At 65.3% G+C, this 108,741-nt stretch carries 113 protein-coding genes, 1 other RNA gene and 1 riboswitch (2 of these 115 only partly in view); of the genes, 55 read left to right on the plus strand and 59 right to left on the minus strand.

The features are described from left to right. Positions 1 to 912, minus strand: the 5' portion of a protein-coding gene (locus tag BMX99_RS08490) for an NAD(P)/FAD-dependent oxidoreductase (protein ID WP_093450067.1). Its footprint begins 225 nt before the window's first position; the window shows 912 of its 1,137 coding nt (coding positions 1-912); it begins with the start codon at positions 910 to 912; its stop codon lies beyond the left edge, outside the window. 190 nt (positions 913 to 1,102) lie between these two features. After that, the gene (locus tag BMX99_RS08495; protein ID WP_093450070.1) at positions 1,103 to 1,855 is read right to left on the minus strand and encodes a DUF1013 domain-containing protein; all 753 of its coding nucleotides are present in this window, start codon (positions 1,853 to 1,855) and stop codon (positions 1,103 to 1,105) included. Between the two features lie 145 nt (positions 1,856 to 2,000). Here BMX99_RS08495 and BMX99_RS08500 point away from each other — a divergent pair, with 145 nt between their 5' ends. Further along, entirely contained in the window at positions 2,001 to 2,654 is a 654-nt protein-coding gene (locus BMX99_RS08500) for a ribonuclease T2 family protein (protein ID WP_093450073.1), read from the plus strand. Positions 2,655 to 2,807: 153 nt separating this feature from the next. Here the strand turns inward: BMX99_RS08500 and BMX99_RS08505 are convergent, their stop codons facing one another. Together BMX99_RS08505 and BMX99_RS08510 are read right to left on the minus strand one after the other, a co-directional pair. Further along, complete coding sequence (locus BMX99_RS08505) at positions 2,808 to 3,788, minus strand: NAD(P)H-quinone oxidoreductase (protein WP_170848684.1); 981 nt, start codon at positions 3,786 to 3,788, stop codon at positions 2,808 to 2,810. Positions 3,789 to 3,906: 118 nt separating this feature from the next. Beyond that, positions 3,907 to 4,575 (minus strand): COQ9 family protein, encoded by a 669-nt coding sequence (locus BMX99_RS08510; protein ID WP_315855952.1) that lies wholly within the window; start codon positions 4,573 to 4,575, stop codon positions 3,907 to 3,909. A 104-nt stretch (positions 4,576 to 4,679) separates the two neighbouring features. Here BMX99_RS08510 and rpsU point away from each other — a divergent pair, with 104 nt between their 5' ends. After that, entirely contained in the window at positions 4,680 to 4,886 is a 207-nt protein-coding gene (rpsU, locus tag BMX99_RS08515; RefSeq protein WP_009806335.1) for a 30S ribosomal protein S21, read from the plus strand. An 83-nt stretch (positions 4,887 to 4,969) separates the two neighbouring features. Continuing rightward, positions 4,970 to 5,452, plus strand: coding sequence for a GNAT family N-acetyltransferase (locus BMX99_RS08520; RefSeq protein WP_093450079.1), 483 nt, complete (start codon positions 4,970 to 4,972; stop codon positions 5,450 to 5,452). Between the two features lie 34 nt (positions 5,453 to 5,486). On the opposite strand, the gene BMX99_RS08525 is transcribed toward BMX99_RS08520, so the two are convergent. From BMX99_RS08525 to mscL, 4 genes are all read right to left on the minus strand, one after another. Beyond that, entirely contained in the window at positions 5,487 to 6,056 is a 570-nt protein-coding gene (locus BMX99_RS08525; protein WP_244525504.1) for a flavodoxin family protein, read from the minus strand. After that, positions 6,053 to 7,642, minus strand: a complete 1,590-nt coding sequence (locus BMX99_RS08530; protein WP_093450082.1) for a GMC family oxidoreductase — start codon at positions 7,640 to 7,642, stop codon at positions 6,053 to 6,055. The genes BMX99_RS08525 and BMX99_RS08530 overlap by 4 nt, the downstream gene beginning before the upstream one ends. Positions 7,643 to 7,715: 73 nt before the next feature. Continuing rightward, positions 7,716 to 8,174, minus strand: a complete 459-nt coding sequence (locus tag BMX99_RS08535; protein WP_093450084.1) for an Lrp/AsnC family transcriptional regulator — start codon at positions 8,172 to 8,174, stop codon at positions 7,716 to 7,718. A gap of 81 nt (positions 8,175 to 8,255) precedes the next feature. Beyond that, entirely contained in the window at positions 8,256 to 8,690 is a 435-nt protein-coding gene (gene mscL / locus BMX99_RS08540) for a large conductance mechanosensitive channel protein MscL (protein WP_093450087.1), read from the minus strand. A 146-nt stretch (positions 8,691 to 8,836) separates the two neighbouring features. On the opposite strand from mscL, the gene BMX99_RS08545 reads away from it, so the two are divergent. Beyond that, a complete protein-coding gene (locus BMX99_RS08545) occupies positions 8,837 to 9,532 on the plus strand; it encodes a glutathione binding-like protein (protein WP_093450090.1) in 696 nt (231 codons plus the stop codon). Between the two features lie 69 nt (positions 9,533 to 9,601). On the opposite strand, the gene BMX99_RS08550 is transcribed toward BMX99_RS08545, so the two are convergent. Both BMX99_RS08550 and BMX99_RS08555 read right to left on the minus strand, forming a co-directional pair. Then, a complete protein-coding gene (locus BMX99_RS08550) occupies positions 9,602 to 10,045 on the minus strand; it encodes a YtoQ family protein (RefSeq protein WP_093450093.1) in 444 nt (147 codons plus the stop codon). A gap of 150 nt (positions 10,046 to 10,195) precedes the next feature. Then, a complete protein-coding gene (locus BMX99_RS08555) occupies positions 10,196 to 12,181 on the minus strand; it encodes a bifunctional 2',3'-cyclic-nucleotide 2'-phosphodiesterase/3'-nucleotidase (protein ID WP_093450096.1) in 1,986 nt (661 codons plus the stop codon). A 316-nt stretch (positions 12,182 to 12,497) separates the two neighbouring features. Here BMX99_RS08555 and nudC point away from each other — a divergent pair, with 316 nt between their 5' ends. Then, positions 12,498 to 13,463, plus strand: a complete 966-nt coding sequence (gene nudC, locus BMX99_RS08560; RefSeq protein WP_093450098.1) for an NAD(+) diphosphatase — start codon at positions 12,498 to 12,500, stop codon at positions 13,461 to 13,463. Positions 13,464 to 13,567: 104 nt separating this feature from the next. Beyond that, positions 13,568 to 14,035, plus strand: coding sequence for an SRPBCC family protein (locus BMX99_RS08565; RefSeq protein WP_093450101.1), 468 nt, complete (start codon positions 13,568 to 13,570; stop codon positions 14,033 to 14,035). Between the two features lie 110 nt (positions 14,036 to 14,145). Here BMX99_RS08565 and BMX99_RS08570 read toward each other — a convergent pair whose 3' ends face one another. Next, the gene (locus tag BMX99_RS08570) at positions 14,146 to 15,024 is read right to left on the minus strand and encodes a prephenate dehydratase (protein ID WP_093450104.1); all 879 of its coding nucleotides are present in this window, start codon (positions 15,022 to 15,024) and stop codon (positions 14,146 to 14,148) included. Between the two features lie 137 nt (positions 15,025 to 15,161). Here BMX99_RS08570 and BMX99_RS08575 point away from each other — a divergent pair, with 137 nt between their 5' ends. From BMX99_RS08575 to BMX99_RS08595, 5 genes are all read left to right on the plus strand, one after another. Next, positions 15,162 to 15,683, plus strand: coding sequence for a c-type cytochrome (locus tag BMX99_RS08575; RefSeq protein ID WP_093450106.1), 522 nt, complete (start codon positions 15,162 to 15,164; stop codon positions 15,681 to 15,683). A gap of 233 nt (positions 15,684 to 15,916) precedes the next feature. Then, positions 15,917 to 17,863, plus strand: coding sequence for an extracellular solute-binding protein (locus tag BMX99_RS08580; protein ID WP_093450109.1), 1,947 nt, complete (start codon positions 15,917 to 15,919; stop codon positions 17,861 to 17,863). A gap of 9 nt (positions 17,864 to 17,872) precedes the next feature. Next, positions 17,873 to 18,967 carry a microcin C ABC transporter permease YejB gene (locus BMX99_RS08585; RefSeq protein WP_093450112.1) on the plus strand — a complete coding sequence of 365 codons (1,095 nt, stop codon included), beginning with the start codon at positions 17,873 to 17,875 and terminating at the stop codon, positions 18,965 to 18,967. Between the two features lie 31 nt (positions 18,968 to 18,998). Continuing rightward, positions 18,999 to 20,225: an ABC transporter permease gene (locus BMX99_RS08590; RefSeq protein ID WP_093450115.1), complete on the plus strand. Its 1,227-nt coding sequence runs from the start codon at positions 18,999 to 19,001 to the stop codon at positions 20,223 to 20,225. Then, complete coding sequence (locus BMX99_RS08595; protein WP_244525505.1) at positions 20,222 to 21,817, plus strand: ABC transporter ATP-binding protein; 1,596 nt, start codon at positions 20,222 to 20,224, stop codon at positions 21,815 to 21,817. The genes BMX99_RS08590 and BMX99_RS08595 overlap by 4 nt, the downstream gene beginning before the upstream one ends. Before the next feature lie 114 nt (positions 21,818 to 21,931). On the opposite strand, the gene BMX99_RS08600 is transcribed toward BMX99_RS08595, so the two are convergent. Beyond that, a complete protein-coding gene (locus BMX99_RS08600; protein WP_093451253.1) occupies positions 21,932 to 23,158 on the minus strand; it encodes an acyl-CoA dehydrogenase in 1,227 nt (408 codons plus the stop codon). Positions 23,159 to 23,265: 107 nt separating this feature from the next. Here BMX99_RS08600 and BMX99_RS08605 point away from each other — a divergent pair, with 107 nt between their 5' ends. The 3 genes from BMX99_RS08605 to BMX99_RS08615 all read left to right on the plus strand — a co-directional run bounded on the left by BMX99_RS08605 (position 23,266) and on the right by BMX99_RS08615 (position 25,227). Beyond that, complete coding sequence (locus tag BMX99_RS08605; protein ID WP_093450121.1) at positions 23,266 to 24,159, plus strand: LysR substrate-binding domain-containing protein; 894 nt, start codon at positions 23,266 to 23,268, stop codon at positions 24,157 to 24,159. Between the two features lie 109 nt (positions 24,160 to 24,268). Then, positions 24,269 to 24,751, plus strand: a complete 483-nt coding sequence (locus tag BMX99_RS08610; protein WP_093450124.1) for an RNA pyrophosphohydrolase — start codon at positions 24,269 to 24,271, stop codon at positions 24,749 to 24,751. Next, positions 24,751 to 25,227 (plus strand): hypothetical protein, encoded by a 477-nt coding sequence (locus BMX99_RS08615; protein WP_093450127.1) that lies wholly within the window; start codon positions 24,751 to 24,753, stop codon positions 25,225 to 25,227. The genes BMX99_RS08610 and BMX99_RS08615 overlap by 1 nt, the downstream gene beginning before the upstream one ends. 56 nt (positions 25,228 to 25,283) lie before the next feature. Here the strand turns inward: BMX99_RS08615 and hemC are convergent, their stop codons facing one another. After that, positions 25,284 to 26,231 carry a hydroxymethylbilane synthase gene (gene hemC, locus BMX99_RS08620; RefSeq protein WP_093450130.1) on the minus strand — a complete coding sequence of 316 codons (948 nt, stop codon included), beginning with the start codon at positions 26,229 to 26,231 and terminating at the stop codon, positions 25,284 to 25,286. A 95-nt stretch (positions 26,232 to 26,326) separates the two neighbouring features. Between hemC and hemE the strand changes: the two genes are divergently transcribed. Continuing rightward, positions 26,327 to 27,367, plus strand: a complete 1,041-nt coding sequence (gene hemE / locus BMX99_RS08625) for a uroporphyrinogen decarboxylase (RefSeq protein WP_093450134.1) — start codon at positions 26,327 to 26,329, stop codon at positions 27,365 to 27,367. Positions 27,368 to 27,394: 27 nt separating this feature from the next. On the opposite strand, the gene BMX99_RS08630 is transcribed toward hemE, so the two are convergent. Both BMX99_RS08630 and BMX99_RS08635 read right to left on the minus strand, forming a co-directional pair. Further along, positions 27,395 to 28,243: a YihY/virulence factor BrkB family protein gene (locus BMX99_RS08630; RefSeq protein WP_093451255.1), complete on the minus strand. Its 849-nt coding sequence runs from the start codon at positions 28,241 to 28,243 to the stop codon at positions 27,395 to 27,397. 186 nt (positions 28,244 to 28,429) lie between these two features. Beyond that, positions 28,430 to 28,621 (minus strand): PLDc N-terminal domain-containing protein, encoded by a 192-nt coding sequence (locus tag BMX99_RS08635; protein ID WP_170848686.1) that lies wholly within the window; start codon positions 28,619 to 28,621, stop codon positions 28,430 to 28,432. 480 nt (positions 28,622 to 29,101) lie between these two features. On the opposite strand from BMX99_RS08635, the gene BMX99_RS08640 reads away from it, so the two are divergent. After that, the gene (locus BMX99_RS08640) at positions 29,102 to 29,272 is read left to right on the plus strand and encodes a DUF1328 domain-containing protein (protein WP_093450137.1); all 171 of its coding nucleotides are present in this window, start codon (positions 29,102 to 29,104) and stop codon (positions 29,270 to 29,272) included. A gap of 83 nt (positions 29,273 to 29,355) precedes the next feature. Here BMX99_RS08640 and BMX99_RS08645 read toward each other — a convergent pair whose 3' ends face one another. Further along, entirely contained in the window at positions 29,356 to 30,168 is an 813-nt protein-coding gene (locus tag BMX99_RS08645; RefSeq protein ID WP_093450140.1) for a response regulator, read from the minus strand. Positions 30,169 to 30,269: 101 nt separating this feature from the next. On the opposite strand from BMX99_RS08645, the gene BMX99_RS08650 reads away from it, so the two are divergent. The 3 genes from BMX99_RS08650 to BMX99_RS08660 are packed head-to-tail and all read left to right on the plus strand — an operon-like array spanning position 30,270 to position 32,698. Beyond that, positions 30,270 to 30,422 (plus strand): NepR family anti-sigma factor, encoded by a 153-nt coding sequence (locus BMX99_RS08650; RefSeq protein ID WP_093450144.1) that lies wholly within the window; start codon positions 30,270 to 30,272, stop codon positions 30,420 to 30,422. Between the two features lie 2 nt (positions 30,423 to 30,424). Next, positions 30,425 to 30,979, plus strand: coding sequence for an RNA polymerase sigma factor (locus tag BMX99_RS08655; protein WP_093450147.1), 555 nt, complete (start codon positions 30,425 to 30,427; stop codon positions 30,977 to 30,979). 54 nt (positions 30,980 to 31,033) lie between these two features. Further along, positions 31,034 to 32,698 carry a sensor histidine kinase gene (locus BMX99_RS08660; RefSeq protein WP_170848687.1) on the plus strand — a complete coding sequence of 555 codons (1,665 nt, stop codon included), beginning with the start codon at positions 31,034 to 31,036 and terminating at the stop codon, positions 32,696 to 32,698. 131 nt (positions 32,699 to 32,829) lie between these two features. Here BMX99_RS08660 and hemF read toward each other — a convergent pair whose 3' ends face one another. The 4 genes from hemF to clpS form a co-directional block, all read right to left on the minus strand. After that, entirely contained in the window at positions 32,830 to 33,711 is an 882-nt protein-coding gene (gene hemF, locus BMX99_RS08665; RefSeq protein ID WP_409371771.1) for an oxygen-dependent coproporphyrinogen oxidase, read from the minus strand. Between the two features lie 113 nt (positions 33,712 to 33,824). Then, positions 33,825 to 34,631 (minus strand): SDR family NAD(P)-dependent oxidoreductase, encoded by an 807-nt coding sequence (locus BMX99_RS08670; protein ID WP_093450156.1) that lies wholly within the window; start codon positions 34,629 to 34,631, stop codon positions 33,825 to 33,827. Between the two features lie 27 nt (positions 34,632 to 34,658). Further along, the gene (locus tag BMX99_RS08675; protein ID WP_093450159.1) at positions 34,659 to 35,672 is read right to left on the minus strand and encodes a class I SAM-dependent methyltransferase; all 1,014 of its coding nucleotides are present in this window, start codon (positions 35,670 to 35,672) and stop codon (positions 34,659 to 34,661) included. A gap of 7 nt (positions 35,673 to 35,679) precedes the next feature. Next, positions 35,680 to 36,009 (minus strand): ATP-dependent Clp protease adapter ClpS, encoded by a 330-nt coding sequence (gene clpS / locus BMX99_RS08680; protein ID WP_093451261.1) that lies wholly within the window; start codon positions 36,007 to 36,009, stop codon positions 35,680 to 35,682. Positions 36,010 to 36,172: 163 nt separating this feature from the next. On the opposite strand from clpS, the gene BMX99_RS08685 reads away from it, so the two are divergent. Further along, on the plus strand, positions 36,173 to 36,874 hold the full coding sequence (locus BMX99_RS08685; RefSeq protein ID WP_093450162.1) for an HAD family hydrolase: 702 nt from the start codon (positions 36,173 to 36,175) through the stop codon (positions 36,872 to 36,874). 218 nt (positions 36,875 to 37,092) lie between these two features. After that, a complete protein-coding gene (locus tag BMX99_RS08690) occupies positions 37,093 to 38,619 on the plus strand; it encodes a D-alanyl-D-alanine carboxypeptidase family protein (protein ID WP_093450165.1) in 1,527 nt (508 codons plus the stop codon). A 106-nt stretch (positions 38,620 to 38,725) separates the two neighbouring features. Here BMX99_RS08690 and ccoS read toward each other — a convergent pair whose 3' ends face one another. The 5 genes from ccoS to BMX99_RS08715 form a co-directional block, all read right to left on the minus strand. Continuing rightward, the gene (ccoS, locus tag BMX99_RS08695; RefSeq protein WP_093450167.1) at positions 38,726 to 38,884 is read right to left on the minus strand and encodes a cbb3-type cytochrome oxidase assembly protein CcoS; all 159 of its coding nucleotides are present in this window, start codon (positions 38,882 to 38,884) and stop codon (positions 38,726 to 38,728) included. Positions 38,885 to 38,887: 3 nt separating this feature from the next. Next, positions 38,888 to 41,062, minus strand: a complete 2,175-nt coding sequence (locus BMX99_RS08700; RefSeq protein ID WP_093450169.1) for a heavy metal translocating P-type ATPase — start codon at positions 41,060 to 41,062, stop codon at positions 38,888 to 38,890. 1 nt (position 41,063) lies between these two features. Continuing rightward, positions 41,064 to 41,534: a FixH family protein gene (locus BMX99_RS08705; RefSeq protein WP_093450172.1), complete on the minus strand. Its 471-nt coding sequence runs from the start codon at positions 41,532 to 41,534 to the stop codon at positions 41,064 to 41,066. After that, positions 41,534 to 42,997, minus strand: coding sequence for an RdxA/RdxB/FixG family protein (locus tag BMX99_RS08710; protein WP_409371772.1), 1,464 nt, complete (start codon positions 42,995 to 42,997; stop codon positions 41,534 to 41,536). Before BMX99_RS08710 ends, BMX99_RS08705 begins: the two co-directional genes overlap by 1 nt. A 224-nt stretch (positions 42,998 to 43,221) precedes the next feature. Next, positions 43,222 to 44,097 (minus strand): LysR family transcriptional regulator, encoded by an 876-nt coding sequence (locus BMX99_RS08715; RefSeq protein WP_093450176.1) that lies wholly within the window; start codon positions 44,095 to 44,097, stop codon positions 43,222 to 43,224. A 99-nt stretch (positions 44,098 to 44,196) separates the two neighbouring features. On the opposite strand from BMX99_RS08715, the gene BMX99_RS19990 reads away from it, so the two are divergent. Beyond that, a complete protein-coding gene (locus BMX99_RS19990) occupies positions 44,197 to 44,331 on the plus strand; it encodes a hypothetical protein (RefSeq protein ID WP_261315547.1) in 135 nt (44 codons plus the stop codon). A 94-nt stretch (positions 44,332 to 44,425) separates the two neighbouring features. Then, a complete protein-coding gene (locus BMX99_RS19995; RefSeq protein WP_261315548.1) occupies positions 44,426 to 44,560 on the plus strand; it encodes a hypothetical protein in 135 nt (44 codons plus the stop codon). A 27-nt stretch (positions 44,561 to 44,587) separates the two neighbouring features. Here BMX99_RS19995 and BMX99_RS08720 read toward each other — a convergent pair whose 3' ends face one another. Then, complete coding sequence (locus tag BMX99_RS08720; RefSeq protein WP_093451264.1) at positions 44,588 to 45,853, minus strand: DNA polymerase IV; 1,266 nt, start codon at positions 45,851 to 45,853, stop codon at positions 44,588 to 44,590. A gap of 166 nt (positions 45,854 to 46,019) precedes the next feature. Here BMX99_RS08720 and BMX99_RS08725 point away from each other — a divergent pair, with 166 nt between their 5' ends. Both BMX99_RS08725 and BMX99_RS08730 read left to right on the plus strand, forming a co-directional pair. Beyond that, positions 46,020 to 46,988 (plus strand): LysR family transcriptional regulator, encoded by a 969-nt coding sequence (locus BMX99_RS08725; RefSeq protein ID WP_093450179.1) that lies wholly within the window; start codon positions 46,020 to 46,022, stop codon positions 46,986 to 46,988. Further along, complete coding sequence (locus BMX99_RS08730) at positions 46,985 to 47,860, plus strand: DMT family transporter (protein ID WP_093450182.1); 876 nt, start codon at positions 46,985 to 46,987, stop codon at positions 47,858 to 47,860. Before BMX99_RS08725 ends, BMX99_RS08730 begins: the two co-directional genes overlap by 4 nt. 1 nt (position 47,861) lies before the next feature. Here BMX99_RS08730 and BMX99_RS08735 read toward each other — a convergent pair whose 3' ends face one another. Next, entirely contained in the window at positions 47,862 to 48,221 is a 360-nt protein-coding gene (locus tag BMX99_RS08735) for an ArsR/SmtB family transcription factor (protein ID WP_093450185.1), read from the minus strand. Between the two features lie 87 nt (positions 48,222 to 48,308). Further along, complete coding sequence (locus BMX99_RS20000) at positions 48,309 to 48,440, minus strand: hypothetical protein (protein ID WP_280140391.1); 132 nt, start codon at positions 48,438 to 48,440, stop codon at positions 48,309 to 48,311. 65 nt (positions 48,441 to 48,505) lie between these two features. Between BMX99_RS20000 and BMX99_RS08740 the strand changes: the two genes are divergently transcribed. The 5 genes from BMX99_RS08740 (at position 48,506) to BMX99_RS08760 (ending at position 51,171) form a co-directional block, all read left to right on the plus strand. Further along, positions 48,506 to 48,853: an AtpZ/AtpI family protein gene (locus BMX99_RS08740; RefSeq protein ID WP_093450188.1), complete on the plus strand. Its 348-nt coding sequence runs from the start codon at positions 48,506 to 48,508 to the stop codon at positions 48,851 to 48,853. Beyond that, a complete protein-coding gene (locus BMX99_RS08745; RefSeq protein WP_093450191.1) occupies positions 48,843 to 49,607 on the plus strand; it encodes a F0F1 ATP synthase subunit A in 765 nt (254 codons plus the stop codon). The genes BMX99_RS08740 and BMX99_RS08745 overlap by 11 nt, the downstream gene beginning before the upstream one ends. Positions 49,608 to 49,683: 76 nt before the next feature. Beyond that, positions 49,684 to 49,908 (plus strand): F0F1 ATP synthase subunit C, encoded by a 225-nt coding sequence (locus tag BMX99_RS08750; RefSeq protein WP_058245700.1) that lies wholly within the window; start codon positions 49,684 to 49,686, stop codon positions 49,906 to 49,908. 143 nt (positions 49,909 to 50,051) lie between these two features. Continuing rightward, positions 50,052 to 50,609 (plus strand): F0F1 ATP synthase subunit B', encoded by a 558-nt coding sequence (locus tag BMX99_RS08755; protein WP_093450193.1) that lies wholly within the window; start codon positions 50,052 to 50,054, stop codon positions 50,607 to 50,609. 4 nt (positions 50,610 to 50,613) lie between these two features. Then, positions 50,614 to 51,171, plus strand: a complete 558-nt coding sequence (locus BMX99_RS08760) for a F0F1 ATP synthase subunit B (protein ID WP_093450196.1) — start codon at positions 50,614 to 50,616, stop codon at positions 51,169 to 51,171. Between the two features lie 253 nt (positions 51,172 to 51,424). Here the strand turns inward: BMX99_RS08760 and cobO are convergent, their stop codons facing one another. Then, positions 51,425 to 52,033 carry a cob(I)yrinic acid a,c-diamide adenosyltransferase gene (cobO, locus tag BMX99_RS08765; protein WP_093450199.1) on the minus strand — a complete coding sequence of 203 codons (609 nt, stop codon included), beginning with the start codon at positions 52,031 to 52,033 and terminating at the stop codon, positions 51,425 to 51,427. A gap of 110 nt (positions 52,034 to 52,143) precedes the next feature. Continuing rightward, on the minus strand, positions 52,144 to 53,355 hold the full coding sequence (locus tag BMX99_RS08770; protein WP_093450202.1) for a TsoY family (seleno)protein: 1,212 nt from the start codon (positions 53,353 to 53,355) through the stop codon (positions 52,144 to 52,146). A 123-nt stretch (positions 53,356 to 53,478) separates the two neighbouring features. Here BMX99_RS08770 and BMX99_RS08775 point away from each other — a divergent pair, with 123 nt between their 5' ends. Then, positions 53,479 to 53,859, plus strand: a complete 381-nt coding sequence (locus BMX99_RS08775) for a hypothetical protein (protein ID WP_139199470.1) — start codon at positions 53,479 to 53,481, stop codon at positions 53,857 to 53,859. Here the strand turns inward: BMX99_RS08775 and BMX99_RS08780 are convergent. From BMX99_RS08780 to cobW, 4 genes are all read right to left on the minus strand, one after another. Then, a complete protein-coding gene (locus tag BMX99_RS08780; protein WP_244525506.1) occupies positions 53,828 to 54,556 on the minus strand; it encodes a GNAT family N-acetyltransferase in 729 nt (242 codons plus the stop codon). The two genes, BMX99_RS08775 and BMX99_RS08780, sit on opposite strands and share 32 nt — an antisense overlap. A gap of 3 nt (positions 54,557 to 54,559) precedes the next feature. After that, complete coding sequence (cobN, locus tag BMX99_RS08785; protein WP_093450207.1) at positions 54,560 to 58,327, minus strand: cobaltochelatase subunit CobN; 3,768 nt, start codon at positions 58,325 to 58,327, stop codon at positions 54,560 to 54,562. A gap of 119 nt (positions 58,328 to 58,446) precedes the next feature. Then, positions 58,447 to 58,905 carry a GNAT family N-acetyltransferase gene (locus BMX99_RS08790; protein WP_093450209.1) on the minus strand — a complete coding sequence of 153 codons (459 nt, stop codon included), beginning with the start codon at positions 58,903 to 58,905 and terminating at the stop codon, positions 58,447 to 58,449. Further along, positions 58,902 to 59,996, minus strand: coding sequence for a cobalamin biosynthesis protein CobW (gene cobW / locus BMX99_RS08795; RefSeq protein ID WP_093450212.1), 1,095 nt, complete (start codon positions 59,994 to 59,996; stop codon positions 58,902 to 58,904). Before cobW ends, BMX99_RS08790 begins: the two co-directional genes overlap by 4 nt. A gap of 76 nt (positions 59,997 to 60,072) precedes the next feature. Between cobW and BMX99_RS08800 the strand changes: the two genes are divergently transcribed. Beyond that, on the plus strand, positions 60,073 to 60,369 hold the full coding sequence (locus BMX99_RS08800; protein ID WP_170848688.1) for a DUF1636 family protein: 297 nt from the start codon (positions 60,073 to 60,075) through the stop codon (positions 60,367 to 60,369). Between the two features lie 82 nt (positions 60,370 to 60,451). On the opposite strand, the gene BMX99_RS08805 is transcribed toward BMX99_RS08800, so the two are convergent. Genes BMX99_RS08805 through BMX99_RS08815 form a run of 3 tightly spaced genes read right to left on the minus strand, consistent with a single transcriptional unit; the run spans position 60,452 to position 61,808 of the window. Next, a complete protein-coding gene (locus BMX99_RS08805) occupies positions 60,452 to 60,934 on the minus strand; it encodes a hypothetical protein (RefSeq protein ID WP_093450216.1) in 483 nt (160 codons plus the stop codon). Then, the gene (locus BMX99_RS08810; protein ID WP_093450218.1) at positions 60,931 to 61,608 is read right to left on the minus strand and encodes a CbtA family protein; all 678 of its coding nucleotides are present in this window, start codon (positions 61,606 to 61,608) and stop codon (positions 60,931 to 60,933) included. The genes BMX99_RS08805 and BMX99_RS08810 overlap by 4 nt, the downstream gene beginning before the upstream one ends. A gap of 17 nt (positions 61,609 to 61,625) precedes the next feature. Then, entirely contained in the window at positions 61,626 to 61,808 is a 183-nt protein-coding gene (locus BMX99_RS08815) for a CbtB domain-containing protein (protein WP_093450221.1), read from the minus strand. A gap of 37 nt (positions 61,809 to 61,845) precedes the next feature. Then, positions 61,846 to 62,067, minus strand: a riboswitch (cobalamin riboswitch). Between the two features lie 201 nt (positions 62,068 to 62,268). On the opposite strand from BMX99_RS08815, the gene smc reads away from it, so the two are divergent. Continuing rightward, complete coding sequence (gene smc / locus BMX99_RS08820) at positions 62,269 to 65,724, plus strand: chromosome segregation protein SMC (protein ID WP_093450223.1); 3,456 nt, start codon at positions 62,269 to 62,271, stop codon at positions 65,722 to 65,724. 314 nt (positions 65,725 to 66,038) lie between these two features. On the opposite strand, the gene BMX99_RS08825 is transcribed toward smc, so the two are convergent. From BMX99_RS08825 to BMX99_RS08840, 4 genes are all read right to left on the minus strand, one after another. Then, positions 66,039 to 67,208: a lytic murein transglycosylase gene (locus BMX99_RS08825; RefSeq protein ID WP_093450227.1), complete on the minus strand. Its 1,170-nt coding sequence runs from the start codon at positions 67,206 to 67,208 to the stop codon at positions 66,039 to 66,041. Between the two features lie 120 nt (positions 67,209 to 67,328). Continuing rightward, a complete protein-coding gene (gene cbiB, locus BMX99_RS08830) occupies positions 67,329 to 68,243 on the minus strand; it encodes an adenosylcobinamide-phosphate synthase CbiB (RefSeq protein WP_244525507.1) in 915 nt (304 codons plus the stop codon). Beyond that, positions 68,240 to 69,199, minus strand: a complete 960-nt coding sequence (locus BMX99_RS08835) for a threonine-phosphate decarboxylase (protein ID WP_093450230.1) — start codon at positions 69,197 to 69,199, stop codon at positions 68,240 to 68,242. Before BMX99_RS08835 ends, cbiB begins: the two co-directional genes overlap by 4 nt. Positions 69,200 to 69,323: 124 nt before the next feature. Then, the gene (locus BMX99_RS08840; protein WP_093450233.1) at positions 69,324 to 70,298 is read right to left on the minus strand and encodes a glutathione S-transferase family protein; all 975 of its coding nucleotides are present in this window, start codon (positions 70,296 to 70,298) and stop codon (positions 69,324 to 69,326) included. A gap of 372 nt (positions 70,299 to 70,670) precedes the next feature. Between BMX99_RS08840 and BMX99_RS08845 the strand changes: the two genes are divergently transcribed. The 11 genes from BMX99_RS08845 (at position 70,671) to BMX99_RS08895 (ending at position 82,287) form a co-directional block, all read left to right on the plus strand. After that, positions 70,671 to 70,919: a DUF6732 family protein gene (locus BMX99_RS08845; RefSeq protein WP_170848689.1), complete on the plus strand. Its 249-nt coding sequence runs from the start codon at positions 70,671 to 70,673 to the stop codon at positions 70,917 to 70,919. Between the two features lie 4 nt (positions 70,920 to 70,923). Then, positions 70,924 to 72,165 (plus strand): sirohydrochlorin chelatase, encoded by a 1,242-nt coding sequence (locus BMX99_RS08850; RefSeq protein ID WP_093450236.1) that lies wholly within the window; start codon positions 70,924 to 70,926, stop codon positions 72,163 to 72,165. 938 nt (positions 72,166 to 73,103) lie between these two features. Further along, entirely contained in the window at positions 73,104 to 73,742 is a 639-nt protein-coding gene (locus tag BMX99_RS08855; protein ID WP_093451273.1) for a precorrin-8X methylmutase, read from the plus strand. Between the two features lie 115 nt (positions 73,743 to 73,857). Beyond that, positions 73,858 to 75,060, plus strand: coding sequence for a precorrin-6y C5,15-methyltransferase (decarboxylating) subunit CbiE (gene cbiE / locus BMX99_RS08860; RefSeq protein WP_093450239.1), 1,203 nt, complete (start codon positions 73,858 to 73,860; stop codon positions 75,058 to 75,060). A 41-nt stretch (positions 75,061 to 75,101) separates the two neighbouring features. Further along, positions 75,102 to 75,803 (plus strand): precorrin-2 C(20)-methyltransferase, encoded by a 702-nt coding sequence (cobI, locus tag BMX99_RS08865; RefSeq protein WP_093450242.1) that lies wholly within the window; start codon positions 75,102 to 75,104, stop codon positions 75,801 to 75,803. Beyond that, entirely contained in the window at positions 75,794 to 77,695 is a 1,902-nt protein-coding gene (cobJ, locus tag BMX99_RS08870) for a precorrin-3B C(17)-methyltransferase (RefSeq protein WP_093450245.1), read from the plus strand. The genes cobI and cobJ overlap by 10 nt, the downstream gene beginning before the upstream one ends. Before the next feature lie 9 nt (positions 77,696 to 77,704). After that, complete coding sequence (gene cobM / locus BMX99_RS08875) at positions 77,705 to 78,481, plus strand: precorrin-4 C(11)-methyltransferase (protein WP_093450248.1); 777 nt, start codon at positions 77,705 to 77,707, stop codon at positions 78,479 to 78,481. A 97-nt stretch (positions 78,482 to 78,578) separates the two neighbouring features. Next, positions 78,579 to 78,938: a hypothetical protein gene (locus BMX99_RS08880; protein ID WP_093450251.1), complete on the plus strand. Its 360-nt coding sequence runs from the start codon at positions 78,579 to 78,581 to the stop codon at positions 78,936 to 78,938. 312 nt (positions 78,939 to 79,250) lie between these two features. Next, positions 79,251 to 80,285 carry a TRAP transporter substrate-binding protein gene (locus tag BMX99_RS08885; protein ID WP_093450254.1) on the plus strand — a complete coding sequence of 345 codons (1,035 nt, stop codon included), beginning with the start codon at positions 79,251 to 79,253 and terminating at the stop codon, positions 80,283 to 80,285. A gap of 98 nt (positions 80,286 to 80,383) precedes the next feature. Further along, positions 80,384 to 80,965, plus strand: coding sequence for a TRAP transporter small permease (locus BMX99_RS08890; protein ID WP_093450257.1), 582 nt, complete (start codon positions 80,384 to 80,386; stop codon positions 80,963 to 80,965). Continuing rightward, entirely contained in the window at positions 80,965 to 82,287 is a 1,323-nt protein-coding gene (locus BMX99_RS08895; protein ID WP_093450259.1) for a TRAP transporter large permease, read from the plus strand. The genes BMX99_RS08890 and BMX99_RS08895 overlap by 1 nt, the downstream gene beginning before the upstream one ends. A 120-nt stretch (positions 82,288 to 82,407) precedes the next feature. Here the strand turns inward: BMX99_RS08895 and ald are convergent, their stop codons facing one another. The 4 genes from ald to BMX99_RS08915 form a co-directional block, all read right to left on the minus strand. Next, positions 82,408 to 83,526, minus strand: a complete 1,119-nt coding sequence (gene ald / locus BMX99_RS08900; RefSeq protein ID WP_093450262.1) for an alanine dehydrogenase — start codon at positions 83,524 to 83,526, stop codon at positions 82,408 to 82,410. Between the two features lie 192 nt (positions 83,527 to 83,718). After that, positions 83,719 to 84,555: a beta-keto acid cleavage family enzyme gene (locus tag BMX99_RS08905; protein ID WP_093450265.1), complete on the minus strand. Its 837-nt coding sequence runs from the start codon at positions 84,553 to 84,555 to the stop codon at positions 83,719 to 83,721. A 203-nt stretch (positions 84,556 to 84,758) separates the two neighbouring features. After that, complete coding sequence (locus BMX99_RS08910) at positions 84,759 to 85,316, minus strand: fasciclin domain-containing protein (RefSeq protein ID WP_093450267.1); 558 nt, start codon at positions 85,314 to 85,316, stop codon at positions 84,759 to 84,761. Between the two features lie 146 nt (positions 85,317 to 85,462). Next, on the minus strand, positions 85,463 to 86,467 hold the full coding sequence (locus BMX99_RS08915) for a Hint domain-containing protein (RefSeq protein WP_093450270.1): 1,005 nt from the start codon (positions 86,465 to 86,467) through the stop codon (positions 85,463 to 85,465). An 89-nt stretch (positions 86,468 to 86,556) separates the two neighbouring features. Between BMX99_RS08915 and BMX99_RS19645 the strand changes: the two genes are divergently transcribed. Beyond that, entirely contained in the window at positions 86,557 to 86,706 is a 150-nt protein-coding gene (locus tag BMX99_RS19645) for a hypothetical protein (RefSeq protein ID WP_170848690.1), read from the plus strand. Between the two features lie 310 nt (positions 86,707 to 87,016). On the opposite strand, the gene BMX99_RS08920 is transcribed toward BMX99_RS19645, so the two are convergent. Further along, complete coding sequence (locus tag BMX99_RS08920; protein ID WP_093450272.1) at positions 87,017 to 88,708, minus strand: acyl-CoA dehydrogenase family protein; 1,692 nt, start codon at positions 88,706 to 88,708, stop codon at positions 87,017 to 87,019. Positions 88,709 to 88,855: 147 nt separating this feature from the next. On the opposite strand from BMX99_RS08920, the gene BMX99_RS08925 reads away from it, so the two are divergent. After that, complete coding sequence (locus BMX99_RS08925; RefSeq protein WP_093450275.1) at positions 88,856 to 89,626, plus strand: sulfite exporter TauE/SafE family protein; 771 nt, start codon at positions 88,856 to 88,858, stop codon at positions 89,624 to 89,626. Here the strand turns inward: BMX99_RS08925 and BMX99_RS08930 are convergent. Both BMX99_RS08930 and BMX99_RS08935 read right to left on the minus strand, forming a co-directional pair. After that, positions 89,623 to 90,093 (minus strand): DUF3859 domain-containing protein, encoded by a 471-nt coding sequence (locus BMX99_RS08930; RefSeq protein WP_175480269.1) that lies wholly within the window; start codon positions 90,091 to 90,093, stop codon positions 89,623 to 89,625. The two genes, BMX99_RS08925 and BMX99_RS08930, sit on opposite strands and share 4 nt — an antisense overlap. An 89-nt stretch (positions 90,094 to 90,182) precedes the next feature. Beyond that, positions 90,183 to 91,781 (minus strand): phosphoenolpyruvate carboxykinase, encoded by a 1,599-nt coding sequence (locus BMX99_RS08935; RefSeq protein ID WP_093450281.1) that lies wholly within the window; start codon positions 91,779 to 91,781, stop codon positions 90,183 to 90,185. Between the two features lie 350 nt (positions 91,782 to 92,131). Between BMX99_RS08935 and BMX99_RS08940 the strand changes: the two genes are divergently transcribed. The 7 genes from BMX99_RS08940 (at position 92,132) to BMX99_RS08970 (ending at position 97,614) form a co-directional block, all read left to right on the plus strand. Then, positions 92,132 to 92,833 carry a response regulator transcription factor gene (locus BMX99_RS08940; RefSeq protein ID WP_093450283.1) on the plus strand — a complete coding sequence of 234 codons (702 nt, stop codon included), beginning with the start codon at positions 92,132 to 92,134 and terminating at the stop codon, positions 92,831 to 92,833. Then, on the plus strand, positions 92,833 to 94,551 hold the full coding sequence (locus BMX99_RS08945) for a sensor histidine kinase (RefSeq protein WP_093450285.1): 1,719 nt from the start codon (positions 92,833 to 92,835) through the stop codon (positions 94,549 to 94,551). Before BMX99_RS08940 ends, BMX99_RS08945 begins: the two co-directional genes overlap by 1 nt. Before the next feature lie 14 nt (positions 94,552 to 94,565). After that, positions 94,566 to 94,997, plus strand: coding sequence for an HPr kinase/phosphorylase (locus BMX99_RS08950; protein WP_093450287.1), 432 nt, complete (start codon positions 94,566 to 94,568; stop codon positions 94,995 to 94,997). Between the two features lie 12 nt (positions 94,998 to 95,009). Continuing rightward, positions 95,010 to 95,912 carry an RNase adapter RapZ gene (rapZ, locus tag BMX99_RS08955; RefSeq protein WP_093450289.1) on the plus strand — a complete coding sequence of 301 codons (903 nt, stop codon included), beginning with the start codon at positions 95,010 to 95,012 and terminating at the stop codon, positions 95,910 to 95,912. A gap of 10 nt (positions 95,913 to 95,922) precedes the next feature. After that, entirely contained in the window at positions 95,923 to 96,372 is a 450-nt protein-coding gene (locus BMX99_RS08960) for a PTS sugar transporter subunit IIA (RefSeq protein ID WP_093450291.1), read from the plus strand. A 5-nt stretch (positions 96,373 to 96,377) separates the two neighbouring features. Further along, the gene (locus BMX99_RS08965) at positions 96,378 to 96,656 is read left to right on the plus strand and encodes an HPr family phosphocarrier protein (protein ID WP_093450293.1); all 279 of its coding nucleotides are present in this window, start codon (positions 96,378 to 96,380) and stop codon (positions 96,654 to 96,656) included. A 115-nt stretch (positions 96,657 to 96,771) separates the two neighbouring features. Then, positions 96,772 to 97,614, plus strand: coding sequence for a lysophospholipid acyltransferase family protein (locus tag BMX99_RS08970; protein ID WP_170848818.1), 843 nt, complete (start codon positions 96,772 to 96,774; stop codon positions 97,612 to 97,614). Positions 97,615 to 97,656: 42 nt separating this feature from the next. On the opposite strand, the gene BMX99_RS08975 is transcribed toward BMX99_RS08970, so the two are convergent. The 11 genes from BMX99_RS08975 to BMX99_RS09025 all read right to left on the minus strand — a co-directional run bounded on the left by BMX99_RS08975 (position 97,657) and on the right by BMX99_RS09025 (position 107,264). Continuing rightward, positions 97,657 to 98,433: a TIGR02186 family protein gene (locus BMX99_RS08975; RefSeq protein ID WP_093450295.1), complete on the minus strand. Its 777-nt coding sequence runs from the start codon at positions 98,431 to 98,433 to the stop codon at positions 97,657 to 97,659. Next, complete coding sequence (locus BMX99_RS08980; RefSeq protein WP_093450297.1) at positions 98,430 to 99,356, minus strand: sulfite exporter TauE/SafE family protein; 927 nt, start codon at positions 99,354 to 99,356, stop codon at positions 98,430 to 98,432. Before BMX99_RS08980 ends, BMX99_RS08975 begins: the two co-directional genes overlap by 4 nt. Before the next feature lie 55 nt (positions 99,357 to 99,411). After that, positions 99,412 to 100,380 carry an ABC transporter permease gene (locus BMX99_RS08985; protein ID WP_093450299.1) on the minus strand — a complete coding sequence of 323 codons (969 nt, stop codon included), beginning with the start codon at positions 100,378 to 100,380 and terminating at the stop codon, positions 99,412 to 99,414. A 3-nt stretch (positions 100,381 to 100,383) separates the two neighbouring features. Beyond that, complete coding sequence (locus tag BMX99_RS08990) at positions 100,384 to 101,010, minus strand: LysE family translocator (protein ID WP_093450301.1); 627 nt, start codon at positions 101,008 to 101,010, stop codon at positions 100,384 to 100,386. 4 nt (positions 101,011 to 101,014) lie between these two features. Then, on the minus strand, positions 101,015 to 102,109 hold the full coding sequence (locus tag BMX99_RS08995; RefSeq protein ID WP_093450303.1) for an ABC transporter permease: 1,095 nt from the start codon (positions 102,107 to 102,109) through the stop codon (positions 101,015 to 101,017). Then, positions 102,102 to 103,700, minus strand: coding sequence for an ABC transporter ATP-binding protein (locus BMX99_RS09000; RefSeq protein ID WP_093450305.1), 1,599 nt, complete (start codon positions 103,698 to 103,700; stop codon positions 102,102 to 102,104). Before BMX99_RS09000 ends, BMX99_RS08995 begins: the two co-directional genes overlap by 8 nt. A 164-nt stretch (positions 103,701 to 103,864) precedes the next feature. Further along, positions 103,865 to 104,869: a BMP family lipoprotein gene (locus BMX99_RS09005; RefSeq protein ID WP_093450307.1), complete on the minus strand. Its 1,005-nt coding sequence runs from the start codon at positions 104,867 to 104,869 to the stop codon at positions 103,865 to 103,867. A gap of 145 nt (positions 104,870 to 105,014) precedes the next feature. Next, a complete protein-coding gene (locus tag BMX99_RS09010; RefSeq protein WP_093450309.1) occupies positions 105,015 to 105,476 on the minus strand; it encodes a GNAT family N-acetyltransferase in 462 nt (153 codons plus the stop codon). Next, the gene (gene tsaB / locus BMX99_RS09015) at positions 105,473 to 106,129 is read right to left on the minus strand and encodes a tRNA (adenosine(37)-N6)-threonylcarbamoyltransferase complex dimerization subunit type 1 TsaB (protein ID WP_093450311.1); all 657 of its coding nucleotides are present in this window, start codon (positions 106,127 to 106,129) and stop codon (positions 105,473 to 105,475) included. Before tsaB ends, BMX99_RS09010 begins: the two co-directional genes overlap by 4 nt. Next, entirely contained in the window at positions 106,119 to 106,682 is a 564-nt protein-coding gene (locus BMX99_RS09020) for a NifU family protein (protein WP_093450313.1), read from the minus strand. The genes tsaB and BMX99_RS09020 overlap by 11 nt, the downstream gene beginning before the upstream one ends. Before the next feature lie 126 nt (positions 106,683 to 106,808). Further along, positions 106,809 to 107,264: a universal stress protein gene (locus BMX99_RS09025; RefSeq protein ID WP_093450315.1), complete on the minus strand. Its 456-nt coding sequence runs from the start codon at positions 107,262 to 107,264 to the stop codon at positions 106,809 to 106,811. Between the two features lie 143 nt (positions 107,265 to 107,407). Between BMX99_RS09025 and rnpB the strand changes: the two genes are divergently transcribed. Further along, positions 107,408 to 107,791: RNase P RNA component class A (gene rnpB / locus BMX99_RS09030), an RNA gene on the plus strand. Between the two features lie 163 nt (positions 107,792 to 107,954). Then, positions 107,955 to 108,741, plus strand: partial view of an LLM class flavin-dependent oxidoreductase gene (locus BMX99_RS09035; protein WP_093450317.1) — the 5' portion only. The gene runs 239 nt beyond the window's last position; 787 of the gene's 1,026 nt are visible here — the first part of the coding sequence; its start codon is at positions 107,955 to 107,957; its stop codon lies off the right edge, out of view.

A 108,741-nucleotide genomic window follows, 5' to 3' on the forward strand; every position in this document is an offset into this window, starting at 1 on the left:
CAGCATCGCCTCGATCCGGGTGCCGGCGGCGGCATCGCCGGAAGAGCGGAACCAGTCGGTGATCTGGGCCTCGGTCTCCAGCACGGGGTCGTCACTCGGGCCGCCCATCTTGAGGTAATATTTCCCGTCGGGATAGCGGATCGCGGGCAGCAGGTAAGGGTGGTTTTCGGGCGGGTCGAGGTAGATCAAAGCGGGCATGCCGGTGAGGCGCGCGGCCTCGGCTTCTGAGACCTCGAAGAGGGTGACGGTGCGGCCATAGACGGTGAGCGGCAGGGCGTTGCCTGTGAGATCGCGGGAGAAGCCGCCGGTGGCCAGGAGCACGCGGTCGAAGTCGAGCTTGCCGGCGGTGGTGGTCAGCGTGACGCCCGAGGCATGGTCCTTCAGGTCGGTGACCTGGACGGGCAGGTGGCGCGCGCCCAGGGCCAGGGCATAGGCGATCTGGGCGCGGGTCAGGGCGCGCGGTGAGATATGGCCGGCATCGGTATCCTCGTAGAGGCCGAGCATGTCATCGGGGAAGGCGAAATAGGGGAACCTGTTGTGCAGGGCGTCGCCCGTCAGGGCCTGGCAGGGGATGCCGTCGCGGGCGGCGATCGCCTGCATTTCGGCGGCCTGGGCGCTGTCCGATGGCCCGGCCATCATGCAGCCGACAGGGCTGTAGAAGCGGATGCCGGTGGCGTCCTCGATCCCGCGGTAGCGTGCGATCGAGGCGCGGGAGGCGCGCGACCAGAAGGGCGAGGGATCGAGGCCTCGGGTGATGCGGCCTTCGTCGTAGTGCGAGGCAAAGGGGCCGTCATGGGTGGCGCGGTCGACGGGTTCGCCGGGGCCGATCAGCGTGGTGTCATGGCCCATCAGGGCCAGGTGGCGGGCGGCGGCCGAGCCGATGAGACCGGCGCCGATCACGGCGTATTTCATGGTTAGGCTCCGTTGCGCTGGCTGGCTGGCGTTGGTCAGGTGGCTGTCTGGTTGTCGGGGCAAGATGCCGGGCGGCGGGGCAAAAGAAAAGGCGCGGGAGGATGTCCCGCGCCTTTGCGATTTTCCCGGGGGGTGCGATCCTTGGGCCGGGCGCGCGGTGCGTGCCGACAGGGGCCGGGATCGCGCCCGATCAGGGCTGTTCGTCTTCGTCGTCGCTGTCGCCGGGCAGGTTGAAGAAGCTGTCGGCATCGACCAGCGTGTCGGTCTTGTCGTCATCGCTGTCGTCGTCATCCGAGAGCGAGAAGGTCTCCAGACCCTCGATGGCGGTCGGGATGCGCGGCTCGGTCTCCATTTCCAGCGACTGCTCGGTCGAGAGCAGCTTGCGGCGGTCGTCGTCCGACATCGCCTCGCCCTCGGCGGCCTTCTTGGCGGCGGCCTTCTGCACGGCGGCGTCCAGTTCGGACTGTTTGCACAGGCCCAGGGCGACCGGGTCGATCGGCTGCATGTTGGCGATGTTCCAGTGGGTCCGTTCGCGGATCGACTGAATCGTCGGCTTGGTGGTGCCGACCAGTTTCGAGATCTGGCCGTCCGACAGTTCGGGGTGGAATTTCACCAGCCAGAGGATCGAGTTCGGGCGGTCCTGACGCTTGGACAGCGGGGTGTAGCGCGGGCCACGGCGCTTTTCCTCGCCGACGGCGGCGGGGTTGAATTTCAGCTTCAGCTTGCGCAGGGGATCGGCCTCGGCCTTGTCGATCTCGTCCTGGGTCAACTGGTTGTTGGCGACGGGGTCGAAGCCCTTCACGCCGGCGGCGACATCGCCATCGGCAATGCCCTGGACTTCCAGTTCATGCATCTCGGTGAAATCGGCGATCTGCTTGAAGGTCAGGGTCGTGTTGTCCACCAGCCAGACGGCGGTGGCCTTGGCCATGATCGGTTTGCCCATCTTGAAACTCCTTACTTCGTGTCGGGCCCGGATACAGAAAGTCCGTCGCCTGCCGGGACAGGCGGCACCTTGCGGTGCGGGTTTCCGTTGTAGGGGAACTTGGGGGCGATATAGTCGATGCGGGACCGTTTTGAAAGAGAGAATGATGCGACGCCTTTTGGGGATGCTTTTTGCCGCCTGTTTCGCCTGCGCCCTGGGGGTGGCTCCGGTGGCCGCGGATGGAGAGCGGCCGGGGGATTTTGATTATTTCGTGATGTCGCTGAGCTGGTCGCCCAGCTGGTGCGCGCTGGAAGGCGATGCGCGGAAGTCGCCTCAATGCGATGCGGGCACCGGGTTCGGCTGGGTGATGCACGGGCTTTGGCCGCAGTATGAACGCGGCTGGCCGGCTTATTGTCCGACGGCGGTGCGCGCGCCGAGCCGGGGCATGACCGCAGAGATGGCGGATATCATGGGCACGCCGGGCGCGGCCTGGCATCAGTGGAAGAAACACGGCACCTGCGTGGGCGTCGAGGCGGCGCAATACTACGGTCTGATGCGGCTGGCCTATGAGCGGATCGAAAGGCCAGAGGTGCTGCGCGGGCTGGGGCGGGACGTGACGTTGCCGGCCAGGGTTGTGGAGCAGGCCTTCCTGGAGGTCAACCCGGGGCTGGAGGCGGATCAGATCACCATCACCTGCCGCGATGGCCGCATCCAGGAGGCACGGATCTGCCTTGATATGCAGCTGAAGCCACGCCGCTGCGGCGCGGATGTGATCCGCGACTGCCGGGCGCAGGATGCGCTGTTGGAAAAGCTGCGCTGAGGGTTTGGTGAGGGGGCTGTGGCGGGCGCTGCGGCTCGGGCCCTGAAGGGCCCGAGTGAGGGCGCTGCCCTCTGCGGCATTCGGGGAATGCCGCATTCACCCGGGATATTTGGGAAAACCAAAGAGGGGGGCGGTTTTCCCGGGGGATGAGGGTCAGGAGACCTTGAGGACGATCTTGCCGATATGTTCGGAGGTTTCCATCCGGGCGTGGGCCTTGCTGGCCTGATCCAGGGGGAATTCGCTGTCCATCACCGGGGCGATGCGGCCGGCGTCGAGCAGGGGCCAGACGTGGTCGCGCAACTGGGCTGCGATCTCGGCCTTGGCGGCATCGGACTGCGGGCGCAGGGTCGATCCGGTGATCGTCAGACGGCGCACCATGACCTGGGCGAAGTTCAGCTCCGCCTTGGGGCCGCCAAGGAAGGCGATGAAGACCAGCCGTCCGTCATCGGCCAGGGCCGAGACGTCGCGCGGGATATAGCTGCCGCCCACCATGTCGAGGATCAGGTCCGCGCCGCCTTCGGCTTTCAGCACCTCGACGAAATCCTCTTCGCGGTAGTTGATGGCGCGTTCGGCCCCGAGTTCGAGGCAGGTGGCGCATTTCGCGTCATTGCCGGCGGTGGCGAAGACGCGGGCCCCCATGGCGCGGGCCAGCTGAATCGCCGTCGTGCCGATGCCCGAGGATCCGCCGTGCACGAGGAACTTCTCTCCGGCCTTGAGGCCGCCGCGCATGAAGACGTTGGTCCAGACGGTGTAATAGGTTTCCGGCAGGCAGGCGGCCTGTTTCAGCGACAGGCCCGCGGGGACGGGCAGGCAATGCGCGGCCGGGGTCGCGACGTATTCCGCATAGCCGCCGCCGGGCAGCAGGGCGCAGACCTGGTCGCCCACCCTGGGCCAGGCGACGCCTTCGCCCACGGCCACGACCTCGCCCGAGGCTTCGAGGCCGGGCAGATCCGAGGCATCCTTTGGCGGGTTGTAGTTGCCCGCACGCTGCAGCGCATCGGGGCGGTTCACGCCGGCATAGGCGACCTTCAGCACCACCTGTCCGGCGCGCGGCTCGGGCCGGGGGCGAGTGGTCGGCTGCAGGACGTCGGGCCCGCCGGGTTGGGTGATTTCAATGGCGCGCATGTCGGGCATGATGTCTCCTCCGGTTCTTTGGGGCGACTATTTCTGGCACGGCAGGGAATGTCCATCCGGCGGCAGGGCGCCGGAGGGCAAAGGCGGGTTCGTGTGGGTGGCCCGAAGGCGCGCACGATCAGTGCGACCGGCCCGGCAGGTCGTCGCGGGGGCGGGGCGGGCGGATCATCGACAGAAGCGAGCCGGGGGCGTTCAGGGCCCGGCCGAGCGGGCCGGTGGTGACGCGGGATTTCAGTTTCTCGAACTGCATCACGTTCTCGATTCGCCGGTCCAGGAAATCGCGCGTCGCGCTGGCGTCCGGCGTGTCATCGCCCAGCCAGAACAGCAGGGTGGATCCGATCACGCCCGACAGGGTCATGCGCTTGGTGTACCAGTTGTAATCGTCCGAGCTGTCGCCGAGCAGGGTCCAGATCCGGTCGGCCGTCTGCCACAACATCCGGGCCCCGTCGGGCGCGTTCAGCGGCAGCACGTTCTGCACCATGGCGCGGCGCAGCGCCTCTTTGTCGTCGATGGCTTCGATCCGCAGCCAGACCGCCTGCGCGACCTTCTCGCTATAGCGCAGATCGCTCAGGTCGGCGGCCTCCATCGCCGCCACCATGCGGTCATCGCCCCGGTCGTGCCAGGCGCGGGCCAGGTCGCGTGCGCCGCGGGGAAACAGCCCCCGGGCCACCACCGGATCGACGCCGGTCTCTGCCACGGCCGCGTCAAAAGAGGTGTCGGACCAGCCGTCAAAGACGACGTGGCCCAGGATGGCGTCGATCAGTCTGTCTTCGGTTTCGGTCATCATGGCCTCGCTTGCGGTTGCATACTGGACAGATAGGGCAAAAGGGACTATACGGCCACCTCCTGCAACTTATGCAAACTTTAACTTAGGAAGGTGGTGACAACCACATGCAGGTTAGTGTTCGCGACAACAATGTCGATCAGGCGCTCCGTGCCCTGAAGAAAAAGCTGCAGCGCGAAGGCGTTTTCCGCGAAATGAAGCTCAAGCAACATTTCGAGAAGCCGTCTGTCAAGAAAGCGCGCGAGAAAGCCGAAGCGATCCGCCGTGCCCGCAAGCTGGCACGCAAAAAAGCGCAACGCGAAGGTCTTCTGTAAGCCTTTTCGACGAACGAAAGTTCTAAACCCCCGTGGCCCGGCCCCGGGGGTTTGTTTTTTTATTTAAGGTTTTAGGGGGGGCGATGGATCAGGCAGGAGTGAGTTTCGGGCGGTTAAGCGATGTTCCGAAGGACCAGATCATCGCCCATATGTCCGATCCGGTGACGGTGGCGCATATGCCGCTGGCCGGTATGGTCTGGACCGATGAGGTCTGCGCCGCATTCGTCGCCACGAAAGTGGCCTGCTGGGACCGCGACGGCCTGGGCCATTGGGCGATCTTCGAGGATGGGCGCTATATCGGCTGGGGCGGGTTCCAGAAGGAAGGCGAGGATTGGGATTTCGGGCTGGTTCTGCGGCCCGATGCCTTCGGGCGCGGCATGGCGGTGACCGCCAAGGCGCTGGATTTTGCCCGGGCGGATCCGCGTATTCCGTCGGTCACGTTCCTTTTGCCGCCGTCACGGATGCGGCTGGCGGCGCTGCGCCGGATCGGGGCGGTCGAAGAGGGCGAGAGCGTGATCGAGGGCACGCGCTTCCGGCGGTTCCGGTTGATGACGCCCTCGGGGTGAGGGGCGCGATCAAAGGGGGGCGGATGAAAGCGCCCTAGACCTGCCAGCGCAGGGCGGCGCGGGCGATGCGTTGACCGAAGATCCGGGCCGAGGCCTCGCACCCTTCGGTCAGACCGGAGGTATTGGCGTTGACCGCAAGGCCCAGAAAGGTGCCCGACAGGTTCAGCCCTTCGTTTTCGCGGAAGACCGGCGCGCCGATGACCTCTTGCCCGATCCAGACCATGCCGTGCTGCATGGCAAAGACCGACAGCGCCTGCAGCGTCGACAGCTTGTCGCCCCCGGTGTTCACCCCGGCGGTGAACCCCGCCGCAAGCTTGTCGGCCCACATCCGATCCAGCCAGATGGTGTCGCCGGTGTCGTCCATGAAGGCTTTGAACCCTGCCGCCGGTCCGCCCATGTAGGTGGGCGTGCCAAAGGCGATGGCGTCGGCGGCGTGAATGATGTCCCAGGTTTCGGGGGTCATTTGGGTGACGTCGACCAGGTCCGCGGCCGCGCCTTCGCCCCTGGCGGCCTCGGCGATCAGGCGGGCGGTGCGGGTGATGGCCCCGGAGCCCGAGAAATAGGCGATTGCCACTTTGGGGCCGGTCATGGGGGCGACGGTCATGAGCGGGCGTCCTTCAGGATCATGGCGGCGGCCTTTTCGGCGATCATGATGGTGGGGGCATTGGTGTTGCCGCTGGTGATGCGCGGCATGACCGAGGCATCGACCACCCGCAGCCCGCCGATCCCGCGCATCTTCAGCGTGTGATCCAGCGGCGCATCGGGGTCCGCGCCCATGGCGACGGTGCCGGCGGGATGGAAGATCGTCGTGCCGACCTCACCAGCCGCGCGGGCTAGGTCTTCGTCGCTTTGGGCGGCAGCCCCCGGCTTGACCTCTTCGGGGCGGTATTTCGCCAGAGGGTCCTGTTCCATGATGCGGCGGGTCACACGGATTGCGTCGATGGCGACACGGCGGTCGCCCTCGGTCGAGAGGTAATTGGGCGCGATCTTCGGCGCGGCCTCGGGGTCGGCAGATGTGATGTCGATCCGGCCCCGGCTTTCGGGGCGCAGGTTGCAGACGCTCGCGGTGATCGCGGGGTAGGGGTGCAGGGGCTGGCCGAAGGCCTCAAGCGACAGGGGCTGGACGTGGTATTCCAGATCGGGCGTCGCCAGGTCGGGACGCGACCGGGTAAAGGCCCCCAGCTGCGACGGGGCCATGGTCATCGGCCCGCGCCGCCGCAGGGCGTAATCCGCCCCGATCGCCAGCTTGCCCAGCAGGGAATTCGCCATGGTGTTCAGGGTCTTCGCGCCGTCCAGCCGCCAGGAGCAGCGCAGCTGCAGGTGATCCTGAAGGTTGCCGCCTATGGCGGGCATGTCCTGCAGAACCTCGATCCCGTGGGACTTCAGAAGGGCGGCGGGGCCGATCCCGGACAATTGCAGGATCTTGGGGGAATTCACCGCCCCGGCGGACAGGATGACTTCGCGCCCGGCGCGGACCTGGTGCAGCTGGTCGTTGCGGCGGTATTCGACGCCGACGACCTTGCGGCCTTCGGTCAGCAGGCGGGTGGTCAGGGCGTGGGTCTCGACCCGCAGATTGGGGCCCGAGGTGGTGCGCAAGAAGGCCTTGGCGGTGTTCATCCGCCAGCCGCCGCGCTGGTTCACCCGGAAATATCCCACGCCTTCGTTGTCGCCGGTGTTGAAATCCGTGCTTTCCGGGATGCCGGCGGCGACGGCGGCCTTGATCCAGTCGTCCAGCAGATCCCAGTGCAGGCGCTGGTTCTCGACCCGCCATTCGCCGCCCGCGCCGTGCATCTCGCTTGGGCCGTCGACGTAATCCTCGGACTTCTTGAAGAAGGGCAGCACATCGTCCCAGCCCCAGTCCTTCAGCCCCATCTGTCGCCAGCCGTCGTAATCCGCCGCCTGCCCGCGCAGGTACAGCATCCCGTTGATCGAGGAACATCCCCCCAGAACCTTCCCGCGCGGATACAGGATGGACCGTCCGTTCAGCCCCGGTTCCGGCGCGGTCTTGTACATCCAGTCGGTGCGCGGATTGCCGATGCAATACAGATACCCCATGGGGATATGGACCCAGTGGTAATTGTCGCGCCCCCCGGCTTCCAGGATCAGGGTCCTGTGCCCGGCCTCGGCCAGACGTTTGGCCATGACGGATCCGGCGCTGCCGGCCCCGACGATGATGTAATCCCAGTCCATGTCGTCCCCTCCCGTTCGGGCCCGTTCCGCCGGGGTCTCCTCCGACCCGGGTCAGCCCCCTGACTTTGCGCGATTAAACAGGCAAGGCGGTGGTCTTGAAAACCGTCCTCAGGGCAAAGCTGGTCTGCATCTGCTGCACGCCGGGCAGGCGCGACAGGTGCTGGCGGTGGATGCGGGCGAAATCCTCGGTGCTGTCGACGACCACCTTCAGCAGGTAATCCGCCGTGCCGGTCATCAGGTGGCATTCCAGCACCTCGGGCACGCGCTTCACCTCGGCCTCGAAACTGTCCAGGATGTCGTCGGCCTGACCCTGCAGGCGGATTTCCACGAAAACGGTGGTGGGCAGGCCGATCTTGCGCGCATCCAGAAGCGCCACGTAATCGCGCAGGATGCCCTCGTCTTCCAGCCGCTGCACCCGCCGGTGACAGGCCGAGGGCGAGAGCCCCACCTTGTCCGACAGATCCGCGTTCGAGATCCGGCCCTGTTTCTGCAGCACCCGCAGGATGCGGCGGTCGATGTCATCCAGTGTCATTCATCTCTTCCGGCCCGTTTCAGGCCGGAAGATATTCGCATGTCCCGCCCTTTGGCGAGAGGATCGTGCAAGATTTCCGGCTTACGCGGGCTTTTTCAGCGAATCGCGGATTTCCAGAAGCACGTCCAGCTCGGTCGGGCCGGCGGGCGCTTCCTCGGCCGGTTGTTCTGCGGGCTTCTCCATCTGGGATTTGATCTTGTTGACGTAGCGCACCAGCATGAAGACGACGAAGGCGATGATCAGGAAGTTGAAGACCGCCATGATGAAGGACCCATAGGCAAAGACCGCGGCTCCCGCCTCTCGTGCGGCTTCGAGGCTGTCATAGGGGCCACCGCCCGAGAGGACGACGAAATTGTTGGTGAAATCGATGCCGCCGGTGAACAGCCCGATGATCGGGTTCAGCAGGTCATCGACCATGGATTTCACGATCGCGGTAAAGGCCGCGCCGACGATGATACCAACGGCCATGTCCATGACATTGCCCTTGGCGATGAAGGCTTTGAATTCGTTAAGCATCACTGTCTCCTGTATCGCTTATTCAAGACACCGACGTTGCTGTCTGTGTGTTCGCGCAGGGTTACCTAAACAGAAACGCAGAGTTTCCGATATTATAATTAACCTTTTGGCTCCCTAAATTGGGTCCAGACAGCAAGGAGAGACCGATGTTCCCCGATGATTTCCCGATCGCGACCCGCTGGCCTGCCAAGAACCCGGGCGTGATCCAGCTTTATTCCTATCCGACGCCGAACGGGGTGAAGGCCTCGATCATGCTGGAAGAAACCGGGCTGGAGTATGAGCCGCACCTGGTCACCCTGGCCGATGCGGACGTCAAAAGCCCCGAATTCCTGTCGCTGAACCCCAACAACAAGATCCCCGCGATCATCGACCCCAATGGCCCCGACGGCGCGCCCCTGGGCCTGTTCGAAAGCGGCGCGATCCTGATCTACCTGGCCGACAAGTCCGGCAAGTTCATCGGTCAAAGCGCCTCGGACCGGGCGAAGGTGATCCAGTGGCTGATGTTCCAGATGGGCGGGGTCGGCCCGATGCTGGGGCAGCTGGGCTTCTTCTACAAATTCGCGGGCTCCGAGATCGAAGACCCCCGCCCGCGTGACCGCTATATCAACGAAGCCAAGCGCCTGCTGGCCGTTCTGGAAGGCGCAATGGCAGGGCAGGACTGGATCGCGGGCGACTATTCCATCGCCGACATCGCGCTGGTGCCCTGGCTCAAGGCGCTTGATTTCTACGGTGCCAAAGAGGTGCTGGGCTGGGACGACCACAAGAACCTGGTTGCCTGGGTAGATCGCTTCAACGCCCGCCCCGCGGTTGAACGTGGATCAAAAATCCCCGCCACCTCGTAATGGCGGTTCCCGGGGGCGCGTGTCGCCCCCGGAATTGGCCTCAATTCGGACCCCAGAATTGCCAGCAGCTCAGCCCGGCAGCGTGCCGGTCAGCACATAGCGCAGGATGTCGGCCACCTGCTGCGGCGTCTCGGTGACGGCCAGGGCGGCGGCGTCGACCTCTTTCAGCGCGTGCTGGTGGTCGGCCCCATGCATGACGATCAGGCTTTTGCCCAGGGCTGCGGCATAGCCCGCGTCAAAGGCCGCGTTCCACTGTTTGTACTTCTCGCCAAAGCGCACGACGACCACGTCCGCCGCCTCGATCGCGTTGCGGGTGCGGATCGCGTTGACCTTGGCCCCCTTGTGATCGTGCCAGAACTTCGAAGTCTCCGCGCCCAGGATGGCAACGCCGCAATCGTCGCTTGCCGCGTGGTCGGTGACGGGGGCGGAAAAGGTGACATCAAGCCCGGCACAGGCGGCCTCGATCTCGTCTCGCCAGCTGGTGTGAATTTCGCCTGACAGGTAGACCTGCATCGCTGCTCTCCTTTTTTGCGTGTCCGCGCTTCATGCGCAGAAAAAGGGGGCACAATGCGCGCGCGCCCCCCAAAATCCTGAAAATCATCTTGCCAAAAATACTCCCGCCGGAGGCGAAGGCAACCGCCCCCGCGCCCCGGCCGGGACGGATCACAACGTGATGCGGTACAGCGCGAAACCGCCTTCGCCCTCGCCCGCGGGTTCGATGGTGACGCCGGGGACGTCGCTGGCATAGGCGGTGCCTGCGGGTCCGGTCTCGAACAGGACGGTGGTGCCCTCCATCGGTGCAAAGGTCCAGTTGCCGTCGGCCTTGGGGCTGATCGTGCCCTTCTCGACGATGTAGCGCACGATGATGTCGCGGTTGGTGTCCGGCCCTTCGAAGATCACCGTATCGCCTTTGGCCCCGGGGAAATTGCCGCCGCCCGAGGCGCGGTAGTTGTTGGTGGCCACGACGAATTCCATGTCGTCGGTCACCGGCGCGCCGTCGAACATCAGCTCGGTGATGCGGCTTTCGCTGCCGGTCTGAGTGCCGTCGCGGTCGAACATCGCCGGTTTCGACAGGTCGATGCGATAGGTGACCCCGTCCATGACATCGAAGTTGTAGCTTGGGAACTCGGGGTTCAGCAGGGGCGCGTCCGTCGTACCCGGCGCAACCTGGTTGAACATCCCGGCCGAGCGGTCCAGCCAGCCCCGCAGCTGCGCGCCGGTGATCTTCACCGCCCGGATCGTGTTGGGATACAGGTAAAGGTCCGCCACGTGCTTGATGGCCACGTCGCCCACGGGCACGTCGGTGTAATAGTCGGGCCCGCCGCGGCCACCGGCCTTGAAGGGGGCACCGGCCGAGAGGATCGGCAGGGCTTCCCATTCGGTGCCCTTCATCATCTCTTCGATGTACCACTTCTGGGCATTGGTCACGACCTGGACCGACGGGTCGTCGGCCACCAGTGCAAAGTAGGAATGCAGCGGCGTGTCGGTCTTGCCGACGGCACGACGGACGTAATCCAGGGTCTGCTCGTGTTCGGCCTGGGCGGCGGCCAGCACGGTGCCGACGCTTTCGACCAGCGGGGTGATCGACCGATCCTCGTTCCGTTTCGAAATCGGCCGGGTAGTGACCTCGGACATCAGCACGCGCCATTCGCTGCCATCGCGTTCCAGCATCAGGTCGATCACACCCAGGTGCGAGCCCCAGAACCCGCCCATGACGGCGGGCTTGCCATGAATCGTGCCCTTTTCGGCGTCGACGGCGGCAAAGCCAGCATATTTCGGCGAGGGGAAGACCAGGTGGGAATGGCCGGTCATCAGCGCGTCGATGCCGTCGACTTCGGCCAGGGGGACGCTGGCGTTCTCCATCCCGTCCTCATGCTGGGCGCTGCCGATGCCGGAATGGCTGAGCGCGATGATGATGTCGGCCCCCTGCTCTTTCATCTGGGGGACATAGGCGCGGGCGGTCTCGACGATGTCGCGCGTCTGAACGTTGCCTTCCAGGTGCTTGCGGTCCCAGTTCATGACCTGCGGCGGCACGAAACCGATCAGCCCGACCTTGATCTGGTGATCGACCCCCGCGCCATCGGTGACGGTGCGGTCAAGGATGACATAGGGTGGGATCAGCGTTTCGTCCCGGGTGGGGTCCGACCCGAGGGTCTTGGCTATATTCGCCGTCACAACGGGGAAATTCGCGCCGGCCAGCGCCTTCATCAGGAACTCGATCCCGTAGTTGAATTCGTGGTTGCCCAGGGTCGAGGCATCGAAACCCAGGGTGTTCATGGCCTGGATCACCGGGTGGGTGTCGCCCTCTTTCATGCCGCGCTCATAGGCGATGTAATCGCCCATGGGATTGCCCTGCAGGAAGTCTCCGTTATCGATCAGCAGCGAATTGGTCGCTTCGGTCCGGATGTCGGCAATATGCGCGGCGGTGCGGGCTAGGCCCACGGTGTCGTCGGGACGGTCGGCGTAGTAGTTGTAGGGGAAGACATGCACGTGCAGGTCGGTCGTTTCCATGATCCGCAGGTGGGCCTGGGTGCCGGCGGCGCGGGCCGAATAGGGGTGCAGCGCGATCAGCGACGCGCCGGCTGTGCCTGCCAGGAAATGGCGACGGGTCAGGCCATTGGAGGATGAGGCGGTGGTGCGATTGGTCATGGAAGGCTCCTGAGTATTGGCCCGGGGTGTGTCCGGAACCGGGGGCTGAGCTTGGCGCGGCGGGCACCCGGCGCGCAGGCCCAAATCCGGTGATCATGTCCCGGTGATTCTGGGCGCGAACATGGTCAGGATACGTGACAATGGCGCGACAGCACGCATGGGAAATTCGTGTCAGGTCAAAGGCGCGGCGGATTGCCGGGAGTTTGGGCGCGGTAGGGGCAGGGCGGGGGCGGGGTTGTTCCCCGCGGGGATTGCGCTGCCGGCGCAACCGGGGCAGGGTCGCGCCAATCGGAAAAACGGGCGGGGGAAGACCGGAATGCGTCATGCGGAAGAGGTCACATTCGGGACATCGGGGCTGGATCGCGCGGCCGAGCTGCGGGGGCAGGACGACCTTCTGGCGGCCGAGCGTCGGTCGCCCTCAAGCTGCTGCATCCTGCTGTGGCGGGGGTTCCCGCTGACCACGCCCGACGGCGCGCTGGCCCGTCTGCCGATGGATGCGCCGGTGCTTCAGGGCCGCGAAAAACAGCCGATCCTGCTGGGCCGGGAAGAGCAGGGGCTGGTCTTTGCGCAGGACATCTCGGAATGGTCGCCGCCCGATGCGCCTGCCGATCTGGGACCGGGCCGGGCGCAGCAGGCCCCGCTGCCCAGCCACCCCGAGATCGATGGCGACATGGCCTTTGCCGATCTGCGCGGCATGCTGTCCCGGATCGGTCGCCGCGACGGCGAGCTGGTGGCCACGGCCCGGGCGCTGTTCAGCTGGCATTCGACGCATCAGTTCTGTTCCCGCTGCGGCCGCCCCAGCCATGTGACCATGGCCGGATGGCAGCGCAGCTGCGACAGCTGCGGCGGCCAGCATTTCCCGCGCACCGATCCGGTGGTGATCATGCTGATCACCCATGGCAACGATCTTCTGATGGGGCGGTCGCCGGGCTGGCCCGATGGCATGTGGTCCCTTCTGGCCGGGTTTGTCGAACCGGGCGAGACCCTGGAATCCGCCGTCCGCCGCGAGGTGATGGAGGAATCCGGTGTGCCCGTCGGTGCGGTGCGGTATCTGTCGAGCCAGCCCTGGGCCTTCCCCAATTCGCTGATGTTCGGCTGCATCGGCGAGGCGCAGGGCAAGGAGATCACGCTGGACCCGAAAGAGCTGGAGGATGCCCGCTGGTTCAGCCGCGAAGAGATGGTCGACATCCTGGCCGGCACCTCGGACCTGGCGCGACCGTTGCGGCGCGGTGCCATTGCGGAATTTCTGATCCGGAACTGGGTTGCGGATACACTTGATTGAGAAAATTGGTGTATAGTTCTTGAAACGCCCCGGTTCGCGGGGCTGACAGGCATATAGCAGACATGCCCGGGGCACCCCCGGGTCCAGACTTCGAGGCAGTGAGCATGAAATTCAGCACCCGTAAGGATATCGACGCGCCGATCGACCACGTCTTCGCCAGCGTGTCCGACTTTCAGGTCTACGAACGGGCCGCGATGCGGCGCGGCGCGCAGGTCCGGCGTCTGGATAATCAGGACGTGAAGGGGCCGGGCATGGCCTGGCAGGCGGATTTTGAATTCCGCGGCAAGAAGCGCGCGCTTGAAATCACGCTGGAAGATTACGAGGCCCCGACCAACCTGGAATTCCTGGGCACCTCTGGCGGTCTTTCCGGTGCCTGCGAGATCGAGTTGATTGCGCTGTCGCCGTCCAAGACGCGGCTGAAGCTGTCGGTTGACCTGCGGCCGCAGACCCTGTCGGCGCGGCTTCTGGTGCAGTCGCTGAAACTGGCGAAGGGCAACCTGGACAAGAAGTTCGACGCCCGCGTGGCCGAGCTTTCGGACAATGTGGCCGCGCAGTACCGCCAGACCGCCTAAGCAAAACGCGCCCCTTGGGGCGCGCGTTCGTTTCTTTCCGGAATTCGGTGTCGTGCGCGGCCTTTAGGGCCGTTCCCTCGCAGGCCGGGCCCCTTTTAGGTCGGGGGGCGTCAGCCCTGACCGGTCAGCCCGTGGCGTTGCGGATCGGCGGGATAGACGCCCAGCACCTCGATCATCTGGGTGAAATAGCGCAGCTCGTCCATGGCGAGCTTGACGTTGGCGTCCTCGGGGTGGCCTTCGATATCCGCATAGAACTGCGTCGCGGTGAAGGATCCGCCGACCATATAGCTTTCCAGCTTGGTCATGTTGATGCCGTTGGTGGCGAAACCGCCCATGGCCTTGTAGAGCGCGGCGGGGATGTTGCGGACCTCGAACACGAAGGTGGTGATCATCGTGCCGTCCTGCGGCGCTTCGCCGCCATTGGGGCCGCGACGGGTGTAATCGGGGTCGCGGGACATCACCAGGAAGCGGGTGGTGTTGTGTCCGTGATCCTCGATATCGCGGGCCAGCACGTTCAGCCCATAGGTGTCGGCGGCCAGTTCCGAGGCCAGCACGCCCTGGTCCAGGTGGTCCGATGCGGCCAGTTCCTCGGCCGCGCCGGCGCTGTCGGCGGCGGCCACGGCGCGGATGCCGTGATCCTTCAGATAGGACCGCGCCTGGGGCAGAAGCACTAGATGGGCGCGCACCGATTTCACATCGTCCAGCTTGACGCCTGGCTTTGCCATCAGGCTGATGCGCACGCGCACGAAGGCTTCGTCGATGATGTTCAGCCCGGATTTCGGCAGCAGAGAGTGGATGTCAGCAACCCGGCCATATGTCGAATTCTCGACCGGCAGCATGGCCAGGTCGGCGGTCCCGTCCAGTACGGCGTCGATGCATTCCTCGAAGGTACGGCAGGGCAGCGGATCATGGTCCGGGCGGGCGGCCTTGCAGGCCTCGTGGGAATAGGCGCCAAGCGCGCCCTGGAAAGCGATCAAAGGTTTGGTCATGAGATGTCCCTTACTGCCCGCGATTTCGAGAAAGCGACCCCGGGCGATTGGTCGCGGTAACTACACCTTGCGCAAGGGGAGGGGAAGCATATAGATACGCGCCGGAAACGTGACGAAACTTCAGGGACACGGCATCAATGTTCGACACCATGACACTGACCAAGGCTGGCGGCGCACTTTGCGGCACGTTGCTGGTTTTTCTGCTGGGCAACTGGGCCGCTGAGATTCTCTATGCGACCGAGGCCGGTGGTCATGGCGGTGAAGAATATCAACAAGCCTATGTGATCGAAACCGGTGAGGAAGACGCAGGCGCGGCCGAAGAAGAAGGCCCCGATTTCGCGACCCTCCTGGCCTCGGCTGATGCAGCTGCGGGTGCCAAGGTGTTCTCCAAGTGCAAGGCCTGCCACAAGATCGACGGCTCCAACGCAACCGGTCCGCATCTGGATGGCGTCGTGAACCGCGCTGTCGGGACTGTCGACGGCTTCTCCTACTCTGGTGCGATGGCCGCCGTGTTCGACACCTGGACGCCCGAGCATCTGAACACCTTCCTGGAAAGCCCCAAAGGCGCCGCACCGGGCACCAAGATGTCCTTCTCAGGTCTGAAAAAGGCAGAGGACCGCGCGAACCTGGTGGCCTACCTGGAATCGCTGGGCGGCTGATCCTTCGGGACCCCCGCGGATACGGATTTGAAAGCGCGTCGGGCAACCGGCGCGCTTTTTTCTTGGGCATCCGGCACGGCCGGCGGCGGGATCGGCGGGCGCTGGATTGCACGGGTGTCGGGGGCAGGGCGCTTCACGGCTAACTCACGCATTCTCAACTTGAATGTGGTCGGAAAGGCCAAGTAGCCTATCTCGACAGCTGAACGCCTGTTCAACCCGAGGAGCCCGCCATCATGCGCCCAAAGACCGCCCGTACCGCAACTGCCGACCTGACGCCGCGCCTGAAGATGGGCATGCTGGCCCTGGGGGTGCTGGGGGCGGTGATCGCGGGCAGCGCCCTGCGGGCCGAACAACACGGCGAAACCTTCGTCAACGACGCGGGCGAAACGGTGATCCGCACCCACGGCTACAACTACTATGGCGATCTGGAATACCCGGCGGATTACAAGCACTTCCGCTATGTGAACCCCGAAGCCCCCAAGGGCGGTGTCTTTGTCATCGACGCCTCGGGCACCTTCGACAGCATGAACCCCTATGCGCGCAAGGGCCGGGCGGGGGCGCAATCCTCGATGATGTATGAAACCCTGCTGGATGGCGGGGCCCCGGCGGATGAATATGCGTCCTCCTATTGTCTGCTGTGCGAAAGCCTTGAGTATGACGAAGGCCAGACCTGGGTGATCTTCAACCTGCGTCCCGAGGCCAGGTTTTCCGACGGCACGCCGCTGACCGCCCATGACGTGGTGTTTTCGCACAACCTGTCGCTGGAACAGGGGCTGCCGTCCTATGCCAATGCGGTGAAGCAGCGCGTAATCGGGGCCGAGGCCCTGGACGATCACCGGGTGAAGTTCACCTTTGCCCCGGACATCCCGCGCCGGTCGCTTATCAGCCAGGTCGGGGCCACCAGCGTCTGGTCGAAGGCCTGGTTCGAGGAAACCGGTGCCCGCCTGGACGAACCGCGCATGGAAACCTCGCCCGGGTCCGGGCCTTACGTGCTGGACAGCTACGACATCAACCGGCGCATCACCTACAAGCGCAACCCTGACTATTGGGGCAAGGATCTTCCGATCAACGTGGGGCGCCATAACTTCGATGAGATCCGGATCGAGTATTTCTCGGATGAGACCGCCGCCTTCGAGGCCTTCAAGGCCGGCGAATACACCTTCCGTAATGAGGTGAATTCGAAGCAATGGGCGACGGGCTACGATTTCCCCGGCGTCGAAAAGGGCTGGGTCGTGCTTGAGGAAATCCCGGACGGTAACCCGCCGTCGAACGTCGGCTTCGTCTTCAATCTGGACCGCGAGAAGTTTGCCGACAAGCGCGTGCGCGAGGCGCTGGCGCTTGGCTACAACTTCGAATGGTCGAACGAGAGCCTGCAGTACGGTCTGTTCAGCCAGCGCGAATCCTTCTTTCAGGACACGGTGCAGCACGCCCGCGGCCTGCCCGAAGGGGCAGAGCTTGAGCTGCTGAAATCCCTGGGCGACATCGTCCCCGAAACGATGATCACCGAACCGCCGCGCATGCCGCATACCTCGTCGCCGACGCGGGTGGTGGACCGGCGCAACCTGCGCCAGGCGATGAAGCTGCTGGACGAGGCGGGCTTTGCCGTCGGCTCTGACGGGATGCGCCGCGATGCACAGGGCAACACGCTGGATATCGAGATCCCGATCAACTCGGCCGGGTCCCCGACCATGGAAAGCCTGATCGGCACCTATGTGCAGAACCTGCAGCAGATGGGCGTGAACGCCGTGATGCAGAAGGTCGATCCCAGCCAGTACACGCTGCGCCGCCGGGAACGCGACTATGACATGATCTTCGACGGCTATCGCACCTTCATCGGCGCGGGTACGGGGCTGATGCAGCTGTATGGCTCGGAACAGGCGGCGGTGTCGGTCTTCAACCCGGCCGGGATCGCAAGCCCGCTGATCGACACGCTGATCGACCGCGCGCTGTTTGCCGAGACCACCGAAGAGGAAACCACCGCGCTGACGGCCCTGGACCGGGCGCTGCGGCATGAATTCTTCGTGGTTCCCGCCTATTACAAGTCCGACAACTGGCTGGCCTATTTCAACATGTACGAACACCCCGAGGACATGCCCCCCTTCGCCGTCGGCGAGCAGGATTTCTGGTGGGTTAATCCCGAGAAGGCAGCGGCATTGAAAGCCGCGGGCGCGTTGCGGTAAGCCAGCCACATGGGCGCCTATATCCTAAGACGATTGCTTCTGGTGATCCCCACGCTGCTGGGGATCATGGTAATCAACTTTGCCCTGGTACAATTTGTGCCGGGCGGGCCGATCGAACAGATCATCGCGCAGCAGCAGGGGCAGGGGGATGTCTTCGGGTCCTTCTCGGGCTCGGGCACCGACGTGGGCATGGAGGATACCGGGGCCGCGACCTATCAGGGCGATTACGCCGGGGCGCGCGGTCTGCCGCCGGAATTCATCGCCCAGCTGGAAAAGGAATTCGGCTTCGACAAGCCGCCTGTGGAACGGTTCCTGTCGATGATGGGCAATTACCTGCGCCTGGATTTCGGTGAAAGCTACTTCCGCAAGGCCGACGTGATCGACCTTGTGATCGAACGGCTGCCTGTCTCGATCTCGCTTGGGCTGTGGTCGACGCTGATCGCCTATATCATCTCGATCCCGCTTGGCATCCGCAAGGCGGTGCGCGACGGGTCGCGGTTCGATACCTGGACCAGCGGCCTGATCATCGCGGCCTATGCCATCCCCGGGTTCCTCTTTGCGATCCTGCTGCTGGTGCTGTTTGCCGGCGGATCCTACTACCGAATCTTCCCGCTGCGCGGCCTGACCTCGGACAATTTCGACCAGCTTAGCCTGTTTGGTCAGATCAAGGATTACCTGTGGCACATCACCCTGCCGGTGATCGCCTCGACCATCTCCAGCTTTGCGACGCTGACGCTGCTGACCAAGAATTCGTTCCTGGACGAGATCAAGAAACACTATGTCATGACCGCCCGGGCCAAGGGCCTGTCGGAACGCCGCGTGCTTTATGGTCACGTCTTCCGCAACGCCATGCTGATCGTGATCGCGGGCTTTCCGGCGGTCTTCATCGGGGTGTTCTTCGGCGGCTCGATCATCATTGAAACGCTCTTCTCTCTCGAAGGGCTGGGGCGACTGGGGTACGAGGCCGCGGTGGCGCGGGATTACCCGATCATCTTTGGATCGCTGTTCGTCTTCGGCCTGATCGGCCTGGTGGTCGGCATCCTGTCGGACCTGATGTATGTCTTCGTCGATCCGCGCATCGACTTCGAAAGCCGGGAGGGGTGAGATGAGCCAGCCAGACCCCCTTGCAGGCCGCATGCCTGGCCAGGACGCGCCGCCGCCCGTGGTGCCCGAAACCCGGCGCGGGTGGTTCACACTGTCGCCGCTGAACCAGCGCCGCTGGCGCAACTTCCGTCGCAACGGCCGGGCCTTCTGGTCGCTGATGATCTTCCTGGTGCTGTTTGGGCTGTCGCTGTTCGCGGAATTCATCGCCAACGACAAACCTTTTCTGGTGAAATACCGCGGAGATTTCTATTTCCCGGTCTTCCAGTTCTACCCCGAAACCACCTTTGGCGGCGATTTCCGGACCGAGGCGATCTATCGCGACCCAGAGGTCAAATGCCTGATCGAAACCGGCGGGCTGGACCTGTGTTTCGACGACCCCGCGGGCTATTTCGAAGACGCCCAGGACGGCATGATCGAGGGCGAGACGATCGAGAAGGGCTGGGCGCTCTGGCCGGTGATCCCCTATTCCTACGACACGCCTGTCGAACGGCCGGGGGCCGCACCGCTGGCCCCGAACGTGATCGGCAGCTACACGGATGACGCCGGCGAAAGCCACTGGGGCCTGCTGCCGCCCGAGGATCGCGGCGCGAACCTTCTGGGCACCGATGACACCAAGCGCGACGTGCTGGCGCGGGCGATCTATGGCTTCCGCCTGTCGATCCTGTTCACGCTGATCGTGACCACCTGTGCGTCGCTGATCGGGATCATTGCCGGGGCGGTTCAGGGCTTCTTTGGCGGACGGCTGGACCTGATCTTCCAGCGCGTGATCGAGATCTGGCAGGGCGTGCCGCAGCTTTACGTCATCATCATCCTGTTCGCGATCCTGGGCCGGTCCGTCTGGCTTCTGGTGGTGCTGATGGTGGCCTTCGGCTGGACGGCGCTTGTGGGCGTGGTGCGGGCGGAATTCCTGCGCGCGCGCAACCTGGAATACGTGCGCGCGGCGCGGGCCTTGGGCGTGTCGAACCGCGTCATCATGTTCCGCCACATGCTGCCCAATGCCATGGTCGCGACCCTGACCATGCTGCCCTTTATCGTGACCGGCACAATCGGCTCTCTCGCCTCGCTCGACTTCCTGGGCTACGGGCTGCCGTCCTCGGCCCCGTCGCTTGGCGAAATGACCCTGCAGGCGAAACAGAACCTTCAGGCCCCCTGGCTGGGCTTCACCGCCTTCTTCGTCTTCGCCATCATGCTGTCGCTTCTGGTCTTCATCTTTGAAGGGGTGCGCGATGCCTTCGACCCCCGGAAGACCTTCCAATGACCGGATCCGCAATGCTGAACGTCGAAAACCTTCGCGTGTCCTTCAAGCAGGATGGTCAGCTGATCCCGGCGGTCAAGGGCGTGTCCTTCCATGTGGACAAGGGCGAAACCGTTGCGCTGGTCGGTGAATCCGGGTCGGGCAAATCGGTCTCGGCGCTGTCGACCGTGCAGCTGCTGGGGGACAACGCGCATCTCGAAGGCTCGGTCAGCTTCAAGGGCACCCAGATGATCGGCGCGCCCGAGGCGGACCTGCGCCGGGTGCGCGGCAACGACATCTCGTTCATCTTCCAGGAACCGATGACATCGCTCAACCCGCTGCACACGCTGGAAAAGCAGCTGGCGGAATCGATCGAACTGCACCAGGGGCTGCGCGGCGATGCGGTGCGCGCCCGGATCATCGAGCTGCTGGACAAGGTCGGCATCCGCGATCCCGAAAGCCGCCTTGGCTCCTACCCCCATCAGCTGTCCGGCGGGCAGCGTCAGCGCGTGATGATCGCCATGGCGCTGGCCAACAAGCCTGAACTTCTGATCGCGGACGAACCGACCACCGCGCTGGACGTGACGATCCAGGCCCAGATCCTTGATCTTCTGGCCGAACTGAAGGCGTCCGAAGGGATGGGGATGCTGTTCATCACCCACGACCTGAACATCGTGCGCCGCATTGCCGACCGGGTCTGCGTGATGAAGGACGGCGAGATCGTGGAAACCGGCCCGACCGCGGCGATCTTCGCGGCCCCCCAGCATCCCTATACGCAAAAGCTCCTGGCTGCCCATGCCGCCGGTGCGCCGGAACCCGCCGCCGAAAACGCCCCCGTGATGGTCGAGACGGACAGCCTGCGGGTCTGGTTCCCGATCCAGAAGGGGTTGTTCAAGAAGACCGTCGGCCATGTGAAGGCCGTCAATGCGGCCAGCGTTCAGGTGCGGGCAGGCGAGACCCTTGGCCTCGTCGGCGAATCCGGGTCTGGCAAGACGACGCTGGCGCTGGCGGTGATGCGGCTGATCTCGTCCACGGGCGGGCTGCGCTTTGACGGGCAGGACATGCGCCAGTGGTCGACGCGGGCGCTGCGTCTGAAACGCTCGGAGATGCAGATCGTCTTCCAGGATCCCTTCGGCTCCCTTTCCCCGCGGATGACCTGCGCCCAGATCATCGCCGAGGGGCTCAGCGTGCACCGCCGCGCCTCGGACCGCCCCGTGCGCGCTCTCGTGGCCGAGGTGATGGACGAGGTCGGGCTGAACCCCGCCACCATGGACCGCTATCCGCATGAATTCTCGGGCGGGCAGCGCCAGCGCATCGCCATCGCCCGGGCCATGATCCTGCGTCCGAAACTGGTGGTGCTGGATGAACCGACCTCGGCGCTGGACATGACCGTGCAGGTGCAGATTGTCGACCTGCTGCGCGACCTGCAGCAGAAATACGGGCTCGCCTATCTCTTCATCAGTCACGATCTGAACGTGGTCCGCGCCATGTCGCACCGGGTCATGGTGATGAAACAGGGCGACGTGGTGGAAACCGGCACGGCGCAACAGATCTTCGACGCGCCCTCGCACCCCTATACGCAACAGCTCCTCGCGGCCGCGACGCTCAACCACTGATCCCGCCCGGTCTACCCGACACGCAAAGGGGGCCCATCACAGGCCCCCCTCGATCATCTTGCCATAAATACTCCCGCCGGAGGCTGCCTGACAGCCCCCGAGAGGCGCGTCGTCTCAGAAAAACGCCTGCAGCCCGGTCTGCGCACGGCCCAGGATCAGGGCGTGCACGTCATGGGTGCCTTCATAGGTGTTCACGGTTTCCAGGTTCGCGGCATGGCGCATGACCTTGTATTCGATCTGGATGCCGTTGCCGCCGTGCATGTCACGGGCGATCCGGGCGATGTCCAGCGCCTTGCCGCAGTTGTTGCGCTTGATGATCGACACCATCTCGGGCGCGGCCTTCGCCTGGTCGAACAGGCGACCCACGCGCAGCGCGGCCTGCAGGCCCAGGGTGATCTCGGTCTGCATGTCGGCCAGCTTCTTCTGGTACAGCTGGGTGCCGGCCAGGGGCTTGTTGAACTGCTTGCGGTCCAGACCGTACTGGCGCGACTGCAGCCAGCAATCCTCGGCCGCCCCCATGACGCCCCAGGCGATGCCATAGCGGGCGCGGTTCAAACAGCCGAACGGACCCTTCAGGCCCGACACATGCGGCAGCAGGGCTTCTTCGCCCACTTCCACGTTGTCCATGACCACTTCGCCGGTGATCGAGGCGCGCAGGGACAGTTTGCCGCCGATCTTCGGTGCGCTCAGGCCCTTCATGCCCTTTTCCAGGATGAAGCCGCGGATCGCACCGTCATGGGCGTCGGACTTGGCCCAGACCACGAAGACATCCGCGATCGGCGCGTTGGAAATCCACATCTTCGCGCCGTTCAGCACATAGCCGCCTTCGGTCTTCTTGGCGCGGGTCTTCATGCCGGCGGGGTCGGACCCTGCGTCGGGCTCGGTCAGGCCAAAGCAGCCGATCCATTCGCCGCTGGCCAGTTTCGGCAGGTACTTCATGCGCTGCTCTTCCGAGCCATAGGCATAGATCGGGTACATCACCAGGCTCGACTGGACCGAGCACATGGACCGGAAGCCCGAATCGACGCGCTCGACCTCGCGGGCGACCAGCCCGTAGGATACATAGCCCGAGCCCAGGCCGCCGTATTGTTCGGGAACCGTGACGCCCAGCATGCCGGCTTCGCCCATTTCGGCGAAAATCTCGGGGTCGACACCTTCTTCCAGGTACATCTTCTCAACCCGCGAGGCGAGGCGATCCTGCGAAAAGGCGCGCGCGCTTTCACCGATCATGCGTTCGTCTTCTTCCAGCTGTTCGTTCAGCAGGAAGGGGTCTTCCCAGTTAAAGCTGGACATGTTCGGGCGGTCCTTGTCCTTCAGGACGGGGCGTGCATCATCGGGCATCATACTCTCTCCTTATGAGTTTGATGATGTGTATAGCGGGGTGGTCGGGCGCTGGATAACAAGTTATCCTCTGAACTTGATGAGTTTCATGCATAGATGTCCCGCCCATGCGCCATAGCTACACCCCCACCCTGGCCGAGTTGGAGGCCTTCTGCGCCTGTGCCCAGTCCGGCACCACGATCCGCGCCGCCGAGGTGCTGGGCCGCACCCAAAGCGCGGTCAGCCGCGCGATCGGCGGGCTCGAGGCCAAGCTGGGCGTGCCGCTTTTCCTGCGCGCCCGCCAGCGGCTGACCCTGTCGGACGCCGGCCGCGCCTTCCTGCGCGAAGCCGCACCGCTGCTGGATCAGCTGAACGAGGCCGCGATGACCGTCATGGCCTTCGGTGGCCAGGCGCGGGTGCTGCGGATCGCGGTGTTGCCGACCTTCGGGCGGCTCTGGCTGATCCCCCGGCTGCGCGCCTTCCAGGCGACCATGCCGGATCTGTCGATCGACATGGCGGCGCGGCTGACCCCGGTGGATTTTGCGCTCGATCCCTTCGACGTGGCCATCCAGCGGACGCACCACCGCGCCAGCGGGGCCGCGCATGATCACCTTCTGGACGAAGAACTGGCCGTGCTGGCCGCGCCCTCGCTGGTCTCGGGGCCGCTGTCGCCGCAGGACGTGCTGCGCCTGCCGCTCTTGCAGCAATCCACCCGGCCGACGCTCTGGCCAGACTGGTGCCGGGCGCAGGGGCTGGATCCGCGGCTGGCGCTGCGTGGTGCCCGGTTCGACCATTTCGACATGGTGCTGGATGCCGCCCAGGCCGGGCTGGGGGTGGCCCTGGTGCCGGAAATCCTGGCCCGCGCCGCGCTTGACCGGGGGGATCTTTTGCGCGCGGTGCCCGGCGATTTCGCCACCGGTCAGGCCTATACGCTGATCTACCCGGACCAAAGCCGCGACCTGCCGCATTTCGCCCGTTTCCGCGACTGGCTTAGGGCCGAGATCGAAGGCATCTGGGCCTGACACCCGCCCGTGGCGAGGCGCGCACGTCAGGGCGCGACGAGCCGCGCATCCCGGACTTGTGATTTCACACCGGCACGGGCATCTCTAGGCTCAAACGGAAGGAGAGCCGATGACCCCCGAAGAGATTTCCCAACTGCCCTATCGGCCCTGTGTCGGCGTCATGCTGGCCAATGCCCAGGGCCATGTCTTTGTCGGTCAGCGGATCGACAACCCCGGTCCCGCCTGGCAGATGCCCCAGGGCGGTGTCGACAAGGGCGAGGATCCGCGCGACGCGGCCCTGCGCGAGCTTTGGGAAGAAACCGGGGTCACCGCCGACAAGGTCGAGATTCTGGCCGAAACCTCTGACTGGGTGCCCTATGATCTGCCGCACGACCTGGTGCCGCGCATCTGGAAGGGGCGCTTTCGCGGGCAGGAACAGAAATGGTTCCTGATGCGGTTCAATGGCACGGATGCGGATGTGAACATCGTCACCGACCACCCCGAGTTTTCCGAATGGCGCTGGCTCCCCCCGGAGGAACTTGAGGCCAACATCGTGCCCTTCAAGCGCGAGGTCTACGCCCGCGTTCTGGCCGAACTGGGAGACAAGATCTGATGCCGGCCTTGCGGGCATTGGGAACGGGGCTGGCGCTGATGGCCAGCCTGTCGGCGGGTGCGGCGCAGGCGCTGTCCTGCCTGCAACCCAACCCCGCCCGCAGCTATGCCCAGGCCGCCGCTTCGGACGAGGCCTATCTGGTTGTGACGGGGGAACTGACCCATGACGCCGGATCCGGCACGATCCAAGAGGCCACGCAGGTGCCTGCCCGGATCACGGGCCATTTCCTGAAAAGCAGCGCGTTTTCCGAACCTATGGACATCCCGGTCACCCTTGCGCTGTCCTGCGTCAGCGTCTGGTGTTCGTCCCCCCCCGAAAGCGGCACGCAGGTTCTGGCCTTCCTGAAGGAAACGCCCACGGGCTATGTGCTGGATCTGCCGCCCTGTGGCGGCTGGATGTTCCAGGATCCGCGCGACGACCAGATCGCGGCCGTCACCATCTGTCACACCGGTGGTTCCTGTGAGGCCGGGCAGTAGGCCAGCCCCGGGCCGTAACAGGCCCGAACATTGGCCCGGAAATTGACCCGGCGACCTCAGCTGCGGAAATCGAAGAACCCGTCCCCGGCCTGCGCCAGAAGGTCCATGGCCATGGTGCGGCCCAGCTCGGCCCCGTCTTCGATCGGGGCGCTGCGGTCGTCGTTCAGGGCTTCGCTTCCGTCCGGGCGCAGGATCTCTCCGCGCAGGCGCAGGGTGCCGCCGTCCAGCTCGGCCAGGCCGGCGATCGGGGTCTCGCAGGATCCATCCAGCGCCGCCAGGAAGGCGCGCTCGGCCGCAAGGCGGTGCTCGGTCGGCTTGTGGTGGATGGCTTCCAGCATCTCGCCGGTGGTGTGGTCATCGGCCCGACGCTCGATCCCGATGGCCCCCTGGGCGACGGCGGGAAGCATATCTTCGGGCGAAAGCGCTGATTGCGCCACATCGGCGCGGTCCAGGCGGTTCAGCCCGGCCATGGCCAGGAAGGTCGCCACGGCGACCCCGTCCGACAGTTTGCGCAGGCGGGTCTGCACGTTGCCGCGGAATTCCACGACCTCAAGGTCGGGGCGGCGCACCAGCAGCTGGGCGCGGCGGCGCAGGGAAGAGGTTCCGACCTTGGCCCCCGAAGGCACATCGGCCAGCGTCTTGAAATCGTTCGACACGAAGGCATCGCGCACGTCTTCGCGCGGCAGGTAGCAGTCCAGCACCAGCCCCTCGGGCTGCAGGACGGGCATGTCCTTCATGGAATGCACCGCGATGTCGATGTCACCGCGCAGCATCGCCTGTTCGATTTCCCGCGTGAACAGACCCTTGCCGCCGATTTCCTTCAGCGGGCGGTCGATGATCCGGTCGCCGGTGGTCTGGATCACGCAGACCTCGAAGGCCTCGGCGGGCAGGGAAAAGGCCGCGGCCAGGCGGTCGCGGGTTTCATGGGCCTGCGCCAGCGCCAGCGGGGAACCACGGGTGCCGATCTTCAGCGGACGGTCCGGAGAGGGGAATTCGCGTGTCATGGCGATGGTGTAGACGTGGCACTTCGCCCCTGCAAGTGGGGGATGCTTGACTTCCGGCCTGTGCGCGGCGACGAGAGGGGGCGACGGAGGATGCCATGACCGACAAGACAATCCTGAAAGCCCTGCGCGGAGAAGCCCAGGACGTGCCGCCGATCTGGATGATGCGCCAGGCGGGCCGCTATCTGCCGGAATACCGCGCCACCCGGGCGCAGGCGGGCGACTTCCTGTCGCTGTGCTACAACCCGGAGCTTGCGGCCGAGGTGACCCTTCAGCCGATCCGCCGCTATGGCTTTGATGCGGCTATCCTTTTCGCCGACATCCTGCTGCTGCCCCAGGCGCTTGGCGCGGACCTGTGGTTCGTCACCGGCGAAGGCCCGCGGCTGTCGACGGTGACGTCTCAGGCGGATTTCGACGCGCTGAAGCCCGCGTCCGACGTGCACGAGGTCCTGTCGCCGATCTATGAGACCGTGTCGATCCTGTCGCGCGAATTGCCGCAGGAGACGACGCTGATCGGTTTCGCCGGCGCGCCCTGGACCGTGGCCACCTATATGGTGGCCGGGCGCGGCACCCCGGACCAGGGGCCGGCGCATGCGCTGAAGGACGAAAACCGCGCGCTTTTTGCCGGGCTGATCGACCTGCTGACCGAGGGCACGATCGAATACCTCTCGCGCCAGATCGAGGCCGGGGCCGAGGTGGTCAAGCTGTTCGACAGCTGGGCCGGATCGCTGAAGGGCCAGGATTTCGACGATTTCGCCCTGCAGCCCGCCCGCCGGATCATCGCCGAGCTCAAGGCGCGTCATCCCGGCATTCCCGTCATCGCCTTCCCGCGCGAAGCGGGGGACCGCTATGTCGGTTTTGCCAAGGCAACGGGCGCGGATTGCGTCGCGCTGGACAATTCCGTGTCGGCCCAATGGGCGGCAGACCATGTGCAGGTCGACGGCTGTGTTCAGGGCAACCTGGCGTCGTCGCATATGGTGACGGGCGGCCAAGCGCTGATCGACGAGACCCGCGAGATCGTTCAGGCGTTCCAGGGCGGGCCGCATATCTTCAACTTGGGCCACGGGATCACGCCGGATGCGGACCCCGAGAATGTTCAGCTGATGATCGACACGGTGCGGAATTCCGGGCGCGGCTAAGCCCGGACCGACCCCGTCAAAACCAGATCACGACCCCTTGGCGTCCGCGGCCGGGGGGGCGATGGCGGTCAGCTGCAGGTTCACCACGGCCCCCAGAAGGATCAGGAAGGCGCTGATGAACAGCCACATCAGCATGGCCACGGCCGCGCCGATGGATCCGTAGACCTCGTTGTAATTGCCGAAATTCGTCAGGTAGAGAGAAAACCCATAGCTGGCCACCGCCCAAAGCGCGACGGCCAGCACTGCGCCCGGCGTGATCCAGCGCAGCCGTTCGCCCCGGTTGTTGGGCCCATAACGATAAATCACCGCCAGCCCCGCCATCAGGACGAAGATCGCCGCACACCAGCGGAAGGCCTCGACCATCAGGGCGGTGATGGGGCCAAGCGGCACGATGGCGAAGATGATCGGCACGATCACCACCGCCGACAGGGTGACGAACGACACGCCCAGAAGCGCCACAGTCAGGCCAAGCGCCGTCAGGTAATGCCGCAGGGAATTGCGGTTCTTGCGTCCGTGGATCGCGTTCAGCCCCAGGATCAAAGCCGCCACGCCCGAGCGCGCCGACCAGATCGCCAGCGCGGTCGAGATCAGCCCCGCCCAGCCCAGCTTGTCCCCACTGGTGGTCGACAGCGCGTTGATCTGGTTCTCGATCAGGCGCACGACCTCGTCGGGCAGAAGATTGCGGATCAGGTCCAGCTGTTCGATCAGCACATGCGGATCCGACATCAGCCCCCAGATGGCAATGATTGCGGCCATGGCCGGAAACAGCGCCAGCATCCCGAAAAACGCCACGCCCGCCGCGATCAGCGACAGGTTCTTTTCGCCGATCTGGGTGGCGACGCCGCCAAGCAGCCGTTTTGTATCGGAAAATGTCATCAGCATCCTGTCCTTGCGGGTCACCCTAGTGATGTGCCGCGCAATGGCAATGCACCATGCCGGTCCGGGTTCGCTATGGTGCGGGGGCCGGACCGCGCCGGGCGCGCCGGCGACAGACGACGAAAAAGGCCGCACCCGAAGGCGCGGCCCGATGTCGTCTGCAAGGCAAAGGTCATGGAATAAGGTTTAGGCCATCGAAGACCGGCTGCGCGGACCCGCGACCAGCCAGATGATGAAGCCCAGGACCGGCAGAAGCAGGACCAGCAGGGTCCAGAGCACTTTCTTGCCGGTGGTCGTACCGGAGCTGATGATCGAAACGATGGCCCAGATGTCGAGGGCCAGAATGATGAGGCCGCCAAGGCCGGACACTTCCAACATAATGATCTCCTGTCGATGATCTCGTATTGGGAACACAACGCCGTGAACACGGGCTTGGTTCCCTTGGAAAGGCGTTTTTTCGTAAGGACTTGAAGGGGGGGTAGGGCTGGCGGGAGAGGTAAAGTCGGGGAATTCCCGCCAGCCTTGCGGGACAGACGCTTGGGGGCGTCTTGCAGGGTTAACTACGCCCCCCGGGCTTTGGTTCCGAAAAAAAATTAAAAAAATTTCGGGGCGGTTTGATGGCCTGATTTCGCGCCGCGATCCGGGCCGGGTGGCGGGGCGGTTTCCGGCCCATGCAGCGCGGTCCGGAAGGGCCAGATCCCGTGCCTTGATCGGCCCCAAACTGGGTGCCCGCAAACAGGGGGCCAACAAGGGGGCATGTCGAATTTGTGACGGATCGTGGGAACCGAATCCCCGGTATGCCGGTTGTTCCAGCAGACTAGGAACGACCATGTAATCGGAAATTCGAAAGGAAAACCAATGCTTTATTGGGCTGTAATTTTCTTTGTCGTGGCCATCGTGGCCGCTGTCTTCGGCTTTGGCGGCATCGCCAGCGCATCCGCAGGGATCGCCCAGGTGCTGTTCGTCATCTTCCTCGTGCTGTTCATCGTCGCGATGGTGGCCCGGGCTCTGCGCGGCCGCACGCCGTAACCCACGACAGACATCACGCAGAAAGGGCGGCCAATCTGGCCGCCCTTTCAATTTTCGTGACTTGTGAGGAGGGGGGTATCCGATCAGCTTTTCAGCGTCTCGGTCGAGGAGAAGAACATCGCCTGGCTTGCGGCAAGGCGCACCTGTTCCTCGGTGTAGGGTTTGGTGATCAGGAAGGCGGGTTCCGCCTTTTCGCCAGTCAGAAGACGTTCGGGATAGGCGGTGATGAAGATCACCGGCACATCGCCAAGCGCGGCCAGAAGGTCGTTCACCGCATCGATACCCGAGGAATTGTCGGCCAGCTGGATGTCGGCAAAGATCAGGTCGGGGCGTTCGGATTTGCCCAGGGCGACCGCTTCGTCGCGGGTGCGGGCGACGCCGGTGACCGCGTGACCCATTTCCGAAACGATGGATTGCAGATCCATGGCGATGATCGCCTCGTCCTCGATGATCATGACGCGGCCCGTGACGCTTTGCGCCAGTTCGCGCTGCGCGATGCGCACCAGTTCCTCGGCCTCGGCCGGGGCGACGCTCATGATCTCTCCGATCTGGTCGAACGAGAATTCCTCGATCGTGGACAGCAGCAGCGCCTCGCGCGTGTTCGGCGTCAGCGTGCGCAGGTGATCCTGCGCCTTGGCCGCGATCCCCGTCTCATCCGTGGTCACCGGAGAGCCGGAGGAAATCCAGATCGCATGGAAGGCGCCAAAAAGCGCCACACGGGTCGATTTGTTGCGGTCCACGAAATCGGGATCCTGCAACATCGCTTCCAGTGTGGCGGCGGCGTAATTGTCGCCAGACGTCTGGCTGCCGGTCAGTGCCCGCGCGTAGCGCCGCAGGTACGGCAGTTCTATCGCGACGTTCAGGGCAAATTCTTCGGACCCCACCGTTTGGTTCATTTTTTTCTGCACCTTTTCAAGTTTTCTTGGAACCCAACGTGATCCAGAAGCGTTAGGTTCCCGGAAAATGCAAAAAAACCTGATAACGGTCCGAACAACTCATGGCTCACGACAACGAAAATGAACACGTGCTGAGGCAGATCGACGAGAATCTGAAGCGTGTTTATCAACAGAATCTGGAAGAAGACCTGCCCGATCGCTTCAAGCAGCTGCTGGATCAGCTGAAGAAGCAGGAACCGGGCAAAGAGGTGTGACCATGAGCACCGATCCTCGCGAAGAGCTGGTCGAGCATCTTCCCTCCCTCCGGGCCTTTGCCATGAGCCTTTGCCGAAACTCTGCCCAGGCGGATGACCTGGTGCAGGATACCATCGTCAAGGCCTGGACGAACATGGACAAGTTCAAGGTCGGCACGAACCTGCGCGCCTGGCTGTTCACCATCCTGCGCAACACCTTCTATTCCGCCCGCCGCCGTTCGGGCCGCGAAGTTGCCGATGTGGACGGCGTGTTTTCCGCCAACCTTGCCACCAAGCCCGATCACGACGGTCGCCTGGCCATGAAGGATTTCGAAAAGGCCTTTGCCACGCTGCCTGATGAACAGCGCGAAGCGCTGCTGCTGGTCGGGGCTTCGGGGTTTTCCTACGAAGAAGCGGCCGACATGTGCGGCTGCGCCGTGGGCACGATCAAGAGCCGCGCCAACCGTGGGCGCGCCAAGCTGAGCGAGCTGCTGAGCATCGGCGAGGATGACGCGATGGAACTGACGGACCAGTCGACGATGGCCGTCATGTCCGCTGCGAACATGAAGTCGATGTGAGGCTGGAATTTGAAGCTCCCCTTTGCTGACAGGCTGGGCGTCCGGATGGTGGCGATGCTGTCCATCGCCCTGTTGCCCATTGGCCTGATCTCCCTGTCCCAGACCCTTTCGGTGGTCGAAAATGCCGAGGCGCTGACCCGGTCTGCCTATCTTGGGCAGACCGTGACGGCGACCGAACGGCAAAGCGACCTGATCCACGAAGGCTTCGCCTCGGCCCGGGTTCTGGGCGGGGCGCTGATTGCCATGCAGGACGACCAGGGGGCCTGTTCGACGCTGATGGAGGGATTCATCCGTTCGCACCCCGCCTTTACGCTGGCGGTCTTTGTCGAACCCAATGGCGTGTCGCGCTGCAATTCGCGGGGCGAGATCTTCGATTTCCGCCGCACGCAGACCTACAAGGATTTCCAGTCCGATCCGCGCCCGCGCATGAACGGCACCGAAAGCGGCACGGTGACCAAGCAGTCGGTCATGCTGATCGCGCAGCCGGTCTATGAAAACGGCGTCTACCTTGGCTTCGTGTCGCTGTCGCTGCCGCGCGCCAATGCCCGGTTCGAGCCGAATTTCAATGGCCCGACCAGGCCGGTCGACCTGTTGACGATCAACCGCAACGGCGAAGTGCTGCTGGCCATGGGCGATTTCGACACGGCCTCGGACCGGTTGCCGGCCTTTCGCGACCTGAATTCCCAGCTGTATCGTCAGTTCACCTCGTTCCGGGCCACGGATCGCAACGGGGTGGCACGGGTCTATTCGACCACGCCGATCATCCCGGGCATCGTCTTTGCCGTCTCGGTCTGGCCGGCCGAGGTCGGCTCGGGCGATCAATGGCTGATCAGCCGGTCGGCCCTGATCTTCCCGCTGCTGATGTGGGTGGTGTCGCTGGTGGTCGCCTATTTCGCCGTGCACCGTCTGGTGATCCGGCATGTGCGGAACCTGCGCCACAAGATGCGCCGCTTCACGCTGGATCAGACGCCGCCCGTCGCCGGCATCCTGACCACCGGGCGCGCCCCCGCCGAACTGGTGCAGATGGAGGAAACCTTCGACACGATGGTCGAACGCATCACCCGCGACACGGCCGAGCTGGAAAACAACCTGCACGAAAAGAACATCCTGCTGAAAGAGGTCCACCACCGGGTGAAGAACAACCTTCAGCTCATCGCGTCGATCATCAACATGGAGGTCCGCAAGGCCGCCCAGACCGAGACGAAGTCGACCCTGCGCCGTATCCAGGACCGGGTCATGGGCCTCGCCACGGTGCATTCGAACCTCTATCACACTGCGCGGCTAGCCAACCTGCGCGCCGATGGTCTGCTGGAAGACATCCTGGATCAGATCGTATTTTCCGCGCTGCCCCAGGACAGCAAGGTCGAGGTCGAGGTGGACATCGAAGAGGTCGTGCTCTCGCCCGAACAGGCGGTGCCGCTGTCGCTTCTGGCGACGGAAACGGTCACCAATGCGATCAAGTACATGGGTGCCGTCGAACAGGGCACGAAACCCTGGATCCGCATCTCTCTGCGCAACACCGGCGAAGGAACCTGCAGCTTTGCGGTGTCGAATTCCAAGGGCATCCGCGACCCCGAGACCGAGGTGAAGGCCAGCACCGGCCTGGGCCGTCAGCTGATCGACGCCTTCGCCATGCAGCTGGGCACGCGACCCGAGCTGCTTGAAACCTCCGACAGCTATACGCTTCAGGTGAACATCGATCTGAACCGGGCGGGCTAAGGCCCGCGCCCGGGCCGCAACGCGGATCCGGCGCTGTCTGGTGCCCCCAACTAAAGGGCCCGATCACTCAGGCCCATTTGGTCAGGTCCATTTGATCAGGTTTGCCCCGAAGAAACCGCGCCCTCGCCGGATCAGGTCCATTTCGCCATGGGCGGCAGCGACATCAGCACCGCGTTGGCGTCATGCCCGGTGGCCAGGCCGAACTTCGTGCCCCGGTCATAGACCAGGTTGTATTCGGCATAGAGCCCGCGATGCACCAGCTGGGCGTCCTTGTCGGCCTCGTCCCAGGGCTGGACCCGGCGCTTTTCGATCAGCGGCAGATAGGCGGGCAGGAAGGCCCGGCCGATATCCTGGACAAAGGCGAAGTCCGCCTCCCAGTCGCCGGTGCAATGATCGTCCAGGAAAATCCCGCCGACCCCGCGCGCCCGGTGGCGGTGCGGGATATAGAAATACTCGTCCGCCCAGGCCTTCAGCCGGTCATATTCGCCCGCCCCGTGCGGATCGCAATGGGCCTTTTGAACGGCGTGGAAATGTGTGGTGTCCTCGGCATATTCGATACAGGGGTTCAGGTCCGACCCGCCGCCGAACCACCAGCCATGCGGGGTCCAGAACATGCGCGTGTTCATATGGACGGCCGGGCAATGCGGGTTCTGCATATGCGCCACCAGCGAAATGCCCGAGGCCCAGAACCGCGGATCATCCTTCATGCCGGGCAGCCCCTTGCGTGCCGCCATGGCGGCCTGCGCCTCGGCTCCCAGTTCGCCATAGACGGTCGAGACATTGACGCCGACCTTCTCGAAGACCCGGCCGCCGCGCATCACGCTCATAAGACCGCCGCCGGCATCGCCACCTGCCGGGGCCTCGCGCCGGGTCTCGGTCACCTCGAACCGGCCGGGGGCGCGATCCGCCGTCGGCCCACTGTCCTGGCTGTCCTCAAGACCTTCAAAGGCGGCGACGATCTCGTCCCGCAGCTGCCGGAACCATCCCGAGGCCCGCTCTTTCTCTGACTGCATCATCCTGCGACACCCCCCATGATCATCTTGCCCAAAATACTCCCGCCGGAGGCGTCCCTTCGTCGACGCCTCGCCTGCGTCCCGGTTAATGCGCCCCAGTCAAAGCACCGCGATCAATGCGCGGGTGCGGCGACCGGATCCAGCAGGGTGCGCCCGCCGTCCACGGTGATCACCTGGCCGGTCATGAAGCTTGATGCGTCGCAGGCCAGGTATTGCGCGGCCTCGGCCAGCTCTCCGGCGGCGGCGATGCGGTTCAGCGGCGTGTGATCCTCGATGTCGCTGCGGAACTCGCTGTGGTCCTTCAGCGTGGTCTTCAGGCTCTCGCTCATCACGGACCCGAAGGCCAGGGCGTTCACCCGGATGCGATGCGGGGCCAGGGCCACGGCCAGCGACCGGGTCATCTGGTCCAGCGCGGCGGTCGACACCGAATAGGCCAGCAGCTCGGGGTGGGTCCGGCGCGCGGCGATGGACGACAGGTTGACGATGGACCCGGCGGGCGCATCTTCGCGGTCGTCTTCCTCGGATTGCTTGATCATGCGCTTGGCGATGGTCTGGCTCAGCCGCAGGGCGGTCTTCAGGTTCTGCTCCAGCAGCGTCTCGACCGCGTCGTCATCGGGGTTCAGCGGGTCCGACACGATCACCTGCCGCGAGGCGTTCACCAGGATGTCGACCCGGTCAAAGGCGTCGATGGTGGCCGAAAGCAGGTTGGCGATGGTCAGCTTTTCACGCAGGTCGCCGGCGAAATAGCGGATGTTCTCGCTTTCGGGGTTTTCGCCCAGCTCGCGGATCAGCGCCTCTTCATCGAGGTCGGCGAAGATGACGTTGGCACCGCGGTCGGCAAAATGCTTGCCGATGGCCAGGCCGATGCCATTCGCGGCCCCGGTGACGATGGCCGTCTTGCCGGCGATGGAAAAGGACATGGGAATGCTCCTTCGGAAGGGTCCGGATCAGGATCTGGGTTTGCGCCGCAGCTGGCGTGAGGCACCGGGGCCACGGGGCGCGGCGGCCCGGATGACCTTGAAGGCACCGGTTCCGGCGATCTCTTCGTGTTCGGCAAAACACTCGGCCAGCACGGGTTCATAGGGCAGGTGGCGGTTGGCCACCATCCACAGGGTGCCGCGCGGCGACAGGCTTGCGGCGGCCTTGCGGATAAAGGCACGGCCCAGTTCGGGGTCGGCCTTGCGTTCGGTATGGAAGGGCGGGTTCATCACCACCGCATCGGCGCGGGTCTGCGGCGACCAGGCGGTGGCATCGGCCCAGTGGAAGCTGACGCGCGGGTCGGTCAGGTTCAGCCGGGCACAGGCTAGCGCGGCATGGTCGGCCTCGACCAGGTCCACATGGGCGACACCGGCGCGGGTCAGCACCTGCGCGGTCAGATAGCCCCAGCCGCCGCCCAGGTCGATCACCCGCGACCCCAGCTTTTCCGGCAGAGAGGCCCCCAGCAGCGCCGAGGCCGGGTCGATCCCGTCGGCGGAAAAGACGCCGGGCGCGGTGTGGAACCCCTGTTCCAAGACCTGCGGGCCGGCCGCCCAGTCGGCGAAATCGCCGCCTTCGAACCAGAACAGTTTTCCATGCGCCTTGTTCACGGGGCCCGAGACCTCGGCCCGCTTGCGGCAGTCGCGCAGCACGGATTCGATCCCTGCGTCCTTGGTGCCGTCCACGGCGATCACGCCGTCGCAGATCTCGGACGCCTGGGCGATCCAGGCGCGGGCCAGTGCCTTGGCGCGGGGCAGCAGGACCAGCACCAGGTCATAGCGCCCCTCGGGCACGGTGCGGCAGGTCAGCCCCTGGCGTTCGAAATACTGGTGATCGGGGAAGAACCCGGTGATGACCTCGGTGCGGTCTTTGGGCAGGGCGTCAAGGGGCGCGCCCGCGCGCGGACCCAGAACGGCGATCCGGCCTTCGGGCAGGGTCAGCCCGCCAGAGGCGAGCGCGATGTCGAGCCTGGGATAAGAGGACAAGGCCCCGTTATTCCTTTTCCATGGTGCATTGCAGCGGATGCTGATGCTGTCGGGCGAAATCCATCACCTGGGCGACCTTGGTTTCCGCGATCTCGTGGCTGAAGACGCCGACCACGGCGACGCCCTTCTTGTGCACGGTCAGCATGATTTCAAAGGCCTGGGCGTGGGTCATGCCAAAGAACCGCTCCAGCACCGCGACGACGAATTCCATCGGGGTGTAATCGTCGTTCAGCAGCAGGACCTTGTACAGCGGCGGGCGTTTCGTCTTGGGCTTGGTGTCGACGATGACCGAGGTGTCGCCCTCGTCGTCATCGCCCATGCGGTCGCCAATCGACATCACGGGTGCCGTCTTCGAAGACCACGAATATGTCGGCGTCTGGACCATCGAATTTCCGTCTGGATCGCTTGGGAAGGGTTTCGGGATTTGGCTCTTCTATATAACGTCCGTTCCGAGCTTTGGAAGGGGTGCCGTGTGGACCCGCAGGAAAAGGGGCCCGGGAATGGCGCAAAATCTGACGGTCGTGGGCTTCGATGCGGATGACACGTTGTGGCACAACGAACGGTTCTTCCAATTGACGCAGGATCGTTTCGCCACGCTTCTGGCCGATCATGCCGAGCCTGATCACCTGGCCGAACGGCTTCTTGCGGCCGAGCGTCGCAACATCGGCCACTATGGATTCGGCATCAAAGGCTTCGTGCTGTCGATGATCGAAACCGCGCTTGAGGTCACCGACAAGCGCGTCCCGGGCGAGGTGATCGCCGAGCTGATCGCCGCCGGCCAAGAGATGCTGGCCCATCCGATCGAGCTTTTGCCCCACGCAAGGGACGTCGTCACCCGCGTGGCCGACAGCCACAGGGTCGTGTTGATCACCAAGGGCGATCTGCTGGACCAGGAACGCAAGCTGGCGCAATCCGGCCTGGGCGATCTGTTCCACGGGGTCGAGATCGTGTCGGACAAGACGCCTGCCACCTATGCCCGGATCTTTGCCAACCACGGCGACGGGGCAGGGCGCGGCATGATGGTGGGCAATTCGATGAAATCCGACGTGGTCCCGATGATCGAGGCCGGCGGCTGGGGCGTTTATGTCCCCACGGATCTGATCTGGGCGCTGGAACGGGCCGAGGCCCCGGAAGACCACCCGAAGTATCACCAGATTAACGATCTGTCGGGCCTTCCCGCGATCCTGGATCGACTCGGCTGAATTTTCAGCACGGGGGCGGGTGCCGCAATTCTGCCTCAATTGCTTGTTTAGTCTGCAATAAGTTTTGACCAACCAGATCTGCCGTGGGTGATGCGCGCAAAAGCGCGAATGCCCCTTAAATTCCGGTTTCGTACGCGCCTAAGGATATGTTAGGCTGTGGGTAATTATAAATGGTCAGTCGAATAATCGGCGGCCGAGGCAGTGAAGTGAGAGGCAAGATGGAGCGGCAGAATAAGCCGACCCGTTGGCGGGCACTCGTATTCTACTTTCTATGTGCGATCTTTGCGCTGGCACCGGGGTTCGGTCTCCGGGGTGCGGCGGCAGCCCCCTATGCGGCAATGGTGATGGACGCCCGGACGGGCGAGGTATTGCATTCGCGAAACGCGGACGCCCGGTTGCACCCGGCGTCCCTGACCAAGATGATGACGCTCTACATCGCGTTCGAGGCGGTGAAGAACGGTGAAATCACGCTGGACACCCCGGTGCGCATCTCGCGCAACGCCGCGGCGGAACCGCCGTCGAAACTGGGGCTGGCCGCGGGTCAGAAGATCAAGCTGCGCTACCTGATCCGTGCGGCGGCGGTGAAATCCGCCAACGACGCCGCCACCGCGATCGGCGAGGCGCTGGAAGGATCCGAAGCGGCCTTTGCCCGGCGCATGAACCGCACCGCCAAGGCGCTTGGCATGACGCGCACGACCTTCAAGAACGCCCATGGCCTGACGGAAAGCGGGCATCTGTCCTCGGCCCGGGACATGACGCTGCTGGGCCGTCACCTGCTGTTCGACTACCCCGAATATTACAACCTGTTCTCCCGCACGCAGACCGATGCGGGGATCAAGCAGGTGAACAACACCAACCGCCGTCTGCTGTCGAACTATCGCGGTGCCGACGGGATCAAGACCGGCTATACCCGCGCCGCAGGTTTCAACCTTGTGGCGTCGGCCGTGCGGGGCAATGAACGGATCATCGCCACCGTTTTCGGCGGCCGGTCCTCGGCTTCGCGCAATGCCAAGGTGGCCGAGCTTCTGGACCTGGGCTTCAAACGCGCGCCCTCGAACGCGCCGAACCGCGCGCCCGATGCACCGGTCTATGCCGCCGTCAAGACGATCGAGCAGGCGGATGGCAAGATGCGCGCCGCCGGCAAGGTCATTCGCCTGAACACCGCCGTCAGCCGGTCGCTGCGTCCGCAGGCCCGTCCGGGATCCGTTGCGGCACCGGTTCTCGTGGCCTCGGCCGGGGGGGCGGCGCCGATGACCGACTCCATGGCCGATACGATCGACGCCGTGGTGGCCGAAGTCGCGCAGAAGGCCAGCCTGATGCCGCAGACCAAGCCCGCCGCGCCGCGCAGCGCCCCGGAAGAGGTCATGGATGCCTCGGCCGCGTCGGCGGCAAACGGCGTTCTGGTGCCGGTCGCGCGACCCGTGGGCCTGTTCAACCGGATGCTGACCGAGGAAACCACCATGGCCCCGGAAATGCCGCGCGTCGTGACCCGTGTCTCGACCTCGGGCGGGCGTCACTGGGGGATCAACATCGGCCGCTACAAGTCGCACAACGCCGCCGAACGCGTGCTGTTGCAGACCGCGCTGAAGGAAACCGACACGCTGGACGGGGCCCTGCGCAAGGTCGTGCGCAAGCCGACCGGCTTTGACGCGAACTTCCTGGGGATGGAGCGTGAGATGGCCGACCTGGCCTGCCGCCGCCTTCAGGCCCGCAACCAGACCTGTTTCATGATCGGCCCGTCCTGAGCCGATCTTGAGACGCGAAATCAAAGAAACCGCCGGTCGCAGGATCGGCGGTTTTTCTTTGTGCGTGTCGCGGCGGGTTCAGGGCTTGGGCCGTGTGGCTTGGGCCTTAAGGCTTGGGATGATCGTCCCATTCCTTTGACAGGATGCGCTGACTGTCGCCCTCGGGGTCGTCGTATTGGTTCGACTTCACCGTGTAGATGAACCCGATCAGGCCAACGGCCCCAAGGAACAGCGAAATCGGGATGAGCCAGACAAGGACGTCCATGGTTTACCTCAGGCGCAGGGCGTTCAGCGACACGGTGATCGAACTGGTCGACATCGCCAGCGCCGCGATCAGGGGGGTGGCCAGACCGGCAATCGCCAGCGGCACCGCGATGATATTGTAAAGCGTCGCGATGCGGAAGTTTTCCCGGATGCGACGGGTGGCGGCGCGGGCCGTGGTCAGGGCCGAGGGGATCGGCGACAGATCGCCCCCCAGCAGCACGATGTCCGAGGCCACGCGCGCCGCATCCAGCGCCGTCGCCGGAGAGATCGAGACATCCGCCGCCGTCAGCGCGGCGGTGTCGTTCAGCCCGTCGCCGACCATCAGCACCTTGGCCCCGCCGTCCTGAAGCGCCTGGATGCGGGCGGATTTGTCGCCCGGCAGGGCCTCGGCGGTCCAGTCGGTGATCTTCAGCCGTGCGGCCAGATCCGCGACCGCGGCCTGCCGGTCGCCCGAGATCAGGGCGACATGGATGCCCGCCGCCTGCAGCGCCGCGACGGCCTGTTCCGCGCCGGGGCGCAGATCATCGGCAAAGGTGAATTCGACCACCTGTTCGCCGATGGACAACACCGCACCCGTGCCGCCGTTCTGCGACGGACCGGCCCAGCCGGCGCGGCCCAGCCTGACGGTCTGCCCGTTCAGCTGCGCCTGGGTGCCATAGCCCGGCATCTCGGTCAGGTCGGTCACGGGGGCGGGCGGGACGGCCAGATCACGTAGGGCGCGGGTCAGGGACTGCGACAGCGGATGGGCCGACCCCTCGGCCAGCGCCAGGGCCACCGACAGGCTGGCGTCGTCGATCCGGTCCAGGCCCAGGGGCAGGGGGCGGCCGGCGGTCAGCGTGCCGGTCTTGTCAAAAACCACCGTATCGACCGAGGCCAGGCGTTCCAGCGCGGTTTCATGCTTCACCAGCATGCCGCGTTTGAACAGCCGCCCGCTGGCGGCGGTGGTCACCGCTGGCACGGCAAGGCCAAGGGCGCAGGGGCAGGTGATGATCAACACGGCGGCGGCGATGTTCAGCGCCGTGCGCAGGTCCCAGGAATACAGATACCAGCCGACAAAGGCCAAAGCCGACAGGATATGCACGCCCGGCGCGTAAAGCTTGGCCGCACTGTCCGCCAGCGAGGTATAGCGCGACCGCCCGCTTTCGGCGACGGCCACCAGATCTGCCATCCGGTGCAGCGATGTGTCCTGCCCGACGGCGGTGGCGCGCAGCAGCAGGGGGCCGGTCAGGTTGACCTCACCCGCGCTGACGGCGGTGCCGGGTTCGGCGGGGACGGGCAGGGTTTCCCCGGTCAATAGGGACCGGTCAAGCTCGCTCCTGCCCTCGATGATCTCTCCATCCACGGGCATGCGTGCGCCGGGGCGGACACGGATCAGGTCGCCGATGTGCAGATCGGCCACGGGGGTTTGGATCTCCTCGCCATCCACGACACGCCAGGCGCGGGGGACTTCCAGGGCGGTCAGCTCCTCGGCCGCGGATCGGGCGATGGCGCGGGTGCGGTGATCCAGGTAACGGCCCGCCAGAAGGAAGAAGGTCAGCGCCAGCGCGGCGTCGAAATAGGCGTGTTCGCCCGACAGAGTGGTTTCCCAAAGCGAGGTCACCAGCGCCAGAAGGATCGCCAGGGTAATCGGCACGTCCATGTTCAGGCGTTTTACCTTCAGCGCGCTCCAGGCGTTGCGAAAGAAGGGCTGGGCGGAAAAGGCGATGGTGGGGAAGGTGATGAAGGCGCTGATCCAGTGGAACAGATCGCGGGTGGCATCCGCCGCGCCGGACCAGACCGCCACCGACAGAAGCATCACGTTCATGGAGGCAAAGCCCGCCACCGCCAGCCGCATCAGCAGATCGCGCCCGGCCTTGTCGGTCGCGGTGACGGCGGCGCTGCCGGGGTCCAGCTCATGCGCCTCGTAGCCGATGGCGGCGAGCGTATGCACCAACTCGTCCGCCGTGACGGCGCTGCCCGCATCGACCTGCGCCCGTTTCAGCGTCAGGTTCACGCGGGCGTCGTTGACCCCGGGATGGGCGTTCAGCGCCTGTTCCACCGCCGAGATGCAGGCCGAACAGTGGATCGTAGGCAGCGACAGGGTCAGCTTGACGTCGCGGATCGCGGCGCGGGCGGCAATATCCTGGGCCGAGGGGGCGGCCGAACAGGCCGGACAGGCCGAAAGTGTGGCGGTGCTCATGTCAGCGCTTCACATGCAGGATGACGCGTTGCTGGAACCGGCTGCCGTCTTCGGCCAGCGCGGTCATGCGGATGTTCCAATTGCCGGGGCCCAGGTCCAGCGGGGCCTCGTAGACCGTGCCGTTGAAGGCAAAGGCGGGTTCCACATCGTCGTTCACATGGGTGGCGCGGCCGACGACGGCGTGCAGGTCGCGGACCCGCACCGGGCCATCGGCATCGGTGATCGACAGATGCACCATGCCGTCCTGCCAGTCGGCGAAGATCGTCCAGCCAAGCGCCTGCTGTTCGGCGCGGCGGTCGTCGAATTCCTGGCTGGCGACATAGGAATTCTTGACCTCGAGCCCGGGGAAGGTGCGGATCGCCTGGGTCGCCATCACCAGATTGACGGTGATGATGATCCCGAAGGCGGCGGTGAAGCCGGCCAGCACATGCCAGCCCTTCAGGCGGAAGCCGGTGTCGTCAGCGTGGGTCATCAGTTGCTCCTTCCGTTGAAGATGGATTCCGCATGGGCGCGGTCGCCGTTGGTGATGTCCTCGACCCAGAAGCGGAACTCGGTCCGTTCGTCTTCTGCCGGGGCCGAGTCGGCCGGGGCCACGACGTAGACGCGCACCAGCTTGGCGGTGTCGGCGGGGACGGTGACGGTTTCATAGGGCGTGCCCTCGATCTGGATGCGCAGGGCCGGGTTGCCGGTCAGCGACATGCGGAAGGGGCGCTCCTCTCCGTGCTTGTTGCGCAGGCGGACGTCATAGGTGTTGCGGATCGACCCGTCCGAGAGCGTGACAAAGGTCGGGTTGCGCACCGGGGCGACGGTCATGTCGATGTCGGGCCGGATGAACAGGGCCACGACCAGCGCCACGCCGACCAGCGACCACAGCGCGGTGTAAAGGATCGTGCGCGGGCGCAGGATGTGTTTCCAGATCTGGCGCGGCTGGGCCCCGGCCCGTTCGGCCTGTTCGTCGGTCAGCGCCATGTAGTCGATCAGCCCGCGCGGCTTGCCGATCTTGTCCATCACGTCGTCGCAGGCGTCTATGCAGAGCGCGCAGGTGATACAGGCCAGCTGCTGGCCGTCACGGATGTCGATGCCCATGGGGCATACGTTCACGCAGGCATTGCAGTCGATGCAGTCGCCCAGTTCCAGCACCGGCGGCTTGCCCACGCCCGAGGGCATGCCCGGCATCGGGATCTTGGGCGAGGTGCCGCCGTGCTTTTCGCCGGCGGCCCCGGTGATGCGTTCCGGCTGGGCGGCGCGGCGCTTGCCCTTGCCGCGCGGTTCACCCCGCCATTCGCGATAGGCGACGGTGATCGTGTCCTCGTCCATCATGGCGGCCTGGATGCGCGGCCAGGGGCAGGCGTAGATGCAGATCTGTTCGCGGGCGAAGCCGCCGAAGATGAAGGTGGTCATCGTCAGCACGAAGATCGTCGTATAGGCGACCGGATGGGCGTTCAGCGTGAACAGGTCGGTCAGAAGCGTCGGCGCATCGGCAAAGTAGAAGACCCAGGCCCCGCCGGTGGCCAGTCCGATGCCGAACCAGGCGATCCATTTGGTCAGCCGCAGGCGGGCCTTGCGGAAATCCCATTTCTTCTGGCGGTGCAGGCGGATGCGGGCGTTCCGGTCGCCCTCGATCCAGCGTTCCACCAGGATGAACAGGTCGGTCCAGACGGTCTGAGGGCAGGTATAGCCGCACCAGACCCGGCCAAGCGCCGAGGTGAAGAGGAACAGCCCAAGCCCCGCCATCACAAGTAGGCCCGCAACGAAGTAGAATTCGTGGGGCCAGATCTCGATCCAGAAAAAGAAGAACCGCCGGTTCGCCAGGTCCACCAGCACCGCCTGATCGGGCAGGTTCGGGCCGCGGTCGAACCGGATCCAGGGCGTCAGGTAATAGACGCCCAGGGTCAGGATCATGATGATCCATTTCAGGTTGCGGAACTTGCCCATAACGCGGCGCGGGAAAATCGGTTCTCGCGGGGCGTAAAGATTCTCTGGCTGGTTCTGGTCTGTCGCGGCCACGGCGGTTCACCTGCATTCAACACATTTCGTGCATGCTTGTGGCAGGCGGCGCGGGTCGGAACCTTGACCTGCATCAAATCAGATATTTTCGATCTACCTATTTCAGCGTCGAAACCCCCTGTATTACAGGGGTACGGGCCGAAATCGTGCCGCTATGTCGCAGCTGATCGCGATTGCGTGATCAGCCAGCGGTGCAGCGCCTTGGCCGAGGGGCGCATGATTCCGATGCGCCGCACCAGGTGATAGCCCTTCTTGCGCTGATCCTGAAACAGCAGCCGAAGCCGCCCTGACTCGAGGTCGGGTTCGACAAAGGCGCGGGCGGTCACGGCGATGCCCTGGCCGGCGCGCGCGGCCTCGACCATCAGGTTGCCGGGAAGGGATGTCAGGCCCCGCGCGCGGTTCACCGTCGCCCCGTGATCCAGCAGGTATTGCGTGGCCTCGTTCGTGCCCAGTTCCTGCAGCCAGTGGAAATCGGTCAGATCGGCCGGGGTTTCATAGGGCTTGTCCCCGATCAGGTCCGGCGAGGCGACGACCGCGATCGGGGTTTCGACCAGCAGCTCGGCCTCCAGCCCCGGCCAGGAGCCGTTGCCGTAGCGTACCGCCATGTCGATCCCGCCGGGCGACAGCTCTCGCAGCTCGGGCGAGGGGTCGACCATCAGCGAAAGGTCCGGGTGCCGCGCCCGGAAGTCCGCCAGACGCGGCATCAGCCAGGACGAGGCAAACAGCGGCGTGGTCGAGATATGCAGCGGGCGGTCGGCATCGCGCCCGGTCAGTTCCGCCGTCAGCCGCGCGATGTCGGCGAACCCGGTCAGCGTCGTTTCGGCCAGCATCTGGCCTTCAGGCGTCAGGGATTTGGCCTTCCGGTCGATCAGGGTCAGGCCCAGGTGGTCCTCTAGCGTGCGGATCTGCTGGCTGATGGCCGCATGGCTGACATTCAGCCGCGCGCCCGCTTCGGCCATGGATCTTGTGTCGGCATAGGCGGCAAAGGCGCGCAGCGCGGTCAGAGGGGGCAAGTTGGTCCAGTCCATTGTAAGGTCAGCTTACATCGTGCGGAAATTCCTGAATAGCCCTGAGTTGGGATCAGGCCATATACCAAGGGCAGTCACCCAGAGATGAAAGGACGGGTCATGACACAGAAGACCAATGAAACTTTCATGCTGGCCGCCGGGCTGCCCAATGCCGCAACCCTGTCGCCACGGGGGCTGCGCCACCGTCGCCAGCCGCGGATCGACTGGGAACGCCGTTTTCACCGCACCGCCTGACCTTCGCGCCGGCCCCATCCCCGGGGCCCATCCATCGGGCCCCATCCCCGGGGGCCTCTGCACTGCACATCCCTTTGTCAGAAAGGACATCCCCATGCTTGGCATCTATGCAAACAGCTTCCTGACCGCGACCCGGTCGTCCGACCGCCCCGCAGGGCCGCGCCCGACCAAGGCAGCGTCGCCGCGCTGGCGTCGCCCCGGCTGGGTCTCTTCCCCGAAAGACTACTGACCCGATTCCGAAACGGGTGTGCCTGCCCTAGCGCAGGGCGCGCCCCTTGAGGATCGCGTCGGGGCCGAACTTCTTGCGGATCGCGTCGGTGGCGCGTTCCGCGTTCCCCCGCCGCGTGGCATCGGGATCGAGCAGATCGCCAGACACGCCCCCGTCGTTGTCCGGCACGAGGTCCGCGATGCCAACCCCGATCAGGCGATAGGGCCCCTCGGCCCCGACGCTGTCGAACAGGCCCCGCGCGGTGCGATAGATCGTATCGGCCAGCTGCGCGGGGTCGCGCAGGGACAGCCGCCGCGACAGGGCGGAATGATCGCGGCGCTTCAGCTTCAGCGTGACGACGCGCCCGGCCAGCCCCTTGGCCTTGGCGCGGTCCGACACCTTTTCCGCCAGCCGCCACAGATGCCCGTCCAGCAGGTCGGGGTCATTGGTGTCCTCGAAGAACGTCGTCTCGTTCGAGATCGACTTCATCGGCGCATTGCGGGTGATCCGCCGCCGGTCCTGGCCGCGTGCCAGGTGCCACAGCCGGTCGCCCATGGATCCGAAGCGCGCGGCCAGGTCCGCGCGGTCCCATCTGAGCAGATCGGTGAAGGTGCGGATACCGGCCTTTTCCAGCGACGCCTGGGTCGCGGCACCGACGCCCCAGATCAGGCGCACCGGCTTGTCGTGCAGGAAATCCGCCGTCTCGGCCGCGCCGATCACCGAAAATCCATGCGGCTTGTCCAGATCCGAGGCCACCTTGGCCAGGAACTTGTTGTGGCTCAGGCCGACGGACCCGGTCAGCCGCAATTCCGTTCGCATGCGCCGGATCAGCCGTGCCAGCATGTAACTGGGCGGATGGCCGTGCAGCCGGGCGGTGCCGGTCAGGTCGATGAAGGCCTCGTCCAGCGACAGCGGCTCGATACTGGGGGTCAGTTCCTCCATCATGTCGCGGATCTCGCGCGAGGCGGCGACATAGGCCTCCATCCTCGGTTTGATCACCACCGCCTCGGGGCAGAGCTTGAGCGCCTGGAACATCGGCATGGCCGAGCGTACGCCCTTGATCCGGGCCACGTAGCAGGCGGTCGACACGACGCCGCGTTTGCCGCCGCCGATGATCACCGGTTTGCTGGCCAGCGCCGGGTTGTCGCGCTTCTCGACCGAGGCATAGAAGGCGTCGCAATCCATATGGGCGATCGACAGGCTGTTCAGTTCCTCGTGCGCGACGCAGCGCGGGCTGCGGCAGGCCGGACAGCGCAACCCCTTGCGCGCGGGCGCGTCAAAGGCGGTCAGGCAATCGCGGCAGAGGGCGTCCATTGCAAAGATCCGGGGGCAGCTGAGGGGCGGGTCGGGCCCAATATAGGCCGCACGGGCAGGGCGCGCCATATGCTGCGCAAGCTCCGTGATCTGCCCTTGCGCTTCCGCACGAAAATCGGTTTTCTTGCGCCTCGATGTTATCTGACGCACGAAACGGGACAGCTGCATGGACAATTGGGACGAGATCCGCACCGCCTTTCAAGTGGCCCGCCTGGGCACGGTGTCTGGCGCGGCCGAGGTTCTGGGCGTGCACCATGCCACCGTGATCCGCCATATCGACGCGCTGGAGACCCGGCTGGGCGTCAAGCTGTTCCAGCGCCATGCCCGTGGCTATACCGCGACCGAGGCCGGGCAGGACCTGCTGCGCGTGGCCCAGGCGACGGACGATCAGTTCAGCCAGCTGGCCGGGCGGATCAAGGGGCGCGGTAACGATGTGTCGGGCGAGCTGGTGGTGACCACCATCGGCGGGATTGCCGAATTCATGGTGCCGGTGCTGGCGAAGTTCCAGAAGGATTACCCGGATGTGATCCTGCGCTACCTGACCTCGGCCCGGCTGTTCCGGCTGGAGTATGGAGAGGCCCATGTGGCGATCCGCGCCGGCAGCCCGCCCAGCCAACCCGACAACGTCGTGCAGCCCTTCCTGCACCTGCAATTCGCGATCTACGGCAGCAAGGAGTACATCGAACGCCATGGCATGCCGTCCTTCCCGGACGGGATGGCGGGGCACCGCTTCGTAGGGCACGATGATCCCGCCAGCCGCGCGCCCTTTGCGCGCTGGATGCGGGACAATATCCCCGCCAACCAGATCGTCTTCCGCTCGGGTGACGATGTGGCGACGCGGCAGGCGGTGCTGGACGGGGTCGGCCTGGGCTTCATGCGGACCTTCGAATGCGCCAGCCACGACCTGGTGCAGGTGCATCCGCCGCTGCCCGACTGGGACAGCGTGCTTTGGCTGGTGACCCACATGGACCTGCACCGCACGAACAAGGTGCAGACCTTCCTGCGGTATCTCAAGGAACACACCACCCATCTGCGCGACCCCAAGCTGCCCGAGATGACGGCGCCTGAACAGAAGGCTCCTGACCAAAAAGCCCCGGGCCAGAAGACACCGACCCAGAAAGCCCCCGGCGCGTGACGCCTTCCCGCGCGGGTCACCTGGCGATGCTGCTGTTCTCGGCCCTCGTGGCCGGGTCCTTTTCCCTTGGCGTGCTGGCCGCGCCGCATATCGCACCGGCGGCGCTGAACGCGGTGCGCTTTGTGATCGCGGCGGTCATCGTGGGCACGGCGGCGGCCCTGACCACCGGCATCCCGCGCAGCGCCTTCCGGGGGTTCTGGCGCTATCTTCTGATGGGCGGCGTCTTCGGCACCTATTTCGTCCTGATGTTCGAAGGCTTGAAGACGGCCGACGCGGTCGCGGCCTCGGCGGTTTTCACGCTGGTCCCTGTGATGGCCGCCGGTTTCGGCTGGCTGCTGCTGCGCCAGCGCACGACACCCCGGATGGCGCTGGCCCTGGCGATCGGCGGGGCGGGGGCAGTCTGGGTGATCTTCCGGGCCGATCCGGTCGCGCTGCTGCGGTTCCAGATCGGCAAGGGTGAGATGATCTATTTCTGGGGCTGCGTGGCGCATGCGCTTTACACGCCGCTGGTGCCGAAACTGAACCGGGGTGAACCGGCGGTGGTCTTCACCTTCGGCATGCTCTGCGGGGCGACGATCATGGTGGGGGGCTATGGCGCGGCAGACATCCTGGCGACCGACTGGCTGAACCTGCCCGGCATCGTCTGGATCACGATCCTCTACGTGGCGGTCTTCGCCTCGGCCTCGACCTTTGTGCTGATGCAGTTCGCCTCGCTCCGGCTGCCCTCGGCCAAGGTGATGGCCTATACCTACCTGGTGCCGTCCTGGGTGATCCTCTGGGAAATCGGCAAGGGCGCGGGGCTGCCTCCGCTGGCGATCCTCGCGGGCGTGGCGCTGACCATCCTGTCGCTGCTTCTGCTGCTGAAGGACTAGTTTACTCTTCCTCGTCCCGATTGCCCTCGTCCTCGGGGGGCTCGGTCAACTCCCGGGCCAGGAAGGCCTCGAAATGATCCAGGTTCACCGGCTCGAACTGGCCAAAGCCCTGCATCCAGACCGAGGCATCGCGCAGCGCGTCGGGCTCCAGCTTGCACCATTTCACGCGGCCGCGCTTTTCCTGGCTGATCAGTCCCGCGCGGGTCAGGATCGTCAGGTGCTTGGAAATCGCCGCCAGCGACATGTCGAAGGGTTCGGCCACGTCGGTCACCGCCATGTCGTCTTCCAGCAACATGGTCAGGATCGCCCGGCGGGTCGGATCGGCAAGGGCGGCAAAGGCACTGTCTAGCGGGCTGCTCATGGCTGCCATCTGGGGCGGATGCCCCACGATGGTCAACCACTTCGTTGAACGTCCCGCCCCGCCGCCCGCGCCCCGCTGAGAGAAGATTCAACCAAAGCGTTGAATATGCCCTGCTGGGATGTTTGCGCCCAAACTGCCTGCGGCGTGCTGTCCCGCTGGCATCATCTTGCCAAAAATACTCAAAAAAATCAGCACCTTACCGCCGGCGGTGCGGCGCAATGACTCGCCTTGACTAAAACCCGCCCCCCGCTTAGCAAAGCGTCAACTTTTCCTTGGGGGCAGATGTGGCCGATCCCGACCAGAAACGTCAGCTTGCAGATCTTGAAGCCAAGATCGCAGCGGCGAAGCAGGGACAGGCACCGAAACCCCGGGGGGACGAGCACTATTCGACGGCGAACCTCGCCTGGCGCATGGTGATCGAGCTTGTTTCCGGTCTTGGGATCGGTTTCGGCATCGGCTTCGGGCTGGACTCCGTGTTCGGCACAACACCGTTCCTGATGCTGATCTTTACATTGCTGGGCCTGGCCGCTGGCATCAAGACGATGATGCGCACCGCGGCCGAGCTTGGCGGGACGAATGAAGCGGCCGGCACAGCACCGGCGACACGCGAAGGGGACCGAGATGGCGACTGAAACCGCAGCGGCACACGGCGAAGAAGGCGGCCTTGTCTTCCACCCGATGGATCAGTTCATCGTCAAGCCGCTGTTCGGCGGCACCGAGGTGCATTGGTACACGATCACCAACGTGACCCTGTGGATGGCGCTGGCCGTCGTCGCGATCTTCGCGCTGATGGTCCTGGCCACCTCGCGCCGCGCCACGATCCCGTCGCGCGGTCAGTCGATCGCCGAACTGGCCTATGGCTTCATCTACAAGATGGTCGAAGACGTGGCCGGCAAGGATGCCGTGGGCTTCTTCCCCTACGTGATGACGCTGTTCATGTTCATCGTCTTCGCCAACTTCCTGGGCCTGATCCCTATGTCCTTCACGACCACGTCGCATTTTGCCGTGACGATCGTGCTGGCGCTTTGCGTGTTCCTGACCGTGACCATCTATGGTCTGGCCAAGCACGGCACCAAGTTCCTGGGCCTGTTCTGGGTGACCTCGGCCCCGCTGCCGCTGCGCCCGATCCTGGCCGTGATCGAACTGATTTCCTACTTCGTCCGTCCCGTCAGCCATTCCATTCGTCTGGCCGGCAACGTGATGGCCGGTCACGCCGTGATCAAGGTGTTCGCAGGCTTTGCCGCCATCGCCGTCGTGTCGCCCGTATCCATCCTGGCGATCACCGCGATGTACGGGCTCGAAGTTCTCGTGGCCTTCATTCAGGCCTATGTCTTCACCATTCTGACGTGCGTTTACCTCAAGGATGCGCTGCACCCGTCGCACTAAGAACCGGGATGCGCGGCGGTAGCGGCGCATCCAACGTCACCAGATTTCCAACTTCCAACCGTAAGGAGATACACCAATGGAAGGTCAACTCGCACACATCGGCGCAGGCATCGCAGGTCTCGGCACGGGCATCGCAGCCCTGGGTGTCGGCAACGTTGCCGCAAACTTCCTGGCCGGCGCTCTGCGCAACCCCTCCGCAGCTGCTTCGCAGACTGCAACCCTCTTCATCGGCATCGCATTTGCAGAAGCACTGGGCATCTTCTCGTTCCTGATCGCTCTGCTGCTGATGTTCGCCGTCTAATCTGACAGCGATTATCCTTACGCAGGGGCGGAGCCACGGCTCCGCCCATTGCGAGGCCCCCGGACGGGGTTCCCACGGGAAAACAGTCCTGACGACCGGGAAAGACCGATAGAATTCCACCTTGCGTTCCGACGGAGGACACCATGGCCACACCAACCGGAGACGGTCTTGCCGATGCAACCGGCGTCGCGACGCACGCCGAAGGCGCAGCCCCGGGCATGCCGCAGCTGAACTTCGACCATTGGGGCAACCAGGTCTTCTGGCTGCTGATCACTCTGGTCGTGATCTACCTGATCCTGTCCCGCGTGGCGCTGCCCCGCATCTCGGCCGTTCTGGCCGAACGGACCGGCACGATCACCAATGACATCGCCGCCGCGGAAGACCTGAAGCAGAAGGCCGTCGAAGCCGAAGCCGCTTACGACAAAGCCCTGGCCGACGCCCGCGTCGAAGCCGGCAAGATCGTTGCGGACACCAAGGCCGAGATCCAGGCCGACCTAGACGCCGCCACCGCCAAGGCCGATGCCGAAATCGCCGCCAAGGCCGCCGAGGGCGAAAAGGCCATCGCCGAGATCCGCGCCAACGCGCTGGAAAGCATCGAGGCCGTCGCCAAGGACACCGCCGCCGCCATCGTCAGCGGGCTCGGGTTCTCGGCCGAAGCCAAGACGGTCGATCAGGCCGTCGCAGACCGGATGAAAGGCTAACACCATGCGTTTTGCTGTTTTCACCGCCGCCCTGGTCGCCGCCTCTCCGGCTGCTGCCGCATCGGGTCCGTTCTTTTCGCTGCGCAACACCGATTTCATCGTGCTGCTAGCCTTCCTGGTCTTCCTGGCCGTCCTGATCTACTTCAAGGTTCCGTCGATCCTTGCCGGTCTGCTGGACAAGCGCGCCGAGCAGATCACGTCCGAGCTGAACGAAGCCAAGTCGCTGCGCGAAGAAGCCCAGGCTCTGCTGGCCTCCTACGAGCGCAAGCAGAAGGACGTTCAGGCCCAGGCGGATCGCATCGTCGAAGCCGCGAAGAAAGAGGCATCCGACGCCGCGGCCCAGGCCAAGCTGGATCTGGAAGCCTCGATCAAGCGCCGCCTGGCGGCTGCCGAAGAGCAGATCGCCTCGGCCGAAGCCTCGGCTGTGAAAGAGGTCAAGGACCGCGCCGTGACTGTCGCCGTGGCTGCTGCCCGCGAAGTCATCGCCTCGCAGATCAAGGCGGCCGACGCCAACAAGATGATCGACGACGCCATCGCGACCGTCGAGCAGAAGCTGCACTAAGCGGATCTGTGAAGAATTGGAAAAGGCCCGGGGTTCTGCCCTGGGCCTTTTTCGTTTGGGCGTTTGGTTGGGTCGTGTTGGTCCGCGTCGGTGTCGCGTGATGTGACCTTGGAGTGACCTTGCCCGGATGGGCAAGGACGTAGAGGGGGGCAGGGGGCTGTCTGCCCCCTGCGCCACGACGGCCGGGGCCGTCATGGCTACCCCCGAGGATATTTCCGGCAAGAGGATGGTGGGGGGTGACGGGATTCCTGGGTCAGAACTCGACGCCGATTTGGGCCTTGATGCCGGAGCGGAAGGGGTGCTTGATCAGCTCCATTTCAGTGACGAGGTCGGCGGCCTCGATCAGGTCTTCCTTGGCGTTGCGGCCGGTCAGCACGACATGGGTCATGTCCGGTTTTTCCGTGGTGAGGAAGCGGACGACCTCGTTGATGTCGAGGTAGTCGTAGCGCAGGGCGATGTTGATTTCGTCCAGAAGCACCATGCGGTTGGCGGGGTCGCGGATCAGTTCCTTGGCCTTTTCCCAAGCGGCCTGGGCCATTTCGGTGTCGCGGGTGCGGTCCTGGGTTTCCCAGGTGAAGCCCTCGCCCATGGTGTGGAAGGCGCAGGTGTCGGAGAATTTCGACAGGATCAGGTCGCGTTCGCCGGTGGACATGCCGCCCTTGATGAACTGCACCACGGCGCATTGCATGTCATGGGCGATGCAGCGGAAGATCATGCCAAAGGCGGCCGAGCTTTTGCCCTTGCCCTTGCCGGTATGGACGATGATCAGGCCCTTTTCGTCGGTCTTGGTGGCCATGATCTTGTCACGGGCGACCTTTTTCTTTGCCATCTTCTCGGCGTGGCGGTCGGGATCCTGGGTCATCGCGTTCTCCGGTTGTCGTGTCAGACAGGGGTAGCGCGGCGCGGGTGTGCGGACAAGGAAAAGGGCGGCCCCGAGGGTCGCCCTTGAGGGGATGTATGGCTGGGGCCGCGTTATTCCGCCGGGATGGCGCGGGCCGTCGAGGGGCGCGCAAAGTGCTGGCGGTTCAGGCGGAAGACCAGCGCGATCATCGCGATTTGCGAGGCCAGGGTCAGGGCGATCAGCGCCCAGTAGGGGGCCGAGAACTTGTCGATGACCTCGGCGGCGACAAGGCCTTTGTGCACGAAGAAGAAGAGCAACACGTTGAAGGCGACGCCGGGGCAGACCAGGGCATAGGAGCCAGGCGAGGTTTTCGACCCGAAGACGAAGTCGCGGAAGTAGCCCTGCCGCCGCATCACCGTCAGGCCGAGGGCCAGGAAGAGGACCTGGACGCTGATGAAGCGGGCGAGGAAGACCAGGGTCTCACCGGCAGAGGTATGGCCGTCGAAGGTGACGTGCAGCCCATGGTCCTGGCGCATCAGCAGAATGCCGAGGATGGTCATCAGCGGCACGACAATCATCAGGGTGGGCGCGGCCTCTTTCGCGGTGCCGTGGTGCAGCATCGACGACATGGCCGTGATCAGGGCGATGACGGCATAGACGAAGGCCGCCGTGCCAAAGAGGGTCGAGAGCACAAGCGCCGCGCCAACCGTCTGAGGGCTGTGGGACATGGCCGCGGGGGCGGCAAGGCCGACGCCGGTCATGGCAAAGGCGAAGGCGGGCAGAAGCTGGCCAAAGCTGTTGTGCTGGGTCATGTCGAACGCGCCGCCGGTCGACAGGATCCGGCCCAGGTAGCGGCCGATGTCGCGGAAGGCGAGAGCTCCGATCAGGACGAAGGCCACCATGGCGGCTGGGAAGAGGATTTCCACCACGCTCCAGAGGTTGGGCACGAAGACCAGGCCCAGGATGAAAAGCGCGTTCACCGACATGGCCAGCGCCAGGGGGCGGGCCAGCAGCGTGGCCTCGGCATTGGTGGTGCGCAGTTTCGCGTAGGCCTCGGTTATCGACCAGGCGGAGAAGCGGGTGAGGTTCCAGGCCAGCGCCCGAAGGTTCAGCGCCGCGAAAAGCGCGATGCCGGCCATGGCGATGGCAATGGCAAGGCGCAGGGCCGGCGTGCCGGTTGTCCAGGCGGCGGTGATGTCTTCGAAGATCGGCACCGGGCGGCCGGGGTGTGGGACCCAGAACATCAGGTACATGAAGAAGGTGACGGCAAGGCCGCCAGAGCCGACGGAAGCCAGGAAATACAGCGGGTTGTATGTGTCTGCGGGACGGGGCTGCAAGGACATGATGCGATCCTTTCTACGCATTCGGAATGCGGAATATATAATATTCAAGAAATGGAATGTATAGGGGCAGCATGTCGCAGGGGTTTGGGTTCTATGTTCTGGGTTCAGGGTTTGTTAACCCTGATGGGATTAAGTGAGGGGATGTGGCGTCTGTGTCTGTTCCTTCTGCTGGCTGGTTGTGCGGCTCCGACCTCGGGGTTTCGCGGGGCTGTTGTCAGCGACCACGCGGTCGAGGGCAGCCGCTTCAAGGTCTATCGCAGCGGGGATCAGGCACAGGCGGTGCGCATCACCCGCCAGTTCGCGCCTAGGATCGGGCCGCTGGCCGGGCGGGCGGCGATCGCCATGCAACAGGGCACGGGCTGTCGCGTGACCGAAATGGCGGGGGATGCGGCGGTTCTGGTTGCGCGGCTGTCCTGCGGTGCACCGCATCCGTCCTGCAAGGTCGACGCGGTGCTGAAGGGGCGTCGCGGCTTCAGGCTTCCGGTTGTGCGGGACTGTCCGTAGGGGCCGATGGATCGACGGTGCCGGCATAGGTGATCGAGGTTGGGCGGGCATAGCCGGCGTGCGTGGTGCGCCCGATTTCGCGAAAGCCCATTCGGGTGAAGGCGGCCTGGTTTCCCGTCAGCTCGACCCGGACCTGAAGGCGGAGTTCGGGCAGGGCGAGGGCGCGGGCGCGGTGGTCCGCAAGGTCGATGAGGATCCGGGCAAGGCCCTGGCCCCGGGACCCGTCTGCAACGGCAAGCTTGCCGACATAAAGGTGATCGGGGGCCGGGGTCAGGATCACGCAGGCGCGTGGTGCAATTGGGTTGCCGACAGAGGCCGGCCGCGCGACCCCGGTGTCGGTGTCGGTGTCGGTGTCGGTGTCGGTGTCGGTGTCGGTGTCGGTGTCGGTGGTCTGCGGCAGGGTTGGACCTTTGGAAGGCACAGCGTCGGCGAGTGAACCCATTGCAGAGGCTGTGTCAAAGGCCGACAGGACGCCAGGGGCAGTTGCGGGCTCAGAGGGCAAGGCCGGGATGACCCAGAGCTCCTTCTGCGCGGCCTCGGCGCGAAGTTCGTCCAGCCCGATGCGGGTCATGGACGAGGGCGGGTCGATCCGCCCCTCCATATAGGCAAAAGCTGAACGCAGCAGGGCCAGAACCGGGGCCAGGTCGTCGTCGGGCCCAAGGCGCTGAACAGGGGGTATGCATGAGGGCGCGACCATGGGTTAGCCCTTGCCCGCCCGCAGGTCTTCGATCCGGGCGCGCGCGGAATTTGAACGCGGGGACCAGAGGCCGCGGTCGATGGCCTCTTGCAGGCGATCGGCGATCTCCGCCAAGGCGGCGGGGTTGGCATCGGCGATGAAGGCACGGGTGTCCTCGTCTTCCAGGAAGGCCTGTTCCACCATGTCGAAGTGGTGGTTCTTTACCGCGCCCGTCGTGGCCGAGAAGGCGAAAAGGTAATCGACCGTCGCGGCGATCTCGAACGCGCCCTTGTAGCCGTGACGCTTGATCCCTTCGATCCACTTGGGATTCACCACGCGGGACCGCAGCACGCGGGCGATTTCTTCGTCCAGGGTGCGGATCACGGGACGTTCGGGGCGGGAATGGTCGTTGTGATAGATCGGGCGCGCCTGACCCTGAAGATGCTGGATCGCGGCCGAGGCCCCGCCTTCGAATTGATAGTAGTCGTCGCTGTCCAGCAGGTCGTGTTCGCGGTTGTCCTGGTTCTGGACGATGGCTTCGGTCTGGGACAGGCGTTGTTCCAGGCCTGCGCGGTCGGCCTCGCCCTCGGTCTTGGCCCCATAGGCGTAGGAGCCCCAGGTCAGGTAGGCGCGGCCCAGATCGGCGGGGTCGGACCAGAGCCGTTCGTCGATCATCGCCTGAAGGCCCGCGCCATAGGCCCCGGGTTTAGAGCCGTAGATGCGATGCGCGGCCTCGCCCGCGCGGATGCGGGCGGCGGCGGGGTTCTGGTCTTCGGATTCCTCCAACGCCTGGACGGCGCGGGCGGCGCTGTCGAACAGCGCGATCAGCTGGGGGAAGGCATCGCGGAAAAAGCCCGAGATGCGCAGCGTGACGTCGACGCGGGGTCGGCCAAGGACGCCTTCGGGGATGATCTCGAACCCGGTCACGCGGCGGTTGGCGCTGTCCCAGGTTGGCTTCACGCCCATCAGGGCCAAGGCCTGGGCGATATCGTCGCCGCCGGTGCGCATGTTGGCGGTGCCCCAGGCGGTCAGCAGCAGGGTGCGGGGATAATCGCCGTGGTCTTGAAGGTGGCGGTCGATCAGCATGTTGGCGGATTTCCAGCCCAGTTTCCACGCGGTCGGGGTGGGCACGGCCCGGCTGTCGACGCTGAAAAAGTTGCGTCCCGTGGGCAGAGTGTCAAGGCGGCCACGGGTCGGCGCACCGCTAGGTGCCGGGGCGACGAAGTGCCCTGCAAGGGCGGTGAGAAGGCCCGCGCCTTCGTCGGGGCCGCAGTTGGCCAGGGTCGGGGCGATATGGTCGTGGATTTCGGACAGGACTGCGCTGCTCGCCGGTCCTATCAGACCCGTCTCGCCCTGCGGGGCGTCGAGCAGGGAGATGGCCAGTTCTTCCAGCCGTTCGACCGTATCGCCATGGCTCCGCCAGGGATCGGTTGAGACCTGGGCCAGGGCATCGGGTTTGAGCCCGGTCCAGGGGGCGGACATGTCGCAATCGAGCGGGTCGAAATCCAGGCCCAGATCGGCGGCCAGCGCGCGGGGGAGGGAGGCGTCCTTGCCCTTGCCATCGCCGCGCGGGATCCGGGTGAGGGCGATCAGCAGGTCGCGGAACAGCCGGCCCTGGGGCGATTGGCCGAAGATATGGAGGCCGTCGCGGATCTGCGCCTCTTTCAGCTCGCAGAGCCAGGCGTCAAGTTTGGCAAGGTCGGTGTCGGCATCACCGGTGAAGCCCGCATCCTGATCAACACCGGTCGCCTGCGTCAGCGACAGGATTTCCTTGCGCAGATGGGTGATGCGGCGGGGATCGACGCCGGCGGCCTCGTAATATTCGTCCACCAGTGCTTCGAGATCGCGCAGGGGGCCATAGCTTTCGGCGCGGGTCAGTGGCGGCGTCAGGTGGTCGATGATCACCGCCTGCGCCCGGCGCTTGGCCTGGGTGCCTTCGCCTGGGTCGTTGACGATGAAGGGGTAGATATGCGGCACGGGGCCAAGGACGGCCTCGGGGATACAGGTTTCCGACAGGGCGATGGCCTTGCCGGGCAGCCATTCGAGGTTGCCGTGCTTGCCCATGTGGATCAGCGCGTGGGCGCCCCAGACTTCGCGCAGGGCGATGTAGAAGGCGAGGTAATTGTGCGGCGGAACGAGATCGGGGGAGTGGTAGGTCTCTTCCGGGTCGATGTTGTAGCCGCGGGCGGGCTGGACGCCGACCATGACATTGCCGTGGGGATGCAGCGAGAGCTTGAAGCCCTTGCGCGTCGTGGGGGCCGGGGCCTCCGGCGGGAGTATTTCGGGCAAGATGATCGAGGGATCATCGCCGGGGATCTCCGTCAGGAAGGGGTCATCTTCGGGCGCGCCCCATTGGGTGGTGATCTTTTCCTTCACGTCCCAGGGCAGGGCGTTGAAGTGGTCGAGATAGGTGGAATGGGGCAGGAAAGTGCCACCCTGACGATCCGCGCGGTCGGTGAGGTAATTGGTGGGGCCGGAGGTGATTTCCGCCATCAGCGCGGCACTGTCGGAGGGGGCGTTTTCGACGCTGTAGCCCGCGTCGCGCAAGAGGTGCAGGGCATGCACGGTGGCGGCGGGCGTGTCGAGGCCGACGCCATTGGCCAGGCGGCCGTCCTTATTGGGGTAGTTCGCGAGGATGATCGCGGCGCGACGCTCGGCAGGCGCGGTGCGGCGCAGGCGTGTCCAATTGGCGGCGAGGCGGGTGACAAAGTCGATGCGGTCGCCACGGGTCTGCCAGCCGGCGATCGGGCATTGGGTGGCCTCGTCGAAGTAGACCTCGCCCTTGAAGGCCACGGCGCGCGACAGGATGCGGCCATCGACCTCGGGCAGAGCCACGTTCATGGCGATGTCGCGGGCGGAGAGGCCGGTGAGGGTTTCGGACCATGTGTCCTCGGAGGTGGCCGAGAGGACAACCTGGAAGACCGGGCTTTGGTTGGCGGAAGCCGCGGTCAGAGGGTTCGAGGCGCTGTCGTCACCATGTGGGGAGCCGACGGCGAAGCTGGTGAGGTTCAGGATCAGTTCGGGGCGCGTCTCAGTGAACAGGTGGTCGAGCGTGGCGGCCGAGACCGGGTCCTTGAGCGAGGAGACAAACAGCGGCAGCGGGTTGAGGCCGGCGCGCAGCAGGGTTTTCGTCAGGCGGTTGACGGGGCCGAGGTCACCGGCCTGCAGGAGCGCGCGGTAGAAGACAATGGGCACCGTGGGGGCATCGGGCGTCCAGGCGCTGCGCAGGGTGGAGAGGTCGGGATCCGTCTGACCGGGCCAGTAGAGCCCGGCCTTGAGCAGGGGGCGTGCGGGGGCGGGGCGGTCGGTGCCCGCGATCATCGCACGCGCCTGGGCGAGGAAGGTGGTGGCATTGTCCGGCCCGCCTTCGACCAGCGCCTGCCAGAGCGCGGTGTAGTCGTCTTCGTCAACGGTGGAGAGCGCACGCAGGTCGGCGTCGGGTTTGTCGTCGCCCGGCAGGGCGGCGAAGGGCACCCCGACTTCGCGCAGGCGGGCGGCGTATTGTTCCAGCCCGTATTTCCAATAGGCCGCACCGCCGAGGATCCGCGCCACCACCAGTTTCGACTTTGTTGCCGTCTGATCGAGGTGCAGGTCCACCGACATCGGGTGCTGCAGGTTGGTCAGATTGGCCAGCCGCATGTCGGGCGGGGCGTCCATGACCGACCGGGCATGGCTGAGGGCGGCCAGTTCGGTGTCGGCGGCAGAGATCACCACCAGGTCGGCGGGCGTCTGGTTCAGGTCGACCGCTTCGTCGTCGTCGATCCGTCCGGGCGTGGCAGCGAGAAGGTGCATGGGGGTCTCCTGACGCGCCTTGGGGCGCGTGCCTTCGGCGAGGATATTTGGGGAAAACCAAAGAGGGGCAGGTCTGGGGATCAGAATTGGCTATCAGATCCGGTTCTCAGATCTGGTCCTCAAACTGGGGGCAGGGTTTTCTCCATGAAGACCGAGGTGCCGTTTTCCGCGTAGGCGCCGAAGGGGCCGCGGCGGGCAAAGCCGTGGCGTTCATAAAGGCGGCAGGCGGCGTCGAGCAATTCGGCGGTTTCCAGTTTCAGGTCGGTCACGCCTTCGGTTCGGGCGGTGTCCTCGATCTGGCGCAGCAGGGCCGCGCCGATGCCACGTCCGCGGGCGGCGTCGGTGACGAAGAAGGACTTGATTTCGGCGTAGTCGCCGCAGAGCTTCAGCGCCGCCGTGCCCAGGACCTCGGACCCGTCGCGCGCGATGAAGAAGCGCACGTCGGGCTGGGCCAGGGCATCGTGGCTGAGGAAATGGTTTTCCTCGGGGTTGAAGAGGCGGCGCATCAGGGCCTGGCTGGCGTCCAGCAGGTCCGAGGCCGGGGGCTCTAGCGGGTTGCCAGGTTCGACGATGATCATGCGGCCACGGTGTCTTCGGTCAGGGCCTTTTCGATCGCGGGGCGGTCCAGCCCGGCCTGGCCGATCACCACAAGGCGGGTTTCGCGAAGGGCAGCGCCGAAGGGGGCGTCGAAATAGGTGTCGATGCGGGGGCCCACGGCCTGAAGCGTCAGGCGCATCGGCTTGCCCTGAACGGCGGCGAAGCCCTTGAGGCGCAGGATGCCATGGGCGCGGATGACCGAAACGACATGATCGGCAAAGGCCTTGGCATCGGTGATCTCGCCCCGGGTGACGACGAAAGATTCGAACTCGTCATGGCCGTGTTCGTGTTCATGATCGTGGTGGTGATCCCCGTCTTCGTGGTCTTCGTCGTCATCGTGGTGATGATGGTGGTGCACCTCGTGGCGGGCCTCCATGTCGGATTCCGCCGCCGTCTCGAGCCCCAGCAGGACAGAGGTGGGCAGCGCCCCCATGGAGGCCTGGACGACGCGGACACCGGGGCGCGAGGCCTCGGTCAGGGTCTTGGTCGTGGCGTCCAGGGCGGTGCTGTCCATCAGGTCGGATTTGTTCACCACGATCATGTCGGCGCAGGCCAGCTGATCTTCGAACAGCTCCGACAGGGGCGTTTCGTGGTCCAGGTTGTCGTCCTGCGCGCGCTGCGCGTCCACGGCCGCCACGTCATGCGCGAAGGTGCCGGCGTGATGGGCCGGGCCGTCCACCACCGTGACCACGCCGTCGACGGTGACGCGGGTGGAGATGCCGGGCCAGTTGAAGGCGCGCACCAGCGGCTGGGGCAGGGCCAGGCCCGAAGTCTCGATCACGATGTGATCGGGGGCGTCGTCGCGGTCCAGCAGCTTTTCCATCGTCGGGATGAAATCATCGGCGACGGTGCAGCAGATGCAGCCGTTCGACAGTTCCATGATGTCTTCTTCGCGGCAGGTCTCGTCGCCGCAGCCGCGCAGGATGTCGCCGTCGACGCCGAGGTCGCCGAATTCGTTGATGATCAGCGCGATCCGTTTGCCGTTTGCATTCTGCAGCATGTGGCGGATCAGGGTGGTTTTCCCGGCGCCGAGGAAACCGGTGACGACAGTGGCAGGGATCTTGGCGGGCATCGGGGGCCTCTTGCGGTTGCGGTGATGGCTGTGAAGGGCCTATCAGCGTAGGGGGATCTGGAAAAGGGGCGGCGTCTTGATCTTTGTCTGTGCGAATTGCGACGGCGGGGCGGATCTGGCCGCAGCTGTCGAAGCCACCGGGGCGGAGGTGCGGCTGACGGGCTGCATGAACGTCTGTGCCTCGGCCCCCGTGATGGCGGTGCGCGAGCCGGGGCGAGAGGCGTATCTGTTCGGCCCCGTCAGCGCGAAGGCCGCCCGAGAGGCAGGCGACTTTCTGGATCTGTACCACGCGGCCCCGAAGGGGCGCATCGGGGATGCCACCGGGCTGCCGGTTCTCAGGCATTGTCTGATCGGACGGATCCCTGCGGTGTGATCCGTCGCGGGTCTGATCGGACGGATCCCCGAGGGGAGATCCGTCGCGGGTCTGATCGGGCAAATGCCGGTGGCGCGATCCGTCATGGGATCGTGATGTCCTGCGTGACCTCCACAGGCTGACCGTTATTGGCCAGCTGTTCGTGGCTGTTCACGTTCAGGGTGACGCGCAGGGTGGCGGGGCCGGATTCAAGACCCGACAGGTGGATCCATTCGCCGTAGATCCGCGCCTCTTTCACGCCGTTGACGTAGACATGGGCGTGGCCTTCGCCGGGCACATGTTCACCGTTCACCGACCCGGGCGCAAAGCGCATGCCTTCGGGAAGGACGCGCAGGTTGATCGCGCCGGGGCCATCGGGCGTGACCGCAACGCTGACCGAGGCCGCGGGGCCTTCGATCAGCATGCCGTGGTCATGCGCCATGGGGCCTGCGTCATCGTGCGCCTCGCCATGGGCGGCGTGGTCGTGGGAATGGCCCTCGGGGGCGTCGACCTGCTGGCCCACAAGGAACCCCGCACCGGTGCCGAAGAATAGCCCGATGATCAGAAGGGCAAGGTTGGCCTTCATGCCGGCTCCTCCCGCGACCAGATGTAGCCGGCAAGCGTGCCAAGGATAGCCCAGGCCATCAGGCCGACGCCAAGGGCGCGCGCGGCGAACAGCCCGGCAAGCTCTGGCGGCACGGGGCCGACATAATCGGCGTGTTCCGGCGCGCCGAAGGCATGCGGGGCCAGGATCAGCACAACGGCGGTGGCGACAGGCACCCAGCCTTTGCCGAAGGCCAGCAGCCACAGGCCCGCGGCCGTGACTGCGAGGGTGGCGAACCACCAGACCTGGCGCGCGCCGACCTCGGCCGCGGCATTGCCGGGAAGCTCGGGCGGGAGAGAGAACGCCGGGGCGAACTGCACGGCGACAAAGCCCGCGATCCCCCAGATCAGCCCGGTCCGGGCGTTGATCTGCGCGCCGCGTGCCTGGGCCAGCGCCATCAGCGCCACCAGCATCATGCCATAGCCGCTGTAGATCAGCGCCGAGAACAGCACCGACAGCGCATCGCGCACGGGGTCGATGGCAAAGGGCATGTCAGGCACCGGGGTGGACCCGGAACCGAAATGAACAAGCGCCCCGGATTCGAACAGTTCAGACCGCAGCAGGGTCGGTTGCACGAACACGAGTTGAAGCGCGGCGGCCGCGAGGCCCGCCACGAATCCAGCGAACAACGCGCTGGTCAGCAATTTCTGGAACATCTGACTGGGTCAGGGTCTCAGTGGCAGGGGAAGCCGGTGGCGTGACGCACGTCATGTGCGGCGTCATGCAGGGCCGACGCCTGGGCGTGGCCGGCAACGAAGACAATGCCAAGGCCGATCAGCGCAACGGTGAAGATCGCGGCGATCTCGGTGCGGACGGCGGATTGGCCCAGGGTCTTTGCGGTGGTTTGGGTCGTCATGTGTCTGGCTCCTTCGCCGTCATCCCCGACAGCGGTTTGGGTTTCGCTTCACACGGCCGGTCTCCTGGCTGGCGGGTCGTCGCGGGCCTGTGCCTTCCCGACCCGCAGGGGCCAGTGGCGTCTTTCAGGCACGCTCTCCGCTTTACAGTCGCGGGGGCGGCTGCGGCTGTGGACCCCGATGTGGGTCATCCATTCCGCATTCCCGATTATCCCCGGACGCTTTGCGCCCATGTGGGGAACCGTATCTGGATCTTTTCGGCTGTGGCGGGCGGTCAGGTCAAGGGAAAATGCAGATGCAGCATAGGAAAATGCACCTGTGCAGCGGGCCGAAACGATCCCCAGGGTGCGATATCTTGTGGGTAACTGGCGGGATCACGCTATATCCTGCGGGTCAGCGTTGACTCGGGGCAGGGTGCGGATCACTCTGGGTAGATCACCTTGGAATCAGGCGGCCTGCTACGTGCGCTTCTCTAAACTCAGACTGACGGGATTCAAGAGCTTTGTCGATCCGACAGAGCTGCTGATTCACGATGGCCTGACGGGCGTCGTGGGGCCGAACGGCTGTGGCAAATCCAATCTGCTGGAAGCGCTGAGATGGGTCATGGGCGAAAACCGTCCCACGGCCATGCGCGGCGGCGGGATGGAGGATGTGATCTTTGCCGGGGCCTCGTCGCGGCCGGCGCGGAACTTTGCCGAAGTCTGCCTGACCATGGACAATTCCGAACGGTTGGCCCCGGCGGGGTTCAACGACAGTGACCAGCTGGACATCGTGCGGCGGATCACCCGCGACGTCGGGTCGGCCTACAAGGCGAACTCCAAGGACGTCCGGGCGCGCGACGTGCAGATGCTGTTCGCCGATGCCTCGACCGGGTCGCAGTCGCCCGCGCTGGTGCGGCAGGGGCAGATTTCTGAACTGATCAACGCCAAGCCCAAGGCGCGGCGGCGCATCTTGGAAGAGGCGGCGGGGATCTCGGGCCTGTATCAGCGGCGGCACGAGGCCGAGCTCAAGCTGAAGGGTGCCGAACAGAACCTGGCCCGGGTCGATGACGTGATCGAGACGCTGGCCCAGCAGCTGGCCACGCTGGAACGGCAGGCCCGCCAGGCACAGCGCTATCGTGCCATCGGGGCCGATCTGCGCCGGGCCGAGGGCATGTTGCTGTACCGTCGCTGGAAAGAGGCCGACGACGCCCGCACTGCCGCCCGGGACGGTCTGAAGGCGCAAGTTGCCGCCGCCGGTCAGGCCGAGGCGGATGCCAAGAAGTCCGCCCAGGCGCGCGCCGCAACCGAAGAGGCGCTGCCGCCGAAGCGCGAGGAAGAGGCCGTCGCCAGCGCCATCCTGCAAAGGCTTCAGGTCGAACGCGACGCCATGGCCGAGGACGAGGCCCGCGCGATCGAGACGATCAATACGCTCAAGGCCCGGATCGAACAGTTGATCAAGGACCGCGAACGGGAACAGGGTCTGAACCGCGACGCGGGCGAGACCATCGACCGGCTGGACTGGGAACGGCAGGAACTGGCGAAGGCCAGCGACGGCCATGATGGGCGCCTGGCCGAACTGGCCGAAACCGCGCGTCAGGCGGCGGCGGTGCTGGCGCAGCGCGAGGATGACCTGTCGTCCCTGACCGAGGATGTGGCGCGGCTTGCGGCGCGGCACCAGTCGGCGCAGCGGATGTATGACGACAGCCTGCGCAACGTTACCCGCATTGAATCCGAGGGCGAGAAGGCCCGCCATGCGGTCGATCAGGCCCGCGCGGTTCTGTCGGAGGCCGCCGAGGATCGGGCCCAGGCGGAAGGGGAGCTTGAGACCGCCCAGAAGACCGCCGTGAACGCCGAAGACACCCTGGCCGCCGCCGAAGCCGCCCGGGCCGAAACCCAGGTGCGCGAGGCCGATGCCCGCGCCGCGCTGTCCTCGGCCCAGGGCGAGATGAACGCGCTGAGCGCCGAGACCACGGCGCTGGCCCGGCTGGTGCAGCGCGAAGCGGCGGAAGGCGGGCAGGTGCTGGACGATGTCCGGGTTGCCTCGGGCTATGAAAAGGCGCTTGGCGCGGCGCTGTCGGACGACCTGCGCGCGCCGATCGTGTCGGATGACGGCCCCTCGGGCTGGGTGGCCTTGCCCGAGTATTCCGAAACCGCGCCGCTGCCCGATGGCGCGATGCCCCTGACCGAGGTCGTGACCGTGCCCGGCGTCCTGTCCCGGCGGATCACCCAGGTCGGGCTGATCGACGCCGAAGATGCAGGGCGGTTGCAGCCCCTGCTGCGGCCCGGTCAGCGCCTGGTTTCGATCGAAGGGGACCTGTGGCGTTGGGACGGGTTCCGGGCCTGGGCCGAGGATGCGCCCTCGGCCGCGGCCATGCGGTTGCAGCAGATGAACCGGCTGGAAGAGCTGAAGCAGGAGCTGGAGCGCGCCACCGCCCAGGCCGATGGGGCCCGCGCCGCGCACGAGGTGCTGTCGAAACGCCTGGCCGATCTGACCGACGCCGACAAACGCGCCCGCGCCGCCCGGCGTCAGGCCGATCAGCTGGTGGCCGATGCCACGCGCAAGCTGAACCGCGCCGAGGGCGACGCGACCCTGGCCGAGGGCCGGTTGGAAAACCTTGGCCTGTCGGTTGCCCGCTACGAGGAAGAGGCGCTGAGCGCCTCGACCCAGCTGAAAGAGGCCGAGCGTGCCCTGGCCGATCTGCCCGATCTGGATCAGGCACGCCTGACCGTGGACGAGGTCAAGCTGGCGGTCGAGGCCGCGCGCGTGACCATGATGTCCCGCCGCGCCGCCCATGACGAATTGCGCCGCGAAGGCGAGGCCCGGGTGCGCCGGTCGCAGGAGGTGACCAAGGAAATCAGCGGCTGGAAGCTGCGGCTTGAGACCGCCGACAAGCGCATCGCCGAGATCGACCAGCGCCGGGGCGAAAGCGAAGAGGCCCTGAAAGGGGCCGCGCAGGTGCCCGAAGCCCTGGCCGCCAAGCGCGAAGAGCTGAGCACAGCGATTGCCAAGGCCGAAGCCCGTCGGGCCGCGGCCTCGGACGCGCTGGCCGGGGCCGAAGGCACCCTGCGCGAAGCCGTTGCCGCCGAGCGGGATGCCGAGCGCGCTGCGTCGGACGCGCGAGAGGCCCGCGCCCGCGCCGAGGCCCGCGTCGACGCCGCGCAGGAGGCCGTCGAAGGGGCCGCCGAACGCATCGCCGAGGCGCAGGAGATGGTGCCGAAGCAGCTTCTGGACAGCCTCGGGGTCGAAGTTTCGGCCATGCCGCCCGCCGATGCGATCGAAAATGACCTGAACCGTCTGCGGCGTCAGCGCGATGCGCTTGGCGCGGTGAACCTGCGGGCGGAAGAGGATGCCAAAGAGGTCGCGGGGGAACATCTGACCCTGATCCGCGACAAGGAAGACCTGACCGAGGCGATCGCGACCCTGCGCGGCGGCATTGCCGGGCTGAACCGCGAAGGGCGCGACCGTCTGCTGTCGGCCTTTGCGCAGGTGAACCGCAACTTCGGCATGCTGTTCCGGCATCTTTTTGGCGGTGGCGAAGCGAACCTTGTGCTGGTGGAATCCGACGACCCGCTGGAAGCGGGGCTGGAGATCATGTGCCAGCCTCCGGGCAAGAAACTGTCGGTGTTGTCGCTTCTGTCGGGCGGGGAACAGACCCTGACCGCGCTGGCGCTGATCTTTGCGGTCTTCCTGGTGACGCCCGCGCCGATCTGCGTGCTGGACGAGGTCGACGCGCCACTGGACGACGCCAACGTCACCCGGTTCTGCGACCTGCTGGACGAAATGTGCCGCCGTACCGACACGCGGTTCCTGATCATCACGCACCACGCGGTGACCATGGCGCGGATGGACCGCCTGTTTGGCGTGACCATGCAGGAACAGGGCGTGTCGCAACTTGTCTCGGTCGATCTGAAGAAGGCCGAGGCGCTGGTCGCCTGAGCCGGATCCGCGCGTCTCAATCCTTGGTTAATCGTTTGTGACCTAGCCTGCCGTCGCCGTGACACTTCGCGGCGCAAGGAGGTGATTCATCTGAACGAAGAAAAATATCGTAAGTGGATGGTGGTTCTGGCAGCCGCAACAGTTGTCATAGCGATCATCAAGCTCTGGTCCGGCCAACCATAGGTCGGGACAGAGTGGCCCGGCAGAGCGGCAACTCTGCCGGGCCTTTTTGGTGATGTCACTGAACGTGATCAATATCGCTGCTTCACACTCTACCACAAACCCTAAGATCCGGTAAAGCGCGGCCCCGAAGGTCAGAGGCGGTTCAGAAGGCCGGTCGTCGGCCAGGCGTCGGCGGGCAGGCCCAGTTGTTTCTGCACGGCCTGAACGGCCTCGCGCGTTTTGGCCCCTAGGATGCCGTCGACCTTGCCCACGTCATAGCCGCGCGCGGACAGCTTCTTTTGCAGTTGCTTCATCTGAGCGCCGGACAGGCCCGGATCGGGGTTGCCCGCGTCGAAGACCGGGGCCCCCTGCAGGCGGGTGGCGAAATAGGCGGCGGTCAGCACGTAAGTAAAGCTTTGGTTCCACTCGAAATACACGTTGAAGTTCGGGTAGGCGAGGAAGGCCGGACCCTTATGCCCCTGCGGAATGATGACCGACGCGGGCTGGTTCGATAGCCACCGGCCGGAACGCGGGCGCACCCCGACTTTTTCCCATTCGGCGGGCGTCAGCGTGGTGCGCAGCCCGGTCCAGGACCAGTCCATCTGCTGCGGCAGGGTGATTTCCTGGATCCAGGGCTGGTTCGAACGCCAGCCCAGGTGGCGCAGCATCTTGGCCCCTGACATCAGCGCATCCGGGGCAGATCCCTTCAGATCCACATGGCCGTCGCCGTCGCCATCCACGCCGTTTTCGATGATGTCGCCGGGCAGCATCTGTACCATGCCGATTTCTCCGGCCCAGGCACCGGTGGTGCGGGCGGGGTCGAAATCGCCGTGTTCGAAGAGTTCTAGCGCGGCGAAGATCTGCGGGCGGAACAGGTCGGGCCGGCGGCAGTCATGGGCCAGGGTCGCCAGGGCGTTCAACGTGTTGAAATCGCCCTGGAAGGCACCGTAGTCGGTCTCGAACGCCCAGAAGGCCAGAAGCACGCCGCGGTCGACGCCATAGTCGGCCTCGATCCGGTCGAAGACGCGGTCGTATTTCTTGGCATTCGATACGCCGGAATTCACGCGGTTCTGCGAAATCAGACGGCGGGCAAAGGTGGTGAAGTCCAGCTGAAAGACACCCTGTGCGCGGTCGGCCTTGATCACTTTGGGATCCTGCCGGACCGAGGCGAAGAACCGGTCGACGGTGGTGGCGGCATGGCCGCGCTGCACGGCCTCGGCCTTCAGGCCCTGAACGAAACTGCCAAAGCCACCGCCGCAGGCGGCCAGACTAGGCTGGGATGACAGGCACAGGGCAAGGAGGGCTGGGAGGATGGGGCGCATGAAACTTCCTTCTGGCCTGCAGGCGTTTGCCGCAGGATAGCAACTTGGGCCCTTAGGGCAATGCCTTAGCCGGATCGCGGCCGGTCAGGCCGGCAAGGGGATCGGACGTGGGGGAGAGAGTCACGCCAGGACTAGGGCCGGGATCAGGGCAAGGATCAGCATCAGCGCCCAAGCCCGCCATTGCAGGGTGACGGCGCGATCGACGTCATCTGCGCCGATGCTGCGGGCCCCGCCGGCATGGACCCAGGGAAAATCCTGCGTCGTGCCGTGATAGGTGCGCGGCCCGGCCAGCGCGACGTTCAGGGATTGCGCCATGGCGGCCTCGGGCCAACCGGCATTGGGCGAACGGTGCAGCCGGGCGTCCCGCGCCAGCTGCCCCCAGGCGGGCCACCGCCCCGAGCCGAGCGAGATCAGGGCCGCCGTCAGACGCGCCGGCACAAGGTTCAGCAGGTCGTCCATCCGGGCGCTGGCCCAGCCGAAATCCTGATGCCGGGGGGTGCGATAGCCGACCATGCTGTCGGCGGTGTTCACGGCCTTGTAGGCCAGCATCGCGGGCAGCCCGCCGACCAGGAACCAGAAGGCCGGGGCGATCACCCCGTCCGACAGGTTCTCGGCCCCGCTTTCGATGGCGGCGCGGGCGATGCCGGCGTCGTCCAGCGCGGCGGTGTCGCGGCCGACGATGCGGGCCACGGCGATCCGCGCCGACCCGGTCGAGACCCGCAGCGCATCGCCGACCTGCGCCACATGCTGGGCCAGGGACTTCTGCGCCAGAAGGATCGCGGCGGCGAGCGCCTCGACCAGCGGGCCAAAGGCCTGAAGGATCGTGCCTATCAGCAGGCCGCCCAGGATCAGCGAAGCACACAGCAGCACACCCCGCAGCTTGCGGGCGGTGCCATGATTGAACCGCCGGTCCGCCCAGCCGATGGCGCGGCCGATCAGAACCGCCGGATGCGGCACCCGCGACCAGAGCCAGCGGGGTTCGCCAAAGATCGCGTCCAGGATCAGCGCCAGGGAAAGGGTCAGCCCAAGGGTCACGCGAAATCCCCAAGTGCGGCGCTTAGGCGGTCCCACTGCGCCGGGGCGGGCAGGCCAAAGCGAATCGCGCTGGCCGACCAGGGGAAGGTCCGGGTCCAGATGTGACGGCTGGCCAGATGCTCGTGCAGGTCCTTGGCGCGCGGGTGGTCGTACAGGCGAAACAGCGACGTGCCGCCCGCATAGCTGCCGCCCTTCGCCAGCACGGCCCGGTCCAGACGGGTGACATCGGCGTCCAGATAGGCGCGGGTGCGGATCGCCCAGTCGGGGTCGTTCAGCGCCGCGGTGCCCACGGCCAGCGCCGGGCCAGAGACCGCCCAGGGCCCCAGGCGCAGCGCCAGCTTGCGCACCAGATCCGGGTCGCCGATCACGAAGCCCAGGCGCAGCCCGGCCAGCCCCCAGAACTTGCCAAAGCTTTTCAGGATCAGCACGCCGGGGCGGGTGGCACAGTCCATCAGCGACCGGTCGGGATCCACGTCGCAAAAGCTTTCGTCGATCACGGTCATGGGCGATTCCGCCTGATGGGCGGTGTACCAATGGCCGTCGGGGTTGTTGGGATGCACCAGCACGCGGGCCTTGGCGGCGTCGGTGTCGGTGATGCTCCACCCGGCGGCGGTGAAGGCGGCGGCGTGTTCGTTGTAGCTGGGCGTGCGCAGGCGGACCGACCCGGCGGCGGTCAGGAAGGGGATCTGCGCAATCGCGATCGAGGCCCCGGGCACCGGCAGGATCGCCACATCGCGCGGCACGGCCCAGAAGCGGCGGGCGGCCTGGATGATGGCCTCGGTTGCGGAGCTGTCGGGCAGGGCGGTGAAGCTGTGCGGCTCCATCCGGGGGGGCGGATAGGGGACGGGGTTGATCCCGGTGGACAGGTCGATCCAGGCCGACCGGTCGCCGCCATAGGTGGCCACGGCCTGATCGATGCGGCCGCCGTGGTCGCGGTTGTCATAGTCGAATTGCATGGCCCGCCCTCGTGTCCCGGATCCGCATCCCTTGGTTGGGGCGAAGTCCTAGACCAATGCGGGGCAGGCCGGAAGGATTTTTGCTTCTCCGGCCCGCGTTTGGCGTGTCACATGCGCCGGGCGCTCAGCCCCGGCCGTGCGGCGACATCAGGTCCAGATCCGGGGTGATCGGCACGATCCGGTTCGGATTGATGTGGTCGTGGCTGTAGTAATAGTGCCGCGTGATGTGGTCGAAGTTCACCGTCTCTGCCACGCCCGGCACCTGGTACAATTCCTTCAGATAGCCCCACATATTGGGGAAATCGAGGACCCGGCTGCGGTTGCACTTGAAGTGCGTGTGATAGACCTTGTCGAAGCGGATCAGCGTGGTGAACAGCCGCCAGTCGGCCTCGGTCAGGGTGTCGCCGGTCAGGTACCGGTTTTTGGCCAGGATCCCCTCGATCCAGTCGAGGCTGCCGAACAGGGCGGTGACGGCCTTGTCATAGGCCTTTTGGGACGAGGCGAAGCCGGATTTGTAGACGCCGTTATTGACGGTGTCGTAGATCCGGTCGTTGATCTCGTCGATGCGGGGGCGCAGGGCTTCGGGGTAGTCGTCCGTGGTGTTGCCGGTCAGCCCGTTGAAGGCGCTGTTGAACATGCGGATGATCTCGGCGCTTTCGTTCGACACGATCTGACCGGTGGCCTTGTCCCACAGCACGGGCACGGTGACGCGGGTCGTCGCCGTGGGATCGGCCTGGGTGTAGACCTCGTGCAGGTGGGATTTGCCCAGCAGATCGTCGCCGGTGGCCCCGGGGAAATCGCTGTCAAAGCTCCACCCCTTGTCCAGCATGTCGGGGTGCACGACCGACACCGAAATGTGGTCCGCAAGATCCTTGAGCTGGCGGAAGATCAGCGTGCGATGCGCCCAGGGGCAGGCGTATGAGACATACAGGTGATAGCGTCCGCTTTCCGCCTTGAAGCCAGCCTCGCCCGAAGGTCCGGCGCTGCCGTCGGCGGTGATCCAGCTGCGATAGGACGATTCCTTGCGTTTGAATTCCCCGCCCGAGGAGAGCGCGGCCAGGTTCTCGGCCTCCCAGGTGCCGTCGATCAATTGTCCCATCGGTCTCTCCCTTGCGGTGCGGTTGCGGCCCGATCGGGGGGAAGGGGCGGCGCGGTGATGGGGCAAACTTATGCCATGTGCCGGACAGGTCCAGCCAAACGGGCCGCGCAGGTGTCGTGCGGGGATGCACAGCTGCCCGTGATCTGGCCGCCGCGGGGCGTGCCACCAAAGTACGTCGCCCGGGGTGCCCCATAGGTCGGGATCGCGCATTGCGTCACGGGGGTGGTGCCAATATAGAGGACAGCACGATGCCCCGCAGGGGCCGGAGAGGTGCTGGCCAATCGCATCGACCCAATCAGGGGATGTCAGGCCGGATCGTCGGATGCCCCAAGCGGTCGTTCGACCTTTCCACGCAATAAGGAGAGGAAGACCATGCGTATCACATTTGCCAAACCCGCCGCCGCAATTGCGACTGCCGCCGGTTTCGCCGCCCCGGCGCAGGCCCATGTCGGCCACCTGGGCGAAGTGGCGGGCCACGGCCATTGGCTGGGCGCTGCGGCCATCGGGGCCGCGATCGCCATCGGCCTGTGGCAGGGACTGAAGGGCAAATCCGACGCGCAGGGCGATCAGGAGGGGGCAGAGGCCTCCGACCTGACGGATGAAGAGCCCCAGGAGGCCTGATCCCATGAAAACCGGAGTGATGATCTGCGGCCACGGCTCTCGCAGCCAGGCCGCCGTGGACGAATTTGCCGTGCTAGCCGAGAAACTGCCAGCGCTTCTGCCCGACTGGCCGGTGGAATACGGCTATCTGGAATTTGCCAACCCGGTGATCCGCGACGGGCTGGACAAGCTGCGCGAGGCGGGCTGCGAGAGGATCCTGGCGGTGCCGGGGATGCTGTTTGCGGCGATGCACGCCAAGAACGACATCCCGACCGTTCTGAACACCTATGCCGAAAAGCATGGGATCGAGATTTCCTATGGCCGCGAACTGGGGGTCGATCCCAAGATGATCGCCGCCGCCGCCGCCCGCATCCGCGAGGCCCTGGCCAGTGCCGACAGCGATGTGCCGCTTGAGGAAACCTGCCTGGTGGTGATCGGGCGCGGGGCCTCGGACCCCGATGCCAACGGCAATGTCGCCAAGGTCGCCCGCCTGCTGCACGAAGGCCTGGGTTTCGGCTGGTGCGAGGTCGGGTTCTCCGGCGTGACCTTCCCGCTGGTCGAACCCTGCCTGAACCACGTGGTGAAACTGGGCTACAAACGCGTCGTCGTTTTCCCCTATTTCCTCTTCACCGGCATCCTGATCGACCGGATCTACGGCTTTACCGACCGCGTGGCAGACCGTCATCCCGAGATCGAATTCCTCAAGGCCGGTTATCTGAACGACCACCCCAAGGTGCTGGAAACCTTCGCTGAACGGGTGCGCGAACTCGACGGGCCCTCGGCGATCCCCAATTGCGGAATCTGCGCCTATCGCGAACAGGTCCTGGCGCTTGAGTCCGGCGAACACCGCCATATCTCGCCCGAGGATCGCCAGCACCCGGCCTTTGCCGATGTGCCGCCGCCGACCTGCGTGCTGTGCAAATACCGGGTCGAGGTCGTGGGATTCGAGGGCGAGGTCGGCGCGGTGCAGGAAAGCCATCACCACCACGTGGAAGGACAGGGAGCTTCGGCACCCGGCTCCAACGTGGCGGATTGTGCGCTGTGCGATACCTTCTGCACGGGCGAATGCCGGCTGCAAATGGGGCATCACCACCATCATGGCCACGATCACGGGCACGATCATGGGCATGGGCACCACCATCATCACGACCACGACCACGACCACGATCACGGGCACGGGCATGATCACGGGCACGGCCATCACCATCACGCCGAATACCCCCATGCGAAACACCCGCATGGCCCCGAAAGCGCGCGCCGGAAATGAGCGTCGGTCCCGATCGCGCCGGTGCGGCGTTCGACGGCTATGTCATGGTCGACTGGTCCGCAGCCTCGGTGCGCCGCACGGGTGCGGATTCGATCTGGATCGCCGCCCTGAGCGGGGACGCGCTGCGGCTTGAAAACCCCGCCACGCGAGAGGCTGCGATGCAGATCGTGCAGGACCTGTTGGCCCGCGCAACGGACCAGGGGCAGCGCCTGCTGGTCGGCTTCGACTTTGCCTTCGGCTATCCCTCTGGCCTGGCCCAGGCGCTGGCCGCGAATGGCGACTGGGCGACCGTCTGGGCGCGCATCGCCGCGGGCCTGCAGGACGGGCCCGACAATGCCAACACCCGCTTCGATCTGGCTGCCGATCTGAATGCCGCCTTCCCCGGCGACGGCCCCTTCTGGGGCAACGGGCTGACCCGCGACATCCCCGGCCTGCCGCGCAAGAAACCCTCGGGCTGGGGCGATACCCTGCCTGCAAACCTGCGCGACGCCGACAGCCGCGCCTCGGCCGCGCAGGAGGTCTGGAAACTCTCCGGGGCCGGGTCCGTCGGCGGCCAGGCCCTGACCGGCATCGCACGGCTTGAAACACTGCGCCAGGCTACCGGGGCCCAGGTCTGGCCCTTCGAGACGCTTGGAGACGGCTCCTCCCATGTCATGGCCGAGGTCTTCCCCTCGCTCGTGCCGATGACCTTCCCCGAAGCTGCGGTGCGCGATGCCGTCCAGGTCGAGGTCACGGCGCGGGCGCTGGCCCATCTCGACGCCTCGGGCGATCTGCTGGCGCTGCTGCGCGCGCCCGCCGCCCTGCCGCCAGAAGTGCGCAGCCACGAAGGCTCCATCCTCGGGCTCGACCACCAGGACCAGCTGGCCGAGGCCGTCAGGGCCGTTCAGGCCGCGACACCCCCCTCGGCCCCGCGCCTCGCGCGGACAAGTGCGCGCCCGGTGCCGCCCTATGAACACGACCCCGCCGCGATCTATGCCGAAAGCTTCGCCACCGTCCGGCGCGAGGCGCGGCTGGACCGCTTCCCGCAGGGGCTGCAATCCATGGCGATCCGCTTGATCCATGCCTGCGGCATGGTCGATGTGGCGGACCGGCTGGCCTTTTCCGCCGGTGCCTGGGACGCGGGCCGCGCGGCCATGCTCTCGGGCAAGCCGGTGCTCTGCGATTGTGAAATGGTGGGGGCGGGGATCATCCGCCGCAGCCTTCCGGCGGAAAACCCGGTCATCGTCACCCTGAACGACCCCTCCGTTCCGGATCGCGCCCGCGCCATCGGCAACACCCGCTCTGCCGCCGCGGTCGAGCTGTGGGAGCCGTACCTCGACGGGGCCGTCGTGGCCATCGGCAACGCGCCGACCGCGCTCTTCCACCTGCTCGACCTGATCGGTCAGGGCGCGCCGAAACCGGCGGTGATCCTGGGCTTTCCCGTGGGCTTCGTCGGGGCCGCCGAAAGCAAGGCCGAACTGGCCGCCCATCCGCGCGGCTGCGACTTCGTCGCGCTGCGCGGGCGGCGGGGCGGCTCGGCCATGGCCTCGGCCGCGGTCAACGCCCTGGCGGCCGGTCTTCCGGGGGAACAACTATGATGCTCTCCGCCTGGTGTCCCACGTCCGGGGGCTTCACATCCCGCAGCATCATCTTGCCAGAAATACTCACCGGCCCGGCATCCGCCGCCCGCGTGCAACGATCAGAGGTCCGCGCATGAGCACCCCCTGGCTGCATATCGTTGGCATCGGCGAAGACGGCATGGACGGGCTGACCCCCGCCACCCGCGCGGTGGTCGAGGCCGCCGAGGTCATCATCGGCGGCGACCGTCATCACGCGTTGTCAGATACCGTCACGGCGGAACGTATCGCCTGGCCCTCGCCCTTCGATGCGCTGATCGAACTCCTGACCTCGCATCGGGGTCGCCGGGTTGTGGTGCTGGCCACCGGGGATCCGCTGTGGTTCTCGGTCGGGGCGCGGATCGGACGGTCGATCCCGGCGGATGAGATCCTGTATCACCCGCAGCTGTCGGCCTTTCAGCTGGCCTCGGCCCGGATGGGCTGGTCCATGGCGGACCTGGAAACGCTGACCGTGCATGGCCGCCCGGTCGAGCAGATGATCGCCTTCATCCAGCCCGATGCGCGGCTCTTGATCCTGACCACCGGGGCCGAGACCCCGGGCCAGATCGCGCGCTTCCTGGTGGAACGCGGGTTCGGACAATCGCGGATGGCCGTCCTTGCCAACATGGGCGGCGAGAAAGAGCTGCGCTTTGACGGGCTGGCGGAAAGCTGGGATCACGATGTCCCGGCCTTCAACACGCTGGCGGTCGAATGTATCGCCGCACCCGAGGCCGCGCTGATGCCGCGCGTGCCGGGGCTGGCGGATGATCTTTTTGTCTCGGACGGGACAATGACGAAACGCGAGGTCCGGGCCGTCACCCTGGCCAAGCTGATGCCGATGCGCGGTGCGCTGTTGTGGGACGTGGGCACGGGCTGTGGCTCGGTCGCGGTGGAATGGATGCGCGGTGCGCGCTATGCCCGGGCCACCGGGATCGAACCCCGCGCAGACCGCCGCGACATGGCCGCCCGGAATGCGCTGGCGCTTGGCGTGCCCGGTCTCCGCCTGGTTGAAGGCACCGCACCCGAGGCCTTCGCAGGGCTTGAGCGTCCCGACGCGGTCTTCATCGGCGGCGGGCTGAGCGAGGCCGTTTTCGACGCCGCCTGGGCGCAGCTGAAACCTCTGGGCCGGCTGGTCGCCAATGCGGTCACCATCGAAAGCGAACAGGCCATGCTGGCGCTGCGCAAAAAGCACGGAGGAGAGCTGGCCAAGATCCAGGTCGCCCGTGCCGAAGCCGTCGGGCGTCTGTCTGGCTGGAAACCGGCCATGGCCGTGACGCAGTGGAGCCTGGTGAAACGATGACGGCACGTGTGGATGCCTCCTGCGGGAGTATTTCCGGCAAGATGATGGGGAAACTCTATGGCGTGGGTCTGGGGCCGGGCGATCCCGATCTGATGACCCTGCGGGCGGCGCGGCTGATCGGGGCGGCCCGGGTGGTGGCCTATCCGGCGCTGGCGGGCGGTGAGAGTTTCGCGCGGTCGATCGCGGCGGATCTGATCGCCGCGGAGGCGCGGGAAATCGTCATGGACGTGCCCATGACCGTGGACCGCGCCCCGGCGCAGGCGGCCTATGACAAGGGCGCGGCGGAAATCGCGGCGGCGCTTGAGGCGGGCGAGGATGTCGTCTGCCTCTGCGAGGGGGATCCGTTCTTCTACGGGTCCTTCATGTATGTCTTTGCGCGGCTGTCGGACCGGTTCGAGGTTGAAGTGGTGCCCGGGGTAACCTCCGTTTCGGCCTGCGCGGCGCGGGCCGGCCGGCCGCTGGTGGCCCGGAACGAGAGGCTGACGGTCCTGCCCGGACCCTTGCCAGAGGCCGAATTGCGCGACCGGATCGGCGGAGCCGAGGCGGTGGCGATCATGAAGGTGGGCCGCCACATGGGCAAGATCCGCGGGGTCTTTGCCGATCTGGGTCTTCTGGACCGGGCGGTCTATGTGGCGCGTGTGGGCCTGCCGGACGAGGTGGTCTGCCCGCTGGCCGAGGCACCCGAAGCCGCGCCCTATTTCTCGATGATCCTGATGAACAAGGGGGATGACCCATGGCTGTGACGCCTGTTGTGATGGTGGTGTCTTCGGCCGGTGCGCCGGTGGCGCGGCGGGTTGCGGATGCGCTTGGCGTGCCGCTCTGGGGGCGCGAGGGGCGCGTTGACGGCGCGGATGAGACGTTCCCGAATGCGCTGCATTTCGCACGGGACATGTTCGCCGCCGGGCGTCCGGTGATCGGCGTCTGCGCCAGCGGGATTCTGGTGCGGGCGGTGGCGCCGCTTTTGGGGTCGAAGATGGCCGAACCGCCGGTTGTCTCGGTCAGCGATGACGGGGCCGTGGTCGTACCGCTTCTGGGCGGGCACCGGGGGGGCAACCGTCTGGCGCGGCAGATCGCGGATGTGCTGGGCGCGGTGCCGGCGGTGACCACGGCGGGCGACATCGCCATCGGCGTGGCGCTGGATGCCCCGCCCGAGGGCTACCGCCTGGCCAATCGCGGCGATGCCCAGGCGGCAATGGCCGCGCTGGTCAATGGCGCGGGGCTGGTGGTGAAGGGGCCGAACATCTTTGGCGTGGAGCCGAAAGAGGGCGCGGGCGCGGTCGAGCTGCGCGTGGTCGAGCAACCCTGGGAGGGCGGGCCGGACCGATTGGTCTATCACCCGCAGCGCTTCTGTATCGGCGTGGGGTGTGCCCGGAATGCGGAGCCCGAGGAGCTTTGGACCCTGGTCCAGGCGTCGCTGCGCGAAGCGAATATCGCGCCGGGGGCCGTGGCGGGTGTGGGCACGATTGCGCTTAAGGCCGATGAGCCGGCGATCCTGGCACTGGCGCAGCGGCTGGACGTGCCCCTGCGGCTGTTCTCGGCCGAGGAGCTTGAGGCGCAGGCGGATTATCTGGCCAACCCCTCCGACGTGGTCTTTGCCGAGGTCGGCTGCCACGGTGTATCCGAGGGCGCGGCGCTATGCCTTGCGGGACCGGAGAGCCATTTCGAGGTGACCAAGCGCAAGACGGCCAATACCACCTGTGCCATTGCCGCGGCCCCCGCGCCGGTGACCAAATTCACCGGGCGTCCGCGCGGGAAACTGTCGGTCGTGGGGATCGGGCCGGGGCAGGCCAGCTGGCGCACGCCCGAGGTGTCGCAGTTGATCTCCCAGGCCGAGGAACTGGTCGGCTATGGCTTGTATATCGATCTGCTGGGGCCGCTGGCAGCGGGCAAGCATCGGGCGGATTTCCCCCTTGGCGGGGAAGAGGACCGCTGTCGCTATGCGCTGGAACGCGCGGCCGAGGGGCGCAACGTGGCGCTGGTTTGTTCGGGCGATGCGGGCATCTACGCCATGGGCGCGCTGGTGTTCGAGCTGCTGAACCGCAGCGACGACACCGGCGTCAGCGACGCTGCGCGGCGGGTCGAGGTGGTCTGTTCGCCGGGCGTATCCGCCTTGCAGGCGGCGGCGGCGCGGGCGGGCGCGCCATTGGGCCACGATTTCTGCGCCATCTCGCTAAGCGATCTGCTGACGCCCCGGGACGACATCCTGCGGCGGCTGCGGGCGGCGGCCGAAGGCGATTTCGTCATCGCCTTCTACAACCCGGTCTCCAAGACGCGGCGCACCCTGCTGGCCGAGGCGCGCAAGATCCTGTTGCAGCATCGCCCGGCGGATACGCCGGTGATGCTGGCGACCTCGCTTGGGCGACCGGAAGAAAACCTGCGCTACCGGCGGCTGGACGAGCTGGAGGTGGACGAGGTCGACATGCTGACCGTCGTGCTGATCGGATCGTCCAATTCGCAGCTGGCCATGCTGGGCGAGGGGCCACGCATGTACACACCGCGCGGCTATGCGCGGCGGATCGATGGCGACCTCGTGGAGGTCGGCAACCGTCACATCGGATCAGGAGCCCTGTGGGAGCCGGAAGAGGGGGGCACTGCCCCCGTCCGGCCCGAGGCCGGACTCCCCCGGGATATTTGAGGCAAGAGGATGACAGTTTACTTTATCGGGGCGGGGCCGGGTGATCCCGAGCTTCTGACGTTGAAGGCGCAGCGGGTGATCGGGTCCTGTCCGGTCTGCCTCTATGCCGGGTCTCTGGTGCCGGCCGAGGTCGTGGCCTGCGCGCCCGAGGGGGCGCGGGTTCTGGACACGGCCCCCATGACGCTGGACGAAACCCACGCCGAGATCGCCGCGGCCCACGGGCGCGGAGAGGATGTGGCGCGGGTGCATTCGGGCGATCCGTCGCTGTACGGTGCAATTGCCGAACAGATCCGGCGGCTGCGGGCCGATGGCATCGGGTACGAGATCATTCCCGGCGTGCCCGCCTATGCGGCGGCGGCGGCGGCCCTGGGGCAGGAGCTGACGGTGCCGGAAGTGGCGCAGTCGATCGTGCTGACGCGGGTGTCGATGAAATCCACCGCCATGCCTGCGGGAGAGACGCTTGAGAACTTTGCCCGCACCGGCGCGACCCTGGCGATCCATCTGGGCGTGCGCAACCTGCGCGAGATCGAGCGCCAGCTGACCCCCTATTACGGTGCGGAGTGTCCGGTGATCGTCGCCTATCGCGTGGGCTGGCCGGACCAGATGTTCATCCGGGGCACGCTGGCCGATATCCATGCCAAGGTGCGGGCGGAAAAGATCACCCGAACGGCGCTGACCCTTGTGGGCCCGGTGCTGGGCGAGATCCGCGATTTCAAGGACAGCGCGCTGTATGACGAGGCGATCCCGCATGTGCTGCGCCCCAAGGTCCGGGTCCGCGAAGGCTGACCCAGAGGTCACACCGTGCCGGGAAGTCGGATTTTCCTGGCCGGTTAACTTGACGTGAAGCCCTTGCGCGTCATCCTGATCCGCGGAGGAGCGGATCATGACGACTTATTTCTCGAAAGAGGTGCGCGAGGGCCTGGCCGCCGCGCACCGGAAGGCGCTGAAGCGGCGCAACCGTCTGCGTGTCCAGGCCGGAGAGGAGATCTTTCCGGTGGTGCGCCTGAAGGACGACGGTTTCGTGGTGGCGGCCGAGGGCGTGCCGAAGCTGCGCGGCCGGGTCGACCTGTTCGATGGCACGCGGCACCTGTGGAACTGCCTGATCGTCGCGGCCGAGGAAGAGGGCGGCGAGATGATCTATGAGTTCAAGCGCCAGACCCCGACCACCAGTGGCCCGGCGCTGGATTTCGCCCGCGACGACACTGCACCGGCTGGCTACCTGACCCGCTCCCCCGAGGTGTGAGGCCCGGTTCGCAGCTGGGCGTCGGCCCCGATCCCTTCCCGCGCAAGAGGGCGATTCGGGCCGATGAAACGGTTCATTCCGGGCAAAACCACCGCTTCGTGAAAATTTGTTTCCCTGTAAACATGTTGCAGTGACACTTATTTTCCGGATCGGGGGGCAATTCTCCTTATGAGCGTTTGACAAAGCCGCGTTTGCACGGGCATCTTCAGTCGGCAGAACGCTTTTTTCGATGGGCTGATCCCGGAGGGCCGGGACTGAAAGCACCCAAGTTGCACCCGCTGGAAATCCGTTCGAAATGACTGGGAGGAACAAATGTCATTCATGCAAACGGCACTTCGCGGGATCGCCGCCGCAGCCCTGATCGCCGGCACCGGAACGGTCGCCATGGCGCAGGAAGTTACCCTGAAATTGCACCAGTTTCTGCCGGCGCAGGCATCCGTGCCGAAGCAGATCCTGGACGTCTGGGCCGACAAGGTCGAGGCGGATTCCGATGGTCGGATCAAGATCGACCGCTACCCCTCGATGCAGCTGGGCGGTCGCCCGCCTGAACTGGTGGACCAGGTGATCGACGGCGTCGCCGACATCATCTGGACCGTGACCGGCTATACCCCCGGCCGCTTCCCCAGCTCGGAAGCCTTCGAGATGCCGTTTGTCATGACCAATGGCGAAGACACCAGCCGCGCCTACTGGCAGTATGTCGAGAAGAACATGCTGGATACCGAGTTCGCGGACCTCAAGATGCTGGGCGTCTGGGTGCACGGCCCCGGCCTGATCCATTCCAAGGATCCGATCACCAGCGTGGCTGACCTGAACGGCGTCAAGCTGCGCGCCCCGACCCGCGTGACCAACAAGATGTTCACCGATATGGGTGCAACCACCGTCGGCATGCCGGTTCCCGCCGTGCCCGAGGCGCTGTCCAAGGGCGTGATCGACGCCACCGTGATCCCGTGGGAAGTGACCACCGCGCTGAAAGTGTCGGAGCTGGTCGGCAACCACACCACCTGGCCGAACAACGCGCTGTACACGACCACCTTCATCTGGGCGATGAACAAGGACAAGTACGCAGCACTGCCGGATGATCTGAAGAAGGTCATCGACGACAACTCGGGCGAGGAATTCTCGGCCTTCGCGGGCAAGACGATGCAGGCCGCGGACCAGCAGGGTTTCGACTTTGCGAAAGAGCGTGGCAACAACATCATCGATCTGAATGAAGACCAGATCGCCGAGTGGAAAGCCGCCGCCGCCCCGATCGAGGCATGGTGGGTCGAAGAGGTGACCAAGGCCGGTCTGGACGGCCAGGCCCTGCTGGATGAAGCCAAGGCGCTGATCCAGGAAAACACCAAGTAAGACAGGCTGGCCGCGCGGGTCGCGGCCGCTTTTGCGCCGGGTCTTCGGGCCCGGCGTTTCCGTAGAAACGGGGTTTATGGCAGATAGGGGGGACTGACATGACACGACTATTCCTTGCGCTGGCACGGCTGGCTGCAATTCTGGGCGGAATCGTCCTGACCTTTCTCATTCTTCTGACCTGTGTCTCGGTGATCGGGCGGGGCCTGAACACGCTGATGCACGGTCTGGTGGACGCGGGCATCCTGGGCGGGTTCGCGCAATCGATCCTGGATGCGGGCGTCGGTCCGGTTCTGGGCGACTTCGAGCTGGTCGAGGCCGGCATCGCCTTCTGCATCTTCTCGTTCCTGCCGCTGGCGCAGATCACCGGGGCCCATGCCACCGTGGACATCCTGGTGTCGCAGTTCCCGCAGAAATGGATCCGCGCGCTGACCACCCTGTGGGAGGTCGTCTTTGCCGTGGTCATGATCGTCATCGCCTGGAAGCTGTATGACGGGATGGCGGGCAAGATGCGCTACAACGAAACGACCATGCTGCTGCAGTTCCCCGTGTGGTGGGCCTATGCGGCGTCCTTCGCGATGGCCTGTGTCGCGGCTGTTGTCGCGGTCTACGTGGCCGGCGCGCGCGTCGTCGAAATTCTATCCGGTCGGGTCATCCTGACCATCGAAGGAGGGGCTCACTGATGAGCAACTTTGACCTGGGGTTGCTGTCCTTCCCCATCCTGATGCTGCTGATCTTCCTGCGCATGCCGATCGGCCTGGCGATGTTCACCGTGGGCTTCGGCGGCATGTACTATGTGACCGGCGGCACCGTGGTGGCTCTGGCCCGGTTGAAAAGCGAAACCTTCTCGACCTTCTCCAGCTATTCGCTGTCGATCGTGCCGATGTTCCTCCTGATGGGGCAGTTCGCGACCCTGGGCGGCATGTCCCAGGCGCTGTTCAAGGCGGCGGAAAACTGGCTGGGTCATCTGCGCGGCGGCGTGGCCATGGCGGCCATCGGGGCCTGCGCGGGGTTCGGCGCGATCTGCGGATCGTCGCTGGCGACGGCGGCCACCATGGGGCAGGTCGCCCTGCCTGAGATGAAGCGCTATGGCTATTCCGGGGGCTTCTCCTCGGCGACGCTGGCGGCGGGGGGCACGCTTGGCATCCTGATCCCGCCTTCGGTGATCCTGGTGATCTACGCGATCCTGGCCGAGCAGAACATCGCCAAGCTGTTCCTGGCGGCCTTCATCCCCGGCATCCTTGCGGCGATCGGATACATGATCACCGTGTCGATCTACGTGCGCCTGAACCCGGATGCGGCGGGTGTGCGCCCGCCGGTGCCCATGGCGGAACGCTTCCGGTCGATGATCGACGTGCTGCCCGTGCTGGTGGTCTTCCTTGTGGTGGTGGGCGGCATCTATGCCGGTCTCTTCACCCCGACCGAAGGTGCGGCCGTAGGCGCGGCCGGCACCGGGCTGATCGCCTGGGTCAATGGCGGGCTGCGCGGACGCGCCTGGCTGGACAGCTTCTTTGCCACGGCGAAATCCACCGCGATGATCTTCTTCATCGTGTTGGGCGCGGCCTTCTACAACGGCTTCCTGGCGCTGACCCAGGTGCCGCAGGAACTGGCCACCTGGGTGGTCGAACAGGGCTATAACCCCTGGCTGGTCCTGGTGATGATCCTGGCGTTGTACCTGGTCTTTGGCTGCCTGATGGACAGCCTGTCGATGATCCTGCTGACGATCCCGATCTTCTTCCCGATCGTCTCGGCGCTGGATTTCGGCCTGTCGTCCGAGGAATTCGCGATCTGGTTCGGGATCATCGTGCTGATCGTGGTCGAGGTCGGGCTGATCACGCCGCCCGTGGGGATGAACCTGTTCGTCATCAACTCGATGGACCGGGAAACCCCGATCGTGAAGACCTATGGCGCGGTGATGTATTTCGTGGGCTCGGACCTGATGCGCGTGGCGATCCTGGTGCTGTTCCCCGGCATCACCCTGTTCCTGCTGCGGATCTTCAGCTGAGGCACCGCAGGGGCCGATCATGGGACGATCATGGCCCGGGTGCCTGATGATCCGAGATAAGAAAGCCTGCCGCATCCATCGGGTGCGGCAGGCTTTTCCCTTCTGATCCGGGAGGATGGATCACAGGGCGGCGACGGCCTCGTCCGCGGTGATCCAGTCCAGGCCCTGGGCCTCGGCCACCGCCTCATAGGTCAGCTTCCCGGCCGAGACGTTCAGCCCGGCCCGCAGATGCACGTCGCGTTCCAGCGCCGCCTTCACGCCCAGATCAGCCAGACGCAGCAGGTGCGGCAGCGTCGCGTTGTTCAGCGCATAGGTTGAGGTCCGCGCCACGCCGCCGGGCATGTTGGCCACGCAGTAGTGGACCACGCCTTCCTCGACATAGATCGGGTCCTGATGGGTGGTTGCGCGCGAGGTTTCGAAGCAGCCGCCCTGGTCGATGGCCACGTCGACGACCACGGCACCGGGCATCATGGTCTTCAGCATGGCGCGGGTCACCAGCTTGGGTGCGGCGGCCCCGGGGATCAGCACCGCGCCGATCACCATGTCGGCGGTCTGCACCAGCTGTTCCAGCGCGGTGGCGGTGGAATAGACGGTGCGCACCTGGCCGCCGAACTGGCGGTCGATGTCCTCAAGCACGTCGTTCGAGCGGTCCAGAACGGTCACATCCGCGCCCATGCCCACGGCCATCTGCGCCGCGTTACGGCCCACGACGCCACCGCCGATGACGATGACCTTGGCGGGGGCCACGCCGGGCACGCCGCCCAGCAGCATGCCGCGTCCGCCCTGCGCCTTCTCCAGCGCATGGGCCCCGGCCTGCACGGACATCCGCCCGGCAACCTGGCTCATCGGGCGCAGCAGGGGCAGCCCGCCGCCGGGGGCGGTCACGGTTTCATAGGCGATGCAGGTCGCGCCGCTGTCGATCAGGTCGCGGGTCTGGTCGGCATCGGGGGCCAAGTGCAGATAGGTATAGAGCGTCTGACCAGCGCGCAGGCGCTTGCGTTCGACGGCCTGGGGTTCCTTGACCTTCACCACGATGTCGGCGCGGGAAAACAGCGTCTCGACATCGGTCAGGCTGGCCCCAGCGGCGGCATAGGCCTCGTCCGTGGCGCCGATGCCTTCGCCGGCTCCGGTCTCGATCAGGACTTCATGGCCATGGGCCACCAGTTCCGACACGCTTTCCGGGGTCAGGCCGACGCGATATTCGTGGTTCTTGATTTCCTTGGGGCTGCCGATGATCACCGTATTCTCCTTGGGTTGGCAGGTTTCCTTGCCCCCATGGGATCACGGGATCCGTGCAATTTCCTTGTGAAGTTGCGTCTGCCCTAACGTCGCTTCGAAGGATCTTGCGTCAAAAAGCGAAAGGGCAGGAGGATTTCCTGCCCTTTCGGTTAGGTGTGCAATCCTGTCCTTTTCGGGCAGTTGTGCGCCGGATCAGGCGGGCATCCGCAGGCCCAGGATCTCGCGCGCCTGTTGCCAGGTGGCGACGGGGCGGTCGTTCTGGTCGCAGATGTCGACAACCCGCTGCACCAGTGCGGCGTTGGACGGGGCCAGCGTGGTCTTGTCCAGCCGCACGTTGTCTTCCAGCCCACAGCGGGCATGACCGCCCGAGGTCACGGCCCATTCGTTGATCGTCAGCTGATCGCGGCCGATACCGGCGGCGCACCATTGGCTGTCGGGCAGCAGGCGGGTCATCGTCTCGATATAGAAATCAAAGGTCGGACGGTCGACGGGCATGGCGTTCTTCACGCCCATGACGAACTGGACATAGGGGCTGCGCGCGATCTTGCCGGCGCGGAACATGGCGGCGGCCTGATGAATGTGGCTTAGATCGAAGGCTTCGATTTCCGGCATGACATCATAGGTCAGCATCTCTTCGGCCAGCCAGTTCACCAGATCCGGCGGGTTCTCGTAGACGCGGGTCGGGAAGTTGTTCGACCCCACGGAGAGCGACGCCATGTCGGGCCGCAAGGGCAGGTGACCGCCGCGCGCCTGGCCCGCGCCGGACCGGCCGCCGGTCGAGAACTGGATGATCATGCCGGGGCAGTGTTTCTCCAGCCCTTCCTTGAGGGCGGCGAACTTGTCGGGATCGGACGAGGGTGTTTCGTCATCGTTGCGCACATGGGCGTGGCAGATGGTGGCCCCGGCCTCGAATGCCTCGTGCGTGGACTCGATCTGTTCCGAGACGGTGACCGGAACGGCGGGGTTGTCGGCCTTGGTCGGAAGCGATCCGGTGATGGCGACACAAATAATGCAGGGTTTCTGGGTCATGGGAACAGCTAGTCCATCGCGGCTTTAATTGTCAACGTCAATTACCTTGGGTCAGTTTCCGCAGGGTCAGGACGTGCCGGGATTGGACAGGAAGGCGCGGCGTCTTGCAAAGGATTTCGCCCGTCCTGTCGCCACGAAAAAGGGGTGGTTCACTGGAACCACCCCCAAAGCATAGGTCTTTTCAGCTGTAATCAGCCGTTGGATCAGCCAGCCTGACCAGCAGGCAGGATCACGCGGTCGATGACGTGCACGACGCCGTTCGACTGGTCCACATCGGCGGTGGTCACGGTCGCGACGCGGCCGTTTTCATCCTTCAGCTTCAGCATGCCGCCTTCCATGTAGGCCTGCAGGTTGCAGCCGCCGACGGTCGGGACAACGTGCATGCCGCCGTCATCGGCGATCATGCCCGCGATGTCGGTCGAAAAGGCTTCGGTCGCGACGACGTGGCAGGTCAGGATCTGCTGCAGCTGCGCCTTGTTGCCTTCTTCCAGCAGCGCGTTCAGCGAGGCTTCCGAGATCTTGCCGAAGGCACCATTGGTCGGGGCGAAGACGGTGAAGGGACCGTCGCTCATCAGGGTTTCGGCAAGGCCGGCGGCTTTCACGGCGGCAACAAGCGTCGTCAGGTTGGGCGCCGCCGAGGCGTTCTCGGCGATGGTCATGTCAGCCATCATGGGCGCGCCGCCCACGGTCGGGTTTTCCTTGGCCATGGCGATCGTGGCGATACCGGTGGCGGCGAGGGCGGCAATAATCTTGGTTTTCATCATACGTCCTTTGTTGGGCATTGTTGTAGTGCAACAGGGCTTCTCCCTGTCATCGTGCCCTAGCTACGGACGGTCGCGCCGATCGGTTTCAAATCGGCGCAACTGATTGTCATCACGGTTTTGTGGGGTCGGCGTGATCGGGCGGCTCAGGCCGCCAGATCCGCCATCTCGGCCTGGCTGATCTCGGCCAGAAGGAAACGGGCTTCCTGCATGGTCAGCACGGCGGCCGCGTGGCACATCCTGGCGACCAGGGCGGTGCGCCGGGGATCGGCGTGAAAGTCGCGCCGTTGCAGCGGGCCAAGGGCGGCCATGGCCTGCGGTCCGGGAAAGAAGGTTTCGGCCGCGGTGCCATTGGCGCGCAGGATCACGTGGCTGTCGCACATGATATGCACATAGGTGACCGCCCGCGCCGAAAGGTCGGTCGTCCCGCCGAAGCCGGCGAAGGCTCCGGCGGGGACAAGGGCCTGATCCAACCCGAAATGCAGCTGAAGCGCCGCATGCTGCATCAGGATCAGGTGGTTGCGCGACACAGAGAGCGAGCGGCCCCCGTCCCCGCCGGTCAGGGCGGGCGGTAGAGTGACGGGGGCCAGCGTCGCACGGGTCTCGGACCCGCACGATGAGAGAGCGACGTGCCGCTGCGACGTCCAGAGAATGGCGTGGTCCCGGCCGTGGATGTCACGGACGCGGTCCCCGGGCCTGAGGTCGATGGCGCGCCTTTCGCCATCGGGTGTCGCGATCATGGTGTCAGCGACGAAACAGGCCGGAGAGAAGATCGGATAGGGCGTCGGGTCGATATCGACGACAACGGCGATGGCCCCTGTCAGGTCGAGATCCCCGGCGGGATAGTGAAAATACATCTGGCCGCCGGCTTCGAAGACCACAAGGTCGACCGTCGTGCCAAGGGGGACAGTGCCGACACCGGGGACGAACACCCCCGGTGTCGCAGTTCCCGATCCCACGTAGGAAATCGGGTTCCCCTGGAAAGTCGCAATTCCATCATCGCCCGGACCAAGGATTCCGTCCGTGTCGGTGATTGTGCCGCTCAGCTGAGTTCCGAAATCGGCCAGAACGATGTTCTGAACCGAGGACAGCAGATTGGCTGCCAGCAATGCCCCATTATAGGGGATGACGTCGATGGACGCGCTTCCCATAGTAACCACTCACTCGTTAACCAGACCTGAACACTCGTTACGCACAGGGTCTTTATGTTGGAGGCATAAGGGCCAACGGGCCCAACCCCATGAACCAAGGCAACGGCCTTGTATCCTTTACTTTGAACGCGTCCGGTGCCGGGATTATGGCGATAGAAGTGAATTTCGGGTTAAGCTTAGGGTTGTGTTCCGCTGCAGCGCGGCAAGATGATGATTTTAATGCGGAAATGCGCGAATGATGAAAAATGCATCTCCGCAAATGCTTTAAGTTAGAAATATCTTTTAAAAGTTGTTTCGTGGATAAATATTAACTAATTGGGCATTTTTCTGAATGGAAATTTCCGATTGATAAATGGTTGCATTGTGCAATCACGCAAGGGTGATTGTCTGTGCGTCGCTTTCCCGCCATGTTTCGCAGGTGCAAAAAATTGCACGTTTGCAATGTATTGGCTGATGATCTCAGCCCGGCTGCGCGGGCGCCCCATGGGGGCAAAAGCAAAGCGCCGCAGGGGGACCTGCGGCGCGTTTGGCGTTCCGAAAAAGGGCAGGTCAGGCCAGCAGGCGGCGGGCGATGACCTGTGCCTGGATCTCGGCGGCACCTTCAAAGATATTCAGGATCCGCGCATCGCACAGGATACGGCTGATCGTGTATTCCAGCGCAAAGCCGTTGCCGCCGTGGATCTGCAGCGCGTTGTCGGCGCTGGCCCAGGCGACGCGGGCCCCCAGAAGCTTGGCCATGCCGGCCTCAAGATCGCAGCGGCGGTCGTTGTCCTTCTCGTAGGCCGAGAAATAGGTCAGCTGACGCGCGATCACGATCTCGACCGCCATCATCGCCAGCTTGCCCGACACACGGGGGAAATTGGCCAGCGGCTGGGCAAAGGCCTTGCGGTCCAGGGCGTATTGCAGACCGACGTCCAGCGCGGCCTGGGCCACGCCGATGGCGCGGGCGGCCGTCTGGATGCGCGCGGCCTCGAAGGTTTTCATCAGCTGGCGGAAGCCTTGGCCTTCGACGCCACCCAGAAGGTTGTCGCCCTTCACGTGGAAATTGTCGAAGCCAAGTTCGTATTCCTTCATGCCGCGATAGCCCAGCACCTCGATCTCGCCGCCGGTCATGCCCTCGGTCGGGAAGGGGGTTTCGTCGGTGCCCGGGGTCTTTTCGGCCAGGAACATCGACAGCCCGTTATGGTCGGTCGACGACGGGTCGGTCCGGGCCAGCACGGTCATCACGTGGGTCCGGGCGGCGTGGGTGATCCAGGTCTTGTTGCCGGTGATCTTGTAATCGCCGTTGTCGTCCTTGACCGCGCGGGTGCGCAGCGACGCCAGGTCGGACCCGGTGTTGGGTTCGGTAAAGACCGCCGTGGGCAGGATTTCCCCTGAGGAGATCTTGGGCAGCCAATAGCTGCGCTGTTCGTCCGTGCCGCCGGCCAGGATCAGTTCGGCCGCGATTTCCGACCGGGTGGCCAGCGACCCGACACCGATATAGCCGCGCGACAGTTCTTCGGACACGACAACCATCGCCGCCTTGGGCAGGCCAAAGCCGCCCAGATTTTCCGGGATGGTCAGGCCGAAGACGCCCATCTCGGACAGCTCTTCGATCACCGACATGGGGATCAGCTCGTCCTTGAGGTGCCATTCATGGGCATGGGGTTCGACCTTTTCGACCGCGTAGCGGCGGAACTGGTCGCGGATCATCTCTAGCTCTTCGTCCAGGCCAGAGGCACCGAACATGGTCGCGCCCTGCTGTTCGACCATCAGCTCGGCCAGGCGGGACCGCGCGGCCTGTGTATTGCCGGACTGGCACAGGGTGCTGACCGCATCGGCGTTCAGCGTGGCCTGGTCGGCGGGCGACAGGCCAAGGTCCTGCAGGCGCACGATTTCATTCTGGGACATCTGGATGCCGCCGATGATCTGCCAGAGGTATTCGCCAAAGGCAATCTGGTGGATCAGCTGCTCCATCTCGGCGAATTTGCCTTCGCCGTCCAGCTTTTCGGCCCATTTCTGCATCTGGCGCAGGGATTCCACATAGGTGGCCAGCCAGGCCAGGCCATGGGTTGCGGTCTGTTCGGCCTCGACCGCGGGGGTGGTGATCTTGTCGCCGCCCTTCAGGACAAGGGCGCGGACACTGGCCTGCGCCTTTTCCAGAAGGTCGTTCAGCGGAGCAATCGTTGCCCCGGTCAGTTTCAGAAGATCAGGCAGGATGACCTGCCCTGCCGCGGTGATGTCCTGTCCGTCATGCGCCATGAATCATACCCTTTTCCGTTTCGTCCGGTCCTACCGATTTTGCAGGTGCAGCGCAACAATTTTGCGCCTGCATTCATCGTGGCGACCTAATGTTGCGCAGGTGATTTTCCAGTGGCAAGGCGTCGCAGGGGGGCGTAAGCCGTGGCAATGGAAAGCCTTCTGACCCTGATCCCACTTCCCGCTTTGGTCGCCTGCCTTCTGGTCGGATTTCTGGCCGGGGTGGTCAAGGGCATGGTCGGTTTTGCCATGCCGATGATCATGATCTCGGGGATGGGCAGCTTTGTCGCGCCGGAACTGGCGCTGGCCGGGCTGATCCTGCCGACGCTGGCGACCAACGGCTGGCAGGCGCTGCGGCAGGGGCCGCGGGCGGCGATCTCCTCGGCCCGGAAGTTCCGGATCTTCCTTTTGGTCGGCTTCGTGGCGCTGATCGTCTCGGCGCAGATGGTGCGGGTGATCCCGGCGGACGTGATGCTGTTGATGATCGGGGTGCCGATCGTGATCTTCGCGGTGACCCAGCTGATGGGCCGCCAGCTGGTGCTGGGGGCGAACCCGTCGCGCTGGATCGAGGTGGCGATTGCCACCTTCGCGGGGTTCATCGGCGGGTTCTCGGGCGTCTGGGGGCCGCCGACGGTGGCCTATCTGACCGCGCTTGGCACACCCAAGCAGGAACATGTCCGGGTGCAGGGCGTGATCTATGGCCTTGGGGCCGTGGCGCTTCTGGGGGCGCATGTGGTCAGCGGTGTCGTGCGGGCGGAAACCATCCCCCTTGCCATCGCGCTGCTGCCGCCGGCGCTGGCGGGGATGGCCGTGGGCTTTGCCGTTCAGGACCGCATCGACCAGGCGGCCTTTCGCAAGGCGACGCTGGTGGTGCTGCTGGTGGCGGGCGGGAACCTCGTCCGGCGCGGGCTGATGGGTTAAGAGATCTGCGCAGACCCCGGGCAGGGGTCGATCGCGTCGATCCGCGAAGGGTCCACCACGTCAAAGGCCTTCCGGACCACCAGAGCGCCGTCCAGAAAGACATCCAGCGTCCAGGTCCCCGGGGCCAGTTCATAATCGAATTCGAAGACGAAGTAGCGCGCGCTTGGCCGTCCGCCGGTGATGGTCGAGGGCCAGCTTTCCTGGCTCAGATAGCCTTCGCCAAAGCTGGGATGACTGGTGACCATGGTGACGGTCCGGGTGCCGGCCGCAGGATCCATGACCATGCGGATGCCGAAGGCCGTGCCGATGCGGGCGGGCACGATGTCGCTTTCCATGTCGAAATGGATCGGCACCCCGCCGCGCCGCACCTTTCCGGCGTTGGTTTCGGGGGCGGGCACCTCGGTTCCCTGGGGCAGGTAATCGCAGATCACCCCGTATTCCAGCGACTGGATCGGATCGGTGAACATCGTCTCGGCCGCCGAGAGGGGCAGAGCCCAAAGGCAAAACGCCCCGCAAGATGCGAGGCGTTTCAGATTTATGAGCATCAAGGGACGCATCAGCCGATGGCGGCCGCTTTCACGTCTTCGTCGATGTAGGGCAGGTACTGGGCAAAGTTCTCGGAGAACATGTTGACCAGTTTCGCCGCCTGGGCGTCATAGGCCGCCTTGTCGTTCCAGGTCGCGCGCGGGTCCAGCAGGGTCGCGTCGACGCCGGGCACGGTCACGGGGACCTCGAAGCCGAAGTTCGGATCCTTGCGGAAGGTCGCGTCGTTCAGAGATCCGTCCAGCGCGGCGGTCAGCAGGGCGCGGGTTGCCTTGATCGGCATGCGCGAACCCTGGCCGAAGGCACCGCCGGTCCAGCCGGTGTTCACCAGCCAGCAGGTTGCGCCATGCTTGGCGATCTTTTCGCGCAGCAGGTTGCCGTAGGCTTCCGGGCGACGCGGCATGAAGGGCGCGCCGAAGCAGGTCGAGAAGGTGGGTTCCGGTTCAACCACGCCACGTTCGGTGCCCGGGGTCTTCGAGGTGAAGCCGGACAGGAAGTGGTACATCGCCTGCGCGGGCGTCAGACGCGAGATCGGGGGCAGAACGCCATAGGCGTCGCAGGTCAGCAGGATGATGTTCTTGGGGTGACCGCCCAGGGCCGTTTCCGACGCGTTCGAGATATACTCGAGCGGGTAGGCGCAGCGCATGTTCTCGGTCAGAGAACTGTCTTCGAAGTCCAACTCGAAGGTCTCTTCGTCGTAGACCATGTTCTCGATCACGGTGCCCGACATCGAGCAAGTGGCGTAGATCTCGGGCTCGGCCTCGGCGCTCAGGTTGATGGTCTTGGCATAGCAGCCGCCTTCGAAGTTAAAGGTGCCGCGGTCGGACCAGCCGTGTTCGTCGTCACCGATCAGGGTGCGGTTCGGGTCGGCCGACAGGGTCGTCTTGCCGGTGCCCGAGAGGCCGAAGAAGATCGCGGTGTCGACGGGATTGTCCTTGGCGTGGTTGGCCGAGCAGTGCATCGGCATCACGCCCTTGTCGGGCAGCAGGTAGTTCAGCAGGGTGAAGACGGATTTCTTGTTCTCGCCTGCGTATTCGGTGCCACCGATCAGGATCAGCTTCTTTTCGAAGTTCATCGCGATGACGGTTTCGGTGCGGCAGTTGTGACGCTCCGGGTTCGCCTGGAAGCTGGGGCAGTTGATGACGGTGAATTCCGCCAGGAAGCCGTCCAGCGCGCTGCGGTCGGGACGACGCAGCATGTGGCGGATGAACAGGTTGTGCCAGGCCAGTTCGGTGACCATGCGCACGTTGATCGAATAGGCCGGATCAGCGCCACCCACGAGGTCCTGGACATAGTAGTCCTTGCCCTTCATGTGCTCCAGCATGTCGGCATAGAGGTTGTCGAACCCTTCGGGCGACATTTCCTTGTTGTTTTCCCACCAGATGGTGTCGGCCACATCGGCGGTGCGCACGACGTGCTTGTCCTTGGGGGACCGGCCGGTGAATTTGCCCGTGGTGACAAGGAATGCGCCACCCTGGCCCAGCTGGCCTTCGCCGTTGCGAAGCGCGGTCTGGATCAGCGCGGGCTCCGTAAGGTTGTAATAGACATTGCCCAGACCCTCGATCCCTTGATCTTCAAGCCGGAATTGCGGGTTCACCCGTCCAAATGTCATGTGCCAAGCTCCTGTAGCTGCGCTGAAGCGACGCCTCCTCTGCCGTTCACTTCTGGCAAAGGAACGGCCATCGCGCCGATAGCGGGGCTCTTAACATGTCGTTTGCGGGGATGAACAGGACGCTTTGGCGCAGTTAGCGCCATCACGTCGGTTTTAGCGCAATCACCCCCGATCGGGTCCCGCAGAGGTTCGCGATCGGACAACAATTCAGGCTATTCTAAGACATTTTCGCCACAATTCACAGGTAGCGTCGACAGCGATTCGCGTTTGGGGATTGATTGTAAAGGCCGAACTGACGGATAAAGAGGGAAAAACAAGCAAGAACGCTGAGCAGTATAAGGAATATCGCGATGTCGAAGATCGCTCTGGTCGACGACGACAGGAATATCCTGACGTCTGTGGCCATCACTCTCGAGGCAGAGGGTTTTGAGGTAGAGACCTACAACGACGGCCAGGCCGCGTTGGATGCATTCAACAAGAAACTGCCGGACATGGCCGTGCTGGACATCAAGATGCCCCGCATGGACGGGATGGATCTGCTGCAACGCCTGCGGCAGAAGACCTCGATGCCGGTGATCTTCCTGACCTCCAAGGATGACGAGATCGACGAGGTTCTCGGCCTGCGGATGGGTGCGGATGACTATGTGAAAAAGCCCTTCAGCCAGCGCCTGCTGGTCGAACGTATCCGCGCGCTGCTGCGCCGCCAGGATGCGATCGGTGGCGAAGTCGTTCCCGAAACCGAAGAAACCAAGGTGATGGAACGCGGAAACCTGCGCATGGATCCGCTGCGTCACGCGGTGGCCTGGAAAGGGCTGGACGTGTCGCTGACCGTGACCGAATTCCTGCTGCTCCAGGCCCTTGCACAGCGTCCCGGCTTCGTGAAGTCGCGCGATCAGCTGATGGACGTCGCCTATGACGATCAGGTCTATGTGGACGACCGCACGATCGACAGCCACATCAAGCGCCTGCGCAAGAAGATGCGGAGCGTGGATCCCGAGTTCTCGGCGATTGAGACGCTCTATGGTATCGGATACAGATATAACGAAGAGTAATGGCTCTCGCCGAAAGGATCAGCTTGCGCGACGGTTCGCACGATAGCGGCGGCGATGTCGTCCTGGGTGACGATTTTGTCGCCCCGAACGCGACCGTTGACGAAGAACTGCGGGCCCGCCGTGAGCGGCGCGGATTGTTTTCGCTCAAAGCCTCGCCGCTGACGCGCAAGATCATCATCTTCAACCTGATCGCGCTGAACGTGCTGGTCGCCGGGATCCTCTATCTCTCGGCGTCGCGCGACAGCCTTGTCACGCAGCGCGCCGGCAGCCTGGTGAGCGAGGCCGAGCTGATCGCCGATGTCTTCGAGGTCGGGCTGAACGTGGCCGAGGCCCCCGCCGGGGTCCTCGACGACCGCGTGATCGACGCGACACTTGGCGGGCTGGATCTGCGGCGCGGGATCGAACTTTACGTTTTCGACACCGATGGACGGCTGGTTGGCCAGATGACCGGGGCCGGCATCCAGGCGCTTGGTTCGTCCGGCGAGGCCGCGCAGGACAATACGATCATCATCAATTTCCTGACCTTCCTCTGGGATGGCATGGCTTCGGTCTTTTCCTCGGGCAAGCGCGAGGTGGTCGAGCTTCCGGTCGAGGATCAGGCGCGGTCGCTGGTTGATGCCTCGCTGAGCGGGGACACCCAGGTCAGCATCGGGCGCGGCGACGCGGGCAGTTTCATCGCCGTGGCCTCGCCCGTGATGGTCGACGGCCTGGCCGTGGGCACCGTGGCGCTGGCGTCGTCCGCAGGGCAGATCGACGCGATCGTCCGGGCCGAACGGGAACGCGTGCTGCAGATGTTCGTCATCGCCACGCTGGTGTCCGTGGGTCTCAGCCTGGTTCTTGCCTCGACCATCGCCAATCCGCTGGCCGACCTGGCCGCCGCGGCCGAGGTCGGGCGCGACAAGAAGGGCAACAACGTTGCGCCGGCGCGGGTGCGAATCCCCGATCTGACCGCCCGCCCGGATGAGATCGGTCGCCTGTCGGGCGCGCTGCGGGGCATGGTTTCCGCGCTATACGAACGGATCGACGCGAACGAACAATTCGCCGCCGACGTCGCGCATGAGATCAAGAACCCGCTGGCATCGCTCCGCTCGGCCGTGGTGACGCTGCGGCTGGCCAAGCGCGAAGATCAGCGCACCCAGCTTCTGGACGTGATCGACCACGACGTGCGCCGCCTGGACCGTCTGGTCAGCGACATCTCCAATGCCTCGCGCCTGGACAGCGAGCTGGTGAAGGAAGAACAGGAAGCCTTCGATCTGGTGAAGATGCTGCGCAACCTCAGCGAATACCTGGGCGAACAGGCGTCGGACAAGGGCATCGACTTCATCTCGGACCTGCCTGACAATTCCATCGTCCTGGCCGGGCTGGAAGCACGGCTGGCGCAGGTTTTCGTCAACCTGATCACCAATGCGATCAGTTTCTGCGAAGACGGCGATGCGATCCGCGTCTGGGTGCGGCGGCGGGAAAACCGCGTGCTCGTGGTTGTAGAGGATACCGGGCCGGGCATCCCCGACAACGCGCTGACCAAGATCTTCAAGCGGTTCTATTCGCACCGTCCGGCGAATGACTTCGGAAACAACTCTGGCCTTGGGCTGGCGATCTCGAAACAGATCGTCGAGGCGCATGGCGGCGTCATCTGGGCCGAGAACATCCGCCCGACCGATGCCGACATCACCTCGGATCCGCTTGGCGCGCGGTTCGTCGTCGGTCTTCCGATCTGAGGGGCGGGGGCAGCATGACAGACGCCCCCGCGACCCTGACCCTACATGCCAGCACGATCGCCTGGGATGGGCGTGCGCTTCTGATCGAAGGGCCTTCGGGCGCGGGGAAGTCCGGGCTGGCGCTGGCGCTGATGGCCCATGGGGCGCAGCTGGTGGCCGATGACCGCACGATTCTGACCCGTGATGGCGACGCGCTGATCGCGCAGGCCCCCGACACGATCCGCGGCCGGATCGAGGCGCGCGGAATGGGCATCCTGAAGGCCGATCCCGCCGGGCCGACCCCGGTGGCGGCCATCGTCACCATGTCGGATGTGGAAACAGATCGTCTTCCGCCGCGACGCAGCAGGAATTTGCTGGGGATTCCGCTCCCCTTGCTTCACTATGTGGAGAGCCCGTATTTCGCCGCGTCCCTCTTGCAATATATGAAGGGGGGTCGTGATGCCTAGGGAGGCCTGTTGATGGGCGTTCAGAGCACAACATTGGAAGCCGCCCCGGCCGTGCGCCGGGTGCTGGTCACCGGCCCTTCCGGGGCCGGGCGCACCACGGCCATCCGTGCGCTGGAAGACCTGGGCTATGAGGCGATCGACAACCTGCCGCTGTCGCTGGTGCCGCGCCTGATGGAAGGCGGCGCAAGCCCCCGGCCCATGGCGCTTGGCATCGACGTGCGGAACCGCGATTTTTCCACCAATGCGCTGATCGAGACGATCGACACCTGGGGCGCGGACCGGACCCAGCCTCTTGAGGTGCTGTATATCGATTGCGCGGTCGAGACGCTGGTGAACCGCTTTTCCGAAACCCGCCGCCGCCATCCCATGGCCCCGGCGGAGACGCCGCGCGACGGGATCGACAAGGAAATGGACCTGCTGGCCCCGATCCGGGCGCGGGCCGACATGCTGATCGACACGACCGAAATGTCGCCGCATGACCTGCGCGCCCAGATCGCGCAGTGGTTCGCGGTGTCGGAAACCCGGTCTCTCGCCGTCTCGATCCACTCCTTCAGCTACAAGCGCGGGCTGCCACGGGGCATAGACATGGTGCTGGACACCCGATTCCTTTCCAACCCCTATTGGGAGGAAAGCCTGAGGGGGCTGGACGGCACCTCTGCTGCGGTGCAGAATTACGTCGCGTCAGACGAAAAGTTTACCGGCTTCTTCGACCGGGTTCTGGATCTGACGCGCACGCTTCTTCCCGCGTATGTGGATGAAGGAAAATCATATTTTGCAATCGCCTTTGGCTGTACGGGCGGGCAGCACCGGTCCGTGACCATGACAGAGCTTTTGGCCAAAGCCCTTGCAGAAGATGGCTGGCAGGTGTCAATTAGGCATCGGGAGCTTGAACGCCGCAGTGCGGCGCAGGCCTGAAAGGGTGGGAATGAACAAGACGGGCGCAATTCGCGCGGATCTGCACCAGGATGAGGGGCACCAGCCCCGGATCGGCATCGTGATCGTTGCCCATGGTGGACTTGCGCACGAATACCTGGCCGCGGTCGAACATGTCGTCGGGCAACAGGCCGGTATCCGTACCATTGCCATAGACGCCAATTGTGACCGTGGTGCGAAACAGGCCGAAATTTGCGATGCGGCGGATTCGGTCGACAGCGGCAATGGTGTCGTGGTGGTCGTGGACATGTTCGGTGGCTCGCCCTCGAACCTGTCGATGATGGCCTGTCGTCCGCATGACCGGCGGATTCTGTACGGTGCCAACCTGCCTCTTCTGATCAAACTGGCGAAATGCCGGCACAAACCGTTGTCGGATGCTGTAGATGCCGCTACGGAAGCGGGACGCAAGTATATCGACAGCCAGAATCTCAGCACGCATTGATCCCCATGACCCAGACAGTGACCCGCACGTTTGAAATCGTGAACGAAAAGGGCCTGCACGCCCGTGCCTCGGCCAAGCTGGTCGAAGTGGTCGAGGATTTCGACGCCCGGGCCGAAGTCGCCCGCGACGGGATGAGCGCCAGCGGCGACAGCATCATGGGGCTTTTGATGTTGGCAGCGTCGAAGGGAACCACTATTGAGGTCCAAACCTCGGGCCCCGAGGCCGTGGCGCTTGCGGATGCACTGCAGGCACTGGTGGCGAACAGGTTCGGCGAGGACATGTGAGGCGTCGGGCATAGATCCGACCTGACAAAAGGCAGGGGACCAACCCTTGGTGGACAGTTCGCAAAATCGGCCGGATGACACGTCGCGCCCGGGCGAAGCCCAGGCCGCGCAGGACCTGACCTTTACCAAATACGATCGCCGGTCGCTGACCTATTCGACGTCCTTCGACGATCCCTATCGGCGCAACATCATCCGCGCGATCGAATGGATGACGGGCAAGGTCTCGATCATCCGGATGATCCGCAAGTTCGAAAAACGCGGCGCACCGCAGGGCCAGGCCTTTTGGCGGGCGACGCTGGATGTCATGGGGATCGACCTTCTGACCCCCGCCGAACAGCTGGCGCGCATCCCCAAGGACGGCCCCGTGGTGGTGGTGGCGAACCATCCGCACGGCATGGTCGACGGCATGATCTTTGCCGATCTGATCGGTCGGGTGCGCAACGACTACAAGATCCTGACCCGCCAGCTGCTGACCGGCATCGACGAGGTCGCTTCAAGCTACATGATCCCGGTGCCCTTCCCGCATGACGAGGACGCGCAGCGCAAGTCGGTCGAGATGCGGGCGAAGGCCATGGCACACCTGAAAGAGGACGGGCTGATCGCCCTGTTCCCCTCGGGCGTGGTGGCGGCATCCAAGACGATGTTCGGCCCCGCGGTCGAGGCCGAGTGGAACGTCTTTACTGCGCAGATGATCCGCCGGTCTGGCGCGCGCGTGGTGCCGATGTTCTTCCCTGGATCGAACAGCCGCTGGTACCAGATGGCCAACCGGATCAGCCCGATCCTGCGCCAGGCGCTGCTGCTGCACGAGATCGTGCACAGCTGCAACAAGCCGCAGGCCCCTGTCGTGGGCGAACCGCTGACCGATCAGCAGATGGAGCGGTTGAAGACGGATCCGCGCGGCTTCATGGCCTGGCTGCGCGACCACACGCTGTCGCTTGGGCAGACCGCGCAGGGCTGACCTATTGGCGGTCGCCTCGGGACTAGCCGCAGCCGCTAAGGATCAGCTGGACCGGATCGCCCGGAACAGGGCCGAGGCCAGCCAGCCCGCAAGTATGGCAATCGTCAGCGACAGCAGGCCATAGATGAACGGCTGCTGGCGCGACATCATGTAAAGCCAACGTTCCAACCCCACCTTGGTCACGTCGATCACCGTGTCAAAGCGCGACACCACGTGGCCTTCGCGCAGCAGGAAGACGCGGGTGTCATAGCTGCCCTCGGTCAGGTTCGACGGCATCGAGATCGAGGTGCGGAACAGGGTCTGCTGGTCCAGCGTCACGCCGCCTTCGAGGCTTTGATAGACGCCCTGGTTTTCCCGGATCCGGATCAGCGCGCGGGTGTAATCCGCCGGATCCGCCGTATCCGAGGCCGAGCCGACCGATCGGATCGCGCGCGGGACCGAGATCGAGTGCCGCAGATCCTCGGTCTGGCGCAGGATGTCGGTCAGCGGCGCGGTCGAGGCGACGGTGTAGAAACTGGGGGCGGTCTGGACCTCGACGCTGTCGGTGTTCACCCAGACGCCCAGGCGGCGGTCCTTCTTGTGAACGGTCACCGGGGTCGAGGGGCCGGCCAGGGTCACGATGACGTCCAGCGGCGTGTCGGTGATCGGGCTTTCACGCTTGATCGCGCCGAAGATCAGGATTTCCGATCCGTCGAAATTGGCGGTGATGCGCACCCGGTTCTGGCTGAGGCCCAGCACGACCTCTTCCTGCGCGCGGGCCTTGGTGCCGGGCAGGGCGGTGGTGATCAACATGACAATGGCCAGGAAGGCGCGGATCATGGTCTGCCCTCCGCCAGTTCGTACAGCTCGGACGGTGTCAGGAACAGGTCCAGCGCCAGTTTCCCGCAGACGGCCAGCACCAGAAGGGCCAGCAGGATGCGCAGCTGTTCCGCCTTCAGTCGCGCGCCCAGGCTGGTGCCGAACTGCGCGCCGACCACGCCGCCCAGCAGCAGTGTCAGCGCCAGCAGCAGGTCGACGGTCTGGTTGGTGACGGCATGCAGCATCGTGGTGAAGGCGGTGACAAAGATGATCTGGAACAGCGAGGTGCCGATCACGACCTTGGTGGGCATGTTCAGCAGATAGATCATCGCCGGCACCATGATGAATCCGCCGCCGACGCCCATGATCGCGGCAAGGATGCCCACGGACATACCGACCAGGATCGGCGGAATGACCGAGATATAGAGCCCCGAGGTCCGGAAGCGCATCTTGAAGGGCAGGGTGTAGATCCAGGTGCGCTGGCGGCGCGCCTTGCGGGGGGGCAGGGCACCGCCCAGCTTGCGGGCGCGGCGCAGGGCGCGCAGGCTTTCCACCAGCATCAGCGCGCCGACCGTGCCCAGGAAGACGACGTAGCACAGGTTCACCAGCAGATCGACCTGACCGAGGCTGCGGAGATAGTTGAAGATCACGATGCCGATGGCCGATCCGATCAACCCGCCCACAAGCAGCACGGATCCCATCCGCAGATCGACTGTCTTTCGTTTCAGATGCGCCAGCACGGCCGAGACCGACGAGGCGACGATCTGGTTGGCCGAGGTGGCCACGGCGACAGCCGGGGGAATGCCCACGAAGAACAGCAGCGGCGTGATCAGGAAGCCTCCGCCCACGCCGAACATGCCGGACAGGACGCCGACAAGCCCGCCCAGCCCGAAAAGCAGGAACATGTTCACCGAGACTTCGGCTATCGGCAGGTAGACTTGCATGATCCTACCTAAACCGCCGCGCTGCAGTGCCGCAAGGGTGTTTGCGGGCCTTCTCTCAGCGTTCCTTGACGTAGGGTTCGCCACCGGCCCGCGGCGGGATCGCCTTGCCGACGAAACCAGCCAGGATGATCACCGTCAGGATATAGGGCAGCGCGTCCAGCAGCTGCACCTGCACCTTGATGCCGATGGTCGCCTGGATCAGGTCGGGCCGCAGGGCCACGGCCTGAAGGAAGCCGAACAGAAGCGTGGACATCAGCGCGTACCAGGGCCGCCACTTGGCAAAGATCAGTGCGGCAAGGGCGATATACCCCCGGCCTGCGGACATGTCCTTGACGAAGCCCGCCTGCAGCGCGGTGGCCAGATAGGCCCCGGCGATGCCACACAGAACGCCGCAGATCAGCACCGCCGCATAGCGCAGCCCCACGACCGAGACACCGGCGGTGTCGACGGCGGCGGGGTTTTCGCCCACGGCCCGCAGGCGCAGGCCAAAGCGGGTGCGATAGAGGATCCACCAGGTCAGCGGCACGGTCAGGAAGCCCAGGTAGACCAGGATCGTGTGACCCGAGATCAGTTCGTAATAGATCGGGCCCAGCACCGGCACGCCCTGAAGACTTTCGGCAAAGGGAAGGGTGACCGGATTGAACCGTGCGGCGCCGGACAGGGACGGCGTGCGTCCGCCCTGGGCGAACCAGTCCTGAGCGATCAGGACGGTCATGCCCGCAGCGAGAAAGTTGATCGCCACCCCGGAAATCAGCTGGTTGCCCCGAAAGGTGATCGAGGCCACGCCATGCAGCACCGACAGCACCAGCGACGCGGCAATGCCCGCCAGAAGGCCCAGCCAGACGGACCCGGTGGTATAGGCAATCGCGGCCGAAAAGAAGGCAGCAATCAGCATCTTGCCCTCAAGCCCGATGTCGAAGATCCCGGCACGTTCGGAAAACAGGCCGGCAAGACAGGCCAGCAGCAGCGGGATCGCCAGCCGGACGGTCGAATCGAGAACCTGAAGGATGGTCATGAAATCCATGGGTCAGCTCCGGCTCGTGGCGAGTTTGAAGGCGAAGAAGGTGAACAGCAGGCCAAGCGTCGCCTCGACGCCGCGGCGGGCCTTCTGATAGGCGCGGCGCACCGGCCCCGAGGACAGGGCGATGGCATAGAACCCGTGCCCGGTCAGCGAAATGGCAAAGGCTCCGGCCAGGAACAGCGCGGTGATCTGCGCGGGGGCCCCGGTGGTGGCGCCCACGGCGCCGATGGCCAGCCAGAAGACGATCGCCTTGGGGTTGGTGACCTGCAGCAGGTAACCGGTCAGGAAGGCGCGGCCAAAGGACAGGGGCGGCATCTGGGCGGGTTCGACGCGGGGCGGGTTCAGCGCCTTGCGGAAGGCCCCATAGGCCAGCCAGAGCAGATAGGCCGACCCGATCAGCCGCAGCAGGGTGATCGCCCAGGCCGCCTGTTGCAGCAGAAGGCCCATGCCCATCAGGGTGATCAGCGCGATGGTCGACGACCCGGCTGCAATGCCAAGCGACGCGATCAGCGCCGCGCCGCGTCCGCGCGACAGACCCAGGCCCAGCAGCATCGCTACGGCGGGGCCGGGCGACATCACTGCGACCAGCAGGATAGAGTAGGAGGCGATGAAGCCCGGAAGGTAGTCGGCCATGGGATCAGCCCTCCTTCCGGCGCAGGGCCAGGAACAGGCGTTCCAGCGGCATGCGCACCATGTTGTCCAGCGCGCCCGTGAACAGGATCACCAGCGCCTGGATCACCACGATCAATTCGCGCGGGATATTCGTCCAAAGCGCCAGCTCCGCCCCGCCCTGGTAGAGAAACCCAAAGAGGATCGCGGCCAGCAGCACGCCGAAGGGGTGATTGCGGCCCATCAGGGCCACCGCGATGCCGATAAAGCCCGCGCCTTCGGTCATGTTCAGGATCAGGCGCTCGGCCTCGCCCTGCGTGGTGTTGACGGCCATCAGCCCCGCAAGGCCGCCCGAGATCAGCATCGAGACGATGATGATCTTGGTGCCGCTGATCCCGGCGTATTTCGCGCCGGTCTGGGACCAGCCGTAGGCGCGGATCTCGTAGCCCAGGCGCGACCGCCAGATCAGCAGCCAGACGAAAAGACAGGCCAGAAGCGCCAGGAAGAAGCTGACGTTCGCAGGCGCACCGCGGAACAGCGGGTTGCCTTCGCTGGCGAACATGTCCTGGAAGGTGGGCAGGGCGAAGGCCGGGTCGAACTTGGCCGAGGCGGGCTCCATCGAGCCCTTGGGCTTGAGCACGCCGATCAGCAGGTAGTTCAGCAGGGCGGCGGCGATGAAGTTGAACATGATCGTGGTGATCACGATGTGGCTGCCGCGTTTCGCCTGCAGATAGGCCGGGATCAGCGCCCAGAGCGCACCGAAGGCCGCAGCCCCCAGGGTCGAGCCGAGCATGGCCAGCGACCAGTGCGGCCAGGGCACGTAAAGGCACATCAGGGCAACGCCAAGCCCGCCCAGCATCGCCTGGCCTTCGCCGCCGATGTTGAACATGCGCGCATGGAAGGCGACCGCCACGGCAAGGCCGGTGAAGATGAAGTTGGTCGCGTAATACAGCGTGTAGCCCCAGCCCGAGGACCGCATCAGCGCGCCGTCGACCATCAGGTTGAAAGCCTCGACCGGGCTTTCGCCGATGGCAAGGATCACCAGCGCCGACAGGATCGCGGCCAGCAGAAGGGAAATCAGGGGGATCAGGACCACATCGGCCCAGGCGGGCATCTTATCCATGCTTGGGGGCCTCTCCGTGTTCCACTGCCTCGAGGTTTTCTTCGACCGCTTTCCAGTCGGGCTTGTCCGGTTCGCCGGCGATCCCGGCCATCAGCAGGCCCAGTTCGCGTTCGTCGGTCTGGGCGGGGTCGCGTTCGCCCATGATCTGGCCGTCGAACATCACCGCGATCCGATCCGAGAGCGACATGATTTCATCCAGCTCGACCGAGACCAGCAGGATCGCCTTGCCCTCGTCGCGCAGGCGGATGATTTCCTGGTGGATGAATTCGATCGCGCCGATGTCGACGCCGCGGGTCGGCTGGCCGACCAGAAGCAGGTCGGGGTTCTTTTCGATCTCGCGCGCGAGGACGATCTTCTGCTGGTTCCCGCCCGAGAAGTTCTTGGCCTTGAGGCTGGGGATCGGCGGGCGGACGTCGAAGCGCTCCATCTTGGCACCGGCCTCTTCGATGATGGCGGCGTTCTTCAGCAGCGGCCCGGCGGACCATTCGGCATCGCGGTGATAGCCGAAGATCGTGTTTTCCCAGGCGGTGTAATCCAGGATCAGCCCTTCGTCGTGGCGGTCTTCGGGCACGTGGCCAATGCCGCGCGCGCGGCGCGACTGACCGTCAGAGAACTTGCCGGTCAGGTCGATCTCTTCGCCGTTCATGGTGATGGTGCCGGTCCCGGACTGCATGCCGCCCAGCACCTCCATCAGCTCGGACTGGCCGTTGCCGGCCACGCCCGCGATGCCATAGATCTCGCCTGCGCGGATGTCGAAGCTGACGCCCTTGACCCGTTCGACCCCGGCGCTGTCGGTGACGCGCAGGTCCTTGACCGACAGGACGACCTGTTTTGGTTCGGCCGGCTGCTTGTCGACGCGCAGCAGGACCTTGCGGCCCACCATCAGCTCGGCCAGCTCTTCCGTGCTGGTCTCGCTTGTCTTGACGGTCGCGGTCATCTCACCGCGGCGCATGACCGACACGGTGTCGGTATATTCCATGATTTCCCGCAGCTTGTGGGTGATCAGGATGATCGTCTTGCCCTCTTTCCTCAGGTTGTCGAGGATGCGGAACAGATGGTCGGCCTCGGCCGGGGTCAGAACGCCCGTGGGCTCGTCCAGGATCAGGATGTCGGCCTGGCGGTACAGCGCCTTGAGGATCTCGACCCGCTGCTGGTGCCCGACGCTGAGGTTTTCGATCAGCGCATCGGGATCGACCGACAGTTCATATTCGTCTGCAAGCTGTTTCAGCGACTTGCGCGCCTTCGAGATCGAGGGCGTCAGCAGGGCGCCGTCTTCGGCCCCCAGGATCACGTTCTCGACCACGGTGAAATTCTCTACCAGCTTGAAGTGCTGGAAGACCATGCCGATGCCCGCCGCGATGGCGGCCTGGCTGTCGGGGATCTCGGTCTTGGTGCCGTTGATGAAGATCTCTCCCCGGTCGGCCTTGTAGAAGCCGTAGAGGATCGACATCAGCGTCGACTTGCCCGCGCCGTTTTCGCCGATGATGCCGTGGATCGTGCCCGGCATGACGCGGATGGAGATGTCCTTGTTGGCCTGAACGGGGCCGAAGGCCTTGGAGATGCCTTTGAGTTCGATCGCAGGGGCGGTCATTCACTTGGGCCTATTCGCTGACGGCAGGAGCGCGGCCAGGGGTGCCGCCGGGGAGCGAGGGGTCGCTCCGGGACCTGTCTTTTCATGAGGTCGTTTCAGCCGTCAACCCGGCCGGAACGGAAAGGGGGCCGCACGGATGCGCGGCCCCGAAGTGGTTTTGCGGATCAGAAGTCCAGCGCGGGGCAGGTGTCGTCCGACGAATAGTCGTGCACGGCCAGCTCGCCCGAGGCGATCTTCATCTTGGCGTCTTCCACGGCCGCCTTCATCTCGTCCGAGACGAGCGAGGCGTTGTTTTCGTCCAGCGCAAAGCCGACGCCGTCTTCGGCCAGGCCCAGAACCTCGACGCCGCCTTCAAGGTCGGCACCGGTTTTCATGGATTCGTAGACCGCGTTGTCGACGCGCTTGAGCATGGAGGTCAGAACCTTGCCCGGGTGCAGGTGGTTCTGGTTGCTGTCCACGCCGATCGACAGGATGTCTTCATCGGCTGCGGTCTGCAGAACACCCAGGCCGGTGCCGCCAGCGGCAGCATAGATCACGTCGGCGCCCTGGCCGATCTGTGCCTTGGCCAGTTCAGAGCCCTTCACCGGGTCGTTCCAGGCGGCGGGGGTGGTGCCGGTCATGTTCGAGATGACGGTGGCGTCGGCGTTCACGGCCTTCACGCCCTGGGCATAGCCGCAGGCGAACTTGCGGATCAGCGGGATGTCCATGCCGCCGACAAAGCCGACGGTGCCGGATTTGGACGCCATCGCGGCCATCATGCCGACCAGGTACGACCCTTCATGTTCCGAGAACAGGATGGATTTCACGTTGGGATGTTCCGCCGGGTCGACGAACCCGTCGATGGTCACGAACTTGGTGTCCGGATAGTCGGCAGCGACGGCCGCGATCGGGGTCGAGAACGAGAAGCCGGTGGTCACGACGGGGTTGAAGCCCGCTTCGGCGAAACGGCGCAGGGCCTGTTCACGCTGCGCTTCGGACTGCATTTCGATGTCCTTGTAGGTGCCGCCGGTTTCTTCTTTCCAGCGCTCTGCACCGCCAAAGGCAGCTTCGTTGAAGGATTTGTCGAACTTGCCGCCCAGATCGTAGATCAGGGCCGGATCGGCCAGGGCTGCGCCTGCGCTCAGAGCGAGCGTCGCGGCAGCACCAAGGAATTTGGTCATAAGGGTCATTGTCTTCTCCCGGTTGGCAGAGGGCGGTTATGTCCGCCCCGCAGACAGATCGTCGTTGATCATGTGGGATTAAGGCCGTGGCCCCGCCGGCGGTCAAGGGTGAATCCTGCCTTAACGCAGGGCAAACGCTGAATATTGCGCCACGTCAGGGCAGGGATTTGCCCATGATTTGAGCGTCTTCCCGGCTGCCATCCGGAGCACGGTAGTAGCCGCGCCGCAGCCCCGTCCCCTGCCAGCCGCAGGCGGTGTAAAGCGCGATCGCCGCGGCGTTCCCGGCGGCTACCTCGAGAAAGGCGGTGTCGGCCCCCATGGCCTTGGCCTGCAGGTCGAAACCCGCCAGGCAGCGGCGGGCCAGGCCCCTGCGACGCTGGTCGGGGTCGGTGGCGATGGTCAGCAGCTCGGCCTCTCCGGCGACGACGCGGCCCAGGGCAAAGGCGGGGCTGTCGGGACCGTCGCTGACCAGGAAGACATGCGGCGACAGCAGGAGGGCGTTGAATTCATCCGCGCTCCAGGGGCGGGGCATGGTGAAACAGCGGGTGTGCAGGGCGGCGAGTTTCTGCGGATCTGGCGCCTGGGGATCTGGTGCCTGCTGATCGGGATCCGTCATGCGACGATCTGGGGCGGGGCGTCGCGGGGCGGGGCGGCATCGGCGGGCCGCAGATAAAGCGGCGCGGGCGACGGGGCCGTGGACGCGTCGGTGCGGGCGGCGATTCGGGCGATGGCCTCGGCCAGGGGGGCGCGGGGCGCGGTGGCGGTGCCGGTCATGCGCGGCGCGATGTCCTCGGCCCCCGCGCCGACCCAGGTCAGCCCGGCGGGCAGGGACAGATCGGCGATGTCCTCCAGCTGGATCAGCTGCGGGTCTTCGCTGCCCTGCGCGGTCATGTGTTGAACATAGGCGCGGTTCTGCGGCGCGGGGACCAGCGCGACGCTGTCACCGGGCAGGTCCCAGGTCAGCGCCTGGAAGGTCGACACACCGATCGCAGGCACATTCAGCGATAGCGCCAGCCCACGCGCAGCCGAGACAGCGATGCGGATGCCGGTGAAATTGCCCGGCCCGATGCCGACACCGATGCGGGTCAAGTCAGACCAGGCGGTGCCACCCTCGGCCAGGATGTCTTCCAGCAGGGGGAACAGCCGTTCGGCCTGGCCCTTCTTCATCTCTTCGACGCGGGCGGCGATCACCCGGTCGCCCGACAGCAAAGCGGCCGCGCAATGCGCGGCCGATGTGTCGAAGGCAAGGATGATGGGGTCAGACCGCAACGGGCCGGACCTCGGTTACCTCGGGGATGTAGTGGCGCAGCAGGTTCTCGATCCCCATCTTCAGTGTCAGGGTCGAGGACGGGCAGCCCGCGCAGGCCCCCTGCATGTGCAGGTAGACCACGCCGCGATCAAAGCCGTGGAAGGTGATGTCGCCGCCGTCCTGGGCCACGGCCGGACGCACGCGGGTGTCCAGCAGTTCCTTGATCTGGCCGACGATCTCACCGTCTTCGCCGGTGTGTTCGGCATGGCCGGACTGGGGCGCGTCGCCGGCATCCATGACCGGCTGGCCGGACTGGAAGTGTTCCATGATCGCGCCCAGCAGGGCGGGCTTGATGTGGTCCCACTGGACCGCGTCGGCCTTGGTCACGGTGACAAAGTCGGTGCCGAAGAAGACGCCGGTGACGCCGTCCACCGCGAAGATGCGAGAGGCGAGGGGCGATTTGCCGGCCGTCTCGGACGAGGGGAAGTCGGCGGTGCCTGCTTCCAGGACGGTCTGGCCGGGAAGGAACTTCAGCGTCGCCGGGTTCGGCGTGGATTCGGTCTGAATGAACATCTTCGGTTCCTCTTATGACTGCGGCACCGATATGCGCCCTCGGGGGCGGGAAGTCAAGATTTGGAACGATTCTAAATTAGGCCGGGGTCGGGCTTATGTCGGGTGCGGGCCGTAGGAAGGGCCGCCTCAGGTGATCGCCTCGAGCTGCTCTTTGGACAGATCGCCGGGAACGATGGTGATCGGCACCGGCAGCGACCCCGAGGCGCGCGCCAGCTGGCTGACCAGGGGGCCGGGGCCGGATTTCTCGGTGCCGGCACCCAGGACCAGAACACCGATTTCCGGGTCGGTCTTGATCTGCGCCAGGATCTGCGCCACGGCCTCGCCTTCGCGGATGACCAGTTCGGGGTCGATGCCCTGGCGGTCGCGCATCCATTTCGCGAAGACCTCGTAATGCACCTCGATGCGTTCGCGGGCCTCGTCGCGCATGATGTCGCCGACGCCGATCCAGTGCTGGAATTCCTCGGGCGGGATGATCGACAGGATCGCCACGCCGCCCCCGGTGCGCGCCGCGCGCATGGCGGCGAACCGCATCGCGTTCAGACATTCGCGGCTGTCATCCAGAATGACCAAGAATTTACGCATGTTGCTCTCCCTCGGGGGGACTATGCCGGAAGCGGGGGGCAGAATCCATCGGGTATCCATCGCCGTTTGCGGGGCGGGGAATTCACGGCCATCGCGACAGAACAGTTGACCGCAAGCGCCCGGGGCCTTACCGCATCGCCTGCACGGAAAGCCGGATGGCCGCGGGTGCCCGACCTGGTCGGGGATCCGAGGAAAGTCCGGACTCCACAGGGCAACGGTGCCGGGTAACGCCCGGCGGGGGTAACCCCAGGGACAGCGCCACAGAGAACAGACCGCCATGGTCCGCCATGGTCAGGGTGAAACGGTGCGGTAAGAGCGCACCGCGGGACGGGCAACCGGACCGGCAGGGCAAGCCCCACTGGGAGCAATGCCGAATAGGAACCTCGCGCGGGCAACCGCAGGGCCGCCCTGGCCCGGAGGTTCGGGTTGGCAGCTAGAGGCGCGCGGGCAACCGCGCGTTCAGATGAATGGTCATCGAACCGGCGCAAGCCGGGGAACAGAATCCGGCTTACAGGCTTTCCGTGCATATTTCCTTACTTCCGTCCCGGGGCGCGGGCGTTGAACCGGCCCGGGATCGGCGGCGGTTTGCCCAATCGGGGGACATGTGCGCCAGCAAAGGCTGACTGTGCGCGGCTTTCTCTGGTGCGCGGGGGCGGCGCGCCCTAGCTGTCATGCCAAAGGAGATATGCCATGGAAATCGGGCTTTACACATTCGGCGACGTCGGTCGCCTGCCGGGATCGGGCAAGCAGGTCGGCTGGCACGAACGGCTGGGCAACCTGATGGAGGAAATCGAGCTGGCCGATCAGGTCGGGCTGGATGTCTTCGGCCTGGGCGAACACCACCGGCCGAATTACGCGATCTCGTCGCCGGCGGTGGCGCTGGCGGGGGCGGCGCGGACGACGTCGTCGATCAAGCTCAGCTCGGCCGTGACGGTGCTGAGTTCAGACGATCCGATCCGGGTCTACCAGGACTTCGCGACGCTGGACAATATCACCGACGGCCGGGCCGAGCTGATGGTCGGGCGCGGCAGCTTCATCGAGAGCTTCCCGCTGTTCGGTTATGAGCTGGACGACTACAACACGCTGTTCGAGGAAAAGCTGGCCATGCTGCTGGCCATCGACGCCGAGGAGAAGCTGCGCTGGCCCGGTGGTCAGCACACGCCGCAGGTGCCGGGGCTGGGTGTCTATCCGCGCCCCGTCGGCGACATGCCGATCTGGATCGCCGTGGGCGGAACGCCGGACAGCGCGATTCGTGCCGGGGCGCTTGGGATGCCGCTGGCCCTTGCGGTGATCGGCGGACGGCCGCGCCAGTTCAAGGGGCTGACCGACCTTTACCGCCGCGCCGCCGAGCAATCGGGCGAGGGTGCGAAGGCGCGGGTGTCGCTGAACGTGCACGGGTTCGTGGGCGAAGACAGCCAGGCGGCTGCGGATCTGTTCTTTCCGGCGCAGAAGGCGGTCATGGACCAGATCGGGCGCG

The organism is Pseudooceanicola nitratireducens, from assembly GCF_900109195.1.
GTDB classification, from domain to species: Bacteria; Pseudomonadota; Alphaproteobacteria; order Rhodobacterales; family Rhodobacteraceae; genus Pseudooceanicola; species Pseudooceanicola nitratireducens.

Bases quoted from the DNA above. Each gene is read 5' to 3' on its own strand.
- BMX99_RS08945 (WP_093450285.1), top strand. From the start codon at position 92,833: ATGGCTCTCGCCGAAAGGATCAGCTTGCGCGACGGTTCGCACGATAGC.
- BMX99_RS08570 (WP_093450104.1), bottom strand. From the start codon at position 15,024: ATGACCAAACCTTTGATCGCTTTCCAGGGCGCGCTTGGCGCCTATTCC.
- BMX99_RS08960 (WP_093450291.1), top strand. From the start codon at position 95,923: ATGAACAAGACGGGCGCAATTCGCGCGGATCTGCACCAGGATGAGGGG.
- BMX99_RS09000 (WP_093450305.1), bottom strand. From the start codon at position 103,700: ATGACCGCCCCTGCGATCGAACTCAAAGGCATCTCCAAGGCCTTCGGC.
- BMX99_RS08990 (WP_093450301.1), bottom strand. From the start codon at position 101,010: ATGGCCGACTACCTTCCGGGCTTCATCGCCTCCTACTCTATCCTGCTG.
- nudC (WP_093450098.1), top strand. From the start codon at position 12,498: ATGCGTCATGCGGAAGAGGTCACATTCGGGACATCGGGGCTGGATCGC.
- BMX99_RS08895 (WP_093450259.1), top strand. From the start codon at position 80,965: ATGAGCAACTTTGACCTGGGGTTGCTGTCCTTCCCCATCCTGATGCTG.
- BMX99_RS08495 (WP_093450070.1), bottom strand. From the start codon at position 1,855: ATGGGCAAACCGATCATGGCCAAGGCCACCGCCGTCTGGCTGGTGGAC.
- BMX99_RS08595 (WP_244525505.1), top strand. From the start codon at position 20,222: ATGACCGGATCCGCAATGCTGAACGTCGAAAACCTTCGCGTGTCCTTC.
- BMX99_RS08585 (WP_093450112.1), top strand. From the start codon at position 17,873: ATGGGCGCCTATATCCTAAGACGATTGCTTCTGGTGATCCCCACGCTG.
- BMX99_RS19995 (WP_261315548.1), top strand. From the start codon at position 44,426: ATGCTTGGCATCTATGCAAACAGCTTCCTGACCGCGACCCGGTCGTCC.
- BMX99_RS08995 (WP_093450303.1), bottom strand. From the start codon at position 102,109: ATGGATAAGATGCCCGCCTGGGCCGATGTGGTCCTGATCCCCCTGATT.
- BMX99_RS08505 (WP_170848684.1), bottom strand. From the start codon at position 3,788: ATGCCCGACATGCGCGCCATTGAAATCACCCAACCCGGCGGGCCCGAC.
- BMX99_RS08835 (WP_093450230.1), bottom strand. From the start codon at position 69,199: ATGCAATTCGACTATGACAACCGCGACCACGGCGGCCGCATCGATCAG.
- rapZ (WP_093450289.1), top strand. From the start codon at position 95,010: ATGGGCGTTCAGAGCACAACATTGGAAGCCGCCCCGGCCGTGCGCCGG.
- BMX99_RS08555 (WP_093450096.1), bottom strand. From the start codon at position 12,181: ATGACCAATCGCACCACCGCCTCATCCTCCAATGGCCTGACCCGTCGC.
- BMX99_RS08840 (WP_093450233.1), bottom strand. From the start codon at position 70,298: ATGGGACAATTGATCGACGGCACCTGGGAGGCCGAGAACCTGGCCGCG.
- BMX99_RS08520 (WP_093450079.1), top strand. From the start codon at position 4,970: ATGGATCAGGCAGGAGTGAGTTTCGGGCGGTTAAGCGATGTTCCGAAG.
- BMX99_RS08770 (WP_093450202.1), bottom strand. From the start codon at position 53,355: ATGTCCTTGCAGCCCCGTCCCGCAGACACATACAACCCGCTGTATTTC.
- cobW (WP_093450212.1), bottom strand. From the start codon at position 59,996: ATGCCCGCCAAGATCCCTGCCACTGTCGTCACCGGTTTCCTCGGCGCC.
- BMX99_RS08890 (WP_093450257.1), top strand. From the start codon at position 80,384: ATGACACGACTATTCCTTGCGCTGGCACGGCTGGCTGCAATTCTGGGC.
- BMX99_RS08500 (WP_093450073.1), top strand. From the start codon at position 2,001: ATGCGACGCCTTTTGGGGATGCTTTTTGCCGCCTGTTTCGCCTGCGCC.
- BMX99_RS08905 (WP_093450265.1), bottom strand. From the start codon at position 84,555: ATGACCCAGAAACCCTGCATTATTTGTGTCGCCATCACCGGATCGCTT.
- BMX99_RS08815 (WP_093450221.1), bottom strand. From the start codon at position 61,808: ATGACGACCCAAACCACCGCAAAGACCCTGGGCCAATCCGCCGTCCGC.
- BMX99_RS08745 (WP_093450191.1), top strand. From the start codon at position 48,843: ATGGCGACTGAAACCGCAGCGGCACACGGCGAAGAAGGCGGCCTTGTC.
- BMX99_RS08610 (WP_093450124.1), top strand. From the start codon at position 24,269: ATGACCCCCGAAGAGATTTCCCAACTGCCCTATCGGCCCTGTGTCGGC.
- BMX99_RS08750 (WP_058245700.1), top strand. From the start codon at position 49,684: ATGGAAGGTCAACTCGCACACATCGGCGCAGGCATCGCAGGTCTCGGC.
- cobI (WP_093450242.1), top strand. From the start codon at position 75,102: ATGATGGGGAAACTCTATGGCGTGGGTCTGGGGCCGGGCGATCCCGAT.
- BMX99_RS08825 (WP_093450227.1), bottom strand. From the start codon at position 67,208: ATGCGCCCCATCCTCCCAGCCCTCCTTGCCCTGTGCCTGTCATCCCAG.
- BMX99_RS08575 (WP_093450106.1), top strand. From the start codon at position 15,162: ATGTTCGACACCATGACACTGACCAAGGCTGGCGGCGCACTTTGCGGC.
- BMX99_RS08545 (WP_093450090.1), top strand. From the start codon at position 8,837: ATGTTCCCCGATGATTTCCCGATCGCGACCCGCTGGCCTGCCAAGAAC.
- BMX99_RS08615 (WP_093450127.1), top strand. From the start codon at position 24,751: ATGCCGGCCTTGCGGGCATTGGGAACGGGGCTGGCGCTGATGGCCAGC.
- BMX99_RS08790 (WP_093450209.1), bottom strand. From the start codon at position 58,905: ATGATCATCGTCGAACCTGGCAACCCGCTAGAGCCCCCGGCCTCGGAC.
- BMX99_RS08510 (WP_315855952.1), bottom strand. From the start codon at position 4,575: ATGATGACCGAAACCGAAGACAGACTGATCGACGCCATCCTGGGCCAC.
- BMX99_RS09020 (WP_093450313.1), bottom strand. From the start codon at position 106,682: ATGTTCATTCAGACCGAATCCACGCCGAACCCGGCGACGCTGAAGTTC.
- BMX99_RS08985 (WP_093450299.1), bottom strand. From the start codon at position 100,380: ATGGATTTCATGACCATCCTTCAGGTTCTCGATTCGACCGTCCGGCTG.
- cobN (WP_093450207.1), bottom strand. From the start codon at position 58,327: ATGCACCTTCTCGCTGCCACGCCCGGACGGATCGACGACGACGAAGCG.
- BMX99_RS08805 (WP_093450216.1), bottom strand. From the start codon at position 60,934: ATGAAGGCCAACCTTGCCCTTCTGATCATCGGGCTATTCTTCGGCACC.
- BMX99_RS08715 (WP_093450176.1), bottom strand. From the start codon at position 44,097: ATGGACTGGACCAACTTGCCCCCTCTGACCGCGCTGCGCGCCTTTGCC.
- BMX99_RS08980 (WP_093450297.1), bottom strand. From the start codon at position 99,356: ATGCAAGTCTACCTGCCGATAGCCGAAGTCTCGGTGAACATGTTCCTG.
- BMX99_RS08850 (WP_093450236.1), top strand. From the start codon at position 70,924: ATGAAAACCGGAGTGATGATCTGCGGCCACGGCTCTCGCAGCCAGGCC.
- BMX99_RS08550 (WP_093450093.1), bottom strand. From the start codon at position 10,045: ATGCAGGTCTACCTGTCAGGCGAAATTCACACCAGCTGGCGAGACGAG.
- BMX99_RS08635 (WP_170848686.1), bottom strand. From the start codon at position 28,621: ATGTTGGAAGTGTCCGGCCTTGGCGGCCTCATCATTCTGGCCCTCGAC.
- hemF (WP_409371771.1), bottom strand. From the start codon at position 33,711: ATGCAGTCAGAGAAAGAGCGGGCCTCGGGATGGTTCCGGCAGCTGCGG.
- BMX99_RS08755 (WP_093450193.1), top strand. From the start codon at position 50,052: ATGGCCACACCAACCGGAGACGGTCTTGCCGATGCAACCGGCGTCGCG.
- BMX99_RS08565 (WP_093450101.1), top strand. From the start codon at position 13,568: ATGAAATTCAGCACCCGTAAGGATATCGACGCGCCGATCGACCACGTC.
- ccoS (WP_093450167.1), bottom strand. From the start codon at position 38,884: ATGGACGTCCTTGTCTGGCTCATCCCGATTTCGCTGTTCCTTGGGGCC.
- BMX99_RS08670 (WP_093450156.1), bottom strand. From the start codon at position 34,631: ATGTCCTTTTCCATCGCCGGCAAGACGGCCATCGTCACCGGGGCCGCG.
- BMX99_RS08930 (WP_175480269.1), bottom strand. From the start codon at position 90,093: ATGTTCACCGATCCGATCCAGTCGCTGGAATACGGGGTGATCTGCGAT.
- mscL (WP_093450087.1), bottom strand. From the start codon at position 8,690: ATGCTTAACGAATTCAAAGCCTTCATCGCCAAGGGCAATGTCATGGAC.
- hemE (WP_093450134.1), top strand. From the start codon at position 26,327: ATGACCGACAAGACAATCCTGAAAGCCCTGCGCGGAGAAGCCCAGGAC.
- BMX99_RS19645 (WP_170848690.1), top strand. From the start codon at position 86,557: ATGAACCAAGGCAACGGCCTTGTATCCTTTACTTTGAACGCGTCCGGT.
- cobO (WP_093450199.1), bottom strand. From the start codon at position 52,033: ATGACCCAGGATCCCGACCGCCACGCCGAGAAGATGGCAAAGAAAAAG.
- BMX99_RS08645 (WP_093450140.1), bottom strand. From the start codon at position 30,168: ATGAACCAAACGGTGGGGTCCGAAGAATTTGCCCTGAACGTCGCGATA.
- BMX99_RS08630 (WP_093451255.1), bottom strand. From the start codon at position 28,243: ATGACATTTTCCGATACAAAACGGCTGCTTGGCGGCGTCGCCACCCAG.
- BMX99_RS08640 (WP_093450137.1), top strand. From the start codon at position 29,102: ATGCTTTATTGGGCTGTAATTTTCTTTGTCGTGGCCATCGTGGCCGCT.
- BMX99_RS08780 (WP_244525506.1), bottom strand. From the start codon at position 54,556: ATGGTCGCGCCCTCATGCATACCCCCTGTTCAGCGCCTTGGGCCCGAC.
- BMX99_RS08910 (WP_093450267.1), bottom strand. From the start codon at position 85,316: ATGAAAACCAAGATTATTGCCGCCCTCGCCGCCACCGGTATCGCCACG.
- BMX99_RS08535 (WP_093450084.1), bottom strand. From the start codon at position 8,174: ATGACACTGGATGACATCGACCGCCGCATCCTGCGGGTGCTGCAGAAA.
- BMX99_RS08925 (WP_093450275.1), top strand. From the start codon at position 88,856: ATGGAAAGCCTTCTGACCCTGATCCCACTTCCCGCTTTGGTCGCCTGC.
- BMX99_RS08725 (WP_093450179.1), top strand. From the start codon at position 46,020: ATGGACAATTGGGACGAGATCCGCACCGCCTTTCAAGTGGCCCGCCTG.
- BMX99_RS08920 (WP_093450272.1), bottom strand. From the start codon at position 88,708: ATGGCGCATGACGGACAGGACATCACCGCGGCAGGGCAGGTCATCCTG.
- clpS (WP_093451261.1), bottom strand. From the start codon at position 36,009: ATGTCGATTGGCGACCGCATGGGCGATGACGACGAGGGCGACACCTCG.
- rpsU (WP_009806335.1), top strand. From the start codon at position 4,680: ATGCAGGTTAGTGTTCGCGACAACAATGTCGATCAGGCGCTCCGTGCC.
- BMX99_RS08600 (WP_093451253.1), bottom strand. From the start codon at position 23,158: ATGCCCGATGATGCACGCCCCGTCCTGAAGGACAAGGACCGCCCGAAC.
- BMX99_RS08605 (WP_093450121.1), top strand. From the start codon at position 23,266: ATGCGCCATAGCTACACCCCCACCCTGGCCGAGTTGGAGGCCTTCTGC.
- BMX99_RS09025 (WP_093450315.1), bottom strand. From the start codon at position 107,264: ATGCGTAAATTCTTGGTCATTCTGGATGACAGCCGCGAATGTCTGAAC.
- BMX99_RS08590 (WP_093450115.1), top strand. From the start codon at position 18,999: ATGCCTGGCCAGGACGCGCCGCCGCCCGTGGTGCCCGAAACCCGGCGC.
- BMX99_RS08660 (WP_170848687.1), top strand. From the start codon at position 31,034: ATGCTGTCCATCGCCCTGTTGCCCATTGGCCTGATCTCCCTGTCCCAG.
- BMX99_RS08735 (WP_093450185.1), bottom strand. From the start codon at position 48,221: ATGAGCAGCCCGCTAGACAGTGCCTTTGCCGCCCTTGCCGATCCGACC.
- BMX99_RS08580 (WP_093450109.1), top strand. From the start codon at position 15,917: ATGCGCCCAAAGACCGCCCGTACCGCAACTGCCGACCTGACGCCGCGC.
- BMX99_RS08690 (WP_093450165.1), top strand. From the start codon at position 37,093: ATGGAGCGGCAGAATAAGCCGACCCGTTGGCGGGCACTCGTATTCTAC.
- BMX99_RS08705 (WP_093450172.1), bottom strand. From the start codon at position 41,534: ATGACCCACGCTGACGACACCGGCTTCCGCCTGAAGGGCTGGCATGTG.
- BMX99_RS08685 (WP_093450162.1), top strand. From the start codon at position 36,173: ATGGCGCAAAATCTGACGGTCGTGGGCTTCGATGCGGATGACACGTTG.
- BMX99_RS08530 (WP_093450082.1), bottom strand. From the start codon at position 7,642: ATGGACTGGGATTACATCATCGTCGGGGCCGGCAGCGCCGGATCCGTC.
- BMX99_RS08940 (WP_093450283.1), top strand. From the start codon at position 92,132: ATGTCGAAGATCGCTCTGGTCGACGACGACAGGAATATCCTGACGTCT.
- cbiE (WP_093450239.1), top strand. From the start codon at position 73,858: ATGAGCACCCCCTGGCTGCATATCGTTGGCATCGGCGAAGACGGCATG.
- BMX99_RS08950 (WP_093450287.1), top strand. From the start codon at position 94,566: ATGACAGACGCCCCCGCGACCCTGACCCTACATGCCAGCACGATCGCC.
- BMX99_RS08710 (WP_409371772.1), bottom strand. From the start codon at position 42,997: ATGGGCAAGTTCCGCAACCTGAAATGGATCATCATGATCCTGACCCTG.
- BMX99_RS09010 (WP_093450309.1), bottom strand. From the start codon at position 105,476: ATGACGGATCCCGATCAGCAGGCACCAGATCCCCAGGCGCCAGATCCG.
- cobM (WP_093450248.1), top strand. From the start codon at position 77,705: ATGACAGTTTACTTTATCGGGGCGGGGCCGGGTGATCCCGAGCTTCTG.
- BMX99_RS08655 (WP_093450147.1), top strand. From the start codon at position 30,425: ATGAGCACCGATCCTCGCGAAGAGCTGGTCGAGCATCTTCCCTCCCTC.
- hemC (WP_093450130.1), bottom strand. From the start codon at position 26,231: ATGACACGCGAATTCCCCTCTCCGGACCGTCCGCTGAAGATCGGCACC.
- cobJ (WP_093450245.1), top strand. From the start codon at position 75,794: ATGGCTGTGACGCCTGTTGTGATGGTGGTGTCTTCGGCCGGTGCGCCG.
- BMX99_RS08525 (WP_244525504.1), bottom strand. From the start codon at position 6,056: ATGACCGTCGCCCCCATGACCGGCCCCAAAGTGGCAATCGCCTATTTC.
- BMX99_RS08700 (WP_093450169.1), bottom strand. From the start codon at position 41,062: ATGAGCACCGCCACACTTTCGGCCTGTCCGGCCTGTTCGGCCGCCCCC.
- BMX99_RS08885 (WP_093450254.1), top strand. From the start codon at position 79,251: ATGTCATTCATGCAAACGGCACTTCGCGGGATCGCCGCCGCAGCCCTG.
- BMX99_RS19990 (WP_261315547.1), top strand. From the start codon at position 44,197: ATGACACAGAAGACCAATGAAACTTTCATGCTGGCCGCCGGGCTGCCC.
- BMX99_RS08720 (WP_093451264.1), bottom strand. From the start codon at position 45,853: ATGGACGCCCTCTGCCGCGATTGCCTGACCGCCTTTGACGCGCCCGCG.
- BMX99_RS08760 (WP_093450196.1), top strand. From the start codon at position 50,614: ATGCGTTTTGCTGTTTTCACCGCCGCCCTGGTCGCCGCCTCTCCGGCT.
- BMX99_RS09005 (WP_093450307.1), bottom strand. From the start codon at position 104,869: ATGACCCTTATGACCAAATTCCTTGGTGCTGCCGCGACGCTCGCTCTG.
- BMX99_RS08915 (WP_093450270.1), bottom strand. From the start codon at position 86,467: ATGGGAAGCGCGTCCATCGACGTCATCCCCTATAATGGGGCATTGCTG.
- BMX99_RS08845 (WP_170848689.1), top strand. From the start codon at position 70,671: ATGCGTATCACATTTGCCAAACCCGCCGCCGCAATTGCGACTGCCGCC.
- BMX99_RS08965 (WP_093450293.1), top strand. From the start codon at position 96,378: ATGACCCAGACAGTGACCCGCACGTTTGAAATCGTGAACGAAAAGGGC.
- BMX99_RS08810 (WP_093450218.1), bottom strand. From the start codon at position 61,608: ATGTTCCAGAAATTGCTGACCAGCGCGTTGTTCGCTGGATTCGTGGCG.
- BMX99_RS08650 (WP_093450144.1), top strand. From the start codon at position 30,270: ATGGCTCACGACAACGAAAATGAACACGTGCTGAGGCAGATCGACGAG.
- BMX99_RS08880 (WP_093450251.1), top strand. From the start codon at position 78,579: ATGACGACTTATTTCTCGAAAGAGGTGCGCGAGGGCCTGGCCGCCGCG.
- BMX99_RS08935 (WP_093450281.1), bottom strand. From the start codon at position 91,781: ATGACATTTGGACGGGTGAACCCGCAATTCCGGCTTGAAGATCAAGGG.
- BMX99_RS08775 (WP_139199470.1), top strand. From the start codon at position 53,479: ATGGGATTAAGTGAGGGGATGTGGCGTCTGTGTCTGTTCCTTCTGCTG.
- BMX99_RS08975 (WP_093450295.1), bottom strand. From the start codon at position 98,433: ATGATCCGCGCCTTCCTGGCCATTGTCATGTTGATCACCACCGCCCTG.